At 62.8% G+C, this 110,756-nt stretch carries 112 protein-coding genes, 1 other RNA gene and 1 pseudogene (2 of these 114 running past the window's edge); 60 read left to right on the top strand and 54 right to left on the bottom strand.

Annotated features, from left to right (window positions below; all coding sequences use genetic code 11):
• Positions 1 to 397: the 3' portion of an AEC family transporter gene (locus tag MN188_RS08875; RefSeq protein ID WP_242108107.1), read on the top strand. It extends 515 nt beyond the left edge of the window; the window shows 397 of its 912 coding nt (coding positions 516-912); its start codon lies off the left edge, out of view; the stop codon is at positions 395 to 397.
• A 154-nt stretch (positions 398 to 551) separates the two neighbouring features.
• Positions 552 to 1,457, top strand: coding sequence for a LysR family transcriptional regulator (locus MN188_RS08870; RefSeq protein WP_242108105.1), 906 nt, complete (start codon positions 552 to 554; stop codon positions 1,455 to 1,457).
• 79 nt (positions 1,458 to 1,536) lie between these two features.
• Here MN188_RS08870 and MN188_RS08865 read toward each other — a convergent pair whose 3' ends face one another.
• The 4 genes from MN188_RS08865 to MN188_RS08850 are packed head-to-tail and all read right to left on the bottom strand — an operon-like array spanning position 1,537 to position 4,482.
• Positions 1,537 to 2,457: an OmpA family protein gene (locus MN188_RS08865; protein WP_242108103.1), complete on the bottom strand. Its 921-nt coding sequence runs from the start codon at positions 2,455 to 2,457 to the stop codon at positions 1,537 to 1,539.
• Positions 2,454 to 3,023, bottom strand: a complete 570-nt coding sequence (locus tag MN188_RS08860) for a peroxidase-related enzyme (protein ID WP_242108101.1) — start codon at positions 3,021 to 3,023, stop codon at positions 2,454 to 2,456. The genes MN188_RS08865 and MN188_RS08860 overlap by 4 nt, the downstream gene beginning before the upstream one ends.
• Complete coding sequence (locus MN188_RS08855) at positions 3,023 to 3,757, bottom strand: GNAT family N-acetyltransferase (RefSeq protein ID WP_242108099.1); 735 nt, start codon at positions 3,755 to 3,757, stop codon at positions 3,023 to 3,025. The genes MN188_RS08860 and MN188_RS08855 overlap by 1 nt, the downstream gene beginning before the upstream one ends.
• On the bottom strand, positions 3,754 to 4,482 hold the full coding sequence (locus tag MN188_RS08850) for a competence/damage-inducible protein A (protein WP_242108091.1): 729 nt from the start codon (positions 4,480 to 4,482) through the stop codon (positions 3,754 to 3,756). Before MN188_RS08850 ends, MN188_RS08855 begins: the two co-directional genes overlap by 4 nt.
• A gap of 36 nt (positions 4,483 to 4,518) precedes the next feature.
• Here MN188_RS08850 and sfsA point away from each other — a divergent pair, with 36 nt between their 5' ends.
• The 3 genes from sfsA to MN188_RS08835 all read left to right on the top strand — a co-directional run bounded on the left by sfsA (position 4,519) and on the right by MN188_RS08835 (position 7,282).
• Positions 4,519 to 5,220: a DNA/RNA nuclease SfsA gene (gene sfsA / locus MN188_RS08845; RefSeq protein ID WP_242108089.1), complete on the top strand. Its 702-nt coding sequence runs from the start codon at positions 4,519 to 4,521 to the stop codon at positions 5,218 to 5,220.
• Positions 5,221 to 5,258: 38 nt separating this feature from the next.
• Positions 5,259 to 6,068 carry a type I methionyl aminopeptidase gene (map, locus tag MN188_RS08840; protein WP_242108086.1) on the top strand — a complete coding sequence of 270 codons (810 nt, stop codon included), beginning with the start codon at positions 5,259 to 5,261 and terminating at the stop codon, positions 6,066 to 6,068.
• Between the two features lie 179 nt (positions 6,069 to 6,247).
• Positions 6,248 to 7,282, top strand: coding sequence for a TRAP transporter substrate-binding protein (locus tag MN188_RS08835; protein ID WP_242108084.1), 1,035 nt, complete (start codon positions 6,248 to 6,250; stop codon positions 7,280 to 7,282).
• Positions 7,283 to 7,315: 33 nt separating this feature from the next.
• Here MN188_RS08835 and MN188_RS08830 read toward each other — a convergent pair whose 3' ends face one another.
• From MN188_RS08830 to MN188_RS08790, 9 genes are all read right to left on the bottom strand, one after another.
• Positions 7,316 to 7,630: a hypothetical protein gene (locus tag MN188_RS08830; protein WP_242108077.1), complete on the bottom strand. Its 315-nt coding sequence runs from the start codon at positions 7,628 to 7,630 to the stop codon at positions 7,316 to 7,318.
• Between the two features lie 44 nt (positions 7,631 to 7,674).
• Positions 7,675 to 8,229: a 16S rRNA (guanine(966)-N(2))-methyltransferase RsmD gene (gene rsmD / locus MN188_RS08825; protein WP_242108075.1), complete on the bottom strand. Its 555-nt coding sequence runs from the start codon at positions 8,227 to 8,229 to the stop codon at positions 7,675 to 7,677.
• Positions 8,229 to 9,434, bottom strand: coding sequence for an NAD(P)/FAD-dependent oxidoreductase (locus MN188_RS08820; RefSeq protein WP_242108064.1), 1,206 nt, complete (start codon positions 9,432 to 9,434; stop codon positions 8,229 to 8,231). The genes rsmD and MN188_RS08820 overlap by 1 nt, the downstream gene beginning before the upstream one ends.
• 79 nt (positions 9,435 to 9,513) lie before the next feature.
• A complete protein-coding gene (locus MN188_RS08815; RefSeq protein WP_242108062.1) occupies positions 9,514 to 9,900 on the bottom strand; it encodes a DUF302 domain-containing protein in 387 nt (128 codons plus the stop codon).
• A 52-nt stretch (positions 9,901 to 9,952) separates the two neighbouring features.
• Positions 9,953 to 11,116 (bottom strand): GNAT family N-acetyltransferase, encoded by a 1,164-nt coding sequence (locus tag MN188_RS08810; protein ID WP_242108059.1) that lies wholly within the window; start codon positions 11,114 to 11,116, stop codon positions 9,953 to 9,955.
• A gap of 3 nt (positions 11,117 to 11,119) precedes the next feature.
• A complete protein-coding gene (locus MN188_RS08805) occupies positions 11,120 to 11,872 on the bottom strand; it encodes a glycerophosphodiester phosphodiesterase family protein (protein WP_242108057.1) in 753 nt (250 codons plus the stop codon).
• A complete protein-coding gene (locus tag MN188_RS08800) occupies positions 11,869 to 12,330 on the bottom strand; it encodes a RidA family protein (RefSeq protein WP_242108055.1) in 462 nt (153 codons plus the stop codon). Before MN188_RS08800 ends, MN188_RS08805 begins: the two co-directional genes overlap by 4 nt.
• Before the next feature lie 67 nt (positions 12,331 to 12,397).
• The gene (locus tag MN188_RS08795) at positions 12,398 to 13,699 is read right to left on the bottom strand and encodes an HlyD family type I secretion periplasmic adaptor subunit (protein ID WP_242108053.1); all 1,302 of its coding nucleotides are present in this window, start codon (positions 13,697 to 13,699) and stop codon (positions 12,398 to 12,400) included.
• Complete coding sequence (locus MN188_RS08790) at positions 13,699 to 15,435, bottom strand: type I secretion system permease/ATPase (RefSeq protein ID WP_242108051.1); 1,737 nt, start codon at positions 15,433 to 15,435, stop codon at positions 13,699 to 13,701. The genes MN188_RS08795 and MN188_RS08790 overlap by 1 nt, the downstream gene beginning before the upstream one ends.
• Before the next feature lie 211 nt (positions 15,436 to 15,646).
• On the opposite strand from MN188_RS08790, the gene MN188_RS08785 reads away from it, so the two are divergent.
• Together MN188_RS08785 and MN188_RS08780 are read left to right on the top strand one after the other, a co-directional pair.
• The gene (locus tag MN188_RS08785; protein ID WP_242108049.1) at positions 15,647 to 16,351 is read left to right on the top strand and encodes an MlaA family lipoprotein; all 705 of its coding nucleotides are present in this window, start codon (positions 15,647 to 15,649) and stop codon (positions 16,349 to 16,351) included.
• Entirely contained in the window at positions 16,344 to 16,949 is a 606-nt protein-coding gene (locus MN188_RS08780) for an MlaC/ttg2D family ABC transporter substrate-binding protein (protein WP_242108046.1), read from the top strand. Before MN188_RS08785 ends, MN188_RS08780 begins: the two co-directional genes overlap by 8 nt.
• 63 nt (positions 16,950 to 17,012) lie before the next feature.
• Here the strand turns inward: MN188_RS08780 and MN188_RS08775 are convergent, their stop codons facing one another.
• Complete coding sequence (locus tag MN188_RS08775) at positions 17,013 to 19,211, bottom strand: transglycosylase domain-containing protein (protein ID WP_242108037.1); 2,199 nt, start codon at positions 19,209 to 19,211, stop codon at positions 17,013 to 17,015.
• Between the two features lie 260 nt (positions 19,212 to 19,471).
• Between MN188_RS08775 and MN188_RS08770 the strand changes: the two genes are divergently transcribed.
• Positions 19,472 to 19,810 carry a P-II family nitrogen regulator gene (locus MN188_RS08770; RefSeq protein ID WP_242108035.1) on the top strand — a complete coding sequence of 113 codons (339 nt, stop codon included), beginning with the start codon at positions 19,472 to 19,474 and terminating at the stop codon, positions 19,808 to 19,810.
• Positions 19,811 to 19,833: 23 nt separating this feature from the next.
• On the top strand, positions 19,834 to 21,153 hold the full coding sequence (gene amt, locus MN188_RS08765) for an ammonium transporter (RefSeq protein WP_242108033.1): 1,320 nt from the start codon (positions 19,834 to 19,836) through the stop codon (positions 21,151 to 21,153).
• 155 nt (positions 21,154 to 21,308) lie between these two features.
• On the opposite strand, the gene MN188_RS08760 is transcribed toward amt, so the two are convergent.
• The 3 genes from MN188_RS08760 to MN188_RS08750 form a co-directional block, all read right to left on the bottom strand.
• The gene (locus tag MN188_RS08760) at positions 21,309 to 22,964 is read right to left on the bottom strand and encodes a DNA polymerase Y family protein (RefSeq protein ID WP_242108025.1); all 1,656 of its coding nucleotides are present in this window, start codon (positions 22,962 to 22,964) and stop codon (positions 21,309 to 21,311) included.
• An 89-nt stretch (positions 22,965 to 23,053) separates the two neighbouring features.
• Positions 23,054 to 23,338, bottom strand: coding sequence for an I78 family peptidase inhibitor (locus MN188_RS08755; protein WP_242108016.1), 285 nt, complete (start codon positions 23,336 to 23,338; stop codon positions 23,054 to 23,056).
• Between the two features lie 46 nt (positions 23,339 to 23,384).
• Positions 23,385 to 23,657, bottom strand: a complete 273-nt coding sequence (locus MN188_RS08750; protein ID WP_242108014.1) for an I78 family peptidase inhibitor — start codon at positions 23,655 to 23,657, stop codon at positions 23,385 to 23,387.
• Positions 23,658 to 23,767: 110 nt separating this feature from the next.
• On the opposite strand from MN188_RS08750, the gene MN188_RS08745 reads away from it, so the two are divergent.
• The 3 genes from MN188_RS08745 to mbfA all read left to right on the top strand — a co-directional run bounded on the left by MN188_RS08745 (position 23,768) and on the right by mbfA (position 26,733).
• The gene (locus MN188_RS08745) at positions 23,768 to 24,880 is read left to right on the top strand and encodes an S-(hydroxymethyl)glutathione dehydrogenase/class III alcohol dehydrogenase (protein WP_242108012.1); all 1,113 of its coding nucleotides are present in this window, start codon (positions 23,768 to 23,770) and stop codon (positions 24,878 to 24,880) included.
• An 85-nt stretch (positions 24,881 to 24,965) separates the two neighbouring features.
• A complete protein-coding gene (locus MN188_RS08740) occupies positions 24,966 to 25,685 on the top strand; it encodes an NYN domain-containing protein (protein ID WP_242108004.1) in 720 nt (239 codons plus the stop codon).
• A gap of 67 nt (positions 25,686 to 25,752) precedes the next feature.
• Positions 25,753 to 26,733: an iron exporter MbfA gene (mbfA, locus tag MN188_RS08735; RefSeq protein WP_242108002.1), complete on the top strand. Its 981-nt coding sequence runs from the start codon at positions 25,753 to 25,755 to the stop codon at positions 26,731 to 26,733.
• Between the two features lie 224 nt (positions 26,734 to 26,957).
• Here mbfA and MN188_RS08730 read toward each other — a convergent pair whose 3' ends face one another.
• On the bottom strand, positions 26,958 to 27,563 hold the full coding sequence (locus MN188_RS08730; protein WP_242108000.1) for a PIN domain-containing protein: 606 nt from the start codon (positions 27,561 to 27,563) through the stop codon (positions 26,958 to 26,960).
• Positions 27,564 to 27,769: 206 nt separating this feature from the next.
• Here MN188_RS08730 and MN188_RS08725 point away from each other — a divergent pair.
• A pseudogene (locus MN188_RS08725) lies at positions 27,770 to 27,922 on the top strand (integrase); the annotation flags it as partial.
• A gap of 402 nt (positions 27,923 to 28,324) precedes the next feature.
• Here the strand turns inward: MN188_RS08725 and MN188_RS08720 are convergent.
• The gene (locus MN188_RS08720; protein WP_242107998.1) at positions 28,325 to 29,254 is read right to left on the bottom strand and encodes a LysR family transcriptional regulator; all 930 of its coding nucleotides are present in this window, start codon (positions 29,252 to 29,254) and stop codon (positions 28,325 to 28,327) included.
• 87 nt (positions 29,255 to 29,341) lie between these two features.
• Here MN188_RS08720 and MN188_RS08715 point away from each other — a divergent pair, with 87 nt between their 5' ends.
• From MN188_RS08715 to MN188_RS08705, 3 genes are all read left to right on the top strand, one after another.
• Entirely contained in the window at positions 29,342 to 30,349 is a 1,008-nt protein-coding gene (locus MN188_RS08715; protein WP_242107996.1) for a TAXI family TRAP transporter solute-binding subunit, read from the top strand.
• Between the two features lie 72 nt (positions 30,350 to 30,421).
• Positions 30,422 to 32,350 (top strand): TRAP transporter permease, encoded by a 1,929-nt coding sequence (locus MN188_RS08710; RefSeq protein WP_242107994.1) that lies wholly within the window; start codon positions 30,422 to 30,424, stop codon positions 32,348 to 32,350.
• Positions 32,347 to 33,918 (top strand): sulfatase family protein, encoded by a 1,572-nt coding sequence (locus MN188_RS08705; protein WP_242107992.1) that lies wholly within the window; start codon positions 32,347 to 32,349, stop codon positions 33,916 to 33,918. The genes MN188_RS08710 and MN188_RS08705 overlap by 4 nt, the downstream gene beginning before the upstream one ends.
• A gap of 170 nt (positions 33,919 to 34,088) precedes the next feature.
• Here MN188_RS08705 and MN188_RS08700 read toward each other — a convergent pair whose 3' ends face one another.
• Complete coding sequence (locus MN188_RS08700; RefSeq protein ID WP_242107990.1) at positions 34,089 to 34,247, bottom strand: hypothetical protein; 159 nt, start codon at positions 34,245 to 34,247, stop codon at positions 34,089 to 34,091.
• Between the two features lie 40 nt (positions 34,248 to 34,287).
• On the opposite strand from MN188_RS08700, the gene MN188_RS08695 reads away from it, so the two are divergent.
• The 8 genes from MN188_RS08695 to MN188_RS08660 all read left to right on the top strand — a co-directional run bounded on the left by MN188_RS08695 (position 34,288) and on the right by MN188_RS08660 (position 41,282).
• A complete protein-coding gene (locus tag MN188_RS08695; protein WP_242107988.1) occupies positions 34,288 to 35,214 on the top strand; it encodes an AEC family transporter in 927 nt (308 codons plus the stop codon).
• Positions 35,211 to 36,323 carry an NnrS family protein gene (locus MN188_RS08690; protein ID WP_242107986.1) on the top strand — a complete coding sequence of 371 codons (1,113 nt, stop codon included), beginning with the start codon at positions 35,211 to 35,213 and terminating at the stop codon, positions 36,321 to 36,323. The genes MN188_RS08695 and MN188_RS08690 overlap by 4 nt, the downstream gene beginning before the upstream one ends.
• A 36-nt stretch (positions 36,324 to 36,359) precedes the next feature.
• Positions 36,360 to 37,190, top strand: a complete 831-nt coding sequence (fghA, locus tag MN188_RS08685; RefSeq protein ID WP_242107984.1) for an S-formylglutathione hydrolase — start codon at positions 36,360 to 36,362, stop codon at positions 37,188 to 37,190.
• Positions 37,187 to 37,633 (top strand): YaiI/YqxD family protein, encoded by a 447-nt coding sequence (locus MN188_RS08680; protein ID WP_242107983.1) that lies wholly within the window; start codon positions 37,187 to 37,189, stop codon positions 37,631 to 37,633. Before fghA ends, MN188_RS08680 begins: the two co-directional genes overlap by 4 nt.
• A 124-nt stretch (positions 37,634 to 37,757) precedes the next feature.
• Positions 37,758 to 38,714 (top strand): DMT family transporter, encoded by a 957-nt coding sequence (locus MN188_RS08675; protein ID WP_242107981.1) that lies wholly within the window; start codon positions 37,758 to 37,760, stop codon positions 38,712 to 38,714.
• Positions 38,715 to 38,838: 124 nt separating this feature from the next.
• Positions 38,839 to 39,129 (top strand): hypothetical protein, encoded by a 291-nt coding sequence (locus tag MN188_RS08670; RefSeq protein WP_242107979.1) that lies wholly within the window; start codon positions 38,839 to 38,841, stop codon positions 39,127 to 39,129.
• A gap of 109 nt (positions 39,130 to 39,238) precedes the next feature.
• The gene (gene sseA, locus MN188_RS08665) at positions 39,239 to 40,093 is read left to right on the top strand and encodes a 3-mercaptopyruvate sulfurtransferase (RefSeq protein ID WP_242107978.1); all 855 of its coding nucleotides are present in this window, start codon (positions 39,239 to 39,241) and stop codon (positions 40,091 to 40,093) included.
• A gap of 4 nt (positions 40,094 to 40,097) precedes the next feature.
• A complete protein-coding gene (locus MN188_RS08660; protein ID WP_242107976.1) occupies positions 40,098 to 41,282 on the top strand; it encodes an amino acid aminotransferase in 1,185 nt (394 codons plus the stop codon).
• Positions 41,283 to 41,485: 203 nt separating this feature from the next.
• On the opposite strand, the gene MN188_RS08655 is transcribed toward MN188_RS08660, so the two are convergent.
• Genes MN188_RS08655 through paaI form a run of 3 tightly spaced genes read right to left on the bottom strand, consistent with a single transcriptional unit; the run spans position 41,486 to position 43,827 of the window.
• Complete coding sequence (locus MN188_RS08655; protein ID WP_242107974.1) at positions 41,486 to 42,064, bottom strand: TetR/AcrR family transcriptional regulator; 579 nt, start codon at positions 42,062 to 42,064, stop codon at positions 41,486 to 41,488.
• A 3-nt stretch (positions 42,065 to 42,067) separates the two neighbouring features.
• Complete coding sequence (gene paaK / locus MN188_RS08650) at positions 42,068 to 43,372, bottom strand: phenylacetate--CoA ligase PaaK (RefSeq protein WP_242107972.1); 1,305 nt, start codon at positions 43,370 to 43,372, stop codon at positions 42,068 to 42,070.
• A gap of 20 nt (positions 43,373 to 43,392) precedes the next feature.
• Entirely contained in the window at positions 43,393 to 43,827 is a 435-nt protein-coding gene (gene paaI / locus MN188_RS08645) for a hydroxyphenylacetyl-CoA thioesterase PaaI (protein WP_242107969.1), read from the bottom strand.
• A 297-nt stretch (positions 43,828 to 44,124) separates the two neighbouring features.
• On the opposite strand from paaI, the gene MN188_RS08640 reads away from it, so the two are divergent.
• On the top strand, positions 44,125 to 44,472 hold the full coding sequence (locus tag MN188_RS08640; protein ID WP_242107967.1) for a DUF2794 domain-containing protein: 348 nt from the start codon (positions 44,125 to 44,127) through the stop codon (positions 44,470 to 44,472).
• A gap of 1 nt (position 44,473) precedes the next feature.
• Here the strand turns inward: MN188_RS08640 and MN188_RS08635 are convergent, their stop codons facing one another.
• From MN188_RS08635 to MN188_RS08625, 3 genes are all read right to left on the bottom strand, one after another.
• A complete protein-coding gene (locus MN188_RS08635) occupies positions 44,474 to 45,328 on the bottom strand; it encodes a C40 family peptidase (protein WP_242107965.1) in 855 nt (284 codons plus the stop codon).
• Entirely contained in the window at positions 45,325 to 46,710 is a 1,386-nt protein-coding gene (locus tag MN188_RS08630) for a leucyl aminopeptidase family protein (RefSeq protein WP_242107963.1), read from the bottom strand. Before MN188_RS08630 ends, MN188_RS08635 begins: the two co-directional genes overlap by 4 nt.
• 164 nt (positions 46,711 to 46,874) lie before the next feature.
• On the bottom strand, positions 46,875 to 47,255 hold the full coding sequence (locus MN188_RS08625) for a hypothetical protein (RefSeq protein WP_242107961.1): 381 nt from the start codon (positions 47,253 to 47,255) through the stop codon (positions 46,875 to 46,877).
• 139 nt (positions 47,256 to 47,394) lie between these two features.
• Here MN188_RS08625 and MN188_RS08620 point away from each other — a divergent pair, with 139 nt between their 5' ends.
• The 6 genes from MN188_RS08620 to MN188_RS08595 all read left to right on the top strand — a co-directional run bounded on the left by MN188_RS08620 (position 47,395) and on the right by MN188_RS08595 (position 51,186).
• Positions 47,395 to 48,045, top strand: coding sequence for a carbonic anhydrase (locus MN188_RS08620; RefSeq protein WP_242107959.1), 651 nt, complete (start codon positions 47,395 to 47,397; stop codon positions 48,043 to 48,045).
• 10 nt (positions 48,046 to 48,055) lie between these two features.
• Positions 48,056 to 48,694, top strand: coding sequence for a lysophospholipid acyltransferase family protein (locus MN188_RS08615; protein WP_242107957.1), 639 nt, complete (start codon positions 48,056 to 48,058; stop codon positions 48,692 to 48,694).
• Complete coding sequence (locus MN188_RS08610) at positions 48,691 to 49,629, top strand: phosphatidate cytidylyltransferase (RefSeq protein WP_242107955.1); 939 nt, start codon at positions 48,691 to 48,693, stop codon at positions 49,627 to 49,629. The genes MN188_RS08615 and MN188_RS08610 overlap by 4 nt, the downstream gene beginning before the upstream one ends.
• Positions 49,626 to 49,994 carry a hypothetical protein gene (locus MN188_RS08605; protein ID WP_242107954.1) on the top strand — a complete coding sequence of 123 codons (369 nt, stop codon included), beginning with the start codon at positions 49,626 to 49,628 and terminating at the stop codon, positions 49,992 to 49,994. Before MN188_RS08610 ends, MN188_RS08605 begins: the two co-directional genes overlap by 4 nt.
• Complete coding sequence (locus MN188_RS08600; protein ID WP_242107952.1) at positions 49,991 to 50,494, top strand: CDP-alcohol phosphatidyltransferase family protein; 504 nt, start codon at positions 49,991 to 49,993, stop codon at positions 50,492 to 50,494. Before MN188_RS08605 ends, MN188_RS08600 begins: the two co-directional genes overlap by 4 nt.
• A 161-nt stretch (positions 50,495 to 50,655) precedes the next feature.
• Positions 50,656 to 51,186 carry an SRPBCC family protein gene (locus MN188_RS08595; RefSeq protein ID WP_242107951.1) on the top strand — a complete coding sequence of 177 codons (531 nt, stop codon included), beginning with the start codon at positions 50,656 to 50,658 and terminating at the stop codon, positions 51,184 to 51,186.
• A gap of 82 nt (positions 51,187 to 51,268) precedes the next feature.
• On the opposite strand, the gene MN188_RS08590 is transcribed toward MN188_RS08595, so the two are convergent.
• Both MN188_RS08590 and MN188_RS08585 read right to left on the bottom strand, forming a co-directional pair.
• Positions 51,269 to 52,882 carry a DUF4139 domain-containing protein gene (locus MN188_RS08590; protein WP_242107949.1) on the bottom strand — a complete coding sequence of 538 codons (1,614 nt, stop codon included), beginning with the start codon at positions 52,880 to 52,882 and terminating at the stop codon, positions 51,269 to 51,271.
• Positions 52,883 to 53,051: 169 nt separating this feature from the next.
• Complete coding sequence (locus MN188_RS08585) at positions 53,052 to 54,074, bottom strand: aspartate-semialdehyde dehydrogenase (RefSeq protein WP_242107947.1); 1,023 nt, start codon at positions 54,072 to 54,074, stop codon at positions 53,052 to 53,054.
• Between the two features lie 359 nt (positions 54,075 to 54,433).
• Between MN188_RS08585 and MN188_RS08580 the strand changes: the two genes are divergently transcribed.
• Positions 54,434 to 55,762, top strand: coding sequence for a DEAD/DEAH box helicase (locus MN188_RS08580; RefSeq protein ID WP_242107924.1), 1,329 nt, complete (start codon positions 54,434 to 54,436; stop codon positions 55,760 to 55,762).
• 3 nt (positions 55,763 to 55,765) lie between these two features.
• Here the strand turns inward: MN188_RS08580 and MN188_RS08575 are convergent, their stop codons facing one another.
• A complete protein-coding gene (locus tag MN188_RS08575) occupies positions 55,766 to 56,950 on the bottom strand; it encodes an MFS transporter (protein ID WP_242107922.1) in 1,185 nt (394 codons plus the stop codon).
• A 149-nt stretch (positions 56,951 to 57,099) separates the two neighbouring features.
• On the opposite strand from MN188_RS08575, the gene MN188_RS08570 reads away from it, so the two are divergent.
• Together MN188_RS08570 and MN188_RS08565 are read left to right on the top strand one after the other, a co-directional pair.
• On the top strand, positions 57,100 to 57,543 hold the full coding sequence (locus tag MN188_RS08570; RefSeq protein ID WP_242107920.1) for a MarR family winged helix-turn-helix transcriptional regulator: 444 nt from the start codon (positions 57,100 to 57,102) through the stop codon (positions 57,541 to 57,543).
• 75 nt (positions 57,544 to 57,618) lie between these two features.
• A complete protein-coding gene (locus MN188_RS08565; protein ID WP_242107912.1) occupies positions 57,619 to 58,794 on the top strand; it encodes an acetyl-CoA C-acyltransferase family protein in 1,176 nt (391 codons plus the stop codon).
• 161 nt (positions 58,795 to 58,955) lie between these two features.
• On the opposite strand, the gene recR is transcribed toward MN188_RS08565, so the two are convergent.
• The 8 genes from recR to MN188_RS08525 all read right to left on the bottom strand — a co-directional run bounded on the left by recR (position 58,956) and on the right by MN188_RS08525 (position 67,261).
• Complete coding sequence (gene recR, locus MN188_RS08560) at positions 58,956 to 59,552, bottom strand: recombination mediator RecR (RefSeq protein WP_242107910.1); 597 nt, start codon at positions 59,550 to 59,552, stop codon at positions 58,956 to 58,958.
• Position 59,553: 1 nt separating this feature from the next.
• Complete coding sequence (locus tag MN188_RS08555; RefSeq protein WP_242107901.1) at positions 59,554 to 59,898, bottom strand: YbaB/EbfC family nucleoid-associated protein; 345 nt, start codon at positions 59,896 to 59,898, stop codon at positions 59,554 to 59,556.
• 78 nt (positions 59,899 to 59,976) lie between these two features.
• Positions 59,977 to 61,740: a DNA polymerase III subunit gamma/tau gene (locus MN188_RS08550; protein WP_242107899.1), complete on the bottom strand. Its 1,764-nt coding sequence runs from the start codon at positions 61,738 to 61,740 to the stop codon at positions 59,977 to 59,979.
• A 106-nt stretch (positions 61,741 to 61,846) separates the two neighbouring features.
• Positions 61,847 to 62,950 carry a phosphagen kinase gene (locus MN188_RS08545; protein ID WP_242107897.1) on the bottom strand — a complete coding sequence of 368 codons (1,104 nt, stop codon included), beginning with the start codon at positions 62,948 to 62,950 and terminating at the stop codon, positions 61,847 to 61,849.
• A 30-nt stretch (positions 62,951 to 62,980) separates the two neighbouring features.
• Positions 62,981 to 63,889, bottom strand: coding sequence for an MBL fold metallo-hydrolase (locus MN188_RS08540; protein WP_242107895.1), 909 nt, complete (start codon positions 63,887 to 63,889; stop codon positions 62,981 to 62,983).
• A gap of 72 nt (positions 63,890 to 63,961) precedes the next feature.
• Positions 63,962 to 64,990 (bottom strand): ribosome small subunit-dependent GTPase A, encoded by a 1,029-nt coding sequence (gene rsgA / locus MN188_RS08535; protein WP_242107893.1) that lies wholly within the window; start codon positions 64,988 to 64,990, stop codon positions 63,962 to 63,964.
• A 196-nt stretch (positions 64,991 to 65,186) separates the two neighbouring features.
• Positions 65,187 to 65,285: signal recognition particle sRNA small type (ffs, locus tag MN188_RS08530), an RNA gene on the bottom strand.
• 38 nt (positions 65,286 to 65,323) lie between these two features.
• Positions 65,324 to 67,261, bottom strand: a complete 1,938-nt coding sequence (locus tag MN188_RS08525) for a bifunctional 2',3'-cyclic-nucleotide 2'-phosphodiesterase/3'-nucleotidase (RefSeq protein ID WP_275116152.1) — start codon at positions 67,259 to 67,261, stop codon at positions 65,324 to 65,326.
• A gap of 199 nt (positions 67,262 to 67,460) precedes the next feature.
• Here MN188_RS08525 and nudC point away from each other — a divergent pair, with 199 nt between their 5' ends.
• Positions 67,461 to 68,426, top strand: a complete 966-nt coding sequence (nudC, locus tag MN188_RS08520; protein ID WP_242107889.1) for an NAD(+) diphosphatase — start codon at positions 67,461 to 67,463, stop codon at positions 68,424 to 68,426.
• Positions 68,427 to 68,490: 64 nt separating this feature from the next.
• On the top strand, positions 68,491 to 68,952 hold the full coding sequence (locus MN188_RS08515; protein WP_242107887.1) for an SRPBCC family protein: 462 nt from the start codon (positions 68,491 to 68,493) through the stop codon (positions 68,950 to 68,952).
• A gap of 87 nt (positions 68,953 to 69,039) precedes the next feature.
• On the opposite strand, the gene MN188_RS08510 is transcribed toward MN188_RS08515, so the two are convergent.
• Positions 69,040 to 69,873 (bottom strand): prephenate dehydratase, encoded by an 834-nt coding sequence (locus MN188_RS08510; RefSeq protein ID WP_242107885.1) that lies wholly within the window; start codon positions 69,871 to 69,873, stop codon positions 69,040 to 69,042.
• A 118-nt stretch (positions 69,874 to 69,991) separates the two neighbouring features.
• Here MN188_RS08510 and MN188_RS08505 point away from each other — a divergent pair, with 118 nt between their 5' ends.
• The 5 genes from MN188_RS08505 to MN188_RS08485 all read left to right on the top strand — a co-directional run bounded on the left by MN188_RS08505 (position 69,992) and on the right by MN188_RS08485 (position 76,498).
• Positions 69,992 to 70,519, top strand: coding sequence for a c-type cytochrome (locus MN188_RS08505; RefSeq protein WP_242107884.1), 528 nt, complete (start codon positions 69,992 to 69,994; stop codon positions 70,517 to 70,519).
• Between the two features lie 184 nt (positions 70,520 to 70,703).
• Positions 70,704 to 72,593 (top strand): extracellular solute-binding protein, encoded by a 1,890-nt coding sequence (locus MN188_RS08500; RefSeq protein WP_242107882.1) that lies wholly within the window; start codon positions 70,704 to 70,706, stop codon positions 72,591 to 72,593.
• Positions 72,594 to 72,633: 40 nt separating this feature from the next.
• Entirely contained in the window at positions 72,634 to 73,791 is a 1,158-nt protein-coding gene (locus MN188_RS08495) for a microcin C ABC transporter permease YejB (RefSeq protein WP_242107880.1), read from the top strand.
• A complete protein-coding gene (locus MN188_RS08490) occupies positions 73,788 to 74,894 on the top strand; it encodes an ABC transporter permease (protein WP_242107878.1) in 1,107 nt (368 codons plus the stop codon). The genes MN188_RS08495 and MN188_RS08490 overlap by 4 nt, the downstream gene beginning before the upstream one ends.
• The gene (locus MN188_RS08485; protein WP_242107876.1) at positions 74,891 to 76,498 is read left to right on the top strand and encodes an ABC transporter ATP-binding protein; all 1,608 of its coding nucleotides are present in this window, start codon (positions 74,891 to 74,893) and stop codon (positions 76,496 to 76,498) included. Before MN188_RS08490 ends, MN188_RS08485 begins: the two co-directional genes overlap by 4 nt.
• Before the next feature lie 32 nt (positions 76,499 to 76,530).
• On the opposite strand, the gene MN188_RS08480 is transcribed toward MN188_RS08485, so the two are convergent.
• Together MN188_RS08480 and MN188_RS08475 are read right to left on the bottom strand one after the other, a co-directional pair.
• Complete coding sequence (locus tag MN188_RS08480) at positions 76,531 to 77,937, bottom strand: D-alanyl-D-alanine carboxypeptidase family protein (RefSeq protein WP_420838972.1); 1,407 nt, start codon at positions 77,935 to 77,937, stop codon at positions 76,531 to 76,533.
• Positions 77,938 to 78,162: 225 nt separating this feature from the next.
• Complete coding sequence (locus MN188_RS08475; RefSeq protein ID WP_242107874.1) at positions 78,163 to 78,858, bottom strand: HAD family hydrolase; 696 nt, start codon at positions 78,856 to 78,858, stop codon at positions 78,163 to 78,165.
• Between the two features lie 126 nt (positions 78,859 to 78,984).
• Between MN188_RS08475 and clpS the strand changes: the two genes are divergently transcribed.
• The 3 genes from clpS to MN188_RS08460 are packed head-to-tail and all read left to right on the top strand — an operon-like array spanning position 78,985 to position 81,160.
• Positions 78,985 to 79,305 carry an ATP-dependent Clp protease adapter ClpS gene (gene clpS / locus MN188_RS08470; RefSeq protein WP_242108946.1) on the top strand — a complete coding sequence of 107 codons (321 nt, stop codon included), beginning with the start codon at positions 78,985 to 78,987 and terminating at the stop codon, positions 79,303 to 79,305.
• Positions 79,306 to 79,309: 4 nt separating this feature from the next.
• On the top strand, positions 79,310 to 80,296 hold the full coding sequence (locus MN188_RS08465) for a class I SAM-dependent methyltransferase (protein WP_242107872.1): 987 nt from the start codon (positions 79,310 to 79,312) through the stop codon (positions 80,294 to 80,296).
• A 36-nt stretch (positions 80,297 to 80,332) separates the two neighbouring features.
• A complete protein-coding gene (locus MN188_RS08460; RefSeq protein WP_242107870.1) occupies positions 80,333 to 81,160 on the top strand; it encodes an SDR family NAD(P)-dependent oxidoreductase in 828 nt (275 codons plus the stop codon).
• Here the strand turns inward: MN188_RS08460 and MN188_RS08455 are convergent.
• Positions 81,157 to 81,522, bottom strand: a complete 366-nt coding sequence (locus MN188_RS08455; protein WP_242107868.1) for a hypothetical protein — start codon at positions 81,520 to 81,522, stop codon at positions 81,157 to 81,159. The two genes, MN188_RS08460 and MN188_RS08455, sit on opposite strands and share 4 nt — an antisense overlap.
• A gap of 111 nt (positions 81,523 to 81,633) precedes the next feature.
• On the opposite strand from MN188_RS08455, the gene hemF reads away from it, so the two are divergent.
• Together hemF and MN188_RS08445 are read left to right on the top strand one after the other, a co-directional pair.
• Positions 81,634 to 82,524 (top strand): oxygen-dependent coproporphyrinogen oxidase, encoded by an 891-nt coding sequence (gene hemF / locus MN188_RS08450; protein ID WP_242107866.1) that lies wholly within the window; start codon positions 81,634 to 81,636, stop codon positions 82,522 to 82,524.
• The gene (locus MN188_RS08445) at positions 82,515 to 83,276 is read left to right on the top strand and encodes an SDR family NAD(P)-dependent oxidoreductase (protein ID WP_242107863.1); all 762 of its coding nucleotides are present in this window, start codon (positions 82,515 to 82,517) and stop codon (positions 83,274 to 83,276) included. Before hemF ends, MN188_RS08445 begins: the two co-directional genes overlap by 10 nt.
• Before the next feature lie 81 nt (positions 83,277 to 83,357).
• Here MN188_RS08445 and hemE read toward each other — a convergent pair whose 3' ends face one another.
• Complete coding sequence (gene hemE, locus MN188_RS08440; protein WP_242107860.1) at positions 83,358 to 84,386, bottom strand: uroporphyrinogen decarboxylase; 1,029 nt, start codon at positions 84,384 to 84,386, stop codon at positions 83,358 to 83,360.
• A gap of 103 nt (positions 84,387 to 84,489) precedes the next feature.
• Between hemE and hemC the strand changes: the two genes are divergently transcribed.
• Positions 84,490 to 85,446, top strand: a complete 957-nt coding sequence (gene hemC, locus MN188_RS08435; RefSeq protein ID WP_242107858.1) for a hydroxymethylbilane synthase — start codon at positions 84,490 to 84,492, stop codon at positions 85,444 to 85,446.
• Between the two features lie 67 nt (positions 85,447 to 85,513).
• On the opposite strand, the gene MN188_RS08430 is transcribed toward hemC, so the two are convergent.
• Positions 85,514 to 86,914 (bottom strand): FAD-binding oxidoreductase, encoded by a 1,401-nt coding sequence (locus MN188_RS08430; protein WP_242107855.1) that lies wholly within the window; start codon positions 86,912 to 86,914, stop codon positions 85,514 to 85,516.
• 158 nt (positions 86,915 to 87,072) lie between these two features.
• Here MN188_RS08430 and MN188_RS08425 point away from each other — a divergent pair, with 158 nt between their 5' ends.
• Genes MN188_RS08425 through MN188_RS08410 form a run of 4 tightly spaced genes read left to right on the top strand, consistent with a single transcriptional unit; the run spans position 87,073 to position 89,813 of the window.
• Positions 87,073 to 88,320, top strand: a complete 1,248-nt coding sequence (locus MN188_RS08425) for a lipoprotein-releasing ABC transporter permease subunit (RefSeq protein ID WP_420838975.1) — start codon at positions 87,073 to 87,075, stop codon at positions 88,318 to 88,320.
• A complete protein-coding gene (locus MN188_RS08420) occupies positions 88,313 to 88,996 on the top strand; it encodes an ABC transporter ATP-binding protein (RefSeq protein WP_242107850.1) in 684 nt (227 codons plus the stop codon). The genes MN188_RS08425 and MN188_RS08420 overlap by 8 nt, the downstream gene beginning before the upstream one ends.
• Positions 88,997 to 89,054: 58 nt before the next feature.
• On the top strand, positions 89,055 to 89,405 hold the full coding sequence (locus MN188_RS08415) for a L,D-transpeptidase (RefSeq protein WP_242107848.1): 351 nt from the start codon (positions 89,055 to 89,057) through the stop codon (positions 89,403 to 89,405).
• Positions 89,406 to 89,438: 33 nt separating this feature from the next.
• Positions 89,439 to 89,813, top strand: coding sequence for a c-type cytochrome (locus MN188_RS08410; RefSeq protein ID WP_242107846.1), 375 nt, complete (start codon positions 89,439 to 89,441; stop codon positions 89,811 to 89,813).
• A 160-nt stretch (positions 89,814 to 89,973) separates the two neighbouring features.
• Here MN188_RS08410 and MN188_RS08405 read toward each other — a convergent pair whose 3' ends face one another.
• Genes MN188_RS08405 through trpS form a run of 4 tightly spaced genes read right to left on the bottom strand, consistent with a single transcriptional unit; the run spans position 89,974 to position 94,649 of the window.
• The gene (locus MN188_RS08405; RefSeq protein WP_242107837.1) at positions 89,974 to 90,792 is read right to left on the bottom strand and encodes a hypothetical protein; all 819 of its coding nucleotides are present in this window, start codon (positions 90,790 to 90,792) and stop codon (positions 89,974 to 89,976) included.
• Complete coding sequence (gene parE / locus MN188_RS08400; protein ID WP_242107827.1) at positions 90,789 to 92,744, bottom strand: DNA topoisomerase IV subunit B; 1,956 nt, start codon at positions 92,742 to 92,744, stop codon at positions 90,789 to 90,791. The genes MN188_RS08405 and parE overlap by 4 nt, the downstream gene beginning before the upstream one ends.
• Positions 92,745 to 92,804: 60 nt before the next feature.
• On the bottom strand, positions 92,805 to 93,578 hold the full coding sequence (gene truA, locus MN188_RS08395; RefSeq protein WP_242107826.1) for a tRNA pseudouridine(38-40) synthase TruA: 774 nt from the start codon (positions 93,576 to 93,578) through the stop codon (positions 92,805 to 92,807).
• Positions 93,579 to 93,629: 51 nt separating this feature from the next.
• Positions 93,630 to 94,649, bottom strand: a complete 1,020-nt coding sequence (gene trpS, locus MN188_RS08390) for a tryptophan--tRNA ligase (RefSeq protein ID WP_242107824.1) — start codon at positions 94,647 to 94,649, stop codon at positions 93,630 to 93,632.
• Positions 94,650 to 94,741: 92 nt separating this feature from the next.
• Here trpS and MN188_RS08385 point away from each other — a divergent pair, with 92 nt between their 5' ends.
• Positions 94,742 to 95,428, top strand: coding sequence for a rhomboid family intramembrane serine protease (locus MN188_RS08385; RefSeq protein WP_242107822.1), 687 nt, complete (start codon positions 94,742 to 94,744; stop codon positions 95,426 to 95,428).
• An 80-nt stretch (positions 95,429 to 95,508) separates the two neighbouring features.
• Here MN188_RS08385 and murJ read toward each other — a convergent pair whose 3' ends face one another.
• From murJ to MN188_RS08370, 3 genes are read right to left on the bottom strand one after another with little or no spacing between them, the layout of a single operon-like run.
• Entirely contained in the window at positions 95,509 to 97,050 is a 1,542-nt protein-coding gene (murJ, locus tag MN188_RS08380; RefSeq protein ID WP_242107819.1) for a murein biosynthesis integral membrane protein MurJ, read from the bottom strand.
• Positions 97,050 to 99,830: a [protein-PII] uridylyltransferase gene (locus tag MN188_RS08375; RefSeq protein ID WP_242107817.1), complete on the bottom strand. Its 2,781-nt coding sequence runs from the start codon at positions 99,828 to 99,830 to the stop codon at positions 97,050 to 97,052. Before MN188_RS08375 ends, murJ begins: the two co-directional genes overlap by 1 nt.
• Positions 99,817 to 100,995: a penicillin-binding protein activator gene (locus MN188_RS08370; RefSeq protein ID WP_242107808.1), complete on the bottom strand. Its 1,179-nt coding sequence runs from the start codon at positions 100,993 to 100,995 to the stop codon at positions 99,817 to 99,819. Before MN188_RS08370 ends, MN188_RS08375 begins: the two co-directional genes overlap by 14 nt.
• Positions 100,996 to 101,093: 98 nt before the next feature.
• Here MN188_RS08370 and rsmI point away from each other — a divergent pair, with 98 nt between their 5' ends.
• The 3 genes from rsmI (at position 101,094) to gshB (ending at position 103,305) form a co-directional block, all read left to right on the top strand.
• On the top strand, positions 101,094 to 101,945 hold the full coding sequence (gene rsmI, locus MN188_RS08365) for a 16S rRNA (cytidine(1402)-2'-O)-methyltransferase (protein ID WP_242107806.1): 852 nt from the start codon (positions 101,094 to 101,096) through the stop codon (positions 101,943 to 101,945).
• Positions 101,942 to 102,295, top strand: a complete 354-nt coding sequence (locus tag MN188_RS08360) for a YraN family protein (RefSeq protein ID WP_242107803.1) — start codon at positions 101,942 to 101,944, stop codon at positions 102,293 to 102,295. Before rsmI ends, MN188_RS08360 begins: the two co-directional genes overlap by 4 nt.
• A gap of 68 nt (positions 102,296 to 102,363) precedes the next feature.
• Positions 102,364 to 103,305: a glutathione synthase gene (gene gshB, locus MN188_RS08355; protein WP_242107801.1), complete on the top strand. Its 942-nt coding sequence runs from the start codon at positions 102,364 to 102,366 to the stop codon at positions 103,303 to 103,305.
• A 9-nt stretch (positions 103,306 to 103,314) separates the two neighbouring features.
• On the opposite strand, the gene MN188_RS08350 is transcribed toward gshB, so the two are convergent.
• The 4 genes from MN188_RS08350 to cobU form a co-directional block, all read right to left on the bottom strand.
• Entirely contained in the window at positions 103,315 to 104,829 is a 1,515-nt protein-coding gene (locus MN188_RS08350) for a YifB family Mg chelatase-like AAA ATPase (protein ID WP_242107792.1), read from the bottom strand.
• A gap of 80 nt (positions 104,830 to 104,909) precedes the next feature.
• Positions 104,910 to 105,593, bottom strand: coding sequence for a glutathione S-transferase (locus MN188_RS08345; RefSeq protein ID WP_242107791.1), 684 nt, complete (start codon positions 105,591 to 105,593; stop codon positions 104,910 to 104,912).
• Positions 105,594 to 105,651: 58 nt separating this feature from the next.
• Positions 105,652 to 106,218: a histidine phosphatase family protein gene (locus MN188_RS08340; protein ID WP_242107789.1), complete on the bottom strand. Its 567-nt coding sequence runs from the start codon at positions 106,216 to 106,218 to the stop codon at positions 105,652 to 105,654.
• Positions 106,215 to 106,730 carry a bifunctional adenosylcobinamide kinase/adenosylcobinamide-phosphate guanylyltransferase gene (gene cobU, locus MN188_RS08335; protein WP_242107787.1) on the bottom strand — a complete coding sequence of 172 codons (516 nt, stop codon included), beginning with the start codon at positions 106,728 to 106,730 and terminating at the stop codon, positions 106,215 to 106,217. The genes MN188_RS08340 and cobU overlap by 4 nt, the downstream gene beginning before the upstream one ends.
• Before the next feature lie 83 nt (positions 106,731 to 106,813).
• Here cobU and MN188_RS08330 point away from each other — a divergent pair, with 83 nt between their 5' ends.
• The 5 genes from MN188_RS08330 to MN188_RS08310 all read left to right on the top strand — a co-directional run.
• Positions 106,814 to 107,584: a ChaN family lipoprotein gene (locus MN188_RS08330; RefSeq protein WP_242107779.1), complete on the top strand. Its 771-nt coding sequence runs from the start codon at positions 106,814 to 106,816 to the stop codon at positions 107,582 to 107,584.
• Positions 107,585 to 107,698: 114 nt separating this feature from the next.
• Positions 107,699 to 108,898: a bifunctional phosphopantothenoylcysteine decarboxylase/phosphopantothenate--cysteine ligase CoaBC gene (gene coaBC, locus MN188_RS08325; RefSeq protein ID WP_242107777.1), complete on the top strand. Its 1,200-nt coding sequence runs from the start codon at positions 107,699 to 107,701 to the stop codon at positions 108,896 to 108,898.
• 33 nt (positions 108,899 to 108,931) lie between these two features.
• A complete protein-coding gene (gene dut, locus MN188_RS08320; protein WP_420838971.1) occupies positions 108,932 to 109,405 on the top strand; it encodes a dUTP diphosphatase in 474 nt (157 codons plus the stop codon).
• Positions 109,402 to 110,427: a HesA/MoeB/ThiF family protein gene (locus tag MN188_RS08315; RefSeq protein ID WP_242107773.1), complete on the top strand. Its 1,026-nt coding sequence runs from the start codon at positions 109,402 to 109,404 to the stop codon at positions 110,425 to 110,427. The genes dut and MN188_RS08315 overlap by 4 nt, the downstream gene beginning before the upstream one ends.
• Positions 110,420 to 110,756: the 5' portion of a GNAT family N-acetyltransferase gene (locus MN188_RS08310; protein ID WP_242107770.1), read on the top strand. It continues 134 nt past the right edge of the window; the window shows 337 of its 471 coding nt (coding positions 1-337); it begins with the start codon at positions 110,420 to 110,422; its stop codon lies beyond the right edge, outside the window. The genes MN188_RS08315 and MN188_RS08310 overlap by 8 nt, the downstream gene beginning before the upstream one ends.

The raw sequence follows: 110,756 nt of genomic DNA, 5'->3' as shown, positions 1-110,756 counted from the left end.
TGTGGGGTTGAGCGGGTTGATCATCCCCGCGCCGATCATGGCCCCCATCATCCTTCTATCGCAGGCGGCGATCCCGGTGGCGCTGTTGTCGATCGGGGCGACGATGAACTGGGGCGCGCTGGCCCGGCTGGATCGGTTCAGCGGTGCATTGAACGCTATTCGATTGCTGATCCTGCCCGCGTTGACTTTCGCCGCGTGCTGGCTGACGGGGGTCGAAGGGCCGTTGGCGCAGGTCCTGGTGCTGTTCGCAGCGCTCCCAACGGCCTCGGCAGCGCATGTGCTGGCGTCTGGATTCGGTGCAAATCGTGAATTGGTGGCGACACTGATCGCCCAGTCCACTTTGCTTGCTGCGCTCAGCTTGCCGGTGTGGATCACCGTCGCAACCCTTACATTTTAAGGGCGAAACGCGCCTGGAAACAGACCGTTCCGGTGTTTCCGCCACAAAAACGATCCTCCAATTACCCCGGTATTGTCGGCTTCGCTCCACAGTCTTGCCCCATTCTGAGGGGATACAATGTGCCTGAGGGGCCGAGACTGTAGAAAGATAAAACATGGATCGTTTGACTGAAATGGAAGCCTTTGCCATGGTCGTAGACCAGGGCGGCTTCACGGATGCGGCCAAGAAAATGGGGATTTCCAAATCCGCAGTTTCAAAGCACGTGTCCTCGCTGGAGGCCCGCCTTGGCGCGCGCCTTCTAAACCGCACCACCCGCCGGGTCAGCCCGACGGAAATTGGTCTGGCTTACTATGATCGCGCCCGTCGTGTGCTGAATGACGCAGGTGAGGCTGACAGCCTTGTTACCTCGATGCAAAGCGCGCCCTCGGGCCTGTTGCGCATCAGCGTTGCCACGGATTTCGGCGTCAATCACCTGAGCCCGATCCTGGGTGAGTTCCTGTCGGAATTCCCGGATATCACGGTGAACATGGTTCTCAACAACCGCTATGTGGAGCTGATTTCCGAAGGCTTCGACATGGCAATCCGGGTGGGTGAGCTGGAAGACAGTTCCCTGCGCGCCCGCAAGCTGACGGAAACGACCCGTCGCATGGTGGCCTCGCCCAGCTATTTCCAGAAATACGGTCGCCCGACGCGAATCGACGACCTGAACGAACACAAGCTTCTGCATTATTCCAGCCAAAGCTCGGGCAATGTCTGGAAGATCCCCGCCCCCTCGGGCGAAGTGCGCCAGGTGCGCACCGCCGGGTGGCTGAGCGTGAATGACGGGCAAAGCCTGCTGAACGCCGCCGTCGCGGGCCTAGGCATCGCTTACCTGCCCAGCTTTCTCTATGCCGATGCGATGGAACAGGGCCTGGTTGAGGACGCGATCTCCGATCTGCCGCAAGACACCCAAGGCATCTATGCGGTTTACCCGCCGGGCCGGTTCACCCAGCCCAAAGTCCGCGCCTTCATCGACTTCCTGGTCCATGAATTCGCTGAAAAAGGCCCGGATTCCTGGTAATACGAACGACCTGACTTTCTACAAAGTGCGCCTTGGGCGGTTGGATGGCAGCATCCGACCGCCCCTTTTCATTGTGTGGTCATTGCGTGGTCGACAGGATGACCTCAACCCGTCGGTTCTCTGCGCGGCCCTCATCAGTCTGGTTTGACGCGATCGGGGCCAAGAACCCCGCGCCTTCGGCCGCGACCTGCGCGGGGTCGACGCCGTGGCGGTCGATCAGCCGCTGACGCACCGATCCGGCCCGTTTCTTCGACAGGGCGACGTTGTTGGCAAGGCTTCCCACCGCGTCGGTATGCCCGACCAGCGTCACCCGTTTTGTGGGGTTGGCGGCCAGATAGCCGGCCAGTTCGGCCAGCGAGGCGAACGCGGCCTCGCCCAATGCCGACGACCCGGTCTGGAACACGAGGTCCCCCAGCAGGGCGTGGCCGGTCGTCTCCATCCGTGCGCCGATGCTTCCGACTGCCTGCGGGCTGGTCACCGCCACCGCCTTGGAGGAGGTCACGGTTTCCATCGGGGCGGTGTCATCGGCCGGGCCCAAGGTAACGACCTCGATATAAGCCGCGCCGGGGCTTCGGCTGATCAAAAGCGTCAGGTGAGAATCGCCTTTGCTGGCCGACAAAAACCGGAAATTCCCCAGATCCACATGCATGGCAGGCTCACCCAAAACCCGCGTTGCAAACCGGAAATCGAACCCGCCACAGCTGTCTTGCGAACAGGTGAACAGAATCTCATGCCCCTCATCGATCAACTGCGCCTTCAGAAGGTCTATCAGTTGAAACGTGGTCAGCGCGGTGCCGGACAACTGCCAAGCCTGAGCACGTAGCGCACCGGTCAGGGCCTTGTGGGCCATCTCACCGCCTTTGAACGCGCCGGTGGGCAACGCATATTCCGTGCGTGCGACGACCGTTTCTCCGGTCATGCTGGCCCCTGCGGGCAAATCCAGCGAAAACGCGGTCCCCGGCAAGGTCAGCAGGGCAGATATCAGTAGGCGGCGGATCATCTGTGTTGGGCGTGGTATTCTGCGTTGGGCTGCATCGCGGAGGCCGAGGCCATGCGGTTCGACATGTTGAAGAACCCAACGACGGCGGCAATGTCCCAGATGTCGCGGTCCGAGAACCCCACATCGCGCAGCGCCTGGCGGTCGGCTTCGGTGGTCTCGGACGAGGCTTTGCTGACCTGTTCGGAAAAGGCCAGCATCGCGTGTTGGCGCGCATCCAGATCGGCCATGCGCCAGTTCATCACCATGGCTTCGCCCAGCTCGGGCTTGCCCGACAACTGGCGTACGGCCGCGCCGTGGGCAACTTGGCAATACCAGCAACGGTTTAGCGAACTGACGACCACCGCGATCATCTCGCGCTCCAGCTTGGACAAGCCACTGTCCCCCAGCATCAGGTCGTTGTACATCGCCATGAACGGGCGCAATTTTTCCATGTCGAAGGCATAGGCCTGAAGCACATTGGGGACGATGCCCAGCTTCTCGTCACAAATGTCGAAATACTTCTGGATATCCTCGGGCAGAGGGTCCTGCATCGGCAGGTCCAATGCGGTTACGGTCTTGTCGCTCATCAAACTTCCCCTTTGATGCGGTAGTGGTAATGGCCGACCAGCTGCATGCCAAGGTTGGCATAAAGCGGATTGGCGGCATGGTTGCCCTGGGTCACGATCAGGCTCAGCACATTTGCGCCGTTGTCGTGCGCCCAGCGGGCGGCGTGCAGCAGCATGTTGCGGGCCGATCCCTTGCGGCGCAGGTTCGGGTCCACGTGGATGGCGTGTATCATGGCAATACCGTCATGAATGCCGATGAACCCAGCCCCCGCCGGGCTGTCATCGCTGCGCGCCAGCAGGCCGGATTTCGGCATCGGTGCACGGTCCATCACCGCGCGGCGCCCTGCGGTGATGCCGCCAGCCTCCCAAAGTTCGGTCATGATGTTCAGAGGCGGCCAAATCGCAAAGCCTGAGACCTTGGGTGGTTCTTCGTGTAACAGGTCCGCCACGTGGACGGCCCAGATGTTCACCGGGTCGATCACATTGTACCCGTGCGCCTCAAGCAGGTGGTCCAACGCCTCTTCGCCCTCGCGCACCTGAAACAACAACGGTTGGCCCCTGACGCGCAGGGTTACCTCGGCGGTTTTCAGGTCCACTTCGGTCGTCGGCCAATTTTCGGTCGCAGCCGACACGCGCTTTCCACCCCCGGCGCCATCGCGAAAGGTCCAGGCGCCCCGGGTCTCGGCTTTGGCGGGGGGCCAGGTGACCTCACAGACCTCAAGGAGTTTTTCGGCGGAAGGAAGCGGTGCGGTCATGTGTCCTCCGGAAAGACTTGGGACAGGGCCAGAATGGCGCCATCCACCCGCGCCCCGTCGGGACCACGAATGATGATATCGGCGCCGTAAGCCCCGTTGTGTTGGAACGGATAGGATCCGATCGACAGATCGGGAAAATCGGCGGCCAGGGCGGCAAGCGGGCCGGCAACGTCGCCTTCGCCCCGGTTTACGCGCAGGCTTTGCGACAGCAATGGTGCCCCCCCGGTCAGGGTCGGCAGAACGCTGGCAACCATCGCCTTGAACACCGACGGCACCCCGGCCATCACATGCACGTTGCGAATGGTAAAGCCGGGCGCGATCGACACCGGGTTGTCGATCAGGGTCGCGCTGTCGGGAATGCGTGCCATGCGCTTGCGCGCGGCGTTGAAGTCACGCCCGCTGGCCGCATAATGGTCGCCCAGCAGCCTGGCGGCATCTGCGCGCACGTCGATCCGGTCGCCAAAGGCTTCGGCCATGCAATCGGCAGTGATGTCGTCATGGGTTGGCCCGATCCCGCCCGAGGTAAAGACATGATCGACCCCCTCGGACAGCGCGCGCACGGCGGTCACGATGGCCGGGGCGTCATCCGACACCACGCGCACTTCTTTCAGGTCAATGCCATGCGCCGCCAACTCGCCCGCCAGGTAATGCATGTTCGCATCGCGGGTGCGGCCGGACAGGATTTCGTCTCCAATCACCAACATGGCAGCAGTGGGGTTGGGCATGGTGCGTTCCTTTCCTTCCCGGTATAGGCTCACCCCATGCGATTTCCCACCCCTCTTGTCCCCGCCCGACTGATCCGCCGCTACAAACGCTTTCTGGCCGATATCCGGCTTGAGGACGGGCGCGAGGTCACCGCCCATTGCGCCAATCCCGGCTCAATGATGGGGCTGAAGGACGAGGGGCTGAAGATCTGGGTCGAGCCCAACGACGACCCCAAGAAGAAGCTGAAATACGGCTGGCGATTGGTGGACCATGAAAACGGACATTTCACCGGGGTCGACACCAGCCTGCCCAACCGCATGCTGCGCGCGGCCTTCGAGGCGCATGAGGTGCCTGAATTGGCCGATCACCCCAACGTGCGGGCCGAGGTGAAATACGGCACGAACTCCCGCGTTGATTTCTTGATGAGCGGGGCGGGGCCGGACACCTATGTCGAGGTGAAATCGGTCACCTTGTCGCGCAAGTCCGGTCTGGCCGAATTCCCCGACAGCGTCACCGCGCGCGGGGCCAAGCACATGGCCGAGTTGGCCGAGATGACCCGACAAGGCCACCGCGCCGTTGTGTTCTTTTTGGTGCAGCGCACGGATTGCAGCGGTTTCGATCTGGCCCGGGACCTGGACCCGACCTATGCAGCGGCCTTCGACGCGGCCCGCGCGGCGGGGGTCCGGGCGCTTGTCTATGACACGCGGATCACACCCGATGGCGTCACCTTGGGTTCGCCTCTGGCATCAAACGCCTGACTGCCCTAAATAGGGCCAAAGGAATAAGGATCAGACCCTTGGACGACACCCGCGGACGCACCACCAAAGACGGCATTCGGATCTATCAACCGGGCGATTTCGCCGGCATGCACAAGGCTGGCGCCTTGGCCGCCGACATCCTGGACCGCATCGCGCCCCTGGTGGTGCCCGGCGTCAGCACCGGTGAACTGGACGCGGCGATCGAGGCGATGGTGGACGAGGCGCACGCGGTGTCCGCGACGATCGGCTACAAGGGCTATAAACACGCCAGCTGCATTTCGCTGAACCACGTGGTCTGCCACGGCATTCCGGGCGACAAGCGGGTGAAGGATGGCGATATCCTGAACGTCGATGTCACCGTGATCGTCGACGGCTGGTATGGCGACACGTCACGCATGTATGTCGCGGGCAAGCTGTCGCGCAAGGCCGAGCGGCTGATCCAGGTTACCCACGACGCCCTGATGAAGGGGATCGAGGCGGTGAAACCCGGCAACACCTTCGGTGACATCGGCCACGCCATTCAGGCTTACGTGGAAGCGCATCGCATGTCCGTGGTGCGCGATTTCTGTGGCCACGGCCTGGGCCGCGTGTTCCACGCCCCGCCCAACGTGCTGCACTATGGTCGCGCGGGCAGCGGGCCTGTGCTGGAGGAAGGCATGTTCTTTACCATTGAACCGATGGTGAACCTGGGCCGGCCTGAAACGAAAGTGCTGTCGGACGACTGGACCGCTGTGACGCGCGACAAGTCGCTATCTGCACAATTTGAACACTCAATCGGCGTAACTTCTGACGGCTTCGATATATTTACGTTGTCTCCGGCTGGAAAGTTTCACCCGACTTGGGGGTGAAGGCTGCGGTTTTGCAAGCATATTTACAGGCTAGCGCCCTGTAAATAAGGTTGATTTCACATTTTTCGCTAAATATATTTACAGAGGTTTATTTGTATTTGAATGCGACCCTGAGGATACCTACCTCTGTCTTGTCGGCGGCAAAATCGCCCCTGACGCATGACGAAAGGACCCCTGTGATGCAGAACTTCGTGAAAAAAGCCGCCCTGGCTGCCCTGTTCGCCACCACCGCCACCGCCGCCCTGGCGCAAGAGGTCACCTTGCGGTTCCAGCATTTCGTGTCACCACTGTCAGCGAACCCGACGCATTTCATGCAGCCTTGGGCGGACAAGATCGAAGCGGATTCGAATGGTCGGATCAAGGTTGAACTGTATCCCGCGATGCAGCTGGGCGGCAAAGCCCCGTCGCAATATGACCTGATCCGTGACGGCGCGATCGACGGCGGCTGGGTGATCCCCGGCTACCAACCCGGTCGTTTCCCCGAGGCCGAGGCGATGGAACTGCCCTTCATGGTCACAAAGTCCGGCGAAGAGGCGTCCAAAGCCGCCTGGGTCTTCACCCAGAAATACCTGATGGATGATTTTCGCGACGTGCACCTGATCGCCGCGCACATGCATGGTCGCGGGCTGGTTCACAAGAAAGGCCCGGCGGTTGCCAGTGTCGAGGATTTCAACGGGTTGAAACTGCGCGGCCCGTCGCGCACCGCAACGCTGCTGTTGGAAAAACTGGGAGCGACCCCGGTCGGCATGGCCGTGCCTGCCTTTCCCGAGGCGTTGGCCAAAGGCATCGTCGACGGTGGGGTGATCACCTGGGAAATGTCGCCGTCGCTGAAGCTGGACGAACTGACCGACAGCCACACCGACGTGGCCGGCGACAAATCGCTCTATAACCTCTATTTCATCTGGGCGATGAACAAGGCGAAGTATGACAGCCTGCCCGATGACCTGAAGGCGGTGATCGACGCGAATTCGGGCTTTTTCGCCTCGGCCTGGGCCGGACGCGCCCACGACACCGGCGATGTAACGGGCAAAGAGATCATGATGGCGGCGGGCAATGAGATTGCCACGCTGAGCGAGGCGGAAACCGACCGCATCCGTGACCTGGGCGCCGACGTGATCGCAGAGTGGATCGCGGACATGAACGCCAAAGGTCTGGACGGTGACGCCCTGGTGCGCGACGCCCGCGCAACGGTGGAAGTCACGCGCGCGCAGTAAGTCAGACCCAGACAAAAAACCAAAGCGCCCGGGTTAACCCTCGGGCGTTTCGTCGTTGGAACCCTGGGGTACCTCCCCTGTCAGGTCCCACACCCGATGCCGGGCTTCGGTGGCGCCGCCAGCCAGAACAGGTTGCGCCACGATCCCCCCAAAACGCGCTTCGGTTACAAAAACCGGACGGTCGTGGATCAGGCACAACGCGCCACCGCACTCGACCGGGTCACCCCCGTCAACCGCGCAGGAAAACCCGCCGGAAACCGGGGTGTTGGCGAAGGTCAGGCGCCGCCCGGTCCCATCCGTGGCCAAATCCCGACAGGCTTTGCAGAAATGCCAAGGGTATCGCGGCACGTGGGATTGCGGGGTGCAGCAGCCGGGGCAATGGTGTCGCATGGTCAGCCGAGCTCCAGGATCGAGATGACAGTATCCCCATAGCGGCGATCGTCCAGCATCGTCACCCCATCAGGCGGGATGATCTGGGCGCTGTCTTCCCAAACGATCAGGGCGCCGGGGGCGATCCAGCCCCTAACCAAAGCGGCCTGCATCGCCTTTTCGCCAAGCCCCTTGCCATAGGGCGGGTCCAGAAACACCAGGTCATGCGGCGTGCCTGCGCCCAGACGGGTGGCGTCGCGGCGCACAAGCTGGGTGTTGGCCTCGGCGCGGCACTTGGCGATATTCTCGCGAACCAGGCTTTGCGCCTTTCGTCCATCATCGACGAAGGTCACCTGCGCCGCGCCCCGGCTGAGCGCCTCAAGCCCCAGCGCACCGGTGCCCGCGAACAGATCCAGCACACGCGCATCGGTGATCGGGTCACTGAACCGTCCACCGGTCAGCATGGAAAACAGGCTTTCGCGCACGCGGTCGGTGGTCGGGCGCAGATGCGCGCCCGCATCCCCCTTGCCGACCGAAGCCAGCGTGAGGCCGCGAAACTGTCCGGCGATAATGCGCATTACATCAGGGACTTCAGGTCGGTTGACGGGTCAGTAACCGCGGCCTTATCCGGCGATTTCCCACCTTCGATCAGACGTTTCCCGATCATGTAGGCGCGCGGATCGTTCGCCGCATCCACCGCTAGAAGCGTGTCACCTTGGTAATACCAGAAGCTGACCGCACCTTCCTTGCCACCTGGACGCGTGACCACGTTGTCATAGCCCGTGTTCAGTCCGGCGATCTGCAATTTCACGTCATATTGGTCAGACCAGAACCACGGTTTCGCGACATAATCGACACCCTCGCCCATCATGTTGCGCGCCACGATTTCGGCCTGATCAATCGCGTTCGGCACGCTTTCAAGGCGAATGCGGCCCGCCTTGTAGGGGAAGCTGGCGCAATCCCCTGCGGCGAAGATCGACGGGTCTGATGTGCGCCCCTGCGCGTCGGTCTTGATCCCATCTTCGAGCTCCAGCCCAGCGGCCTCGGCCAGCATGGTGCCGGGGCGAATGCCGACGCCGACGATGACAAAATCGACCTCAAGCGACGTGCCATCCGATAGCGTCGCGCCGGTCACCCGGTCGTCCCCCGTCAGGATCTTCAGCCCGACCCCTTCACGGATCGTGACACCATGCGCCTGATGCAGGGCGCGGAAGTATTCCGAGGTTTCCGGCGCGGCAACCCGTTGCAGGATGCGGTCGGACATTTCAACCAAGGTGACAGACAGCCCCTTTTTGGCGGCCACCGCAGCAGCCTCCAGCCCGATATAGCCGCCCCCCACGATCAGGACGCGATGTCCTTCGACAAACTCAGGCTCCATCGCATCGACATCGGCCAGGGTTCGCACCACATGCACGCCCGGCAGGTCCCCGCCAATGGAGGCAGGCAGGCGGTTCGGGGTTGAACCGGTGGTCAGCGCAAGCTGGTCATAGGATAGGGCTTCCCCACCAACCGACACGGTCTTCGCCCCAGGGTCGATGGCATCGACACGTGTTTTCAGGCGCAGTGTAATGCCTTGATCCGCGTAAAAACTTTCAGGTCTGAGGTAAAGTCGCTCCAACTCCAAATCCCCCAGAAGATACGCCTTGGACAGTGGGGGACGTTGATAGGGCGGGGCGGGTTCCTCGCCGATCAGTGTGACCTGACCGTCAAACCCTGAGTTTCGCAACTTCGCGACCAGTGAGGCCCCAGCCTGACCGGCCCCGATGACGACAATGTGGCTCATCCCAACACCCTTTCTGGTGGGTTCGTATGATCGTCTACCTATTTGCGGCGCTTGCAGGGTGCAATTGCTTCCGCTGGCCTTAGATCGCCGCGACGACCTTTTCCAGCATATCGCGCACCTGTCCGGCGACGTTGGGCAGGTCTTCGTTCTCGATCGCGGCCATTGAGGCAACCGGATCAACCGCCGAGACCATTACGCCGCCGTCGACACTGCGCAGGATCACGTTGCACGGCAGCATGGCGCCGATCCGGGGCTCCATACCGATTGCCTGCCAAGCCATACCGGGGTTGCAGGCGCCCAGGATGCGGTAATCATCCATGTCCTTGTCGAGCTTCTTCTTCATCGTCGCTTTCACGTCGATCTCGGTCAGCACGCCAAAGCCGCCGTCCATCAGCGCCTTGCGCGCACGCGCATCGACCTCCTCGAAGCTGGCGTCGGTGATGGTGCGGTCAATCGTATAGGTCATGTTGGAATCCTCCTTCGGGTTGAAACAAATGTGGGGTTGGCAGGGCGGCGGGTCAATCGTCCGCGCGCCGGAACGGGCCCATATCGGTCAAAATCTCGATATCGTCGCCCACGGCGTCCGCTTCGGCGGTCACAAACTGCTGAACCGCGTCGCGAAATCCCGGGTCGGCGATCCAGTGCAGAGAGTGGGTGGCAACCGGTAAATAGCCACGTGCCAGCTTGTGCTCACCCTGGGCGCCCGCCTCAACCCGGCCCAAGCCATACGCCAGTGCATGGTCGATGGCTTGATAGTAGCAAAGTTCAAAATGCAAGCAGGGGTGATGTTCGCGCGCGCCCCAATAGCGACCGAAAAGCGTATCACGCCCGATGAAATTCAGCGCCCCGGCCACCGGCACCCCGTCCCGCTCGGCCATGACCAGAAGAATGTCGTCGCGCATCGTCTGGTGAATTTCGTCAAAGAAAGCGCGGGTCAGATAAGGGGTGCCCCACTTTCGGGCGCCGGTGTCTTGGTAAAAGCTCCAGAACGCATCCCAATGCGCGTCATCCAGCGCGTCGCCGGTTAGGCTAACGATTTTTCCGCCGAATGCCTGGGCTGTCGCCCGTTCCTTGCGCAGTGTTTTTCGTTTGCGCGACGACAGGTCACTCAGAAAGGCGTCAAAATCGACGTAGTCTTTGTTTTCCCAGTGGAATTGCTGCCCAACTCGGTGCATCAGGCCCATCTTTTCACCTGCTAGCGCCTCGGTCTTGGTACAAAAGGTGACATGCATTGACGATAGGGCGTTGTCGGCCGCAACCTGCACGGCGCCTTGGACCAGCGCGGCGGTGCCAGCGGTTTCATACCCCGGGCGGGTCAGGAGCCGTCGCCCGGTAACGGGGGTGAACGGCACTGCAATCTGCAGCTTCGGGTAATACTGCCCACCCGCACGGTCCAGAGCATGGGCCCAGGACTGATCAAAAACGTATTCGCCCTGGGAATGACCCTTGGCATACATCGGCGCGGCGGCGATCACCTGGTCGCCCTGATAGGCCGTCAGGTAGTGCGGCTCCCAACCGGTGCCCGGCCCGACACTGCCCGAGGTCTCGAGTGCGTGCAGGAATCTGTGCGTCGTGAAGGGGTCGATTGGCCGGGCGCTGCCTTCCGGGCAGGCACAGGCATCCCATTCAGCGGCGGGGATCGCCGCGATGCTGTCATGGATGCGCAGGCTGATGTCACTCAAAACTCACGCCTCATAGCCTTCGAACGTGATATTGTCAGCAATCTGGCGGGATGTTTCCTCGGCCTTTGCGCTTCGGATTGTCCAGGTCAGGACTGGAATGCCACGGCTCTTCAATCTGGATACATGCGGGCTTTTCAGGTCATTGACGTCGTGTGAAATGAAACTGGCGCCGACGCGGTCGAAATCCGGAATGCTGCGCAGAAACTTGCGCGTTGCGGCGGGCAGTAAGGGCCAGTTCACTTGCTTGAACGCGGCCGTGGTCAGGCCAAGGGGAAGCCCGTCGTGATGTTGCGAAAACGCTGCCACAGCGTGCGGGTTGAACGACATCACCGCAGCAGGGCCTTGATAAGACTTCAAAACTTCAGCGGCGACCTGTTCAAGTTGACCGGTGCGTGGCCCCATTGCGCCGTCCTGATCCTTGATTTCGATCAGCAGGGGCACCCGGCCATCGACCAGATCCAGCACATCGGTAAGCGTGGGGATACCTTCGTCGCCGTGGCGCAGGCGAATGCCGGACAGGTCCTTGGACATACGTTGCCGTACTGGGCCTTTCTCTGCCGTTAGCCGCTTCAAGTCATAGTCGTGAAACACCATCGCCTGACCGTCTGCGGACAGTTGCAGGTCAAGCTCGATGCCATAGCCGTGCGCGATGGCCGCTTCGAACGCCGCGCGGGAGTTTTCTGGGCGCCCGCTGGCCGCATCGTGAAACCCGCGATGCGCCAGCGGAGCCGTCAGGAAAAGGTCCGGAAGGATCATTTGATTTGGAAGATGCCCTCGATCTCGACCGCGACACCGAAGGGCAGGGACGCCGCCGACACTGCCGAACGGGAATGACGACCCGCATCACCCAGAGCTTCGACAAGGAAATCAGAGGCACCGTTCACGACCTTAGGCTGATCGCCGAAATCGCTGGTAGAATTCACGAAGCCGGTCAGTTTCACCACCCGCACCAGCCGGTCAAGGTCGCCATCGCACGCAGCTTTCACCTGCGACAGCAGGCCGATCGCGCAGGTTCGCGCTGCGGCAGCACCCGCTTCGGCGTCCATGTCTTCGCCCAGCTTGCCGGTGATGAAGCCGTCGGCGTTCATGCTGATCTGGCCCGAGACATAGACGATGTCGCCCACGCGCACGAAGGGCACATAGTTCGCCGCCGGGGCCGGGGCATCGGGCAGGGTGACACCCAGTTTGGCCAGGGTCTGTTCAAATCCGCTCATCTTCCACATCCTTTCGCGATCCAATGTCAAAGTGACGCTAGACGGGACAACGGCGGTTGAAAAGGGGTCAGCCTTCGCGGAAGGCCTTGTTGAAGTAATCCGCGAGCGGTTTCACCAGATAGGCGAGCGGTGAGCGGTCGTCGGTGCGCAGGAAACTGTCGACGGGCATCCCCGGGATCAGGGTCAGGCCTTCGGGCAGTTGGTCAAGCTCCCCATCCCCAAGGTGGATTTCAGCGCGGTAAAAACTGCGTCCGCTGGCTTCGTCCGTGAAGGCGTCGGCGGACAGTTTGACCACACGGCCTTTAAGCTGTGGTGTGGTGCGGCTGTCGAAGGCCGGGAAAGACAGGGTGACCTCTTGGCCGACAAAGACCTGATCCACATGAATCGGTTCGACCTGTGCTGCGATCACCAATGGGCGATCTTGAGGCACAAGGTAAAGCACTGGATCGGCGGGCCGTACAACAGCGCGCTCGGCAAAGATCGTGAGGCCCAGAACAATCCCCGACACCGGCGCGCGCAAGTCCAGGCGTTCGAGCCGTTCGTTCAGCGCTCGACGCTGCTCGCTCAGCTCCAGCTCGCGGAATTGCAGGTCGCGCAATTCGGTGATTGCCTCTTCCTGGCGTTGCGATCCCAAGGTCAGGATCTGGATCTCAATCTCGGTGATCCGCCCTTCGCTTTCGGCCTTGGATGCGATGATTTCACCCAGTTGGCCAAGGATTCCAGCCTCATTTCGTTGCAGGTCCAGCACGCGGGACGCCTGTGTCAAAGCCTTGTCCAACAGCGTTTTCTGGTTGGCGAGTTCGGTGCGCACCAGATCAAGCTGCTGATTAAGCGCTGTTTCCTGCGCCACCAGCCCGTCGATCTGGCTGCGGATTTGCCCGGTGCGTTTGTTCAGCTGGCTGACCTCGGCGGCAAGGGTTTCGGTGCGCGATGTGAAAAGCCGCTGCTGGCCCTCCATCTGCGCCTTCACACTTGGCTTTTGATCTGCAAGCTCAAGAAGTGTGGGATCGAAGGTGATTTTTGAAAGCTTATCGCGTTCGGCCTCCAACCGACCCCGGCGCGCCATGACCTCGTGCAGCTGACCTTCGACGATTGTGCGGTCGGACTTGAGCGCCGAAGCGTCCAGTCGCAACAAGATATCACCGGCCTGCACAACATCCCCTTCTCGCACTTGAATTGCGGAGACAACGCCGCCGTCGGGGTGCTGGACGACCTGGCGGTTCTGTTCGACTTCGATCGCCCCTTGGGTGACCACAGCGCCGGAAATGTTGGCGGTCACGGACCAGGTGCCAAAGCCGCCAACCAGAATGAAAAGCGCCAGAAGGCCAAGGATCACGGGGCCGCGTGCGGACCAGGCTTTGCGTGCCATCAGGTGACCCCCCCCAGCTTGTTGGCGCCCTGAATCTCGCTCGCGTTGCGCACGGTTTTTTCAAGGACTTCGTCCCGCGGGCCAAAGCCCCGCACCTGACCACCGTCGATCACCAGAAGGATTTCACATTCGCGGATCGCGTCTGGACGGTGCGCCATGATCATGACCGAGTTCCCGGCCGCCTTGTGGGCACGGATCGCGTTGTTCAACGCCAGCGTCCCATCGTTGTCGAGGTTCGAGTTCGGTTCATCCAGCACCAGCAGAACGGGTCCACCATACAATGCGCGGGCCAAGCCGATGCGTTGCATCTGTCCGCCAGACAACATGCCGCCGCCGCTGGACACACGGGTGTCATAGCCGTCGGGCAGGTGCAGGATCATATCATGCGCTGCAGCCTTGCGCGCGGCAGACACAACGGCGTTGTCATCGGGTTTTAGCGCAAGGCCCGCGATGTTTTCCGCGATCGTCCCTTCGAACAATTGAACCCGTTGCGGCAAGTAACCGATATGTTCGCCCAGCACGGCCGGGTCGAACTGGTCAAGCGCCGCGCCGTCTAGACGGATTTTGCCGCCAGCGGGGCGCCAAACCCCGGTTATGGCGCGCGCCAGCGTTGATTTCCCTGCGCCTGACGGCCCGATGACCCCAAGCGCTTGCCCGGGAATGATTTCGAAATTCACCATCCGCAGTGACGCCTGAGACTGGCCCGGCGGTACGATGGTCAGGTTTTCGGCTTTCACATGAGCCTTTGGGCGTGGCAACTGCGTGCGCGCCACATCTTCGGGGACTTCGGCCAGAAGCTCTCCAAGGTTACGCCAGCCGCTGCGCGCGCGCTGGATCATATGCCACTGCCCGATGGCCAGATCGACCGGTGCAAGAGCCCGGCCCAACAAAATCGACCCAGCGATCATTGCGCCGGCAGTCAATTCGTTTTGCAGCACCAGATACGCGCCAAGACCCAGCATCGCCGATTGCAAAAACAGGCGGAAAGTTTTGGACAGGACAGAAAAACGGCCGGTTGCATCCGCCGCGCGGATGCTTTCCGACAATGCCTGGTTGCGGGCGATCGACCAGCGCGCAAACCCCGCGTCGGCCATGCCCAGGGCGCGCACCATTTCGGCTTCGTCCTTGAGCTGGCTTGCCAGATGCTCAGCACCTAAAGACGCGATCTGCGCCTGTTCCGAGGGACCCCGTGTCGTCAGCTGATTCAGCACAGTGATCAGGACCAGAACCAGTCCGCCCCCCAGCGCCAGCATGCCCAGCCAAGTGTGGAAGATCAGGATGCCGGTCAGGAAAACGGGTGTCCAGGGCAGGTCATAAAGCGCGGTGAAGACGGGCGAAGACAGCAAGCGTTGCACCGCTTCCAGATCGCGCAGATTGTTCACCACCGTATCGGGGCGGTTCGAGGTGGACGACTTGCGCAGAACGGCGGAAAACACCCGCTTGTCCAGCCGCGCTTGGAACCCTGCGCCGACCCGGGCCAGGATCCTGCCGCGGGCATAGTCCAGCACACCCATCATGGCGAACAGGAAGGTCATCAGGATCGCCAGCGCAAACAGGGTTTCTTCGCTGCGGCTGCCCAGAACCCGGTCATAGACCTGAAGCATGAACAGAGGCCCGGTCAGCATCAGGAGGTTCACGAAGACTGAAAAAAGCCCGGCCATCCAGAACAGCCCGCGCGCTTCGCGCCGTGCGGTGCGAAGCTCATTCAGCCCCTGTTCGCGATCTGCTGCCCTCATAGGTCTCAATCTGCCCTGTTGTCGTCGCCTGTCCGGTCCTCTAGCGGAAAACCGCGCCGAATTGTCGCCAAATAGTCACATCTTCTTGCTGCCATTTGGTTAAAGGATGGGCTATCTGTCATCATCTACTATGTCAGAGTTACCCGGGGCTGAAGAGAGAAATCCAGTGATTTTTGCTGCCACACGACCATTTCGTCGCCTGTTGCCCATCGTGGCACTTGCAGCATTGGCGGCCTGCGCCAAGGCGCCCGCGCCCAGCGGGCAGGCAGACCCGCATGAAGTGGCCAACCGTCGCACGCACGAAGCCAACCTGAGATTCGACCGCGCGTTCTTTGCGCCCACCTCAAATGCCTATGGCACCATCCTGCCGCAGCCCGTGCGCCAAGGCGTGTCGCAGTTTTCGAGCAACATCAGCCTGCCGGGTACAATGGTGAACCAGCTGTTGCAGGGCGAAGTCGAAGACGCGGTGCACAATGCGGTGCGTTTTTTGTTCAACACGACGCTGGGCGTGGCAGGGATTTTCGATATCGCGACCGACATCGGGCTTGAGGAACGCGACACCGATTTCGGCGAAACCCTGCATGTCTGGGGCTTTGCCGAAGGCGACTACGTCGTGCTGCCCTTCTTCGGCCCATCGACCGAGCGTGATGCCTTCGGCACCGCGGTTGATTTCTTCATCAACCCACTTAGCTATGTCATACCGAAGCCCGAAGGCTATCTGTCCCCAGCGTCCGAGGTGATTTCGCGGTTCGGGGATCGCTATGACTACGGCGATACCTTCGACGCGCTTCTGTATGAAAGTGCAGACGGGTATGCGACGGCGCGTCTGTTCTATCTGGATAGCCGACGCTATGATTTGGGTGTCGAGGTCGAAGACGATGATCTCTATGATCTTTATGAGGAAGTCTATGAGTAACAGCCCCCTTTCCCTTGGTCGTCGCGCCGTTCTGGCGGGGCTTGCTGGTGGCGCCGCCGCGCTAACATTGCCGCGCACAGCGCTGGCGTTTTCGGTGGAACGCGCCCGGGCGATGATCGACAACGTCGTGCGCGACATCAACAAGATCATCGGCAGTGGCAAGTCCGAAGCCGGTATGATCAAGGATTTTGAGAAGCTTTTCTCAACCTACGGCGACGTGCCGCGCATTGCGGCCCTCGTTCTGGGGCCGGATGGCCGTACCGCCAGTTCCTCGCAGCGCAGCGCCTTTGCCAAGGCGTTCCAGGGCTACATGAGCCGCAAATACGGCCGCCGTTTCCGTGAATTCATCGGTGGTAGCATCGAGGTGCAGGGCGCCAAGGCGGTCAAGAGCTTCTATGAGGTCACGACAATGACCCGCCTGAAGGGCCGCGCGCCGTTCGAGGTTGTGTTCGTGGTGGCCGACAAGAATGGCAAGTTCATCGACATGAAGATCGAAGGCATCAGTCTGGTGAAGTCCGAGCGCAGCGAAATCGGCGCGCTTCTGGATAAGCGCAAGGGTGATCTGAATCGTCTGATTGCGGATCTTAAAAAGATCTGACCGGACGCGGAATGACGCAAAGACCTTCGGGGCCGTGCCAGCTGCACGGCCCTTTTCTTTTGCTCAGTTGTTGCCAAGCCCCAGAATCGAACGCAGCACGTCGAGGATCACATCCTCGCCGCGAATATTGCCGCCCGGGGTGACCGGGCGCGGCGCGGTCTGCGGCGCAGGCGTGGTGATACGATCCGGGGCCGGGCGGATCATCGGCAGGGGCGTGGCGGGCAAGTCGGCATGGACCCGCGTCATCGTCTCGTGCCAGATATCTGCCGGAAGGCCCCCGCCAGTGACGCCTTTCAGTGGCGTGTTGTCATCATAGCCCATCCAGACCCCAGCCACGTAATCGGCGGTAAAGCCCAGGAACCAGGCATCGCGCGCGGCCTGGGTGGTGCCGGTCTTGCCCGCCGCCTCGCGCCCATCAAGCCGCGCCCGCTGGCCGGTGCCGTTTTGCACCACATCGTGCATCATGAAGATCAGCTGCTCGGCCGCCTGAGGTGAAATCACGCGTTCACCAATGCCACCCGACTGGGTCATCAGCGGCGCTTCGTCCCCCATCAGGCGCAGGTCGATCAGGCCATAGGGCGTGACCGAGGATCCACCGTTCAGGATGCCAGCATAGGCGCCTGTCATCTCCAACAGAGACGATTCCGATGCCCCCAGCGCCAGCGCCGGTCCCAGCGCCAAATCACTTTCGATGCCAAAGCTGGCTGCAGCGGTGCGCACGTTTTCACGCCCCACGGCTTCGGACAGGCGCACGGCGGGGGTGTTCAATGAATGGCGCAGAGCCTCGGTCAGGGTGACCGTGCCTTTGTATTCACCGGTGTAGTTACGCGGGCTCCAGGGGCCCGATCCGGGAATGTTGATCGTCAGGGGCGCGTCCTCGATAAAGCTGTCCCAGGTGTAGCCAAGGTCCAGCGCCACGCCATAGACGAAGGGCTTGAAGGCCGATCCGGTCTGCCGCTTGGCCTGTGTGGCGCGGTTGAAGGCGCCGGTGACCTTTGTCTGGCGCCCGCCAACCATGGCACGCACGGCGCCATCGGCGGACATCACCACGATGGCGGCCTGTGCTTTGGACCCTTCGCGCACCTTGTTTTCGAACACCCATTTCATCGCCGCCTCGGCCGCACGCTGGATGTCCTGGTCCAGTGTAGTGCGAATGATCACGTCTTCGGTCGTGTCGCGGGTCAGGAAATCGGGGCCTTCGCCCATCACCCAATCGGCGAAATAGCCGCCCGCGCGCGCCTGTGCAGCAGGCGACAGGGTTGCGGGCGCGGCCACGGCGGCGGCGCGGTCTGTTGCGCTGATAAAGCCCTGCTCAAACATCAGCTTCAGAACCGTTTCGGCCCGATCCTGCGACCGTTGCAGGTTGTTGGTGGGCGCAAAACGCGTGGGAGCGGTCAGCATGCCCGCCATCATCGCCGCCTCGGCCACCGAGGCCTGCGCGGCGGAATGGCCAAAGTACCGTTGGCTGGCGGCTTCGAAGCCGAAGCTGCCCGACCCCAGGAAGGCGCGGTTGAGGTAGATCGTCAGGATGTCATCCTTGGAATACTTGACCTCAAGCGCCATCGCGTAAACGGCTTCTTTCAGCTTGCGCCACAAGGACCCCTGGCGGCAGTCCCTTTCATAGGCCGCTTCGCTGTCCCAAGCGGCCGGATCGTAGGGCACGCCAAGGCACAGAAGCTTTGCCACCTGTTGCGTCAGGGTCGACCCGCCATGACCCGACAAGGGCCCGCGCCCTTCCGACAGGTTGATGCGCACCGCCGAGGCGATCCCGCGCGGCGACAGGCCAAAATGGCGATAAAAACGCTTGTCCTCGGTCGCGACAACGGCGTTCTTGACCGCCGGGGCAACGGTGTCCGCGGTCACGATGCCGCCAAACCGGTCGCCGCGCCACGCAAAGGTCGCGTCATTGCGGTCCAGCATCGTGACCGATCCTTTCGCCCGACCGTCCAGCAATTCGTTCAGCGGCGGTAGGGTGGAGGAGAAATAGAACACTGCCATCGCAAGGAGAAGCGCGACCACGACGCCACCCTTCCAGGTGAAGCGCCAAATCAGGCGCAGAACCCAGCTGATCCCGGCCAGCGGCCAGGCGATCAGGGCGGGAAGCTTGCGGTTGGGCTTTCGCGACGGCTTGCGGGCGGGTTTTCGGGTCGGCTTGCGCGTGGGTTTGCGCGCAGCTTTTGTCGCCGGCTTTTTCGCCGGCTTCGGTTTTCCATATCGCTTGTCCGCCACCAGGGGCGGCTTTTTCCTGCCTGAACCAGCCATAAGCCTGCTACTCGATCTGCTTTGTTTTTTTGCAGAATAACGAAGTCAGTCGCGAATGACGAGGGGAGAGACCTGGCCTGTTCCCCTTTCCGCCGCGCTGAAAAAACAGGCACCGAGGTGATTCTCTGCGGGAAAAATCCTCAATTGCCTGTTTTCTGCACTTTGTTTGCCCCCGGTTTTCTTGTTCTGCACTGCAGCATGCGCCTTGTTGAACACACCACGACGCAGGGATCCCCTGCCGAAAACAGAAGGGACAAGACGTGAAACTGATCATTGCAGCGATCAAACCGTTCAAGCTTGAGGAGGTCCGGGAAGCCCTGACCGACATCGGCGTGCGCGGCATGATGGTGACGGAAATCAAGGGTTTTGGCGCCCAGTCGGGCCACACCGAGATCTATCGCGGGGCCGAATACGCGGTGAATTTCGTGCCGAAAGTGAAATTGGAAATCGTCGTGGCGGATGCGATGGCCGATCAGGTGATCGAAACCATCGCCAAGACCGCCGGCACCGGCAAGATCGGCGACGGCAAGATTTTCAAACTGGATGTCGAAGGCGCGCTGCGTGTGCGCACCGGCGAAATCGACGGCGACGCGATCTGAGCGGCCGGACAGGAGACAACGACATGACCTACAAGAAACTTCTTCCCCTTGCGGCGACGGCAGCCATGCTGCCCGGGCTCGCTCTCGCACAGGATGCGGGCGCAGAGGCAGCCGCCCACACGCAATTCATCCTGACCTCGGTCCTGTTCCTGCTGGGCGGGGTTATGGTGTTCTGGATGGCGGCCGGGTTCGCGATGCTGGAGGCCGGGCTGGTCCGCTCCAAGAACGTGACCATTCAGCTGACCAAGAACGTTGCGCTCTTCTCATTGGCGGCAATCATGTACTGGCTGGTCGGCTATGGCATCATGTATCCGGGCGACTGGCTGATCGAAGGCTGGCTGGGCCCGTTCTTCGCGGTGACCTCACTGGATCCGGTTGGGGTGGGCGCCGATGCGGTCGACGTGGGGTATGCCGCGGGCGCGTCCGACTTTTTCTTCCAGCTGATGTTCTGCGCCACCACGGCGTCGATCGTGTCGGGCACCTTGGCCGAACGTATCAAGCTGTGGCCGTTTCTGGCCTTCGTGGTCGTGCTTACGGGCTTCATTTATCCGATCGAAGCCAGCTGGCAGTGGGGCGGCGGTTGGCTGTCAGAAGCCGGGTTCTCGGACTTCGCCGGGTCGACCTTGGTGCACGCTGCCGGTGGATTCGCAGCGCTGGCAGGCGTGCTGATCCTGGGGCCGCGTATTGGCAAGTACAAAGACGGGCGTACCGTGCCGATGCCGGGCTCGAACCTGGCGCTGGCAACGCTTGGCACGTTCATCCTGTGGCTGGGCTGGTTCGGGTTCAATGGGGGATCGCAGCTGGCGATGGGCACGATCAGTGACGTGTCGGACGTGGCGCGCATCTTTGCCAACACGAACATGGCGGCAGCAGCCGGGGCGCTCGTGGCGATGGCGATGACGCAGGTTTTGTACAAGAAAGTCGACCTGACGATGACCCTGAACGGTGCTTTGGCCGGCCTGGTGTCGATCACTGCCGAACCGCTGGCACCTTCGCTGTTCCAGGCGTTGATCATCGGCGGTGTCGGTGGCGTGATCGTGGTTTTCGTGGTGCCGCTGCTGGACCGGCTGAAGATCGACGATGTGGTTGGCGCCATTCCGGTGCACCTGGTTGCGGGGTTCTGGGGCACGTTCATCGTGGCCTGGACCAACGATGGCGCGTCCTTCGTCACGCAGATCATGGGCTTTGCCGCGATCGGGGCCTTCGTCTTTGTGGTCAGCTTTGTCTTCTTCACCATCATCAAGGCCACGATGGGCCTGCGTGTCGGGGAAGAGGAAGAGATCAACGGGCTGGACATGGCCGAGCTGGGCATGGAAGCCTATCCGGAATTCACCAACGGCTGATATTGCTGAAAGCTGAAACAGATCGACCCGGGCGCGTCAAAGCGCCCGGGTTTTTTCGTCCGACGTTGCCAAGCGGTGCGCCTTCGGCGCGCATGATGTCTCGCCAGCGCCCTGCGGCGCAGTCTCGGATGGACGCGCGAGTGAGAGGGCGATGCTCAGCCGAAGCTGCCCTGGCAGAACCAGCCTGCGGACAGCGCGCCACCGTGGGCATAGTAGATCCACAGGCGCTGCCCCTCGCTGGTGTCGACCATCCAGTAATCGCGCTGTCCGGTGCGCCAGGCGTCGTCGTCCATCCACCATTCGGCAGCGATCCGTTCCGGCCCCGTCGCCCCCAGAACGGCCAGGGTCCGCCCGCGCCAGCGGATCAGGGCGGGCAGCATGGGGCTGTCGGGGATCAGCACCGGTTCGGGGCGCCAGACCATCACCGGGCGTGGCCGTCCGGACTGAGCCCAGGTCGTCGCGGCAGGCGCCCAAGCGGCGGCCAGGGTAATCTCGGCTTTCTCGGGGATGTGGCTGTCGGCCGGGGCCAGGCGGGTCAGCGCCTCCAGCCCCAGCCGGGCACCGATCCGGCCCATCAGGTCTTCAATCCCCTGCGCATCATTGCGTGCGCCGACGCTGGTGGGGCCGCGGTGTTGTTCGGGGCTCAGTGCCTCATGCCCCGGCACGGTCAGACGCAGTTGGTCGATGCCGAAGCCCGCATCCAGATCGCCCAGCTTCATCGCCAGAAGCGGGCGGATGCGGTCGGGGTCGGTGCTGGGGCGGGCCAGGCCAACCTCGACCCCCTGTTGGCTGTGATCGCTGCGTGACAGCTCCAACCGCACGCGCCGCGCGCCGCGCCCTTTCTGGCGCAGGCGGTCGCAAAGCGGCGGCAGCAGGCGGTCAAGCCCGGCCAGGATGTCCTCCTCCAACCCGATCGGTTCGGGAAACCCCATGCGCACGGCAAAGCGCATCGGCGGGCGGGCCGGGGACACCGGCTCGGGCTCCACCCCCAGCGCCTGATCCAGTCGTCGCACCAAGTCGCGGCCGAAGCGGCGTGCAAGGCCTGCGCGCGGGGTGCCCAAGATGTCCTCGACCCGGCGCAGACCCAGCCGGTTCAGCCCCGCGACCGTGTCGGCGGGCAGGCGCAGGGCCATCAGGGGCAGGGGGGACAGGGCCGCGCGGGTCGCGCCGGGGGCAGCAATGCGCGCCGCTTGCGCCGCAACCGCGTGCTGGGGCGCGGCCCCGCCGCGGGTCCAGTGCCGGCGCTTGCCTCGTGCGGCCCGCGACCGGGTCGCGCGCGCCTCTTGGTCGATCGCGTCGCCGCCATGCGCGCCCGGGGCGTCGTGGGCCTGCGCGCCGGAAAACCGCGCCAGCGCCCAGGCCGCCCCGACCGTATCGGCCAGCCCCGTGCGCACGGTCAGCCCCAGATCGGCGCAGTCGCGGCTGGCTTGCTCCATCAACGTGGCTTCGCCACCGAACAGGTGCGCGCAACCGGTGATGTCCAGCACCAGGGAGGTGGGTGGCTCTTCGCTGACCCAGGGGGAAAACTTGCCAGCCCAGCGTCTGAGCAGGGTCAGAAACGCCGCCTCGGCCGCCGGGTTTTGTGGGCGCGAGATCAGGTCGGGGCACATGGCGCGGGCATCGCGCAGCGGTTGGCCGGGGGTCAGCCCCGCCAGCTCGGCCTCATGACTGAGCGCACTTAACACCTGCATGTTGCCTTGATCTCTGACCACCGCCAGCGGCCCCGGCACGACCCCGCGGGTCTGGCGCATGAGGCGTTCGGCCCCCAGCCGGGGAAACCACAGAGACAGGATACGGCGATTGGTGGGCATGGCAGCACAAATGTTCTTGGTTTGTTCATAATATGCCACCCGGTGGGCCGAGTCGAGTCCGGGCTTGCGCGAAAGTCATGCGATGCGGGTCAGACGCACCAGACGCGGGTGATAAGCCCGCCATCATCCACTGCGATGTTCAGCCGGTCAGGGCGATAATCCGCCGTGACCGCCATGCCGGGGTGGATCACACGCAGGGCGCCCTTGATCTCAAGTTCGGCAATGATGCCCGCGTCTTGGCCGATCAGCCCCTGCAACTCACCCGCGCCGCAGCTGGGTGTGAAATCCACTGGCCCTGGGTCAGGGCGCGACAGTGGCGATTGGCAGGCCATCAAGGCGGCAAGCGCCAAAGCAAAAAGCGGAAATCTGGTCATGCCGAATCCTCATCCGAAATCGGTGCCGGACGCAAGGAAAAGCCAGTCAGCCGCAGGTGATCTTCGAAATTTTTCCGGCTGCGTTGATCGTGACGTTCATGCGGCTGGGCTGCAAATCCATCGTGACCATGTCACCGGGGTGGATGATCCGGTGTGGTGTCGGAAGTTGCACCGCCTGCAAGACAACTTCGGGTTTGCCCACCAGATACTGAAGCTGCGAGGCACCGCAATCGGTGGGGGTCTGGATCGGTGTCGGCAGGCATGCGGCAAGGCCCAGCATGATCGCGCCGACGAAGGCTGGAAAGACAATTTGTTTCATGCCGCGATGAAACGCCCGATGTCGCCCACAGGCAAGGGCCGGTCGCACAGGAGTTGAAAACGCGCGGGGTTTCGCGCACCGTGTGGGAAACATCACGAGGAGATCCCGAAATGCGCACCCGAGCCGCCGTCGCCCTTGAAGCCGGCAAACCGCTGGAAATCATGGAAGTGAACCTGGAAGGGCCGAAGCACGGCGAGGTTCTGGTCGAGATCAAGGCCACCGGCATCTGCCACACCGACGAATTCACCCTGTCGGGCGCCGACCCCGAAGGGCTGTTTCCCGCCATCCTGGGCCACGAAGGCGCGGGCGTGGTGGTCGAGGTCGGGCCGGGCGTGACCACGCTTGAGGTCGGCGATCACGTGATTCCGCTCTACACGCCCGAGTGCCGGGAATGCGAATACTGCCTGAACCCGAAGACGAACCTGTGCCAGTCGATCCGCTCGACCCAGGGGCAGGGGCTGATGCCGGATGGCACGTCGCGATTTTCGATGCTGGATGGCACGCCGATCCTGCACTACATGGGCTGTTCGACCTTTGCCAACCACACGGTGGTGCCGGAAATCGCCCTGGCCAAGATCCGCAAGGACGCGCCGTTCGACAAGGTCTGCTATATCGGTTGCGGCGTGACCACCGGCATTGGCGCGGTGATCAACACCGCCAAGGTGGAAATCGGCAGCCGCGCGATCGTGTTCGGTCTGGGTGGTATTGGTCTGAATGTGTTGCAGGGCCTGCGTATGGCGGGGGCGGATCAGATCGTCGGCGTGGACCTGAACCCGGCCAAGGTCGAAATGGCCACGCATTTCGGTATGACCGATTATGTGAACCCGACCGAGGTCGAAGGCGATCTGGTGGCGCATCTGGTCGAGCTGACCGGCGGCGGGGCCGATTATACCTTTGACGCCACCGGCAACGTGCAGGTGATGCGCGCGGCGCTGGAAAGCGCGCACAAGGGGTGGGGTGAGTCGATCATCATCGGCGTGGCGCCAGCGGGCGCCGAGATCACGACCCGTCCGTTCCAGCTTGTCACCGGTCGCGTCTGGCGCGGCACCGCCTTTGGCGGCGCACGGGGTCGGACGGATGTGCCCAAGATCGTTGATTGGTACATGGAGGGCAAGATTGAGATCGACCCGATGATCACCCATACGATGCCGCTGGAGGACATCAACAAGGGCTTTGACCTGATGCATGCGGGTGAAAGCATCCGCAGCGTGGTTCTTTACTAACCGCCACGCCGCCCCCACATAAGGGGGAACGCATTCCGGGCCCGCCACGCGCCGCGTCGGCGGGCCCCAACCGAAAGATACCCAAATGCCGAATGGCACCACAAACCTGTTGGCCGTCCTGATCGACGCCGACAACATCCCCGCACGTCATGCCGAAGCGATCCTGAAGGAAATCACCACCTATGGTGAACCAGCCCTGCGCCGCGTCTATGGCGACTGGTCGTCCGGGCGGCTCAAACCCTGGGCCGACAAGGTTCACGCGCTGGGCCTGGTCGCGCATCAGGAAACTGCCAACACGAAGGGCAAAAATGCCAGCGACATCGGCCTTGTGATCGACGCGATGGACATCCTGCATACCGGACGCTTCGATGGGTTCGTCCTGGTCAGTTCCGACAGCGATTTCACCCGCCTGGCCAGCCGTATCCGCGAAAGCGGCAAGGACGTGATCGGGATCGGCGAAGGCAAGGCACCCGAAAGCCTGCGCAATGTCTGCAACCGGTTCATCTTGATCGAAAACCTGATTGATGAACCCGCGCCGGTCAGCAAGAAAGGCAAGCCGACCGAACCCTCGGGCAAACGGCCCCCGGTCGAGGCCGTGCCGCTGATCATCAAGGCGATGGACAAGATCAACCAAGACGACGATTGGTACGAACTTGGCCAGATCGGCACCGCGATCACCGCCGACAATCCGGATTTCGACACCCGGACCTATGGCAAGCGAAAGCTCAGCGATCTGGTGAAAGAGCTCAAGCGGTTCGAGACGCGCCATGTCGGCAACCAGCTTCACCTGCGACGGGTTGACTGATCTACGGGACTTGCGCCGACCCGGCGCATCGTTAGATTAGAACCATTCCAATTCAAGAGGTTTCGTCATGATCCCCGGTGTTGTCACCTCCCGTCGTCGTTTTGCGGACCTGTCCGAACAGGAAATCCTGGCCCTGGCCATTTCCAACGAAGAGGACGACGCGCGCATCTATCGCCAGTATGCCGAGCGTCTGCGCACGGATTTCCCCGCGTCGGCCAAGGTGTTTGACGGCATGGCCGAGGAGGAAGACGGCCACCGCCGCATGCTGATCGACGCGCACAAGGCGCGGTTCGGCGACGTGATCCCGTTGATCCGGCGCGAACATGTGTCGGGGTTCTATGCCCGTCGCCCGATCTGGCTGGTCGAGAACCTGGGGCTTGAGACAATGCGCGGCGAAGCACGCGAGATGGAGCGTCAGGCCGAGAGGTTCTATCGCAAGGCCGCCGATCTGACCTCGGACGCAGATACCCGAATGCTTTTGGGGGATCTGGCGGCGGCCGAGGCCGGTCACGGCGACGTTGCAGGCAAGCTGGAAGAGGAACACCTGAGCGGTGACGCGCGCAGCGAGGAAGACCGCGATGCGCAGCGGCAGTTTTTGCTGACCTGGGTGCAGCCCGGTCTGGCGGGGCTGATGGACGGGTCGGTGTCCACCCTGGCGCCGATCTTCGCGACCGCATTTGCCACGCAAGACACGCACACGACCTTCCTTGTCGGTCTTGCCGCCTCGGTCGGTGCTGGCATCTCGATGGGTTTCACCGAGGCCGCGTCGGATGATGGCGAATTGTCAGGCCGCGGCAGCCCGGTCAAACGCGGCTTTGCCAGTGGCATCATGACCACGCTGGGGGGGCTGGGTCACGCGTTGCCCTACCTGATCACGGATTTCTGGACCGCCACCACGATCGCGTTGATCGTGGTCTTTGTCGAGCTCTGGGCGATCGTGTGGATCCAGAACAAATATATGCAGACGCCGTTTCTGCGAGCCACGTTCCAGGTGGTGCTGGGCGGGGCCTTGGTGTTTGCAGCCGGTGCGATTATCGGCGGAGGATAGGCGGGGTGGAAAAGCTCGGCGCCAGATGTCTGCATTGAGCCCAAATCCGACAAATGCCGCGCGAACCACAAACAGACGCAAAGCACGGATAGCTGCCGTTGAGACCGGAAAGAACGGCCCAAACCTGCCGTTCGCTGCATGGGCAATTCCCTTCGTAAGACGAACACACACTCTGCGGGATAAAGCGGTCATTCTTAACTGCCAACGCAGAGCCCAAGAGCTGGTCAATGTCGGACAATGTCGGGGCCATAGCTGACGGATTGTTCTTTTATGGTAACGTGACCTCGTTTCTTCAGCTCTTCAACTAACGCCTCCAAGTTTTCTTGGTCCAAGGTCTTCATGAAAAGTGCGTTCACTGTTCCTTTGAGGGTTTTGATCTTTCTTGGACGCGCGGTTCCTCTGGACCTCAAGCTGTCAACGATCGCTTCTATTTTTTGGTCCGGCGTGCTGGCGTTTGAGATTTTGACGAATGGAATCTCTGAAAGGTCAACATGACGAAGAGCGCTGATCTTTCTTTGTCGCAAATGCTGAATCAGAGGGTCGAAGCCTTTGTCACGTGAAATTACGTGAAAATACGCATTGGCGTCTTTGGCTGCGACTTCTCCTAAATAAAACGCAATATGAAAGTCCAAAGCGTTCGAGCCATTCCCTGTTATCTTCTGATAACCTGCGTTTTCTCCCAAATCCTGCAATTCCTTGGCGAAATCAAAAGGAACACTCTTTTGGTTGGCCCCTACGAATACTATCAGCGTGAAGGCATGCCCTCGAAGTAGCCCAAGGTTCTTGGGTTGAACATTCTCAAAGTCGACTAGGATGTAGTTGTTTTTCAAGGGACGTGATCCAATTCAAACCATATGCAAAACGAAATACTGGTTTAGGTCAAGGCGACCGCGACTCTGCTAACATGTTTTGGCGCCGTTGTGTCTGCTATGGGCTCTTTCCAGACCTCGGATGCTTCGCAGCATCCTGTGATATGTTGCCTCGATCAACGTCTGGTTGTCGTTGTGGGAGGGAATGGCGGATCGGAGGATCAGTCATGGAAAAACCAACCTTACCTGCCATTCGCGCGCTTCGCCCCGCTTGGAACAAGGGCCGCATCGTCGGTCAGAAACGCCCATTGAAGCCAAAGCATGTCTGGGCGATCAGGGTCCGGCTGGAGCTCGCTGAGAACCATCGTGATCTCGCCCTTGAAGATGCTTTGACCATCGCAGAAGCCTTCAAAATCTAACAAAAGAGGCCGCTTACCGGGGCGGCCCATTCCTGTCACCCGTCGCCGGCTCGGCTCGGATCGCTTCGCGGCGGCCCGTCAAAGGAGACGTTCGCTGCGATTGCGAAAACTTGGAAAGTCCTAATGATCACAATACGGGACGCTCACGTCTTTGCGTGCCGCGGGTTGGATGGCGGCTCCCAGCCCGTCACGGCCAACGCAATCATCTTTTAACGTGTAAACTGGATATCGCGGCGCCGAGGTCAGACGTGGCTGTTGGTGGAGAACGGCTCCGCTAGTATTCCTCTCTTTGAGGTCTGGTAGGCTTGCGGGGTCAAGTTCAGGTCTTTGTGTAAACACGTTCAGGTCCGATAATCGGTTGGTCTACCGCGCCCCGGTTGGTAGCGGATTTCGAACCGCCTCCAACGTGGCTCTCAACATCTTGAAGAAACGATCCTCGGCCTGGTTTTCTTGCGCGTTCTGGCGACGGATGATTCCCAATGGCCGTTCGAATTGCGGATTGTCGAAAGGCAGGAACCGAAGCCGATCTTCAAGGTATGGGGAGGTCGTCGCCTTGGGCATCGACGTGATGAGGTCCGTTTCGGCCACGATATCCAGAACCGAGCGGATCGAGTCGGTTTCGCATCCGATTTGAACCGTTACCACCCCTGAGGCGATCATTGCGGCTTCGGTTTGCTGCCTGAGCAGGCTGCCCCTGGAATGGGCCAACCAGACTTGCGCTTCGAGATCCGCAGGCAAAATCCGTTTGCGTTTTGCCAACGGGTGTCCGGCTCTGCACAGGATACCGACCCGATCGTCGATCAGGGTCTCGAACGTAAGAGCGTCGGTCGAGTCGGCCAGGCTTTTCGGTCCAAGAACCACCTCAACCTGACCACGCACAAGCATGGAGCGCAACTCGTGAACCAATCCTGTGCGCAGCTCGACGCTGCAATCAGGGTTTTGTGCGATGAATTTGGACAACGCATTTGTGAGAAACTTTCCCGCGACAATTGGCGGGGCACCGATCCGAAGCTCGCCGACCGAGCCGCGGGTGATCTGACCAGCGACGGTCCCGGCCTGCTCTTCGGCAAGGCGAATGGCCAGCCCGCTGCGGGCAAGGCGCAACCCCAGCGCATTGGGCACAGAGCGACGACCGTCGCGTTGGAACAATGAGGAGCCAAGCCGTTGCTCCAGGGACCGCATGTTCCGGCTCAGGCCAGGTTGGGTCAGCCCGAGCCTGTCGGCGGCCGTTTGGAACGAACCTGCCTCGACGATGACGGAAAGCTGCGCCAGATGTTTGGGATCAAGTTTCATACCATTTCCTTATGAATGAGCGCTAAGGTTTGATTATTCGAAATGATCCATCTTTGCTAGTCTCTGGCAAATTCTAGGGAGGATTCCATGTTCAACTTCAAAAACGTCGTCAAGTCCGCCGGGCTTGCTTTGGTTGTCGGGCTTGCACCGACCGCCGGCACCGCCGAAATCTTCAAAGGCGAGACCGCAGGCGTCGGCGACCCTGTCCACACCATGTTCGTTGCCTTTGCGAACCAGGCTGGCAAGGCCGGTGTCGAAATCCAGGTGAACGCAGGGCAGACTTTGACCAAGTCGATGCTCAAAGGTGGCAAGGGCGAGATCGCCTTCTTCTCGACGGTACCGTCGCTGGTCAACCTGATGGCGGGCCAGGCGCGCATGTATGAAAACGTTGCAGATGCGCCCGACGCGGCCAAGAACCTGCGCGCCATTCTCGGCTTTAAAGCCGGGGCCTATCACCCCGTGACGCTTGCCGGGTCCGGCATCGAAAACTGGGAAGACATCGCGGGCAAAACCGTTTTCACCGGGCCGCCCGCTGGCTCGGCCTCGGCCACGTCCGAGGCGCTGATCAAGATCCTCACCGGCTATGTCGCGGGCGAAGACTACACCGCCGTGCGCCTGAGCTGGGGCGAAGGCTACACGGCGCTTTCGGACGGCAAGATCGACATGATGGTGCGCCCCGCCGAGATCGGCTCAGCGAATATCGAACGGTTTGGTCTGTCCGGCCAATTCCGCATCCTCTCGATCCCCGAAGACGCGCTTGCCAGCGAAGAGATGAAGGCCCTGTTCGGGCGTCCCGGTCGTGGCATGATCCAATTCGCGGGCGATCTTTATCAGGGTCAGTTGACCGAAGGTGATATCACCTCGTTGGGCTTCACACAGTTTGTCGGCACCCACGCGGGCGTGTCCGATGACGTGGTCTATGCTGCGACCAAGGCGTTCTGGGAGAACCTGGAAGAGGTGCATGCGACCGCGTTTTTCCTTAAAAACGTGACCGCGGAAACCGCATTTACCTCGGTCAATGTGCCTTTGCATCCGGGGGCCGCGCGTTACTACGACGAAGCGGGCATCACCATTCCGGACGATCTTCGCCCATAATCCCAAAAACTCCTGGCTGAACCGCCCGCGTGGTTCAGCCGCACGTCGCCCTTGCCTTGAAAGAGCTTTGCCATGACCGATGCGACCCTTGTTGCCAGCGGCACGACCCGTGTCTTCAAAATCGTCTCGATGTTTGCCTGTTTCGCTCTGGGCGCAATCGCGATCTACAGTTCTGGCGTTGGCCTGATCGACCCGAAGTTCCACCGTGCCGCTGGTTTTGCACTGGCGCTTATTGTCGGGGTGGCGGTGTCGCGGTCCGGCATGCGGGTAGCCAAGGAACAGAGCGCGGCGAAAGCAGGTGTCAGGCTCGGGGTCGACGTGCTGATGATCGCGGCGGGGCTCTGGTCGATCTGGTCCTTCCACTTTGTGCAAACACAAATGGAAACCGCGCTTTACGATGTAACCAACCGCGATGCATGGCCCGCGCTGGCCGGGCTGGTCGTGTTCCTGGAGCTTTGTCGCCGCATCTGGGGATGGGGGCTGTTCGGTGTCGGCGCCTTTGGTGTTCTTTACCTCATGTATGGGCAGAACCTGCCCGGCATCCTGGAACACACCGGCTTTTCACTGAAAGAGGTCGCAGAAGCGCTGTGGTACAACACCAACAAAGGCGTGTTCGGGTCGGTCACCAATATCGTGCTCAGCACGGTCTTCATCTTCATCATCTTCGGTGTGCTGCTGGAAGGCACCGGGGCGGGTGACACACTGTTGAAATTTGCCTTTTTGGCCACCCGGCGCACGCGCGGCGGTCCGGCCCACGCGGCGATCTTGGCCTCGTCGCTGTTTGGCACCATGTCGGGATCCACGGTCGCCAATATCGTCGGCACCGGAACGTTCACCATCCCGATGATCAAGAAACGCGGCTTTTCCCCGACTTTCGCGGCAGGGATCGAAGCCACAGCCTCGTCCGGCGGCCAGATCATGCCGCCGATCATGGGCGCCGCCGCGCTGGTGATGGCCGACCTGACCGGGGCGGGATATCTGAACATCATTATCGCCGCGCTGGTTCCTGCGCTTTTCTACTATTTCAGCCTGTTTTCGGCTGTCACCGTCGAGGCGCGCAAACAGGGGATCGAGGTTCAGCCGCTGACCATGGACGACCGGATCACACGCGTTGACTTGATCAACTCGGTGCTTTTTGTCGGGCCAATCGTGACGGTGATCGGGTCATTGCTTGCCGGATTGTCCACGTCGGCCGCTGGCTTCTACGCCGTTGTCGCCCTGTTGGCACTGTCCGTCATCAACCCCGATGTCCGCAAGAACCCGCTCAAAGTCTGGCAGTCGTTCCTCAAGGGCGCACAGTCCGGCGCCACGCTGCTGATTGCTATTGCCGCGATCGGCATCCTTGTCGGCTCGCTCGACTCGACTGGCCTTGGTCTCAAACTCGCGAACGTGATCGCCGAAATCCGGGGTGAGAGCCTGTTCTCGGCCTTGCTGGTCGCCATGGCTGGCGCTCTGGTCCTTGGCATGGGGATGCCGACGCTGCCGGCCTATCTGATCATCATTCTTGTGATGGGACCGGCCATTCAGGCGCTTGGCGTGTCGATGCTGACTGCGCATATGTTCGTGTTCTACTATGGCGTCGCCTCGTCGCTGACCCCGCCAGTGGCCATCGCCGCCTATGCGGCCGCGCCAATTGCCCAAGCGAACCCGCTGATGACTGCCTTCATGTCCTTCCGACTGGGCATGGCAAAATTCATCATTCCGTTTGTCTTTGCCTTCTACCCGACAATCCTGATCATCGAGGAATTCAGCCTGTTGCCGTTCATCTGGATCGTGGCCCGGACCGGGTTCTGCATCTGGCTGTTCTCATCCGCCCTGTCGGGATACGACCGGCGCAAGTTGTCAGCCCCCGAAATCGTGGTGCGTTTTGTCGCTGCCTTCTCTGCCCTGGCACTCAGCCCGGCGATCCATTTGCCTGCCATAGCTGTCGGACTGGCCCTCATTTTCTGGGACATCCGCGCTGGCCGCTCGTCCAACACTAATTCCGGGGACACCACATGACCAAGCATCCGAATTTCCTTTTCATCATCACCGATCAGCACCGCGCCGATCATCTGGGTTGCTATGGCAACACGATAGTGCAAACGCCGAATATCGACGGGTTGGCGGCCAGGGGCACCCGTTGGGACAGGTTTTACGTCGCCAACCCGATCTGCATGCCGAACCGCGCGTCGATCATGACCGGCCGCATGTGCTCGGTCCATGGGGCCCGCCACAACGGCATTCCACTGTCCAAGGATCACACGACCTTTGTCGAGCTTTTGCGCGACGCCGGTTACCGAACCGGATTGATCGGAAAATCGCACCTGCAAAGTTTCACTGGGTTGCCCGCGACCAACAAATACGAACCCCGCGAAGGGATGTCGGCGCCGTCCCCGCACCTGCGCGATGCGTACAAGGACAACCGGCACTCAACAGACTACGACCTGGAAGTTGAGCCGAAATGGAACCGCCCGCTGGCAGAACGCCTTGATGGAGATTTCTACGGCTTCGACCATGTTGAAGTCACCACCGGCCACGCTGATCAGGCGGCTGGCGACTACATTCTGTGGGCGCGCGAGCAGCATCGCGATTTCGACAGCCTGATTGGACCGGAAAACGCCTTGCCCGACAACCGGATCGACGCGCCGCAAGCCTGGCGCACCGCGGTGCCCGAGGACCTTTACTCCACCTCCTGGATTGCCGACCGATCAGAAGCCTGGCTTGCCGAGCAGGCCGAACAGGATGCCCCGTTCTTTTTGCAGATGTCCTTTCCGGACCCGCACCACCCCTTCACCCCGCCCGGCCGTTATTGGGATATGTATGACCCGTCGGATGTCGACCTGCCCGCATCGTTCGGCCAGGGAGAGCTGCCTCCAATCAAGGCGATGCGCAAGGCCCTGGAGCAGGGAACCGACCCGCGCGACAATCAAAACCCATTTGCGGTCACCGAAGATGAAGCCCGCGCGATCATCGCCCTGACCTATGGCATGATCACCATGATCGACGATGCCATCGGCCGTGTCCTGAAACGGCTCGACGACCTGGGGTTGGCCGACAATACCGTGGTGATTTTTACCACGGACCACGGCGATTACATGGGCGACCACGGATTGATGCTGAAGCTGCTTTTGCACTACCAGGGCACCATCCGGGTGCCATTCATTTGGCACGACCCCACAATGCCAGAGGACGCCAAAGTCGAACCCGGGCTCGGCTCGTCGATCGACATCGCGGCCACGATCCTGACTCGCGCTGGTATCCAGCCGTTCAATGGGTTGCAGGGCCGTGATCTTTTCGCCTCCCCAGCCCCCGAGGCGGTAGTCGTCGAAGAAGACAGTCAACGCACGATGACCGGCTTTGACCGGCCTCAGCGGGTTCGGACCTTGGTGACGGACCGCTACCGGATGTCGCTGCGCGAAGGGGAAAGCTGGAGCGAACTCTATGACCTGCAGGACGACCCCTGCGAAACCAGGAACCTCTTTGATGATCCGTCCTGTGCCAATGTGCGCGCGCAATTGACCGAAGTCATGCTCAAACGATTGATCGATCTTCAGGACCGATCGCCGTTACCCGCCTACCGCGCCTGAAAATCGGGCCCGGGAAAACTCCGGACATCGCGGTGCATCCATCTCGGATGACCGAATGCTCGCGCCCGCAAAGGACAGCTGGCGTGAAGTGGCCCCAGCATAGGTGAAATGGGCTCAGGGTTGTCTTACGGCGTGGCTAAGGAGCTCTCCAATTCTCAGTTAACTGAATGTCAGCTTCCGTCCGGACGGTAGATTCCGGATGCATCCGCAGCGAAAGCCAGCTTCCGCCCGACCCGCCGAATGGTGATGTCCGCTTTGGGCTGGGACCGGTCGTTGGCACGGAGCAGGTCAAAGGCAGCTTCGTCCCGCAATTGGGACAACATACCCATCCCCCTCGCCACGCTTCCTCCCTCATGCTAGGCAAACGGCATGATTGATGTGTTGCTTCAGACCCTGCCGTTTTTTGCCCTGATCGGCCTGGGCTATGGCGCGGGACGCAGCGGGTTTTTTCCGCCCGAGGCGACGGCCTACCTGACCAAGTTCGTGTTCTATTTCGCCCTGTCGGCGATGCTGTTTCGCTTTGCCGCCAACCTGTCGATTGGCGAGGTTCTGTCCTGGCCGTTCATCTGGGCCTATCTGATCGGCACAAGCGCGATCTACTTGCTGGTCACCGCCGTGGCGCTTCTGCGCAAGCGCGGCGTCGAGGAGGCCGCGGTTGAGGCGCAATGCGGCGTTATCGGCAACGTCGGCTTTCTGGGTATTCCGATGCTGGCGATGCTGTTGGGCGAGGCGGCGGTGGGGCCCGTCATGATGGTTCTGGCGGTGGACCTGATCGTTTTTGGCAGCCTGATCGTCATCATCATCTCGGCGCGGCGTGATGGGCGGCTCAGCCCCGGGGTTTTGATCTCGGTCGCCAGGGGGTTGATGAAAAACCCCATGATCGTGTCGATCGTCCTGGGCTTTGCCTGGTCCGCCTGCCGCCTGCCGATCCCCGATCCGATGAACGATTTCCTGGGCATTCTGGGCGCCGCCGCCACCCCCGGCGCGCTGTTTGCCATTGGCGCGTCCCTGGCGGGCAAATCTGCCGAGCGCATCAGCGTCGCGGGCTGGCTGAGCTTTTCGAAACTGGTGCTGCACCCGGCTGCGGTGGCCGTGCTGGCGCTTGCGGTTTTCCCGGTTGAGCCTTACGCGGCTGGGGTGATGATCTCTGCCGCCGCGCTTCCTGTGGCGGGCAATGTCTATATCCTGGCGCAGCATTATGGTGTTGCGCCGCATCGTGTCTCGGCTTCGATCTTGATATCGACCGTGCTGTCTATCCTCACCGTGTCCGCGGTCATCGCCTGGGTGTCCCCGTGATCCTTCTGAGCGCCGCTTACCGCCTGTTCTTTCCCGCCGCCGGCTTGTTTGCCGCGCTGGCGCTGCCGGTCTGGCTGCTGCTCTACGCGGGTGGGGGCGGGCTGATCGTGGATCCGCTGGGCTGGCACATGCATGAAATGCTGTATGGCTACCTGCCCGCCGCTTTGGCCGGGTTCCTGCTGACCGCGGTCCCGAACTGGACTGGGCGTCCGGCCCTGACGGGCGGGCCGCTGGGGGGGCTGTTTGGCCTGTGGTTGGCCGGGCGCATCGCGATGGTCGCGGGGTTTGACACGCTTGCGGCCACGCTGATCACGCTTGCGTTTCTGCCTGCGCTGGCCGTGATTGTCGGGCGTGACATCATCGCGGCGGGGAACCGGCGCAACCTGGTGGTGGTGGCGATGATCGTCCTGCTGTGGCTTGGGCAAGGGGTGTTCCTGGTCGTCGATGACGGTCTGGGCGCGACCCTGGGCTTTGCCACCGCGCTGATCCTGATGACGCTGATCGGCGGGCGGGTGACCCCGGCGTTTTCGCGCAATTGGCTGAAGCGGCGCGGGGACAGCGACCTGCCGGCGCCGTTCGGCATGGTGGACCGGGTGGCGATGGGTCTGACTGTTGTGACGGCGGCCAGTTGGAGCGCGCTGGGCGTGTCGTCCCTCACGGGCTTGATCGCCACGCTGGCGGCGGCGGCGATGGCGCTGCGCCTGTCGCGCTGGCGCGGCTTTGCCGTGCGCGGCGAGGTGCTGTTGCTGGCGCAACACGCGGCCTATGGCTGGCTGGTCTTGGCGCTGGCCTTGATGGCGTTGGCGTCGCTGGGCGATCTTGCCACGCTCAGCCAGGTCCGCCATGCGTTGGGCGCGGGGGCGATCGGGACGATGACCATCATCGTCATGCAGCGCGCCATTCTGGGCCATTCGGGGCGTGACATCACAGGCACGCGGCTGGACTGGGTCCTGTTCGCGGCTCTGCATCTTGGCGCCGCATTGCGCATCTTTGCGGGCTGGGTTGGGGACCCGATGCCGCTGTTGCATGTGGCGGGCAGCCTGTGGGCGCTGGGCATGCTGCTGTTCGTGGTGCGCACAATTCCGATTGCACTGGCGCCGCGTGTCTAGTTAGCTGCGCGGCAAGCAGTCCAAAGGAGCGACCCCATGAAAACCGTATCGGAAAACGCCTGTTTCGGCGGTGTGCAGGGGGTGTATGCCCATGCCAGCAAGGCCACTGGCACCGACATGACTTTCGGCTTGTTCCTGCCTGCCGAGGCGCAGGACGGCCCGGTACCGGTGCTGTGGTATCTGTCGGGGCTGACCTGCACCCACGAAAACGCGATGACCAAGGCAGGCGCACAGACCTGGGCGGCGGAGCAGGGTATCGCGCTGGTCTTTCCCGACACCTCGCCGCGCGGCGAAGGCGTGGCGGATGACGAGGCCTATGACCTGGGCCAAGGCGCGGGGTTCTATGTGAATGCCACGCAAGCGCCCTGGGCACCGCATTTCCGCATGTGGGATTATGTGACCGAAGACCTGCCGGGCCTGATTTTTCAGGAATTCGCGCTGGATGCGGACCGGCAGGGCATCACTGGCCACAGCATGGGTGGCCACGGCGCGCTGACCATTGCGATGAATTTGCCGGAAAGGTTCCGGTCGGTATCGGCCTTTTCGCCAATCACCCACCCGACCGCCTCGGACTGGGGCCGCAAGCAGCTAAGCGCCTATCTGGGTGCGGATGAGGCAAACTGGGCGGCGCATGATGCGTCTCTTTTGATGGCTGAGAAAGGGTTTGACGGCCCGATGCTGATCGACACCGGCACGCAGGATCAGTTCATTGACCTATTGAAGCCCGAAGCTCTGGCCAGCGCCATCGCCACGCGGCGCCAGCAGGCGACGTTCCGGATGCAGCCGGGCTATGACCACAGCTATTTTTTCGTGTCGACCTTCATGGAGGACCATGTGGGGTTCCACGCTGAGGCGCTGTACGCGTGATTTATGTCGACGCCGATGCCTGCCCGGTGAAGGCCGAGGCCGAGGTGGTGGCGACGCGCCACAAGGTGCAGATGTTTGTCGTCTCGAACGGCGGACTGCGTCCGTCGCCCAACCCGTTGGTCGAGATGGTCTATGTCGCCGATGGGCCGGACGTGGCGGATATGTGGATCGCGGATCGCGCTGGCAAAGGCGACGTGGTCGTCACCGGAGACATTCCGCTGGCCGCGAAATGCGTCGAAGCGGGCGCGCGGGTGCTGCGCCACAATGGTGAGGCGTTCACCCCGGCCAATATTGGCCAGCAGCTGGCCACCCGCGACCTGATGGCGGATCTGCGTGCGGCCGACCCGTTTCGCCAGGGCGGCGGGCGTGCCTTTTCCAAGGCGGACCGGTCGCGGTTTCTGGACGCGCTGGAGCGCGCTGTTCGGGCCGCTGCGTCCGAGTGACCCTCGCGCCTTTCCCGGACAACGCCCACCCACCCGCCCCGTTGCCCGGGAAAGGCGCTTTGCGACCCTGTCGCCTGTCGCGGGCGGGACAGACCGGTGCGACACGTCCGAGTGAAATGCCGATATGAGCGAGCGGAACACCAACCTTGTCGGCATCACCTCGGCGCTGGGCGCCAGTGTGCTGTTCACGATCAACGACACGACGATCAAGTTCCTGTCGGGGGATTATGCCCTGCACCAGATCGTGCTGATCCGGTCGCTCATCGCCTTTGCCGTGATCACATTGCTCCTGTTGCCGTTGTCGGGCGGATTCGGCCAGTTGCGCACGCGGCGGTTCGGGGTCCACGCTTTGCGCGGCGGCTTTGTGGTGTTTGCCAACATGTGTTTCTTCATGGGCCTGGCGGCGATGCCGATTGCAGACGCAACGGCGATCTTTTTCGTCTCGCCACTGGTCATCACGGGGTTTTCCGTGATCTTTCTGCGCGAACAGGTGGGCCCGCGCCGCTGGGCTGCGGTCGCGGTGGGGCTGCTTGGCGTTCTGATCATAGTCCGCCCCGGCGCCGACAGTTTCCAGGCGGCGGCGTTGCTGCCGCTGATGGCTGCGGTCGGCTATGCCAGCCTGCACATCCTGACCCGTCGTCTGGGTGCCACGGAAAGCCCGATCAGCATGGCGTTCTATATCCAGTTGATCTTTGTCCTGGTCTCGGCTGGCTTCGGCATTGTCTTCGGCCAGGGTGCTTTCGCCGACGTGTCGAGCGCGTCGACCGATTTCGTCACCCGCGCCTGGGGTGTGCTCCAGCCCGAGGACTACCGCCTGTTCATCGTGATTGGCCTGGCCAGCGCCTTTGGCGGCTGGCTGATCAGCCGCGCCTATGCCCTGTGCGAGGCCGGCCTGGCCGCCCCGTTCGAATATGTCGCGCTGCCGCTGGCGATCTTTTGGGGCTGGCTGGTTTTCGAGGAATGGCCCGATGCATGGGCCTGGGTCGGCATCGCCCTGATCGTCACCTCAGGGCTCTACATGGCCTGGCGAGAGGCCGGGCAGGGGCTGCGCCTTACAACCCGGCGCCCGAAACGGCGGTGACCACTTACGGTTTATTCCCCTTAGGCGTTTGTCCACCTTCGATCATACTCGCTCCAACCGGGCTTGGGGTGCGTCCGGGCTGCTTGATATTCAACAATCGCCCCGGAAACAGGAGGGACGTGACATGGAACAGCTGATCATCAGCCTTGTGTCGGGTGCCGTTGGTGGGAACGTGGCCGGCGGTGTCTTGAAGAATTTGAACCTTGGCGTGCTGGGCAATTCCATTGCCGGTATCGTGGGTGGTGGCCTTGGTGGCCAGATCCTGTCGATGCTGGGCGCGGGCGGCCTGGCCGAGGCCGCTGGCGGCGGCGGGATGGATATCGGTGCCATCGTGGGGCAGGTCGCCTCGGGTGGGGTTGGCGGCGGTGTCGCCCTGGCCGCGGTCGGCCTGATCAAGAACATGCTGGCGAAGTAAACCGCGCCGGTTCGGGTCGCCTGGTGTGCACCACGGGCGGCCCGCTCTTGCCTATTGCGCCCCTTGAAAGTAGGCAGGGTCCAACGGACCAACACGCGGGGGCAAAGCCATGCCACACAGCAATCCGAAAACGCTCGTTTCCACCGAATGGCTGGGCAAACACCTGAGCGACCCTGATCTGCGGATCGTCGATGCGTCATGGTATCTTCCGGCGATGGAACGTGATCCGAAGGCTGAATATGACGCAAGTCACATTCCCGGCGCGCGCTTTTTTGACATCGATGAAATCGCGGACCTTCGCTCTGACCTGCCGCACATGGCGCCGCCGGTCGAAAAATTCATGTCGCGCATGCGTGCGATGGGGATCGGGGATGGTCACCAGGTGGTCGTTTATGATGGCGCCGGGCTGATGTCCGCCGCCCGCGTCTGGTGGCTGTTTCGCCTGATGGGCAAGATGGATGTGGCCGTTCTGGACGGGGGGTTTCCGAAATGGCAGGCTGAGGGGCGTCCGGTCGAAGACCTGCCCCCGGTGGTGCGCGACCGCCACATGACCGTGCACCGTCAGGCGCATATGGTGAAGGACGTGACCCAGGTCGCGGCAGCGGCAAAGCTGGGGAACTACCAGATCCTCGACGCCCGCTCGGCAGGGCGATTTGCCGGTACCGAGCCCGAGCCGCGCGAAGGTCTGCGCGGCGGGCATATCCCGAATTCGAAAAACGTACCATTCACCGAGCTTCTGACCGAAGACGGCACCATGAAAGACGAAGCCACCCTGCGCAGCGTGTTTGACGCTGCGGGCGCGGACCTGTCGAAACCCGTCATCGCCACCTGCGGCTCCGGCGTAACCGCTGCCGTGATCTGCCTTGCGCTGGAACAGATCGGCCACGATCGCCATGCGATCTATGACGGAAGCTGGTCCGAATGGGGCATGTACAACGACCTGCGCGTCGCAACCGGAGAGTAAGACAATGCTGACCAATTTGAACGCCCAACCTGTCGACAAGATCATGGCGCTGATGGCGCAGTACCGCGAGGACCCGCGGGAGGGCAAAATCGACCTTGGCGTCGGCGTCTACAAGAACGCACAGGGTGTCACCCCGGTGATGCGCGCCGTGAAGGCCGCCGAAAAGGTCCTGTGGGAGATCGAGGGCACCAAGTCCTATACCGGCCTGGCGGGCGATCCGGCCTTTGGGCAGGCCCTGTCCGGCCTTGTTTTGGGCGACAGCGTTGCCTCGGACCGCTTGGCCTGCGCGGCCCAACCCGGCGGCACCGGCGCGATCCACCAGGCGGTCGAGCTGATCAAGATGGCCTCGCCTGACGCCACGATCTGGCTGTCCAACCCGACCTGGCCGAACCACCCGTCGATCATCAAGCACCTCGGCATGAAAATGGCCGATTACCGTTATTTCGACAATGACAGCCGGGCGGTGGATTTCGACGGTATGATGGCGGACCTGGCGGGTGCAAAAGCGGGCGACGTGGTGCTGCTTCATGGCTGCTGCCACAACCCCACCGGCGCCAACCTGACGCTGCCGCAGTGGAAAGAGGTCGCGGCCCTGCTGGAGAAAACCGGCGCCACGCCGATGATCGACATCGCCTATCAGGGCTTTGGCGACGGGCTGGAAGAGGACGCTGCCGGCACGCGACTGATTGCATCATCGCTGCCCGAAGTGTTGATTGCGGCAAGCTGTTCGAAGAATTTCGGTATCTACCGCGAACGCACCGGGCTGTTGATGGCGATCAGCGACAATGCCGGGCAGACCGGGACCACGCAGCAGAACCTGACCCACTTGAACCGTCAGAACTTCAGCTTCCCGCCGGACCACGGCGCACGGCTGGTGACGATGATCCTTGAGGATGAAGGCCTGCGCGCCGACTGGATGGACGAGCTGGAAAGCGTGCGCAAAGGCATGCTGGGCTTGCGCGAACAGTTGGCGGGGGAATTGCAGAAGCAAGCAGGGTCGGACCGGTTCGGCTTCGTCGCCGAGCACCGCGGTATGTTCTCGCGCCTAGGGGCCACGCCCGAGCAGGTCGAACGCCTGCGAGTTGAACACGGGATCTATATGGTTGGGGATTCGCGCCTGAACATCGCGGGGCTAAATGCCGAAACGGTGCCGGTTCTGGCCGAAGCCATCGTGGCCGTTGGCATCTGATTGCGAAGGCTCATCGGGGCTGACGCCCCTCCTCGTCATTGCGGGGGGCCTCGCTACGCTCGGCCCCTTTCATCGTTCGAAAAGTCCCCCCGCGGGGATGTTTCGGGAAAGATGAAACGCGCAAAAACCGAGCCGAAGGCGAGGCCATACCCAACAAAAGGCGCCCCGCAGGGGCAACGATTGGCGGGAGCCCCCCCGGTCCGTCAAAGTGCGCGGATGCCGCCCAGAACCATGTCGGTCACCAAGTCGGCATAGGCGTCGCGTGACATGCCCTTGCCCGGTCGGTGCCACATGTAAAACCAGTTCAGGATGCCGAAGACCGACATCGTGATCGGGTGGGTACGAGAGGAATCGGAGAAGGCGTTCGGCGCTTCGGCCTTCAGCGCGGCGCTCATCATGTCGATCAGACGCCTCTGGTGGTCCAAAAGCGGGCGTTGCAGATCGGGTTCCAGCACGCCAAGCGCATCCGCTTGCAATTTGTGTTCCGCATCCGCTCCGCGATAGGCGATCAGGATTGCGCGTACCAGCCCGCGCAGACCGTCGGTCTCCGGGGCCGCTTCGACCTCAGCGACCAGGTCGGACAGGTGGGTGTCTAGAATATCATACAGCAAGGCTTCTTTGCTGTCGTAATAGTGATAAATCAATGCCTTGGACACGCCACAATGCTTCGCTGCCCCGGTCATCGAGGCCCGGTCGAAGCCGTGTTCGGCGAAATAGGCGGCCGCCCCCTTGCGGATGGCGGCGCGCTTTTCACCGTGGTCGCGTGCGATGCCACGGGGCATGATTTACCCCTTCGGCCGGTTGTCGACGACGCGCACGGCTTTGCCTTCGCTGCGCGCGACCTTGCCGGTCGTGGCAACCTGAACCTTGACCGAAACCCCGACGTGGGATTTCACCAGACCCTTGAAACGGTGCGACACGGCGGTCGGGTCCGCCGATGTGCCTTCGGCAAGTTCGACGTGGATGTGCATTTCGTCCATCCGCCCCGGACGCACCAGTTCGATCTGGAAATGCGGCGCCAGTTCCGGCACCTCCATCAGTTGTTCTTCGATCTGTGTCGGGAAGATATTCACGCCGCGAAGGATGATCATGTCGTCCGAACGTCCGGTAATCTTCTCCATCCGCCGCATGGACCGCGCGGTGCCGGGCAAGAGCCGTGTCAGGTCGCGGGTGCGATAACGGATGATCGGGAAACCTTCCTTGGTGAGCGAGGTGAAGACCAGTTCGCCCAGCTCGCCATCCTCGACCACGTCGCCGGTCTCGGGGTTGATGATCTCGGGATAGAAGTGATCCTCCCAAATGTGCAGGCCGTCTTTGGTCTCCACGCATTCGTTCGCCACGCCGGGTCCGATGACTTCGGAAAGGCCGTAGATATCAACCGCATGCATGTCGAAGGCTGCCTCGATTTCGGTCCGCATCGCATTGGTCCAGGGCTCGGCGCCGAAGATGCCGACCTCAAGCGGGGACTCGCGCGGGTCCAACCCCTGTGCCGCATATTCGTCCAGGATCGACAGCGAATACGACGGCGTGACGGTCATACCCTTGGCACCGAAATCCTCGATCAGGCGCACCTGGCGTTGGGTCATGCCGCCGGACACTGGCACAACGGTCAGACCGTATTGCTCGGCCCCGCCGTGAATGCCCAGGCCCCCGGTGAACAGGCCATAGCCATAGGCATTGTGCAGCACGTCGCCAGGGCGCAGGCCCGAGGCGCGCAGGCAGCGGCCCACCACGCCGCCCCACATTTTCAGATCGTTCTTTGTATATCCCACGACGGTCGGCTGACCGGTCGTGCCGGACGACGCGTGAATGCGCGAAATCTGTTCACGTGGCACGGCAAACAGGCCGAACGGATAGTTGTCGCGCAGGTCCTGTTTCACCGTGAAGGGGAATTTCGCCAAGTCCGACAGAGATTTGAGGTCATCGGGATGCACCCCAGCCTTGTCAAAACTGTCGCGGTAGAACGGCACGTTCTCATAGGCGTGTTTCAGGGACCACTTCATGCGCTCCAGCTGAAGTGCGGCAATCTCGTCGCGGGATGCGATCTCGATCGGGTCCAGGTCTTCGCGGCGCGGTGTCAGGTCTTTCATGGTGTCCTCCGTGCGGGGCGTTAGCCCGCCTCTTCGTCAAAATGCTGCCCGCTGATCTGGCGGGAATGTCCTCGGAACTGGGCGACCATGCGCCCGTCTTCTCCGGTAACGGCGACGTCGTAGATGCCCGAGCGTCCAGCAAGCGCGACCTCGGTTGCGGTTGCGGTCATCGCTTCGCCCTCGCGCCCCGGTGACAGGTAGGTCATCGAAGTGTGCTGCGCGACAACGTTGTGGTTGTAGCTGTTGCAGGCAAAGGCAAAGGCGCTGTCGGCCAAGGTGAAAAGGTATCCGCCATGCGCGGTGCCGTGACCATTGGTCATGTCCGGGCGGATCACCATTGTGATTGTCGCCGTGCCAGGGCCGATCGCGATAAGCGTCATGCCTGCTGCCTGGCTGGCGCGGTCACCGGCCCACATCACCGCCGATGCGCGTTCTGCCCGTTGCTGGGGTGTCATTGCAGGGCTCCTCCCAAAGCTTGGGGCAGGATGCCCAAAGCCGACCGGGCGGTCAATAGTGTTATGGGCTGCGCACGAAAAACCCCGCCAGAAAGGCGGGGTGTTAGTAGCCCCGGTGCCGTGGACTGGGTGGGGGCTATGAACCACGACACCGGGTGAGCATTCGCTCGCTACAGGATCATGTATCTCTGTCCGGTGTGGCGCGAACGGGGAGCAGGCGTGCTCATCACACGGTCATTTCTGGGCGCAAATAAGGCGGGGATTGATTTGTTAACGAAGTGGGGCCAAGTTGAGGGTATGAATGTTCAGCCCCCAACGCCGTTTCCAAGGAACGGTCCGGCCCAGCGACAGGTTGCTTTCAACCGGATCGAACTGGGCGCCATCATGGGGATCTACGGGCGCATGGTCGCCGCCGGGGAATGGCGTGATTATGGCATGTCATTCCTGAAGGATGTGGCCGTGTTTTCCGTTTTTCGCCGCACCGCCGAACACCCGTTGTACCGAATCGAGAAACGCCCGGCGCTACGTCTGAGGCAGGGTCAGTATTCGGTGATCGGCATGGACGGGCAGATCCTGAAACGCGGGCAAGACCTGAAAACGGTGCTGCGGGTGTTGGAGCGCAAGCTGATCCGCGCCGTGGACTGATCTAGCCCGGCACCACGCGCCGCCGCGCCGTGACCTTGCCGTTGCCCTGTGACTCGATCCGGGTGATGGCGTCGTCGATCCCCTCAAAAGCCACGGCCATGTGATGCGCGTTGGCGTGGATCAGCTGGGTTTCATCCACCACCATCGCCACGTGGCCTTTCCAGAATAGAAGATCGCCGCGACAATGCGCGCCCGTGGCCGGTGCGCCAAGCGTCTGCTGCATGTCGCTGTCGCCGGGGCAGGGGATGCCACAAGCCAGAAGGGCGGCCTGCACCAGACCGGAACAGTCGATGCCAAAGGTCGAGTTCCCCCCCCAAAGGTAGGGGGTTCCAACGAAAAGTTGCGCCACGGCGACCGGGTCCGTTTCCAGCTGATCCAACGGGACCAGGTGGCGCGACGGTACATGGAAGTCACGCGGGATCGTGCCGCGCACCCACGCGATTTTCGCCCACCCATCCGATTGCCCCAGAACCGTCAATCGCGCGCCGAAAGGAAGCGGTGTGATCCGTCCCATGGTTTTGAGACCGGGCGTGGATTTACCATAGCTGCGGGCAGCGGCGACGCGATGCGTCGGCGCCTCGTGGGGCGCGGACAATAGGTCGGAAGGATTGAGCCAGCCGCAATAGCCGTCCTTGCGCGCAATCCCGAAGGCCTTACCCTGGTGCAGGTCGAGGACGGTAAACCGCTCTCCGCGCAGCAATTGCCGGTCCCGTTCGCCCGCGGCCGAAAGCAGATCGGTCACCACAACGGCAACGAGATGATCTTCGCCTTCGACAAAGCTGTTCGCTTCGATCTGCCCACGAAGTGACACATGCGCCACACGGCTATTCGCAGGGGTCAGGCGGCGATCCGTCACAGGTCCAAAACCTCGGGCAAGGCTGCCAGAAGGGCCCGCGCGCCCATCCCTACGCCGCCTTTCGGGCGGGCAGGGGCGGCGGTTGGGTTCCAGCCATAGATGTCGAAATGCGCATAGCGTGGCGTTTCGGTGACGAAGCGACGCAGGAACAGGGCCGCGGTGATCGACCCGGCAAAACCGCCCTTGGGCGCGTTATCAAGATCGGCGATGCCGGGGTCCAGCATGGGTTCATACGGATCCCAGAACGGCAATTCCCAGACCGGGTCGGCCACCCTGCGCGCCGCCGATTTCAAGGCGCTGGTCACGCCCTCGTCGGTGGAAAAGTAGGGTGACAGGTCGGGCCCGACCGCGACCCGCGCTGCACCGGTCAGGGTCGCCATTGACACGATCAAGTCGGGGTTTTCTTCGTCCGCGAGCGCCAGCGCGTCGGCCAGAACCAGCCGGCCTTCGGCGTCGGTGTTGTTGATCTCGACGCTCAGTCCTTTGCGCGAGGAGAGGATGTCGCCCGGGCGCATCGCGTCGCCGGCCACGGCGTTCTCGACAGCGGGAATCAGCACACGCAACTGCAAGGGCATGCCCAGTGACATGATCATCTGCGCCAAGCCAAGGACGGTGGCCGCCCCGCCCATGTCCTTTTTCATCAGGCCCATCGAGGCGCCGGGTTTCAGGTTCAGGCCGCCGGTGTCGAAACAGACCCCTTTGCCGACTAGCGTCAGGCGCGGACCGGTGCTGCCCCACTTCAAATCAAGCAGGCGCGGGGCATCGGTCGCGGCGCGGCCGACTGCGTGGATCATCGGAAGATTGCCTTGCAGAAGGGCCTCACCCGAAGTCACAGTCAGGGTGGCATCAAAGCGCGTGGCAAGGGCGCGCACGGCCTCTTCCAAGTTGCTAGGACCCATGTCGGAGGCCGGGGTATTGATCAGATCACGGGTCAGGCATTCACCCGCCGCAATCACTTCGATCCGGGCGACGTCAATGCCGTCAGGCGCGATCATCTTTGCCTTGGGGGCGGGGCGGTCGCGGTAGCGATCGAAACCGTAACCCGCCAAAAGCCATCCCAACGCCGCCTCGTCCAGCGCCTCGCGGCCGAGGTCGCCCTGCAGCGCATAGGTGCCTTCGGGCAGCTTGGCGCGCGCTGCCGCCAATCCGAAGCGCTGGCGGCGTCGGGCCGGGGCATCGCCGTAGCCAACAAGAGCCAATTCCGGAGCCCCATTCGCACCCGGAAATACCAGCACCTGCCCCAAGCCGGCGGTGAATCCGCTGGTCTTGGCCCAGGTATGCTGGGCGGGTTGCAGTTCGTCCAGAATGGTCTCAAGCTGGTCCTTGTCGACCACCAGAAGCGGGATCGCGTCGTCGGTTGCGGCGGCGAATGTCAGTGTCATGAAGGTCCCCTGATCTGTGCGTTCGCTCAGACTACAGCCCCCGGACCCACCCGCAAGGGGGTATGAATTTTCATAGAAAATTCGCGCCTGCGGCGAGCGGGTGCCGATTTTTCCAGAAAAATCGGGGCGTTCCCTCACAGGGTGCACAAAAAATCAGGATAAAATCAGCCGTGCACGTCCTGCAGGTCCCAGACCGCCTTGAGGCTGCTTTCTCCAATCCGCCCCATTCGTGCCATCGTGGCGCAATAGGCGGCACCGTCGCCGGTGTTGATCAGGTCCAGCACGTCGCGCGCCACGCGCGCGAGCGTCGTCATGCCGATCTGCTGTGCAATAGCGACCATGTTTTTCACGCCAACGCGCACCTCATCGATCCGCCCGGCGGAATGCTGTTTCTGGACCCGCGCCAGGGCCACCGCCAGCTCCTCCAGCGCGTGGTTTACCAGCTTGTCTGCCCCGACAGGCCCCAGCTGGACATAAAGCACCTCAAGCTGATCGCGGTCCAGGCGAACCGTTTCTTCGTGCATCAATTGTACAATCGCGTTCACGATTACACCCCATGGTATTCCCTCGTTCCGGAGAAACATCGCGCCTGGCCATCAATAAAAGGTTTATCGGCGGGGGTGGAAATCACTCGAATTTCCTCTAAATGCTCGCTAAAACAAATGGATCAATCGGAGGACAATGATGCACCACGCGCGCCCGCTGCCAGCCTATCTGGTTCAACGTTATCAGGGCTGGAAAGCCACCAGTTTCGAGGACAACAAGGCTTGGTATCGCCGTTTGGCGGACGAAGGCCAGCGCCCGCGCGCCATGATCATCTCGTGCTGCGATTCCCGCGTGCATGTGACCAGCATCTTCGGCGCCGACCAGGGTGAGTTCTTCATTCACCGCAACGTTGCCAACCTGGTGCCGCCCTATGCGCCGGACGGCGACCACCACGGCACCTCAGCGGCGGTGGAATACGCAGTCACGGCACTGAAGGTTCCGCATATCGTGGTGCTGGGGCATTCCAGCTGTGGCGGCGTCAAAGGCTGCCACGATATGTGTGTTGGGGACGCGCCCGAGCTTGAGGCGGAAACCAGCTTCGTGGGGCGTTGGATGGACATCTTGCGTCCGGGGTTTGATCGCGTGGCCGACATCTCGGATGCACCGAAACGCGTGCGGGCGTTGGAAAAGGAAGGTGTTCTGGTGGCGCTCGAGAACCTGATGACCTTCCCCTTTGTTAAGGACGCCGTCGAGGCCAAAAAGCTGACCCTGCATGGGTGCTGGACCGATATCGGTGAGGGCAGCCTGGAAGTTTATGACGGCGAAACGGGAGAGTTTTCCCCGGTCTGAGTGAGGACGCGTGTTCAAAAGGTTTCTGGCAAGTATTACAGGTGAGGCCATCGCGCTGTTCGCGCGTCTGGTCACCGCGGTGCGGGGAATCTGGGCCGGTGTTGAACCGGTCCGCCGCCAGCGCATCTATTTCGCCAATCACACGTCGAACGGGGATTTTGTCCTGCTCTGGACGGTGCTGCCGCCCAGCTTGCGGGCCGAAACCCGGCCCGTGGCGGCCGCCGATTACTGGCTGACCTCAAACCTGCGCGCCTTTGTTGGCCGCGATGTGTTCAACGCGGTCTTGATCGACCGAAACCCCGACACCCGCACCGACGACCCTGTGGGGCAGATGGTCGAGGCGCTGGAGGACGGCTCCAGCCTGATCCTGTTTCCCGAGGGAAAACGCAACATGGACCACGACGTGCCGCTTCTGCCGTTCAAGGCGGGGCTGTTTCACGTCGCCACACGGCGTCGCGACGTGGAGCTTGTGCCGGTCTGGATCGAGAACCTGAACCGCGTGATGCCGAAGGGCGAGGTGATTCCCGTGCCGCTGATTTGCACCGTCAGTTTCGGCGCACCGATCCAGCTGGGCGATGGCGAGGACAAGGCGACCTTTCTGGCCCGCGCCGAGGCGGCCCTGTTGTCCCTCAAGGAGGGCGCGGCATGAATGCTCCTGCCGAGTTTGGCACGCTGATGCTGGGGGTGCTTGGCATCCTGACCTTTGCCACCGTCGTGGCGCAGATCCTGCGCGGGCGGATCGGGGACAGTCCGGTGATCGAAAACCTGGTGGCGCGGATCAATGCCTGGTGGGGTATGGTCGCGCTGCTGGCGCTGGCGATGCTGGGCGGACGCGGTGGGGTGGTGGTCCTGTTTGCCATCGTCAGCTTTGCCGCCTTGCGCGAGTTCCTGACCCTGACGGCAAAATCGCGGGCGGACCACTGGGCGCTTCTGGCCAGTTTTTTCGTGGTCCTGCCTATGCAATACGCGCTGATCTATACCGATTGGTACGGGATGTATTCGATCTTCATCCCGGTCTATGCCTTCCTGTTCCTGCCGATTGTGTCGGTGCTGCACGGCGATACGGACGGTTTCCTGATGCGGGTGGCCGAAACCCAGTGGGGCTTGATGATCTGCGTTTTCGCGGCCTCCCATGTGCCTGCGCTGCTGTCGCTTGAGATCGCAGGCTTCGAGGGCAAGAACGTGCTTCTGGTCGCGTTCCTGGTGGTTGTGGTGCAGCTGTCAGACGTGCTGCAATACGTCTGGGGCAAGCTTCTGGGCAAACGCAAGATCGCGCCCAAATTGTCGCCCTCGAAAACCTGGGAAGGGTTCCTGGGCGGGGTGCTGAGCGCCTCGGCGGTGGGCGCAGGGCTGTGGTGGATGACGCCGTTCGCCCCGTGGCAGGCGGCGCTGCTGGCGCTGGTGATCACGCTGATGGGCTTCTTCGGCGGTCTCGTCATGTCCGCGATCAAACGTGACAAGGGCGTGAAGGACTGGGGCCACCTGATCGCGGGCCACGGCGGATTTATCGACCGGCTGGACAGCGTCGTGTTCTCGGCGCCGGTCTTCTTTCATCTCGTACGGTATTTCTGGTCGGCGGTATGAGCTGGCAGCGCAAATCCTGGGTGCATATGGCGGGCGGGTTTGCCCTGATGGGCGGCTGGGCGGTATTTGCCAACCGCAGCTTTGACATGCCCGCGCCGCTGATCGCAGGGGTGGTTCAAGGCACGTTGACCGCTGTTCTCACCCTGGTCATGAAACAGGTGATCGAGGCCGTGGCGCGCCGGTTCGACGGGCTTGCTGGGGCCGTGCTGCCCGTCCTGGCCGTCGGCGGCATGTCGGTGACAATCCTGAGCGTGATCCACGGGGTGGCTGGCACGCCGGCGCTTCTGGCCACGATCAGCGTGCCGTTTCTTGTCTCCTCAACCTATGCCGCGATTTATACTCTGTCCTTGAAGGGAACGTCATGACCGAACCGAACAGCCGCCGCCCGATTGCCAGCCGTGACACAAAGCTGGCGCAACGCTTTGCGCGCTGGCTGGCGGGCACACCCATCACACCGAACGCTATCTCCGCCGGATCGGTCCTGTTTGCCGCCGTTGCAGGCGCTGGGTTCTGGATGGGTGGTTGGGGCTTGCTGCTGGCTGCCGTGGCGGTGCAGGGGCGGCTTTTGTGCAACCTGTTTGACGGTATGGTCGCGGTCGAGGGGGGCAAATCCGGGCCTGATGGTGCCTTCTGGAACGAAGCGCCGGACCGACTTGCCGACATCCTGATCCTGGTCGGTTTGGGGTTGGCGGCAGGCACCCCCGCACTGGGCTGGGCGGCGGCGACATTTGCGGTGCTGACCGCATACCTTCGCGAGGCCGGGCATGCGGAAGGCATGGACCCGGATTTCTCGGGCCCGATGGCAAAGCCGCAGCGCATGGCCGTGGCCACCGCCGCCGCGATCTTCGCGCTGTTTGTGCCCTAGGTCGCGGGGGTCGGCGTGCTTGAGATCGCCCTGTGGATCATCGCGCTGGGCGCGGCTTTCACCGCCCTGCGCCGCGCCATCCGCTTCGTGGCGTTTCTGCGCCGCAGATAGGCGTCTGGTTCGGATCGTGCTATTCTGCGCGCAGAGTGGAGGAGGATTTCATGCGGTTGATTGTAAAAGTATTGGCCGGTTTTGCCGTTGTGGCTGCGGCGCTGCTGCTGTTCGGTTTTGCGCTGCCCCGCCATGTGGTGGTGGAGCGTGAGACCCGAATCGAAGCGTCGGCCTATAGGGTCTTTCCGCATTTGAAGTCGATGCAGGCGATGGCGGCTTGGTCGCCGTGGCTGGACCGGGATCCTGACGTTGTGGTGACCTATGAGGGGCCGGAGGACGGGGTTGGAAACCGGATGACCTGGGCTTCGGAGCACCCGCAAGTGGGGCACGGCAGCCAGGAAATTGTCAGCAGCCTGGAAAACACGATGGTGGAAACGGCGCTGGATTTCGGGCCGCAGGGCACCGCCGAGGCCTGGTTGGCGCTTGAACGCGAAGAGGGTGGCACGATCGTCACTTGGGGGTTTATCACCGACCTCGGGCGCAACCCGATTTCGCGCTGGAAGGGGCTGATGTTCGACCGCTGGATCGGTGCAGATTACGAGTTGGGCCTTGAGCGGTTGAAGGCGTTGGTCGAAACGTAGGGACCGCCGCCTTGCCCGGCGAGGCGCCCGCCGACCCACCCCGCCACGCCGGGCAAGGCGGGGTACGCGGGGATCATGCCCCTCAGGGTCGCCAGGACAGGTCTTGCCCTTCGGGCCAATCCAGACGTGCGGTGATGTTCACCGTTTTCGTTTCCCCTGCTGGCAGGGTCATGTCCCAGGCCGACACGCCGCGTTTGTCTTCCAAGTCAGTGCGGTCGGGTTGCGGCGACACGCTCAAAGCCACGCGCAGATCCTCTTGTTCCGAGAACACCAGCGGGTAGAAGGCGGAGAGCTCTTGCGTCTCGTCGGTCAGGTTCTCGACCGAGAAACTGATCTGTTGTTCGCGGGTGTTCGATTTCGTGAGGATGCCAGTATCGCCGGTCTCATTTCGCGCGATGGTGTGGCTAAGGCGCAGCCCTTCGATCGGCCCCATCGGCAGGGTTGCCTCTCCGCCCGCCAGGATCAGCGGAACGTCGATTTGTCCCATGTAATGCTCGTCACGCAGGACCGACCCGTCACCGGACAACAAAGGTTCGCCGGTTTCATTTGTGAACAGCGCCATAAGGAAGGCGGTGTCGTCATGCCGGGGGCTGGCGTGGACCTCGGTGTTGACCGGGATGGTCAGCGTATCAAGTGTCAGGATCGTCGGGTCCTGCCCCAGGGTGATCTTGCGCGGGTAGGCATAGGTCACCGCCACCCCGTCGATCACGGCGGTGGCGGTGAAGGCTTTCGGCGCGGCCTCGACGTTTAGCATCGGTTCGTCCGCCATCCGCATTGTTTCAAGCATCTCGTTGCGCAGGAGTGGGGCAGGCGTATGGATCGACGCCATGTTCGGGCGCGGCATATCCGGCCCGGCTTCGTTTGAAGGCGCGACCGTGGAGAGGGTCAGGTCGATGTCCTGCCAATGCTGGTCAAAGCCAGCCACGATGATCGCCTTGCGCTCCAGGGTCAGGCTGGGCGCGTCCCCGGTGCTGAGGTGCAGATCATAGAGCGGTGCCCATTCGGCATAGGCTGGCAATTCGATGGTGATGGTGGCGTGCTGGGCCTGTGCCACCGCAACATCAAGGGTCAGCATGTCGTTGATAGGCGCGGGCGGGTTCAGCCTGTCAAAAGCGGCCTGTGCGGCTTTGTGCGCGGCCTGAAGCTCTTCCAACGTTTCGATCTTCGCGCGCAGGTCTTGCCGGGCGCTCAGAAGCGCTTCCAACGTCGCCCCCGTCTGCGACGCAACAAGTGCGCCCAGTTCGGTCAGGGTGGCTGCCTCCGCGCCGTCTTCGGGCGGGCGAATGGCGGTGATGAAGGCGCGCTGTGCCTCAAGCGCGTCAATGGCTCCTTGGGCGGCGGTGACGAGATCGCGCTGCGCGGTCACCTCGGCCTCAAGCGCGTCGGCCTGCGCTTTCGCCTGCGTTTGCGCCGGGGTGAACAGCGCGGCGGGGTCAAGCGTCACCCCTCGGCGTGCGCCCAAGGTGCCGATGGTCACACCGGATGATGCGGTGATCCGGGGCAAGCTGTCGAGGTCTTCAAACCCGTCGTTGGGGACCAGAATGCTGTGGTTTCCTGCAGGCAGGTCCAGTGTGATCGTGCGGGTCACCAGCGCGCCATCGGGAAAGACCGTGGCGGCCGTCACTGGCGCTGCGGCATGGAAATCTTCGGCAAACAAGGGTGTTGCAGCAAGGGCAAAGGCAAAAGCAAGGCGCATGGAGAACTCCCGATCAGAAATACTGTGGTGGGAGGGGATCACGAAAAACGGGCCGTGGGAAGGGACGAGGTGCCGCATTGGCGGAAGTCCCGCGCCGGGTGCACTGCCCCTCAACGCAAAACCCCCGCCATTTCGGGCGGGGGTTCTGTGTCTCACTTATGCGTGGGAATCAGCCCTTTTTCAGAACTTCGCGCCCCAGAAGCTCGGCGATCTGCACCGCGTTCAGGGCAGCACCTTTGCGCAGGTTGTCCGAGACGCACCACAGGTTCAGGCCATTTTCGACCGTCACATCCTGACGGATACGGCTGATGAAAGTGGCGAAGTCGCCGACACATTCAACCGGGGTGACATAGCCGCCGTTTTCGCGCTTATCGACCACCAGGATGCCCGGTGCGGTGCGCAGGATGTCACGCGCTTCGTCTTCGTCCAGGAAATCCTCGGTCTCGATGTTGATTGATTCCGAATGGCCGACAAAGACCGGAACGCGCACGCAGGTGGCGGTGACTTTGATGTTCTTGTCGACGATCTTTTTTGTCTCGGCAATCATCTTCCATTCTTCTTTCGTGTCGCCCGAATCCATGAAGACATCGATATGCGGGATCACGTTGAAGGCGATCTGTTTGGGGTAGACCGACGGCGCGACCTCCTGACCCGGCACATACATGCCCTTGGTCTGGTTCCACAGCTCATCAATCGCGTCCTTGCCCGAGCCGGACACGGATTGATACGTCGACACCACGACGCGCTTGATCTTGGCACGATCATGCAGCGGCTTCAGCGCCACGACCATCTGCGCAGTCGAACAATTCGGGTTGGCGATGATGTTCTTCTTGGCATAATCGTGGATCGCCTGCGGGTTCACCTCGGGCACGATCAGCGGAATGTCGGGGTCGTAGCGATAGAGCGACGAGTTGTCGATCACCACGCAGCCCGCCTTTGCGGCCATAGGCGCGTATTTCTTGGTGGCTTCGGACCCGACAGCAAACAGCGCCATGTCCCAGCCCGCGAAGTCAAACCCGTCCAGGTCCTGGGTCTTCAGGGTGGTGTCGCCAAAGCTGACCTCGGTGCCCAGGGACCGGCGCGACGCAAGCGCGGCAATCTCGTCCACGGGGAACTGGCGTTCCGCCAGGATGTTCAGCATTTCGCGGCCCACGTTACCCGTGGCGCCGACGACAGCGACCTTATAGCCCATCTGAGGGTCTCCTTATTCGAGTCTGTCACAAGACGGGCGCGGTGTAGCGGAAAGCTGGACCTTGGGGAAGGGGGCATTGATTTACGTTGACTTAATCCTCATCTGCTGTGATAGGGGCGCAACCTCTGACCCGCTGCCGCGTGAGCAGCCCGCCGGTTTCGGCATGGCAGAGTTGACCCAGTGGCGCGATGTGCGTCCACACAAGTTCCCAATTCACGCGGGGTTCTGACGGCCGGATCGGCGTCTTGGACATGGTGTCCGATACGCGAGTGCCTTGGCCGCAACCGCAAGACAGACCGCCACCGTGCGGTGCTGTATCCGTTTACGTGGTGCGCCTGGCGCGTGCCAAAAGGAATGATATGACGTTTGACGATCTGGGCCTTGCGCCCAAACTTCTCGAAGCCATCAAATCCGCTGGCTATGACAAACCCACCCCGATCCAGGAACAGGCGATCCCGCTGGTTCTGGAAGGGCGCGACGTGATGGGCCTGGCCCAGACCGGCACCGGCAAAACGGCAGCCTTCGGCCTGCCGCTGATCCACCAGATGCTGAAAAGCCACGAAAAGCGTGAGCCCAAGTGCATCAAGGCGTTGATCCTGGCGCCGACGCGCGAGCTGGTGAACCAGATCACCGAAAACCTGGTGTCCTACGTGAAGGGCTCGCACCTGAAGGTGAACACGGTGGTGGGCGGTGTGTCCATCAACAAGCAGATCCAGTTCCTGGCCCGCGGCACCGACATCCTGGTTGCTACTCCCGGTCGCCTGATCGACCTGATGGAGCGTCACGCGATCCGTCTGGACAAGGCGACCTTCCTGGTGCTGGACGAGGCCGACCAGATGCTCGACATGGGCTTCATCCACGCCCTGCGCCGGATTGCGCCCGAACTGGGCACCCCGCGCCAGACGATGCTGTTTTCCGCGACGATGCCGAAACAGATGGCCGAGCTGTCCAAGGCTTACCTTGACGATCCCGTGCGCATTCAGGTCGCCAAGCCCGGCAAAGCGGCGGACAAGATCACTCAGGGCGTGCATTTTGCTCAGGACAAGGGCGACAAGCTGCGCCTGCTGGTCAAGTATCTGAAGGACTCGCCCGATGGTCTGGCGCTGGTGTTCGGGCGTACCAAACATGGGTCAGAGAAGCTAAAAAATGACCTGGTGAAATACGGCTTCAACGCGGTGTCGATCCACGGCAACAAATCGCAAGGCCAACGCGAACGGGCGCTGAAAGCGTTCCGTGATGGTGAGGCTCGCATCCTGGTCGCCACGGACGTGGCCGCACGCGGGATCGACATTCCCGGTGTCAGCCACGTTTACAACTACGATATGCCGGAGGTGGCCGAGAACTACGTGCACCGGATTGGCCGGACCGCGCGGGCAGGGGCAGACGGGGATGCGATTTCCTTCGTGGCCGGGCTGGATGTCGGCCCGCTGCGCGAAATCGAAAAGCTGATGAAGATCGAGATCCCGGTTCTGGGCGGCACCCGCCCTGAGGAAGAAAAGCGCGTGCAGCGCGGCGGTCGTGGTGGCGGTGGCGGCGGCGGTCGTGGCGGCCCGCAAGGTGGCGGTCGCGGTCGTGGTGGCCCCCCGCGTGGACCCAAGGCGCATGGCGCGCCCGGGTCTGGCGGTGGTGGCAAGCCCGGTGGACCGGGCGGTAAGCGTCACCGTCCGCGCCGAAAGAACGCGGCTTAAGTATCAGTCCAGCCGGTCCTGGCTGAACAGATACACAAGGCAGCCGATCAACGTCGGAATGGCAAAGAACAGAAACACGGTCTGATAGGCGGACGCGGACGACACCGCGCCCGCCTGCGCCGCCGTGAACACGTTGGCTGATGCGAACTGGAAAATTCCCACGCCGCCGATCCCGAACATGTTGACCAACGTCACGCCACGCCCAACCAGGTGCGGCGGGAAGAAGCTGCGCGAATGCGCGACGATCATCGGGAAGCTAGAGCCAAACAGGCCGATGGCTGCCAGCAGAAGCGTCGTGCGCACCGCACTTGCTTCGGGCGCCAGCCACAGCAGGAACACGCAGGCCACCGCCGCCATGTTGCCCACGAAGATCACCCATTTGCGGGTCTTGAACACGCGATCCAGCGGGCCATAAGCGAAGTTGCCAATCACCATCGACAGGCCCATGACCAGCGTCACGACACCAATGCCGGACGCGTCCATGCCATAGACATCCTTCAGGAACGGCCCGGCCCAAAGTCCGCGCAGGCCCGCAGGCGCGGTATAGTTCACGAACATCAGGGCAAAGATCGGCCACAGCGCCGGCATTTTCAGAAGGTCCAGCACCGACCCTTTCGGGGCGCCTTCGCCGTGGGCCGAAGGCGGGTCCTGCACAGCAAAGAAAATCGCGAGTGCGACGATCAGCGTGACAGCGGCCAGCCCCCACATGGTTTCGCGCCAGCCCAGCACTTCGACCGCCCAGGCCATCGGCAGGGATCCTGCTATATTGCCAAGCGCGCCGATGCCAATCACGGCCCCGGCCAAGGTGGCAAACACGGCGGGCGCATACATGCGGGCGAAGATGTAATAGCTGGCCATCAGCACCGGCGAACAGCCCACACCGATCAGCATCATTGCGATCTGGACATGACCGGGTGTTGTCGCCATCGCAAAGACAGCTGCCCCGCCGCCGCCGCCCAGCGCCAGCAGCACCGCTGCCACCCGGCGCGGGCCCAGATGATCCAGCGCCCACCCCACAGGAATCTGCATCGCGGCAAAGATGATGAACCACAGGCCCGAGGCCCGCGACAAATGCTCGGCCGTGGCGCCCAGGTCGGTCGACAGGACCGGGGTCATCACCGCCAGGAAGGCGCGATAGAACTGGCTGAGCACATAAGCGATCACCAGAAAGAAAATGCCGATCCGCATGGGTCCCCTCCCGTTGGTCAGATCGCGCCAGATGACACGGCTTTGCCCGTCACGGCAACCCCGGCGATGATCGGTTCGACCGTTGCAGGTGCAACGCTCTTGCCAAGCCCCTTGTTTCATGGCCTTTATGGCGCAACCGGGGGAGCGCCGTGACCGATTTCAACCTTGATGCCTTTCTGCCCTACCAACTGGCTGTTCTGTCCGCGCGTGTCAGTGCCGGGTTCTCGCGTCACTATCGCAAGGCCTATGGCATTTCTGTCGCCGAATGGCGGGTGGTGGCGCACCTGTCGCGCGGCGATGCGGTCAGCGTGCGCGAAATTCACGAGCGGGTCGACATGGACAAGCCCAAGGTCAGTCGGGCGGCCTCTCGGCTGGAGGAGGCGGGCTATATCACCAAGACGGTGAACGAGACCGACCGCCGCCTGGTCGAGCTGAAGCTGACCGACAAGGGCCGCGCGATGATCGACGCGCTGGCGCCGATCGCCAAGGCCTATGAGCAGGAGCTGGTGGGGGCGCTGGGCGGCGACGACGGCCCGTTTCGCGACCAGGTCCGGCGGCTTGGCGAGGCGCTGAAGCCGCGTCAGACCGACTGACGGAGCGTCAGAGGCGACAAGGCCCGCGCCCTGTGTCACTCTGCCCGCGACATCTGACAGAGCGGGAGAGACCACATGACCGATATCGTAATCCTGGACGGCGCACGCACCGCCATCGGCACCTTTGGCGGCAGCCTGGCCGCCACGCCGCCCATCACCCTGGGCGCCATCGTTGCGCGAGAGGCCATGGCCCGCGCCGGGGTCGAACCGGGGCAGGTGGGCCAGGTCGTGTTCGGCCACGTGATCAACACCGAACCGCGTGACATGTACCTGTCGCGCGTCGCGGCGATGGAGGCGGGTATTCCCGACACCACCCCCGCGATGAATGTGAACCGCCTGTGCGGTTCGGGCGCGCAAGCAATCGTGTCGGCGACGCAAAGCCTGATGCTGGGCGATGCTGATTTCGCGTTGGCAGGCGGCGCCGAAAGCATGAGCCGCTCGCCCTATATTCTGCCCCAGGCCCGCTGGGGTCAGAAGATGGGCGACACCGGCGCGCAGGACATGATGCTGGGCGCGCTGAACTGCCCGTTCGGCACTGGCCACATGGGGGTCACCGCGGAAAACGTGGCCGCCGAGCATGACGTCAGCCGCGCCGATCAGGACGCCTTCGCGCTGGAAAGCCAGGCCCGCGCCGCAGCGGCGATCGAGGCCGGGTATTTCAAGGACCAGATCGTGCCGGTCGAGGTGAAGCAACGTCGCGAAACGGTGCTGTTCGACACCGATGAGCACCCCAAACCCACCACGCCCGAGGCGCTGGCAGGCTTGCGCACAGTGTTCCAGAAGGACGGCACGGTGACGGCGGGCAATGCGTCAGGCATCAACGACGGTGCCGCCGCCCTGGTGCTGGCCCGTGCCGAGGCTGCCGAGGCAGCAGGGCTCAAGCCCCGCGCCCGCATCCTGGGCTATGCGCTGGCCGGCGTGCGGCCCGAAGTGATGGGCATCGGCCCGGTGCCCGCGGTGGAGAACCTGTTGGCCAAGACCGGGCTGGCGGTGACCGATTTCGACGTGATCGAATCGAACGAGGCCTTCGCGGCGCAGGCGCTGGCGGTGAACAAGGGTCTTGGCCTGGACCCGGCCCGCGTGAACCCCAATGGCGGTGCCATTGCGCTGGGCCACCCGGTCGGCGCCACCGGCGCGATCATCACCGTGAAGGCGCTGCACGAACTTGGGCGGACAGGTGGATCGAAGGCGCTGATCACCATGTGCATCGGCGGCGGTCAGGGCATCGCCATCGCCATCGAGCGGCTCTGACGCGGGCAGGTCGGCGCCCCGGCACGGCTCCCACCCATTGCACCGTTGTGGCGACCGCCCCCGTGTGGTCGCCCACCCCGCCGCGCCGGGGCGCCCACCGAGCGCAGCGAGGCCACCGCCCCGCAGGAGCAGATTTTTCGTTAAAAAATCTGGTGTGTGGCTCAGACCGCTTTGCGCGCGTTCAGGGCAGCCGAGATCGTGCCATCGTCGAGATAGTCAAGCTCGCCCCCGATCGGCACGCCCTGGGCCAGCGACGTGACTGCGCAGCGTCCTTCCAGCTCTTCGGCGATGTAATGCGCGGTGGTCTGGCCGTCGACGGTGGCGTTCAGCGCCAGGATAACTTCGGTGATCGCGTCGTCCACAACACGTTGGACCAGCCGCGGGATGCCCAGATCTTCAGGCCCGACCGAGTCCAAAGCCGACAGCGTCCCGCCCAGCACGTGATAGCGACCCTTGAACACGCCTGCGCGTTCCATCGCCCACAGGTCGGCCACGTCTTCGACCACGCATAACTCTCCGGTCGCGCGCTTTTCGCTGGCGCAAATATCGCAGATGTCGGTTGTGCCCACGTTGCCGCAGGTCAGGCATTCGCGCGCGGTGGCCGCAACCACCTGCATCGCATCCGACAACGGGGCCAGCACCAGGGCGCGCTTGCGGATCAGGTACAGCACCGCGCGACGGGCCGAGCGTGGGCCAAGCCCCGGCAGCTTGGCCATCAGCTCGATCAGGTTCTCGATGTCGCGCGGGGCCTCGGCCATGTCAGAACGGCAGCTTCATGTCCTTGGGCAGGCCCAGGCTCTCGGTCATCTTCGACATTTCCTCTTCGCTCTTGGCTGCCGCCCGGGCCTGGGCGTCCTTGATGGCGGCCAGGATCAGGTCTTCGACGACCTCTTTTTCGTCCGGGTTGAAGATCGACGGGTCGATGTCCAGGCCGGTCAGAACGCCTTTGGCGGTCGCCGTGGCCTTGACCAGACCCGCGCCGCTTTCGCCCGTGACCGTGACGTTGGCCAGGTCTTCCTGCATCTCGGTCATCTTGGTCTGCATTTCTTGTGCGGTCTTCATCATCTTGGCCATGTCGCCAAGCCCGCCCAGTCCTTTCAGCATGTCATGCTCCTTCGAAAGTGTTTGATCTCTAGATACGGGCGCCGGAGCGCGCATACAAGCCGCATGGCGCCCGAGACGTCAGTCATCCTCGAACGGATCCCATTCGTCCTCGACTTCCGGAAGCGCCTCGACGGCCGCCTCGGCGGCGATGTCGTCGGGGGTGCGAATGTCGCTGATCTTGGCGCCTGGAAATGCGGCGATCACGGCCTGGACCAGGGGGTGATCCTCCGCCTCTTGCTTGAGCGCAAGTTCCTCACCGTCGCGCAGTTCGGCAATGGTTGGCGCGTCGCACTCGTTGACCAGCGTTACGCCCCAGCGCACACCGGTCCAGCCTTGCAGACGTTGCGCCAAACGGGCGGCCAGGTCCTGTGGGGCTTTCTCGGTTGGGGTGAATTCAATCCGTCCGGGGGCATAATTCGCCAGCCGCAGCGCGCCTTCAACCTCGACCAAAAGCTTCACGTCGCGATTGGCGCGGATCAGCTCGACCACATCCTCGAACCGACCAAAGCGCGCCAGCGCGTGGTCGCTGTCCTGTGCCAGGGCGGTTGCAGTCGCGCCACCAGATCCACCGGACGGAGCCGAGCGAAGCGAGGCCCCCCCGCCCGCCGCAGGCGCGGCCCTGCCAGGGGCTTGCCCCCCACCGCCACCATTCCCCCCCGGAAGGGGCGGCGGCACGGGGGCGTCCTTCAAACGTTTCACCAGTTCTTCGGGCGACGGAAGGTCGGCCACATGCGTCAGCCTGATCACCGCCATTTCGGCGGCCATCATCGCATTGGGTGCGGCCCCCACTTCCTCAAGCGCGGTCAAAAGCATCTGCCACATCCGCGTCATCGCGCGCATCGGCAGAGCCTGCGCCATGGCCTGCCCGCGCAAACGTTCATCCGGCGCGACTGTCGGGTCTTCGGCGGCTGCGGGCGTGATCTTGATCACGCTGACCCAATGGGTCACCTCGGCCAGGTCGCGCAGCACAGCCATCGGGTCGGCGCCGTCGGCATATTGCGCCGACAGCTCGGTCAGGGCCGCCGCTGCGTCCCCCTTCATGATCAGGTCGAACAGGTCCAGCACACGGCCCCGATCTGCCAGACCCAGCATCGCGCGCACCTGGTCGGCGGTGGTTTCCCCCGCGCCATGCGATATCGCCTGATCCAGCAGCGATTGCGCATCCCGGGCTGACCCTTCGGCCGCGCGCGTGATCAGCGCCAGCGCGTCTTCGGCGATCTGTGCCCCTTCCGCGTCCGCGATCCGGCGCAGCATCGCCAGCATGTCTTCGGGCTCGATCCGGCGCAGGTCGAAGCGCTGGCAGCGCGACAGCACCGTAACCGGCACCTTGCGGATTTCGGTGGTGGCGAAGATGAATTTCACATGCTCCGGCGGTTCCTCAAGCGTCTTCAGAAGTGCGTTGAAGGCGCTGGTCGACAGCATGTGCACTTCGTCGATGATGTATATCTTGTAGCGTGCCGAGGCCGCCCGGTAATGCACGCTGTCGATGATCTCGCGGATGTCGCCCACACCGGTCCGGCTGGCGGCGTCCATCTCCATCACGTCCACATGCCGCCCTTCGGCGATCGCCACGCAGTGTTCACAGGTCCCGCAGGGTTCGACCGTTGGCCCGCCGGTCCCATCCGGTCCGATGCAATTCATCCCCTTGGCGATGATGCGCGCGGTGGTGGTCTTGCCGATGCCGCGGATGCCGGTCATCACGAAGGCCTGCGCGATCCGGTCGCTTTCGAACGCATTCTTCAGGGTGCGAACCATCGCCTCCTGCCCGACCAGATCGGTAAAGCTTTCCGGTCGGTATTTACGTGCAAGAACCTGATAGGCTTTTTCGGCGGTCTCGGTCATGGCGTCCCTGGATTCTGTCTGCGGCTCAGGGTAGTCGCGACGGCAGCCAAGGTCCACCGGGAACACAGTCCAGGACCGCCAATTTGCGCAGGGCAGGTGGCCAGCGTCAGCTCTGAGCTTCTTGCGTCTGAAGCTTCGCCAACCCCTGATAGAGCGCCGCGATGATCTCGGCCTCGGTGATGCAGAACCGGGCCGAGGGCGAAATGTCGACGGTGCCATCCGCCCCGATCGGTGTGTGCTCCCCCCCGGCGCCCCGGACCGACAGGCCCAGCGGGCGGCAAATCTCTTTCGCCTTCCGGTCAGTCCCGTCTGCGGTCAACCTGGGCAGCGGAATGTGAACCGACGCCCGCATGCCGGTGCCCGCATTGGTCGGACAGGAGGTGACGACGCCGATATCGGGCGACATGGCAAAGGTCAGCCCGTCAAACCCCGAAACCTTGTCCAGTGCCGTCTTCAGCCGTTCGAACACGCGGTTCAGTATCGTGCCCCGCTCCATGCACATGATGCGCAGGTGGTCCTCTTCCCCGACCCAGATGATGAAGCCGCGATCTTGCGACACGTAACAGCCGCGCCCAAAGGGCCAGTCGGCGGCGATCCCGGCGGCGGTCAGATAGCGGTCGTTGCTCATGTCCTTGAACATGATGTGGTCATCGACCAGCGCCTGATACGTCGCCTGGTCGATCTGGTTCGGGTGGCCCGGTGTCAGCGAGTGATAGGCGCCGCCATAGTCCGGGTCAGCAATCAGAGCGTCGAACGCGGTCATCATACGGGTTTCAAGTGTCACGCGATCGTCGCGCGTCATGGCGCCCGGCAAGGGGAAATCGGCCAGATTTCGCCCGACCCGCACCCGCATGGAAAGTGCCGGAAGGCCCAGGGCCGCCAGGTCCAGAATGCCACTTTCCGGCAACCCTTCGACGCCGTCGAGCGACCAGTCGTTAAGGTGGCGGGCGTCCTCATCAACCTTGTGATATCGCGCCAGGACCCGCGCGAAGAAGGAGCGGAAATCATCATAGTCAGCCGGCTGGCAGGCATAACAGCCCATTTCGCTGTCCGGGTTATCCACCCCGGAGCGGAGGCAGGCCATCAACCGCGCCTGATCTGGCTCTGAGAGAGTGACGAAATAGGCCGGGTCAAAGCTCTGCAACGCGATGTTCTGCGGATTGTCCGCTTTCAAGGCGGCAATGCGGTCCATCTGGCTTTCAAACGGCATCTTTTCGCTCCGCAACAAACTGGTGGGGGATTACTCCCATTCCATCTGGCTGAATACTTCCTGGGCGTTGCGCCCGGCCAGACCTTCGAAATTCTCAAGATAGCTGAACGCCGATTGATCCACTTTGGGCGCGTCGATGATATCGCCGCCGTCGTCGATCAACGCGCCGATCTGGTGGCGCAGGTTGACCAACACGTCGTAAGTGTCGCGGGTGGCCGTGGCCAGGTCCGTGGGGGCGCCGTGGCCGGGCACAACATGTGTGGGGGCAAGGGCTGCGATGGCTTCGAACCCGGTGACCCATTCGCCCGCGTTCGACATCGACCCGACGCCCAGCATGCGTTCGACATAGACCATGTCGCCGGTGAAAACGACGGATTGGGCGGGCAGCCAGATGAAGCTGTCGCCGGGGGTGTGGGCCGCGCCGGGGTGCCGGATCTGCATCTCGACCCCGCCCAGACTTAAGTCATGGGCGTCCCCGAAGGTCACATCGGCATATCCGGGTTCGGTGCCGTCCAACCCGTCGCCGACCAATTGGCGCAAACCTGTCAGCTGCATGGATTGCCGGTCCTTGTGGTCGGCCACCGCGTCCTCGGACGCCAACACCTGCGCGCCCTGGGCCTGCCAATAGGCATTGCCCAGCCAACGGTGATCCTGCCCGCCGGAGTTGATTACATGGGTTACCGGCTGCTCCGTCACGCTGCGGATCGTGTCATGCAACGCCTCGGCCGCCTGCCAGCCTGCACCAGCGTCGATCAACACCGCGCCCGCGTCGGTGACGACAAGGCCGAAGGTCGCGTTGTTGCCCAGGTTTTCCGGGTCGCGTTGGGTCAGAGGTCCGACAATGGCAAAGACATTCTCGGCCACCGGTTCGACCCGCAGGGTCTGCGCAAGCGCTTGAACGGGGGCAAGGATCAGAAGGGCGGTCAGGATCAGGCGCATGGGGACTCCGGTGGTTGAGGTCTTGCAACCCTATCCAAGCTCGCCCGCAGTGCAAACAGACAGCTTGTCGCGTCAGCGCCCTTTGCGGTGCTTGGCCTCTTTCTGGAACGTGTGCACCATCTTGCCGAACGCCTTGGTGCGGGCGCGGTTCTCGGCGATTGTCTCGGTATTGCGGTTGTCCTCGGCCAGCAGTTTGCGCCAGCGGTCCAGCCGTCCCGGATCCAGCTCTCCGGCCGCGATCGCCGCCTTCACCGCACAGCCCGGTTCGGTTTCATGCGCACAATCCGTGAATTTGCACTGCCCGGCCAAAGTCAGGATGTCCTCATAGAGCGCGTCGATCCCTTCGCTGCTTTCCTCAAGCCTGAGCGCCCGCATGCCCGGCGTGTCGATGATCCAACCGCCGTTCTGCATCCGTTTGAGCGTGCGTGAGGTCGTCACATGCCGCCCCTTCGCGTCATCCTCGCGGATCGCGCCGGTGGCGTCGTCGTCCCCGGTCAGCCCGTTGGTCAGCGTGGTCTTGCCCACGCCCGAGGACCCGAGAAGGGCGGCGGTCTGACCCGGGCGCACCCAATCGGCCACCCGGGCGATGTCATCCGCATCCTTCGCGTTCACGCACAGGACGGGCATCGCCGCATCCATCGCCTGGGCCTGGCGTTCGTAATCCTGCGAATCATCCGCCATGTCGGCCTTGGTCAGGATCATCACCGGAAACGCGCCCGCGTCATGGGCCAGCGCCATGTAACGCTCTAGCCTGGCGACGTTGAAATCGGCGTTGCACGACGTGACGATGAACAGCGTGTCGACGTTGGCCGCGATCAGCTGCACCTTGGCCTCGCGCCCCGCCGCGCGCCGGTGCATGAGCGATTGCCGCTCCAGCAGGTCGCGCACCAGGAACTGATCATCCGCCAGCACCCAGTCGCCCACGGCGAAATCGCCGGAGGAGGCGCCGGGGGTCAAAAGAGTCACCGGGCCATCCGCCCCAAGGGCGGTCATCCTGTCACGGTGCACTTCACTGATGCGAAACGGGGTCAGATCGGTGTCTTCGGGCATCTGTGCCGCGAAATGAGCGGACCATCCAAGGTCCTGAAGTGTCTGGGTCATGGTTTTGCCTGTGTACAAAGGTCAGCGCCACGCGTTGCGCCATCGCGGCAACGGGTGGGAAGGAACAGGCAGGAAATGGGAATGCCCCGTCAGAAACGGCCTGCCCGAAGGATGGGTGCAACAGTCATGAACATTCCTCCGTGCAAATGGGCCAAAGGGCCGGGTATCGCGGCGCCCGTGAGCAGCCCGGGCGGTTGGGTGAGAGGCTGGACATCGACCCAAGCGGGGCTCGTTGTGGCTGCTTCCTTCCGGATCTGACCAGGTTGGCGAGGCGCTTGCCCGCGCCAACCTCTCGTCCGTGGATATAGGCGGGCCGGGCACAGGATGCAAGGTTCAGAATGTCAGGCGCATTCGGATGAGCCCATCAGGCCCCGCACCGCATGGCGTAAGGTGCAGCCCGTCCATGTTCCCCAGCAAGTCAAGCGCGTGGGGGGAGGTATTGAACACCACGCGGGTCCCCCCCGGCGCGGACAGCCGCCAGTGTGTGCAGCGCGGTAGGGTTTGCGTCGGCTGGGCGCGGAAAAACTCGGACAACACGTCGCGCATCGCATCGCCGGCCTGCAACACGCGCTCGGCATCTTCCGCGCCCGGAAATCGCCCGCCGCCCGAGGCGCGAAAATCGTTCGTGGCCAACAGAAAATGGTCGCTGTCGGTGACGGCGCGTCCGGCGTGCACAAGCCCTCGAATGCGTCCGCCCCGCGAAGATGGGTTTAACGGCGTGCCGTCCGGGGTGAACAGGGCGGGCCGCGTCAGGTCGATCCGGTATTCAAGTCCGTCGATGGTCTCGAACAGGTAACAAGGGGTGCTGCGCGCGATCAGAAGCTGATCGGGTGCGGTCGGGGCCACGCGGTTGAAGATCGTCGCCGCGCGCTCCAGCCAGTTGCGGATGAACCGCCCGTTGACACGCAGCACCACCAGGTCATTGAGGTGCGGGTACAGATCAGCAATGTCGCGCAGCGTGACCTGTCCGGGTTTGACATAGGTGAAATGTTCGGCCCCGTGGGCACCGCCGCATTTCGACGCCGATGCCGAGCACAGAAGCGGCAAGTCGGGCAGATCACCCCTGTCGACAAGATCCTGAACAAAGCGCTGCTTGGCCTGCTGCACCACTTGAACCGCAGGGCTGGGGGTCACCAGCGCAAAGAAGCTGTGCAGCGCGGTTTGCGTTGCACCAACCGGTTTGCGCATCCGGGTCATGGTGGACGCATGCAGTGGCGTGGCCAGGCGCAATATTTCGGGGTGATCTTCGACGCGGGCAATCGCGATACCCTCGGCGTTGCGCCGAAAAATCGGTCGCAAGGTGCTTTGGGCCGCGGCGACCTTGGTGTGATCGTCCTGTTGCGCAAGCTCCAGATCGATCAGCCCCAGGTGCGAGCCCCAGAACCCCGGCACCACAACCGGAACCCCGTGGATCGTGCCCCTGACCGGGTCAAGACCGGGCAGCTGCGGCAAGTCCGGTCCGGGGAACGCCTGGTGTGCGTGGCCACCAACAAGCACGTCCAGCCCGGCGACCTGGCTGAGCGGGACCAGCGCGTTCTCCATGCCCAGGCTGGGTGTGCTGGGGCTGATCCCGGTATGCGCCAGGGCAATAACGATGTCTGCCCCGGCTGAGCGCAGCTTTGGCACAAGCGCGCGGGCGGTTTCCAAGATGTCACGGGTCGGCGGGCTTGCGCCATTGCCGCCGCGCGGACGGATCGAACGGGGGGGGAGGAACCCAATCACCCCCAGTCGGAGCGTGACCGGCCGACCGTCAGTATCGGTGAGGTGACGGGTCAGGATCACATGAGGGGGGATCAGCGGCTGGTCCTCGCCTGCCGTTTCCCCGCGTTGGGCCAGCGTATTGGCCGATACGAAGGGAAACTGTGCACCGGCGATGCTGTCGCGCAGGAAATCGAGGCCGCGGTCGAAATCGTGGTTGCCCAACGTTGCCGCGTCATAGCGCAGCGCATTCATCGCGCGGATCATCGGATGTTCCGGTGCCGGGGCTTCGTTTTTGGGATGCAGGGTCACGTGATCGCCGGGCAAAGTGCCGGTCAGGAAATCGCCGTTGTCCAAAAGCACCGCATTCGCGACCTCGCCCCGTGCCTGTTCGATCAACATGGCGGTGCGGGCAAACCCGCGCGTGGGCGACGGGGCGTCGCTGTAATAATCATGCGCCAGAAGGTGCATGTGCAGGTCGGTCGTGGCCATCACCCGCAAGCGTATTTTGCGTAGGCCAAACGCCCCGGCAAGAGGGTCTTCCCGTGTCACGTCCCAGATTGTCCCGTTCATCCCCAGGGCATCGGCGTTTCACTGCCGACCCTTTCAGGATGAGCTTAGCCGGGGCAAAAGGGATTGGCCATAGAGAGGAGAGTAGTTTTCCCGCAAAGCAACCTAAACGTGTGTTGCGTTTCATTTCTGCCACGCGTTTCAGGTTCAGCTTCGGGGCAAAGCCCTGTAGGTTTCGCGTTCACGGGGAACGGAGAGAGCGATGCAGCGGGCGGAAACAGTGACATTCGGGGGCGGGGGGTTGGACCGCGCGGCGCATCTTCGCGGCGATGACGCAGCGCTTGCGGCTCTTCTGGAGGGGCCGGATGTCCGGATCCTGCCGATCTGGCGTGGCAAGCCTGCGGTGGCAGGTGAAGAAGACCAGCGCCTGGTCAAGGTGATGCCCGGGCACGCGATTCTGGCTGATTTGTCTGATCCAATGGTGTTTTTGGGGCAGGCAGACGGGCAGGCCTGGTTCGCGGCGGACATTTCCGCCTGGGAGCCCGAAGTGGCACCCGCTGACCCAACGCAGTTCTTCGATGCAAGCGAACAACACCACCCTGCGCTGTCTGCTGGGGACAGATTCGCCGAACTTCGGGGCGTTATGGCAGGCCTGTCGCCGCTAGAGGCCGAGCTGGCGGCCACCGCCAAGGCGATCCTTGGCTGGCAACGCTCACACCGATTCTGTGCGGCCTGTGGCGCGGCCAGCGACATGGGGCAGGCGGGGTGGCAACGATCCTGCCCCGCGTGTGGTACGCAGCATTTTCCGCGCACCGACCCCGTGGTGATCATGCTGGTCACCCGGGGTAACGCGGTTCTAGTCGGGCGGTCTCCTGGCTGGCCCGAGGGCATGTATTCCCTGCTGGCCGGGTTTCTTGAGCCCGGCGAGACGGTCGAAGCCGCCGTGCGGCGCGAGGTGTTCGAGGAAGCCGGCGTGCAGATCGGCGCGGTGCGCTATCTGGCTTCGCAACCCTGGCCCTATCCCTCGTCGCTGATGATTGGCTGCCATGGCGAGGCGTTGAGCACGCAAATCACGCTCGACCCGGTCGAGCTTGAGGACGCGCTTTGGGTCACACGTGAGGAAATGTTGGAGGTGTTCGCGGGGCGTCATCCGAAAATCCGCCCGGCGCGAAAAGGTGCGATCGCGCATTTCCTGCTCAGAAACTGGCTTGCGGATAGCCTGGAATAGGACCAGAATTCGCGCCGAATGACACCGCCGGACAGGCACCGGAAAGGGATGGGGCAACCAAGGCATGAAGCTTTCGACACGAGAAGACGTTGCAGCACCGATCGACGCGGTTTTCCGGGCGGTCTCGGACTTTGACGGGTTCGAGCGAGCGGCATTGCGGCGCGGGGCGGAAGTGGCGCGCACCGACACGTTGTCAGCCCCTGGGGTCGGCATGACCTGGGCCGCGCAATTTCCGTATCGCAACCGAGAGCGCAAGGCCGATCTGCGGCTGGCCAACTATGACCCGCCGCATGGGTTGGAGTTGTTTTCCAAGGTGTCGGGGATCGAGGCCGTGGTCGCCATCGATCTGGTCGCCCTGTCACGGACGCGCACGCGCATGAACCTTTCGATCGACTTGCGGCCCAAGACGATCCCGGCCCGGCTGATGATCCAGTCGATGAAACTGGCCAAGTCGAACCTGACCAAGCGCTTTCAGAAACGGGTCGCCGGTTTTGCGCAGGACATCGAAGACCGCTATACGGCCTGATCCGGCGCGTTACGAGGCTTGCCGTGTGCTCACGGGCCGCGCGCGAGGCGTGTCAGACCCAGGGACGCAATCTTTCTCGACTGTCCGTCAGTGCCGCTTTGCGTCCGCCGGATAAACGCCGAGTATGTCCAGCTGTGAAGTGAAGTATTCCAGCTCTTCCAGGGCCAGCTGAACATTTGCGTCGTCCGGGTGACCTTCGATATCGGCATAGAACTGCGTCGCCGAGAACACGCCGTCCACCATATAGCTTTCCAGCTTGGTCATGTTCACGCTGTTGGTCGCAAACCCGCCCATCGCCTTGTACAGCGCCGCAGGGATGTTGCGCACGTTGAACACGAAGCTTGTCATCATGCCGTGGTCACCGCGGCGGGTGTAATCCGGTTCGCGCGCCATGATCAGGAACCGCGTGGTGTTGTGGTCCTGATCTTCAATGTGGCGCGCCAGAATATCCAACCCATAGATGTCCGCCGCCAGATCCGAGGCGAGAACGGCCTCATTCGTCGATCCGCTTTTCGCCAGATCCAGAGCAGCCCCCGCGCTGTCCGCCGCCGCTTCGCCCCGGATGCCGTGTTTGGCCAGGAAATCCGCGCATTGCGGCAGCAGGACCAGATGCGCCCGCACCAGGTCGATTTGCGGCAGGGTCACCCCGTGTCGTGCCATCAGGCTGATGTGAACCCGTACAAAGGCTTCGTCGATGATGTGCAAACCGCTTTCGGGCAGCATCCGGTGAATGTCCGCAACGCGGCCATAGGTGGTGTTTTCCACCGGCAACATTGCCTGCTCGGCCTGTCCGCTGCGCACCGCTTCGATCACGTCTTCGAAGGTGCGGCAGGGCAGGGCTTCCATCTCGGGCCGTGCGTCGTGGCAGGCCTGGTGAGAGTAGGCGCCAGGTTCCCCCTGGAAGGCAATTCGTCCGGTCATATCCGCAATCTTTCCGATGTTTGCGCCCAAAGCGCGATCACTCAGGTGTCATATCGCTTGAAATTGAGTTGGGGAAGCGGCTAGAAGGCTTTGGAATCTGGACGAGGCGGAACGCGACATGTTCGACACAATGACTATCACCAAACTTGGCGGCGGCTTTCTGGGCGCGCTGTTGATCTTCCTTCTGGGCAACTGGGCGGCTGACACGCTTTATGCCACCGGCCCCTCGGGTCACGGCGATGAGGCACATGCCTCGGGTTACTACATTGCCACCGGCGACGACCACGGCGCCGAACAAGAGGAAGTCGTGGAAGTGGCTTTCGCTGACGTGCTGGCCGAGGCCGACGCGGGCAAGGGCGAAAAGGTGTTCAAGAAATGCGCCGCCTGTCACAAGCTGGAAGACGGCGCCAACGGCACCGGCCCGCACCTGTATGCTGTTGTTGGCCGCGCGATTGCCGGGATTGACGGCTTCGGCTACTCCGATGTGGTTGCCGGCCTGGGCGGCAACTGGGGTCCGGAAGAGCTGAACGGTTTCCTGGAAAGCCCCAAAGGCTATGCCCCCGGCACCAAGATGGCCTTCAAGGGCCTGTCCAAGATCACCGACCGCGCCAACCTGATCGCCTATCTGCAGACGATCGGCGGCTGATCAAAGCCGCTCGAGTTTTCAGGGCCGTACCGGGCAACCGGTGCGGCCCTCTTTCGTGTTCACCCCCTGCACACGGCAGGTTCACGCTTCGTTTACCAAATCTCGCCTTGAATATCCGTCGGGCGCGGCATTAGCTTGGATTTGAAGAAAACCAAGCGAAACCGCGATAATCGGAGGGAATGCCATGCAGCGTGCCAAAGGGAATGCCACAGCGATTGACCTTGCCAGCCGTGTGCTGTTGCCCTTCCTGGGGTTGGCGATGCTAGTCCTTTTGACCGCCACCCTGGCGCGGGCCGAGGGCACGACGATCAGCCACGGTTATTCCTATTTCGGATCGCTGAAATATCCGGCTGATTTTCCCCACCTCGATTACGTGAACCCCGACGCGCCGAAAGGGGGCGAGATCGCGATCTCGAACGAACGCGGCACGTTCGACAGTTTCAACCCCTATGCCCGAAAGGGCGTGCCTGGCGCGCTGGCCTCGATCGGCACGGAACGGCTGATGACTTCGACCGCCGATGAGATCGGCACCTCTTACGGCCTGATTGCTGAAAGCCTGGAATACCCCGAAGATCAGTCCTGGGTCATTTTCACCCTGCGCCCGAATGTGCGGTTTCAGGATGGCACCCCGACGACCGCGCATGACGTCGCATTCACCCACAACCTGTTCATGGAGCAGGGGTTGATTTCCTTCCGCGAAGGCGTGTCGCGCATCATCGCCAGTGTCGAGGCGCTGGACGATCTGCGGGTGAAGTTCACCTTCCAGCCCGACGCCCCGGTGCGCGAGCGCATTAGTCAGGCCGGCGCCACGCCGGTCTTTTCGCAGGCCTGGTTTGAGAAAACCGGCGCACGGTTGGACGAAAGCCGGTTGGAGACGAACATGGGCACCGGTCCTTATGTGCTCGACAGTTTCGACATCAACGAACGCATCACCTATCGCCGCAATCCAGATTACTGGGGCGCGGAGCTGCCCATCAACATTGGCCGCAACAATTTCGACGCGATTCGTATCGAGTATTTCGCCGACGGCAATGCGGCGTTCGAAGGGTTCAAGGCAGGTGCCTATACCTACCGGATCGAAAACAGCTCGAAGCAATGGGCGACGCAGTATGATTTCCCGGCACTGACCGAGGGGCACGCGGTCAAGGCCGAGCTTCCGGACGGCGCGCAGGCCTCGGGCCAGGGCTTTGTCTTCAACCTGCGCCGCGAGAAGTTCCAGGACATCCGCGTGCGCGAGGCGCTGGGCCTGATGTTCAATTTCGAATGGTCGAATGAAACGCTGTTCTACGACCTCTACGCGCGGATCCACAGCTTTGCCGAAAACTCCTATCTCGAAGCCAAGGGGCTGCCGACGCCCGAGGAACTGGCCATTCTTGAACCCCTTGCCGACCTGCTACCCGACGGTGTGCTGGACAGTGAGCCGTTTTCCTACCCGGCCTCGGGCGCCCGCCAGTTGGATCGCAAGAACCTGCGCCGCGCCTCGGCCCTGCTGGACGAAGCGGGCTGGGCCGTCGGTGACGACGGGATGCGCCGCAAGAATGGTCAATTGCTCAAGGTCGAGTTTCTGGAACGCTCTCCGGCGTTTGATCGGGTGATAAACCCTTACGTGGAAAACCTGCGCCGCCTGGGTGTGGATGCGGTGCTGAACCGGGTCGATAATGCGCAATTCGTCGATCGCCGGTACGCGTTCGATTATGACATCATCACCGACCATCTGGCGACGGGCTATGAACCCGGCAGCAATCTGGAGCAATCGCTGGGCTCGAAAGAGGCCGCAGTGTCGGTCTTCAATTCGCCTGGCGTGGCTGATCCGGCGGTGGATGCGATCATCGACGTGATCCGCAATGCGGCCACCAAGGACGACTTGATCATTGGCGTGAAAACGCTGGATCGCGTGATGCGGGCGATGAAATTCTGGGTGCCGCAATGGTACAAGGACGTCTATACCGTCGCCTATTTTGACATGTTCGAATACCCCGACCCGTTGCCGCCCTATGATCTGGGATATCTGGATTTCTGGTGGTACAACGCCGACAAACACGAGGCCCTGAAAGCCGCCGGCGCGTTGCGCTAGGCAGGCCCGAGCAGGCACAAGCACAGGCAGGGACGACCCTATGGGCGCCTATATCCTTCGGCGACTTCTGCTGATCATTCCGACGCTGATCGGGATCATGATCATCAACTTCACGCTGACCCAATTCGTCCCCGGCGGGCCGATCGAACAGATCATCGCCCAGATGGAGGGCGAAGGCGACGTGTTTGAAACCATTTCGGGCGGCGGAGAAGATGCTGGCGGTGGGGGCGGTGGAGGCGGTGATGAGCGCTACCTAGGTGCGCGTGGCCTGCCGCAGGATTTCCTGGATTCGCTAGAGCTGGAAATGGGCTTTGCCCGGCTGGTCTGCGACACTGGGTTCCAGGGCGAACCGGACCTGGACGCGCCGGAATGCGCCAAGGAAGAGATCCCGATCATGGAACGCTTCTTCATCATGATGGGCAATTACATGCGGCTGGATTTCGGCGAAAGCTACTTCCGTTCGATCGGCGTGTTCGAACTGGTCGCCGAAAAGCTGCCGGTGTCGATTACGCTGGGCCTGTGGTCGACGCTGATCGCTTACATCGTCTCGATCCCGCTGGGCATCAAGAAGGCCGTGAAGGACGGGTCGCGTTTTGACACCTGGACCTCCGGCTTCATCATCGTTGCCTATGCGATCCCCGGCTTTCTGTTCGCGATCCTGTTGCTCGTGGTCTTTGCAGGTGGGTCCTATTTCCAATGGTTCCCGCTCAGGGGGCTCACTTCGGACAATTGGGAGGATCTGTCGCTGATCGGCAAGGTGCTGGACTACTTCTGGCACATCACGCTTCCGGTGCTGGCCTCGACCATCGCCAGCTTTGCCACGCTCACCCTGCTGACGAAAAACAGCTTTCTCGATGAGATCAAGAAGCAGTATGTCGTCACCGCCCGCGCCAAGGGCGTGGCGGAAAACCGGGTGCTTTATGGCCATGTGTTCCGCAACGCCATGCTGATCGTCATTGCGGGCTTTCCCAGCCTGTTCCTGGGCGTGTTCTTCGGCGGCTCGGTCATCATCGAAACGCTGTTTTCGCTGGATGGTCTTGGCCGGCTGGGCTTCGAAGCCGCCCTGGCGCGCGATTATCCGGTCATCTTCGGCACGCTCTTCGTGTTCGGTATCGTTGGCCTTGTCGTCGGCATCCTGTCGGACCTGATGTATGTCTTCGTTGACCCGCGGATTGATTTCGAAGGAAGGGAGACATGACGCTGTCGCCCCTCAACCAACGCCGCTGGCGCAACTTTCGCCGCAACGGTCGTGCCTTCTGGTCGCTGATCATCTTCGTGATCCTGTTTGGCCTGTCGCTGTTTGCCGAGTTCCTGGCGAATGACAAACCGATCCTGGTCAGCTATCGCGGCGATCTGCATGCGCCGGTCCTGCGGTTCTATCCCGAAACGGCCTTCGGCGGCGATTTCAAGACCGAAGCGGTTTACAGCGACATCGAAGTGCAATGCCTGATCATCTCGGGCGGGCTTGAGGCCTGCTGGGACGACCCGGACGGCGTGATCGAGGACGCAGGCGACGGTGAGGTCGCGGGCGCGGCGATCCACAAAGGCTGGATGCTCTGGCCGCCGGTGCCCTACAGCTACAAAACGATCAACGACATCGGCGGTGCGGCGCCCTCGGCCCCGGATGCCAACCACCTTCTGGGCACCGACGACACCGCGCGCGACGTGCTGGCGCGGGTGATCTATGGCTTTCGCCTGTCTGTCTTCTTCACCCTGATCGTGACGGTTCTGACGTCGCTCATCGGCATCGCTGCGGGGGCGATCCAGGGCTATTTTGGCGGCTGGATCGACCTCATCTTCCAGCGCGTATTGGAGATCTGGTCTTCCACCCCGTCGCTTTACGTCATCATCATCCTGTTTGCGATCCTGGGGCGCAGCTTCTGGCTGCTTGTCTTTGTCACCGTGCTGTTTGGCTGGCCCGCCCTGGTGGGCGTGGTGCGCGCCGAATTCCTGCGTGCGCGCAATTTCGAATACGTGCGCGCCGCCCGTGCGCTGGGCGTGAAAAACCGCGTGATCATGTATCGCCACGTGTTGCCCAACGCGATGGTCGCCACGCTGACCATGCTGCCGTTCATCATCACCGGCACGATCTCCACATTGGCCACGCTGGACTTCCTGGGCTTCGGCCTGCCGTCGTCGTCCCCGTCCCTGGGTGAACTCACGCGTCAGGCGAAACAGAACTTGCAAGCGCCCTGGTTGGGCTTCACCGCCTTCTTCACCTTCTCGCTGCTGCTGTCGCTGCTGGTCTTCATCTTCGAAGGCGTGCGCGATGCGTTCGACCCCAGAAAGACGTTCAAATGAGTGTGCTTGAGGTCAAAGACCTGAATGTGTCGTTCCGGCAGGACGGCAAGACCCACCCGGCGGTGCGCGGTGTGTCCTTCACGATCGAGCGTGGCGAAACTGTCGCGCTGGTCGGCGAAAGCGGCTCGGGCAAGTCGGTGACGGCGCTGTCCACGGTCGAACTGCTGCCGGACTCAGCCCAGATCTCCGGCTCGGTGACCTATGAGGGGCGTGAGATGATCGGCGCCTCGCTCGCCGACCTGCGCGCTGCGCGCGGCAACGACATCAGCTTCATCTTTCAAGAACCGATGACCTCGCTCAATCCGCTGCACACGCTGGAAAAACAGCTCGCGGAATCGATCGAGCTGCACCAGGGCCTGCGCGGCGACGCGGTGCGCGCGCGCATCATCGACCTATTGAACAAGGTCGGCATCCGCGACCCGGAAACTCGGCTGAAAAGCTACCCGCACCAGTTGTCAGGTGGGCAGCGGCAGCGTGTGATGATTGCGATGGCGCTGGCCAACGGGCCGGAACTTTTGATTGCGGATGAACCCACAACGGCGCTGGACGTGACGATCCAGGCGCAGATTCTGGACCTGCTGGCTGATCTCAAAGACAGCGAAGGCATGTCGCTTTTGTTCATCACCCACGACCTGGGCATCGTGCGCAAGATCGCCGACAAGGTCTGCGTGATGAAGGACGGTGAGATCGTCGAAGCGGGCCCGACGGCCGAGATTTTCGCCAACCCCCGGCACCCCTATACCCGCACGCTGCTTGAGGCCGAAAGCACCGGTCGCCCCGACCCGGTGCCTGCGGACGCGCCCGAGATCGCGCGCACGGATGACCTGCGCATTTGGTTTCCCATCACCCGCGGCCTGATGCGCCGCACGGTGGGGCATATCAAGGCGGTGAATGCGGCATCTTTCACGGTGCGGGCGGGCGAAACCGTGGGCATCGTGGGCGAAAGCGGGTCAGGCAAGACCACGCTGGCCTTGGCGGTGATGCGGCTGATTTCATCCGACGGGCCGGTGCTGTTCCTGGGGGACGATATCCAGGGCTGGAAATCCAAGGACCTGGCGCCGCTCCGGCGCGACATGCAGATCGTATTTCAGGACCCCTATGGCTCTCTCTCACCGCGCATGACTTGCGAAGAGATCATTGCCGAAGGCCTGTCCGTGCACGGGCTTGAACCGGGGCGCAATCGATCCGAGATGGTGGCCGAGATCATGGAGGAGGTCGGGTTGGACCCGACCACGATGCACCGGTATCCGCACGAGTTTTCCGGCGGGCAGCGCCAGCGCATCGCGATTGCACGCGCGATGATCCTGCGCCCGAAACTGGTGGTGCTGGACGAACCGACCTCGGCGCTGGACATGACGGTGCAGGTGCAGATCGTCGACTTGCTGCGCAACCTGCAAAAGAAATATGGCCTGGCCTATCTGTTCATCTCGCACGACCTGCGGGTGGTGCGCGCACTGGCGCACAAGGTGCTGGTGATGCGGACGGGCGATATTGTCGAAAGCGGCACGGCGGACGAGATTTTTGACGCGCCGCAGACGGATTACACCCGCGCCCTGATGGCGGCGGCGTTCGATCTGCAGGTGCGCGAAGGCGCCGCGGACTAGCATAGATTTCGGTCAGGCGGGATGAGCGGTGCTCAGGACGGGCCCAAAACCTTACAGGCAGTTGAACGCGCTTCGAGCCGACGACAGGCCAGACTGGCCTCTTCCTTCGTCAATCCGACGAAATTCGCGTGCCAGCCGTTCGACCGTTTCACGACCTTGCGCAGCGCCTCGTCCAGCGTGCCCAGTTCTTTCAGCGCGGTTTTCAGCAGCACCCGTTCGGCCTGGTATCGTGATCCCAAAACGCCCACATTTACGCCCCAGTGACGTCCGCCTGATGTGGACATGCGCGTCACGACTTCGGGGGCTTCAGGGACAGGGGCGGCGGCGGGGTTGAGCGAGGCCAGGACAATCGTGGCCGGGCGCGGCTGTGGGGCCGGCGCGGTTGCGGGCGCAGTGGCGGTCGCATTGACGGTGTCGGCCACGATCTGGGCCGTGACCGTTTCCGGTGCGGAGTCGGTTTCAACAGGAGTGGCTTCGGCGACGACAACGGCCTCTTCCACCGCGTCTGCGACGCTTTCCTGCAAGGCAAGAAGCAGCTCTTGCGGCGCGGCTTGGGTCGGGCGTGGCACCGGGCGGGCGCTGGTCTTCGGCGCCCCGGTCACACGGATGATCTTGCCACCCCCCGTTGGCGCGCCGTCATAGACCGGCAGGGCGGGGCGGCGCACGGCCACACGCGTCGGCGCACGGCGAAAGCCCAGGTCCATCAGCTCGGCCACCTGCGCGTTGCGCGATGCGGTCGATCGGCCGCCGAACACGGTGGTGATGATGCGCTCGTTGCCCCGTTCGGCCGAGGCGACAAGGTTGAAGCCTGCCGCACGGGTATAGCCCGTCTTGATCCCGTCCGCGCCGCGATAGGCGTTCAGGAACCGGGTGTTTGTGTTGTTCACGGTCTTCACACCTGCATGGGTCGAGCGGCGCGAAAACAGGTTGTAATAATCAGGGTAGTCGTAAAACAGGTGTCGCCCCAGCGTGGTCATGTCCCGCGCGGTCGACATATGCCCGCTTTCGGTCAGGCCGTGGGCGTTCTTGAACCGTGTGCGCGTCATGCCCAGTGCCTTGGCGGTGCGGTTCATGCGTCGGGCAAAAGCCGCTTCGGACCCCGACACCGCAATGCCAATGGCCGTGGCCGCATCGTTGGCAGACTTCACGGCAGCGGCGCGGATGAGAAATCGCAGTTTGATTTTCTGTCCCGTGCGCAGACCCAGCTTCGAGGGCGGCTCAGCCGAAGCCTTGGACGGGATCGTTACGGTGGTATCCAGCGAAATCTCGCCGTTCTTGATCGCTTCGAAGGCGACGTAGAGCGTCATCATCTTGGTCAGCGATGCCGGGTGCAGCTGCGTGTCGGCGTTGCGCGAATGCAGCACCTTACCCGAGCGCGCGTCGATCACCATCGCCGCGTATGGCGCAGCAATAGACGCAAGCGGCGCAAGCACCGTCACACAGCTTAGAACTGCAAGGAAAAGCCCAATACGGGCGTACTGCCTCAGACGTGTTTGCACGTCGCCACCTATGATCTGCCTCAAGCGCCGGATCTTTTGCCCAGCTGATTTGCGCCAAAGGTAGCACGGGTCGTCAGATCGGAAAACACCTTATTTTCAAGTGGTTTGACCGTGTCCCTCAAGTCACGCTAGATGTGGTGTGATGGCGACGGCCCGTCCCCACATCTATTCCAGCGCGGCGACAATATCGGGCAGGGCGCCCAGGTCGGGAATTTCGCGAAATCGACGGTGCTTTGGGGGCACAGCATGTTCCAGCGCCCAGGTCAGATCATGCGGTACATGAACCCCCCAAGCACCGGCCTCGATCGCCGGAATCACATCAGATTTCAAAGAGTTGCCCACCATCACGGCATGCTCTGCCCCGTCGTAACGGGCAAAGATGTCGTGGTAGATTTGCGGCGTTTTGTGGGACACGATCTCGACCCCGTCGAACAACTCTCCCAGCCCCGATTGCGCCAGTTTTCGCTCCTGATCCAGCAAATCGCCCTTGGTGATTAGCACAATTGTGTGGGCCTCAGTCAGCGCCGAGATCGCCTCTGCGGCATGGGGTAGCAGGTGGATCGGATGCGCCAGCATCTCTTGTCCGGCCTCGATCAGCTGGCGGATCACGCGGGCGGGAACGCGCTCCTCTGTGACTTCAATGGCGGTTTCGATCATTGAAAGGACGAACCCCTTGATCCCGAACCCATACTGGCCCAGGTTGCGACGCTCGGCCTCCAACAGCCGTGCAGCCAGGTGATCTGGCGCGGCATATTCGGCCAGCAGGGCCGCGAATCGCGCTTGCGTCAGCTGAAAGAACCGTTCGTTCTGCCACAGCGTATCGTCGGCATCGAAACCAATTGTTGTGACTTTTGCGCCCATTCTGTATGTGCCTCGCAGCCGTTCGTGACCCCGGCCCCTTTTCACCGGGGCCGCAAGGCCTATATTGTGCGGACCAAGAGCCCAGAAATACAAGACCCGGAGACGCGCGTGCGCTTTGAGCCCCTGATGATGGCGAACAAGGATGAACCGGACGGCGATGCCGATCTGGCCCTGGCCACCAAGCCCAAGACCAAGCGGCCGCCGATGTACAAGGTCATGCTTCTCAACGACGATTTCACGCCGATGGAATTCGTCGTGATGGTTTTGGAACGGTTCTTCGGCATGAACCACGCCCAGGCGTTTGAAATCATGCTGACGGTGCACAAAAAGGGTCTGGCCGTGGTCGGCGTGTTCAGCCACGAGGTGGCCGAGACCAAGGTCACTCAAGTCATGCAGGCCGCGCGAGAGCACCAGCACCCGCTGCAATGCACGATGGAACGCGAGTAACGTCATGGCCCCGTCCCGTTTGACCCTTGCGCTGGAAAACGGCGCGTTGCTGCTGCCCGCTGACGGGCGCATTGCAGTGTTCGCCGCCCCTGCGGGCACCGACCTGTCTGCCCTTGAGAAAAACCGGACCCAGATCATCCAGGGCCAGTTTCCCGACTATGCCGCCTGGGTGCGGGCAGGGTGGGACACGCAGGTCTCGCCCAAGGGCGAATTTGCCGCCGCGGTGGTCTTCGTGCCACGCGCGAAGGCGGCGGCGCGGGCCCTGGTGCATCAGGCTTCGCAGGTCACAGGCGCCGGGCTGATCGTGCTGGACGGGCAAAAGACCGACGGGATCGACAGCTTGATGAAGGCGGTAAAAGTGCTGCAACCGCTAGATGGAAGCTTTTCCAAAGCGCATGGCAAGCTGGCCTGGTTCACCGGCGGAGATTTCACCGACTGGGGCGCGCGCGATACCACGCTGGCCGGGGGCTTTGTCACCCGTCCCGGCGTCTTTTCCGCTGATGCGCCTGACAAAGGCTCGGTCGCGCTGGTTGAGGCCTTGCCAAAAGACCTGACGGGTCGGGTGGTGGACCTTGGCGCTGGCTGGGGTTTTCTGGCGCGGGACATTCTGGGGCGCGACGGGGTGACCCATCTGGACCTGATCGAGGCCGACCACGCCGCGCTGACCTGTGCCCGGCGCAACATCGACGATGCGCGGGCGGAATTCGTCTGGGGTGACGCGACCAGCTTTGAGCCCAAGGCGCTGGCCGATATCGTTATCTCAAACCCGCCCTTCCACGTCGGCCGCGCGGGTGATCCCGGGCTGGGCCGCGCCTTCATCCGGGCGGCGGCGCGCATCCTGAAACCCACCGGGCAGTTTTTCATGGTTGCGAACCGTCACTTGCCCTATGAGGCCGAGCTGGCTGAGCAGTTTCGCGAAGTCGCGGAGATCGGTGGCACGCCCGGCTTCAAAGTGTTGCACGGTGCGAAGCCCCGTCGCCAGAGGCGATAAACTCAGCTAGGCTCGCGCAGGAATCAGGAGGTTCCCATGTCCTTTTCAATCAAAGGCAAGACCGCCATTGTCACCGGTGCTGCCAACGGCGTTGGTTTGGCCATCGCGCGCCATTTTGCGGACAAGGGCGCGAATGTGATCTGCGCGGACATGGACGAGGGTAAGCTGCGCGACGAATGGGGCGAAAACCCGGACCCTGATGCCGAGGAAAGCCAGAACACGCGCTATTTCGCCGGGGACCTGCGCGAAAAGCTGACCATTGCGAACCTTCTGTCGTTTACCGTCGATGCGTTCGAGCGTGTCGATATCCTGGTGAACGCAAGCCGCCAGGTGATGACCTCGGACCCGCTGGACGCCGACGACAAGACGGTCCAGACCCTGCTGGATCAGAACCTGATGACCAGTCTGAGGCTGAGCCAGCTGATCGCGTGCCGCATGATCAAGCAGGGCGAGGCGCTATCGGAAGAAGAGCAGGACACGCCGTTGGGTGCGATCGTGAACCTGTCGTCGATTGCGGCGACGCGCACGCAGCCGGGCCTGATGGCGTTCTCCATCGCCAGCGCGGCGCTGGACCAGATGACCCGTTCCCTGGCGGTCGCCCTGGCCCCGCACCGCATTCGCGTGAACGCGGTCAGCTTCGGCAGCGTGATGAGCGCAAGCCTGATGGGCGCGATCCGCGACAGCGAAGAAACCCGAACTGACGTGATTGACGGCACCCCCCTGGGGCGCATCGCAGAAGCCAGCGAAGTGGCCGAAGCGGCCCAGTTCCTGGCCTCGGACGGCGCGGCGTTCATGACCGGGCATGTGATGACCGTGGACGGTGGGCGCAGCCTGGTCGACGTGGTGGGCGACCCGACGCACTAAGCGCTAGGGTAAGTCGCTGCACATTGGGCATAGTCCCGTTGCAACTCGACCTGCCGTTTTTGCAGCGCTGCAAGTTTCGCGCGTTCTGCTGCCGGGTCGATGCTGACCCTGCGATAGCTGGGAGTGTCCGTGCCGGTGCAAACGCTCAGAGTGCCGCCCGGGGTCGCACAAAATTGCACCCCCACCCGCACATTCGTGCGCACCGGTAGATAGGCATATCCGCGCCGCAGATTATCCCTGACCTCGTCGATCTGGGCGTCGATGTCCGAGATCTGGTGCCGCACCCGTGCCTCGCAATTCTGCTGCGGTGTGCAGGCGGCGAGGGTCAATGGGATCAAGGCGGCAAATATCAGGTGGCGCATGGCGGTTGTCCTTTCGACGTCAGGATAACGGGTCGCAGGCCTGAGTGAAATCTCACCGTTTCCCTGTCGGTGGAATCCCGCTAACACGGGGGGTGAAAAAGGGGGATCCGAATGACCGAATTGATGACCGAGCAGAAAACCCGCGCCAGCGCCTGGTTCCGCACGTTGCGCGACGAAATTGTTGCCGCCTTCGAAGGGCTGGAGGACAGCCAGACCACCGGACCTTTTGCATCCAACGCACCGGGCCGCTTTGAGGTCACGGAAACGACCCGCGCCAGCGACGATGGCTCGGACGCGGGCGGTGGCCTGATGTCGGTGATGCGCGGCGGTCGGGTGTTTGAAAAAGTCGGCGTCAACGTGTCCACGGTTTACGGCACGCTGGGCGAGGCCGCGCAGGGCGCGATGGCCGCCCGTGGCGTGCCCGGCATCAAGGACGACCCGCGCTTCTGGGCCTCGGGCATCAGCCTGGTTGCCCATATGCAGAACCCGCACACCCCGGCGGTGCACATGAACACGCGCATGTTCTGGACCCCGGGTGCCTGGTGGTTCGGCGGCGGATCGGACCTGAACCCCTGCATCGAGTATGACGAGGACACCGCGCATTTTCATGGCGTTCAGAAACAGCACCTCGACCCGCATGGAACCGCGCTTTATCCCGAGCTGAAGGCCTGGGCGGACGAGTATTTCTTTGTCCCGCACCGGGGCCGCGCGCGCGGGGTTGGCGGCATTTTCATGGACGACCGCAATTCCGGCGATTGGGAGGCGGATTTCGCCCTGACCCAGGACATCGGCCGCGCCTTCCTGCCCGCTTTCGTCCCAGTGACCGAAAAGCGGCGCGACACCGCGTGGAGCGAGGCCGACAAGGACGCGCAACTGGTGCACCGCGGCCTCTATGCCGAATACAACCTGGTCTATGACCGCGGCACGAAATTCGGCCTGGCCACCGGGCATGACGCCAATGCGGTGCTGATGAGCCTGCCGCCGATGGCGAAATGGGTCTGAGCGGGGTGAAAACCGCCCTTGTCACCGGGGCCGCGCGGGGCATTGGCCTGGCGACAACGCGGTTGTTTCTGGAGCTAGGCTGGCAGGTCGCGATGATCGACCGGGACGGGCCGGCGCTGTCGGCTGCCAGCGAAGGACTGGAGGATGTCCTGCCCGTGCTTTGCGATGTGTCGCAACCCGATCAGGTCGATGCGATGGTGGCTGAGGTCCTGCACGCCTTCGGCGGCATCGACGCTTTGGTGAACAATGCAGGGGTGGCCGATTTTGGCCCCATCGCGGACACGGATTTCGCCCGCTGGCGTACGGTGATGGAGACCAACCTGGACGGGGTCTTTCTGTGTTCGCAAGCCTGTCTAGAACCGCTCAAGGAAAGCGGCGGCGCGATCGTGAACATCGCGTCGATCTCGGGCCTGCGCGCGTCCACCCTGCGCGTGGCCTATGGCACGTCGAAGGCAGCGGTGATGCACCTGACCCAGCAACAGGCGGTGGAATTGGGCGAGTTTGGCGTGCGCGCCAATTGCGTCTGCCCCGGCCCGGTGGCGACCAAGCTGGCAATGGCAGTGCACAGCCAGGACATCATCGACGCCTACCACGATGCGATCCCGCTGAACCGGTATGGATCGGAACAGGAAATTGCCGAAGTCATCACCTTCCTGTGCTCGGACAAAGCCAGTTTCGTCACTGGCCAGGTGATTGCAGCAGATGGTGGTTTTCAAAGCACCGGCATCGGGTTGCCCGCGCTTAGGCCATAGCCACGGCGCAGCGCCCACCCATGCCAGCGTTGGCGCGCGGGGCGGGACGGTTTCCTCCCACCCCGCTGCGCCGGGGTAGGGTTAGCCTTCGCGCACCGCGTCGATCATGCGCTGCACGTTGTCGGGGTCCGCATCCGGCGTGATGCCGTGGCCCAGGTTGAAGATGTGCGGGCCGTTCGAGAACGCCTTCACGATCCGCTTGGTGTCGTCCACCAGCGCCTGTCCGCCCGTCACCATGTGCGACGAGGCCAGGTTGCCTTGCACACAGCCATCGACCTGAACGTTCGCGGCGGCCCATTCGGCGGACACGGAATTGTCCAGTGCGACACAATCTGCGCCGGTGGCCTTGGCAAAGCCTATATAGCCGTCGCCCGCTTCACGCGGGAAGGCGATGATTGGCGTGTTCGGATGGCGCGCCTTCAGGGCGGCAATGATCTGTTTTGTCGGCTCCAGCGCGTATTTGGTGAACGCTTCGCCCTTCAGGGACCCGGCCCAGCTGTCGAAAATCTTGACGACTTCGGCGCCCGCGTCGATCTGGCGCGACAGGTATTCGATCGTCGCCTCGGTGATGCGCGCCATCAGGGCATCGAACACCTCAGGATGCTCACGCATCAGCGCATGTGCCGGACCTTGATCCTTGGTGCCGCGCCCGGCGATCATATAGGTCGCCACGGTCCAGGGCGCGCCGGCAAAGCCGATCAGAGTGGTCTCCTTCGGCAATTCGCGCGACAGGATCTTCACGGTTTCATAGATCGGCGCCAGAACCTCGTCGATGTCGGCGACCAGGCCCAGCTTGGCCAGATCATCAGCGCCGGTGATGGTCGACAGGCGCGGCCCTTCGCCGGTGACGAACCACAGGTCGGCCCCCAGCGCCTGCGGCACCAGCAGAATGTCGGCAAACAGGATCGCGGCGTCAAAGCCATAGCGACGGATCGGCTGCAGCGTGACTTCGGCGGCCAGTTCGGGGTTGTAGCACAGCGACAGGAAATCCCCCGCCTGCGCCCGCGTGGCGCGATATTCGGGCAGATAACGGCCTGCCTGGCGCATCATCCAGATCGGCGGCGTGGGCAGGGTTTCACCGGCAAGGGCGCGCAGGATGGTCTTTGTCATCGGGTTGTCCTTTTCGCGATTTCACGCGGTGGTGCGGCAGGCGCGACCCATTGTCAAGTTCGGGGGCATGGACAGGCCCATTTGTCGCGTCTAAATGGGGGGTATGGTGAACAATCTTCCGACCCCCGCCCAACCGCTGAAAATCGGCACCCGAGGCTCGCCGCTGGCGCTGGCCCAGGCTTTTGAAACCCGCCGCCGTCTTGGCGCTGCGTTCGACCTGCCCGACGAGGCGTTCGAGATCGTGGTGATCAAGACCACCGGCGACGACCGCTCGATGATCGACGCGGACCGACCGCTGAAGGAAATCGGCAACAAGGGGTTGTTCACCAAAGAGATCGAAGAGGCGATGCTGGACGGCTCCATCGACATCGCGGTGCATTCGATGAAGGACATGCCGGTCGAACAGCCCGACGGTCTGGTGTTGGACTGCTACCTGCCGCGCGAAGACACGCGGGATGCCTTCGTGTCACTAAAATTCAATTCCATCGCAGATTTGCCGCAGGGCGCCGTGGTTGGCACCTCGTCGCTGCGCCGCAAGGCCCAGCTTCTCAACCGCCGACCGGACCTGACAATTGTCGAGTTTCGTGGCAACGTGCAGACCCGGCTGAAGAAACTGGGCGACGGCGTGGCCGAAGCGACGTTCCTGGCGCAAGCCGGACTGAACCGGCTGGGCATGGACGACGTGCCCGCGACTGCGATTCCGACCACAGACATGCTGAACGCTGTGGCGCAAGGCGCGATCGGCATTGAACGGCGCGAGGAAGACGCGCGCACCACCGACATGCTGGCAGCGATACATGACGTTGAAACCGGCCAGCGCCTGGCCGCAGAACGCGCCTTTCTGGGCGCGCTGGACGGATCGTGCGAAACCCCGATCGCGGGGCTGGCCACACTTGAGGGCGGCACTTTGACCCTCAAGGGTGAAATCCTGCGCACCGATGGCTCCGAAGCGCTCGCAGATACGGTGTCAGGGCTCATCGCGGACGGCCCGGCCCTGGGGCGCCAGCTTGCCGAAACCCTGCTGGCGCGCGCTGGCGACGGCTTCTTCGACTGGCGCTGAACGGCCCGGCCCCACCCAGATTTCCAAGGAGGGTCCGCGTCAGCGGGCTTGACGGAAAAGCGGAACCTCAGTCCGGCAGCACCTTGCCCGGGTTCATGATGCCTTTGGGGTCCAGCACCCCTTTGATTTGACGCATCACGCGCAGCGCCACGGGGTTTTTGCGTCGCGCCATCGAGGGTTTCTTCGACAGGCCGATGCCATGCTCGGCCGAGAACGACCCGCCCAGTGCGCCCACCACGTCTTCGACCTTTTCCATCACCGGATCGACCAGCGTCGGGTCCGATGGGAACACCGCATAGTGGATGTTGCCATCCCCCAGATGCGCCACGCACAGGCTGTCGGCCCCCCGGTCCAGCCGCGGCAATTCTTCGGCCATGCGCTCCAGGAACACGCTGACCTTGTCCAGCGGCACGGCGATATCGTTGTTGACCAGGGGCTGGCGGTCCAGCGTGACCTCGGCGGCGGCCTCGCGCCGCTCCCACATCTCGGTGCGCTGGGCATCGTTCTGCGCGATCACCGCGTCCAGCACCGCGCCCTCCTCCATCAGACCAGCCAGGACCTCTTCAAGGTAGTCGACAATCGGCACCGAGCCATCCGCAGCAAGCGCGGCATCCCGCGCGGCGGTCGCGCCGACCTCGACCAGGATGTTGACCTCATGACGCGCGGCGAACGGCGCGCGCGCGCCGGTCTTGGCGATATGTGCGTCGATATAGCTGGCGGGCATGTATTCGAACGCCTCGACCGCGCCGCCGGTGGCCTCCTGCAATCGGTTCAGCAAATCGAGCGCCTGCGCCAGCCCGGGGGCCGCGACCATCGCGGTGGCATAGGCACGCGGTTTCGGCGACAGCTTCAGCACCGCCGCGGTGATCACGCCCAGAGTGCCTTCGGAGCCGATGAACAGATCCTTCAGGTCATAGCCTGAATTGTCCTTGTGCAGCTCGCTCATCAGCTCCAGCACCTCGCCGTCGGGCAACACGATCTCAAGCCCCAGGCACAAGGCCCGCGTATTGCCGTAACGGACGACGTTCGACCCGCCGGCATTGGTGGCCAACATGCCGCCAATCATGCACGAGCCCTTGGCGCCGAAGGTCATCGGAAACACCAGGTCGTGGGCCTCGGCCGCGTCATGCAGCGCGCTCAGAACCACGCCGGCCTCGACAATGGCGATGCGCGCTTCCGGGCGCAGGTCGCGCAGCGCGTTCATCCTGTCGACCGACAGCATCACGGCCCCTCGGCCGAAAGCTCCGCCAGATAGCCCGGTGTTGCCCCCCACCGGCACCACCGGCGTCCCGGTGTCGTGGGCCAGGGCCATCACGCGGCTGACCTCATCGGTGTTTGCAGGCCGCACCACGCACAGGGGCGCACCCTTGTACTTGCCGATCCAGTCGCTGTCCCACCGCGCCGTGTCGGCACCGGTCAGCACATGGCGTGCGCCGATGATCCCGCGCAGCTCGTCCAGAATGTCCATGAAATCCTCCCGCATCTGTGTTTGAAGGCTACTGCGCAAAGACCTCGCTGACAATGAACCACACCTTGACCTTCCCCGGTCAAAGCATCACTTTGCCCCCAAGAGGCAAGGAGCAGAAATTGGCCCAGAGCACAGCCCCGTTTTCCCGGTTCGAATGGATGATCGCCTGGCGATACCTGCGTGCGCGCAAGGCTGAGGGCGGGGTCAGCACAATGACCTGGATCAGCCTGATCGGCATCACCTTGGCGGTGGCCGCGCTGATCATCACCCTGGCCGTGCGCACCGGGTTTCGCGACGAATTCGTCGACACCATCCTGGGTGCGAATGCCCATGTGACGGTGTTTTCGCAGGCCTATGTGAACGAAACCGGCCAGACCGTGCGCACCATTCCCGACTATGCCGACTGGGCCAGCCGCATCGCCGCCGTGCCCGGCGTGACCCGTGCCGCGCCTTTGGTGAAAGGCCAGGTCATGGCCAACAAGGGCCAGGTGAACGCGGGTGTCGAGGTCTATGGCATCACCTATGACGACCTTCTGACCATCCCCCGCATCGCCCAACCCGAGGTGGCCCAGGGCGACATTCGCGCCTTTGATCAGGGCATCGCGATCGGATCAGGCGTGGCACAAGCGCTTGGCGTCGGGGTCGGTGACAAGATCAAGATCATTTCGCCCAATGGCGTGAAGACCGCCTTTGGCACCTCGCCGCGGGTGAATGCCTATGACATCACCTATATCTTCACCGCCGGGCGTTGGGATATCGACCGCACGCGGGTCTATCTGCCCTTTGTCGAGGCGCAAAGCTTCTTCAACCGCGAAGGTGTGGCCGATGAGATCGAAGTGATGGTGGCCGATCCCGAAGGCGTGGACAAGCTGCTGTTGCCTATGATGCAGGCGGCCAGCCCGCTGGCAACCGTCTGGACCTGGCGCGACCGATCCGGCGCCTTCCTGCGCGCGCTGGATATGGAGGATAGCGTGATGTTCATCATCCTGTCCGTGCTGGTCCTGATCGCCTCGATGAACATCATCTCGGGCCTGATCATGCTGGTGAAGAACAAGGGGCGCGACATCGGTATCCTGCGCACGATGGGCCTGACCGAAGGGTCCGTGCTGCGCGTGTTCTTCCTGTGTGGGTCGGTCACCGGGCTGGTCGGCACCATCGCGGGGGTCATCCTGGGCTGCCTGTTCGCGATCTATATCGACGCAGTGTTTTCCTTCGTGAACTACGTTGCAGGCGGCGGCGTCTGGGATCCGTCGATCCGCGGCATTTATCGCCTACCTGCCAAGTTGGAGTTCTGGGACGTGGCCAGCGCGGTGGTCCTGTCGCTGGGCCTGTCGTTCATCGTCACCATCTTTCCTGCCCGCCGCGCGGCGCGCATGAACCCGGTCGAGGCCTTGCGATATGAATGATCCGGTCCTGAAGCTTGACGGGTTGACCAAGGTCTACAACGCAGGTGACCCCGGCGAGGTGAACGTGCTGCGCGGTGCGTCGCTGGAGATTGCACGCGGCGAGGTCGTGGCACTGGTCGCCCCCTCCGGCGCAGGAAAATCGACTCTGCTGCACATCGCTGGCCTGTTGGACACGCCCGACACCGGACGGGTGGAGATCGGCGGACGCGACATGTCGGCGCTGTCGGATCGCAAACGCACCGACGTGCGGCGCAACCAGGTCGGCTTCATCTACCAGTTTCACCACCTGCTGCCCGAGTTCTCGGCCGAGGAAAATATCGTGCTGCCGCAGCTTGCCAACGGTGTGGGGCAGGGGGGCGCGGCCACCCGCGCGCGCGACCTGCTGGCCCGCGTGGGCGTGGCCGACCGCGCCAGCCACCGCCCGGCGGAACTGTCCGGCGGCGAACAGCAACGCGTCGCCTTTTGCCGCGCGCTGGCCAATGCGCCCGCGCTTTTGCTGGCCGATGAGCCCACCGGCAACCTCGACCCCGAAACCTCGGACACCGTGTTCGCCACGCTGATGGAGCTGGTGCGCGAAACCGGGCTGTCGGCGCTGATCGCCACCCACAACCTTGAGCTTGCGGCCCGGATGGACCGGGTGCTGCGGTTGGACAACGGCGTGGTCAGTGCGGGGTAAAGCGCTCCTCACAGCGCTCCTGGCCTTTTCGCCGCTCACGGCCTGGGCCGAGACCCTTGTGGCGCGAGTTGATATCTCGGATCAGACGATGGCGGTCAGCCTGGATGGCGACGCCCTCCATATCTGGCCCGTGTCCACCGCCCGGCCGGGCAAATTCACGCCCGTTGGCACCTTCCACCCGCAATCGCTGCGCCGCATGCATTATTCGTCGCTTTACAACAACGCGCCGATGCCCTGGTCGATCTTTTTCTACGGAAACTTCGCGATCCACGGCACCACGGCGGTTGAGCTGCTGGGCTGCCCGGCCTCGGCAGGCTGCATTCGCCTTGCGCCGGAAAACGCCGAAGTGCTCTATGGTCTGGTGTTGCAGGCGGGCTTCGCCGATACTTGGATCATCGTGCAAGAGTGACGCCCGCATGGGGCACGTCGCAGGGAGAATGAGATGTTGAGAATAACCAGCCTGAGCCTTCTGGCCGCTTTCACCCTGACAGGCTGCAATCTGCCGCCGCAAACCGGCGAGGAGCTGTTCGCCGCCAATTGCGCGGTCTGCCACGGCTCGGACGCGAAAGGCGGCGGGATGGAGCTGGCAGAAGACCTGACCACGCTGACAACCCGCCACGGCGGCACCTTCCCCACGGCATTCGTGATGTCCACCATCGACGGCTATGCCAAGGCCGACACCCACGGCCCGATGCCGGAATTCGGCGTGCTGTTGAAAGGTGACATGGAGGTCTGGACCGATCCGAACGGCGTGCCGACACCCACGCCGAGTGGGTTGCTGAAGCTGGCGAATTATCTGGAGAGCATTCAGGGCTGAGGGTTCGCCACTCCCAAAGCCAAATGCCCCGCCCGGACGATAGGCCGGGCAGCGCCCGACCCTCCCCACGGGAGGGCGCTTCCGCAATGTTGTGATCTTGATAGGTGTTCCGTGTGGGCCCCAAATACGTCACTGCGCCCACCCAGGGTCGAGCGCTGCCCTACTGCCTCCGCATGAGAGCATGGTAGTGGTCGAGTGTGTTTTCAAAAAATCGCGCTTGGGTTGATTTCTCGAAGTCAAAGCAAAGCACAGCAAGTTCATCACTGTTCCCTAGGAACCACTTCGCTTTCCCGACATCGAAGTTAGAACGTGCTGTTGTGTCGACAATGTGAAAGAAAACCCCGTTTGCAAAAATCCGAAAAAAAGGTTCTGGCTTTTCAGTAGCTAAAGGTCGTTCGAGGTTCATTGGAGTGAGATTGTGCATAGGCCCCTTTGTGGCATATTGAAACATCTTTACGGGAAATTCGTTTGGCTCGAATTCCCTTTTGCCAAGTGTAACTAAGCGTGCACTTTCCAGAATGTCATTTGGGACATTGAACTCATGCATAGCGGGCAAATCTGATGAACCTGCTCGCCAAAGTAAGCTGACCGCAAATACACCGAGAGCAGTTTGGTCAACCCCCTCCAAAAGTCTGATCCCAAGGAGCGCTTCCTCGTCATTCGCTATGTGGTCGATGCCCAGTTCATCCTGGTCTCTCCAAGACTTCCAAATGAGTTTGTGCTCTGACAGAATCCTCAATGCCGAGGAGTCAATCTCGGCCAGGTGGTCCTCTCCTTTTCTAATGACCAAGCTGGGATCATACCAGCTATCCCATTGTCGTTTAGGTCGCTTTTTTCCATCAGCTTCAACGAGCGGCCCGCCGGGGTCTTCTTTCGGGGTTAGGGCTTTGGGAATTATGTGGCTTTTTACAAACTTGCCAGGATTCCCGGTAAGCCTGCAAACTCCAAAAGCATCTGCCTTAATAGGTTTTCCCCTCAAACATCCAACTCCTCCACGAACCGCGCGTTTTCCTGGATGTATTCGAACCGTTTCTCGGGCTTCTTGCCCATCAGGCGCTCGACCAGGTCGCCGGTCTCCCCCGGTTCGTCCTCATCAATCGTGACACGGATCAGGGTGCGGGATGCGGGGTCCATGGTGGTTTCCTTCAGGTCCTTCGCGTCCATTTCGCCCAGACCCTTGAAGCGGGAAACGTCGATCTTGCCTTTGCCGCCCAGGCCCTTCTCCAGCCAGGCATCGCGCTCGGCCTCATCCACGCAGTAAACCCGCTTGGCACCCTGGGTCAGGCGAAACAGCGGCGGGCAGGCCAGATACAGGTGGCCGGTATCGATCATCGGGCGCATCTGGGTAAAGAAGAACGTCATCAGAAGGGCCGCGATATGGGCGCCGTCCACGTCCGCGTCGGTCATGATGATGATCTTGTCATAGCGCAGGTCATCGACGTTGAACCGCGTGCCAAGCCCGACGCCAAGCGCCTGGGTCAGGTCGTTGATCTCGGCGTTCGAGCCCAGTTTCGACGACGCCGCCCCCAGCACGTTCAGGATCTTGCCGCGCAGGGGCAACAGCGCCTGCGTCTTGCGGTTGCGCGCCATCTTGGCCGAGCCGCCGGCGCTGTCGCCCTCAACGATGAACAGCTCGGTCCCCTCGCGGTTGGTGGCAGAACAATCGGTCAGCTTGCCGGGCAGACGCAGCTTTTTCGTCGCGGTCTTGCGCTGGGTTTCTTTTTCTTGTCTGCGTTTCAGGCGCTCCTCGGCGCGCAGCACCAGGAAATCCAGGATCGCGCCGGCCGATTTCGTGTCAGATGCCAGCCAGTTGTCGAAATGGTCGCGGACTGAGTTTTCCACCATCCGGCTGGCGCTTTCCGTCGACAGCCGGTCCTTGGTCTGGCCCACGAAGCTGGGGTCGGCGATGAAGCAGGACACCAGCGCGCAGCCGCCGGTCATCAGGTCATCACGGGTGATCGAGGCGGCCTTCTTGTTGCCCACCAATTCACCGTAAGCCTTGATCCCCTTCAGGATCGCGGCCCAAAAGCCGGTGACATGGGTGCCGCCCTCGGGCGTGGGCACGGTGTTGCAGTAGGACTGGATGAAACCATCGCGCGACGGCGTCCAATTGATCGCCCATTCGACATAGCCTGGCTCGCCAAACTTCTCGCGAAACTCGACCTTCCCGCCGAAGGGCAGATCGGCATAGGTCGAGGCACTGCCCAGCGTTTCCTTGAGGTAATCGGACAGGCCGCCGGGGAAGTGGAACACCGCATCGGTGGGGGTTTCGCCGTCGTCAATATGGCTCTTCCAGCGGATTTCAACGCCCGAGAACAGATAGGCCTTCGACCGCGCCAGGGTGAACAGGCGTTTCGGTTTGAACCGGTGCTTGCCGAAAATCTCTTCGTCCGCGTGGAAAGTCACCTCGGTGCCGCGCCGGTTGGGGGCAGCACCAATCTTTTCGACCGGGCCCAGCGGGATGCCGCGCGAAAACCGTTGCTCGAACAGCTCTTTGTTCTTGGCAACCTGCACGACCAGACTGTCGGACAGCGCGTTCACAACCGACGAGCCGACCCCATGCAGACCACCCGAGGTCTGATACGCCTTGCCGGAAAATTTGCCACCCGCGTGCAGCGTGCACAGGATGACCTCAAGCGCGGATTTATCCGGGAATTTCGGGTGCGGATCGATCGGAATGCCGCGGCCGTTGTCGGTGACCGTGACGGAATAATCCGCGTTCAGCGTCACTTCGATCCGGTTCGCGTGCCCCGCCACTGCCTCGTCCATCGAGTTGTCGAGGATTTCCGCCACCATGTGATGCAGCGCGCGTTCATCTGTGCCGCCGATGTACATGCCAGGGCGCTGGCGCACAGGCTCCAGCCCCTCCAACACTTCGATGGAGGACGCGTCGTAATCGTCCGGGCCGGTGCCGGTCAGAAGATCGTTCATGCGGGGCTGCTCTTTTTGCTTTTCATTGACGCGTAGTATGGCAGAGCAGGGGGGGAGGGTCTAGCGGTCCGCGAAGGGATCGTCCTCATACCCCACCCCCGCCAAATACAGTCCGTCGGAGGAACAGACCGGGCCGCAGGCGGTGCGGTCGCGGGCATCAAGCGCGGTCCGGATGTCGTCGGGGGCCCAAGAGCCGCCGCCGACCTGTTCCAGCGATCCGACGATGCTGCGGACCTGGTTGTGCAGGAAACTGCGGGATCGGATATGGAAACGGAATTCGGTTCCGTGGGGAATGTCGTGCGCTTCAATGCGCAGTTCATCCAATGTTTTCATCGGGCTTTTCGCCTGGCAATAGGTTGACCGGAAGGTGGTGAAATCGTGGTGGCCGATCAGGTGCTCGGCGCCTTCGCGCATGGCTTCCAGATCCAGTTTTCGCGCCACGCGCCACGCCAGGCCTTTGTCGTGGGTCAGTGGCGCGCGACGGTTCACGATTCGGAACAGATAGCGGCGCTCGGTGGCCGAAAACCTTGCGTGAAAATCATCCGCGACCGGCGCACAGGCCAGGATCGCGACGGGGGCCGGTTTCAGGTGGTGGTTCAAAGCCTCGGACAGGCGGAACGGGTCCCAATCGCGGGTCAGGTCCACGTGGGCGACCTGCGCGAGGGCATGCACGCCCGCGTCCGTACGACCAGCGGCGGCGATGGTCTCAACCGTGGGATCAAGCTTGCGCAGGGCTGTTTCCACGGCTTCCTGCACCGAAGGGAATTCCTTCTGGCGCTGCCAGCCCGCGAAGGGCTGGCCATTGTATTCGATTTTCAACGCGTATCTGGGCATGGGGCACAGGTAGTTTGAAGCGCGGGATTGGGCAAGCGGTGAGGCGGGGGCCTAGCGTGAGCGCAGCAGCCCGACGATGTCGTAGGTCTGCTCAAGGATCGGCTGGGCAATCGCCTCGGCTTTTTCCGCACCTTTGGCCAGGATCGCGTCAATTTCGTCCGGCTGCGCCATCAGGCGGGCCATTTCCTGGCTGATAGGGGCCAGTTTGTCGACCGCCAGATCGGCCAGCGCCGGTTTGAATTTGCCCCAGCCCGCGCCGGCGTATTCCGTGATCACCGCCTCGGACGTGCTGTCGGACAGGGCCGCGTAGATATCCACAAGGTTGCGCGCCTCGGGCCGGTCTTTCAGGCCGTCCAGCGTGTCGGGCAGGGCGTCGGGGTCGGTGCGGGCTTTGCGGAACTTCTTGGCGATCGTGTCGGCGTCATCTGTCATGTTGATACGCTCCATGTCGCTTTCACCCGACTTCGACATTTTCTTGGACCCGTCGCGCAGGTTCATCACCCGCGTCGCGGGGCCTTCGATGATCGGTTCGGGCTGCGGAAAGAAATCTTCGGCCTTGAAGTCGTGGTTGAACTTGGCAGCGATGTCGCGCGTCAGCTCGACATGCTGTTTCTGATCCTCGCCCACGGGCACGTGGGTGGCGTGATAGAGCAGGATGTCAGCCGCCATCAGCGACGGATAGGCGTAAAGGCCCAAGGAGGCCTTTTCGGCGTTCTTACCCGCTTTGTCCTTGAACTGGGTCATCCGGTTCATCCAGCCCAGCCGCGTGACGCAGTTGAAGATCCAGGCAAGCTCGGCATGGGCCGCGACCTGGCTTTGGTTGAACAGGATCGAGCTGTTGGGGTCGATGCCGGAGGCGAGGAAGCCCGCGGCCACTTCGCGTGTCTCGTTCCGCAGCTCGGCAGGGTCCTGCCAGACGGTGATCGCGTGCAGGTCCACCACACAATAGACGGTTTCAAACGCTGGCCCCTGCATGTCCACAAAGCGCTTGATCGCGCCCAGGTAATTGCCAAGGGTCAGACCGCCCGAAGGCTTGATGCCCGAAAACACGCGAGGGGTGTGGCTGGTCATGATGACGCTCCGTCTGGATTTCTGGTTCCGGCTCGCTTACCCATGTGGGAAAGGCCCGTCAAGGAAGCGGGCGTAACGAGCGGACCCAAGACATGACAAGTGACCCCAATGCCTCGCCCATAAATCCGTTGCCACCCATCGTGGTGGCCCTGTCGGTGTTTCTTGTCGGGGTGGAATTGGTGTTCCAGGCGGGCAATGTGGGCTTTGTCGGCGGGCCCGAGGCGACCGGTTGGCGGCTTCAGGCGGTCGAGCGCTGGGGTTTTTACGAGCCGCTGTTCAACTGGATGGTGGAGAACCGGCAGATCCGCTGGGATTATCTGATGCGGTTCGTCACCTATCCTTTCGTGCACCAGAGCTTCACCCACATCGCCTTCGTGCTCGTGTTTCTGCTGGCGCTGGGCAAGCTGGTGGGAGAGATATTCAACGCCTGGGCGGTGCTGATCATCTTTTTCGGCGCGTCCATCTTCGGCGCGCTGGTCTATGGATTGGTCTGGGACACGCGGGTGATGCTGTTTGGTGGCTACCCGGCGGTCTATGGGTTGATCGGCTCCTATTCGTTCCTGTTGTTCGTGCGCCTGACCGGAACTGGTGAAAATCGTCTGATGGCGTTTCGCCTCATCGCCTTTCTGATGGCGATCCAGCTTGTGTTTTCCCTGTTCACAGGGGGCAGCCCGGACTGGGTCGCGGATGTGGCGGGCTTTGCGGCCGGCTTTGGCCTGTCGTTCCTGGTGGCGCCGGGGGGGTGGAGCCACGTTCTGGCGGTGCTCAGGCGGCGCTAACGCCCCGACGCGGCTCCCACCCATTGGAACGTTGAACCTGGCCGCGCGGTTGTGGTTCCCCACCCCGCCGCGCCGGGGCGTTACCCCCGCCGCATCGCTGCGCGAAATTCGCGGATGCGGAAGGCGCCCAGAAGCGATCCGATGCCGAAATAGCTGGTGATGCCCAGGGTGATCAGGATGGTGAGCGCCAGGTATTTCGACCCGCCGCCGCCAAACATCGGTCCGATCAGGATCACACTGCCATACAGCACCGCGCCCATCAGCCAACTGGCCGCGACGATGCGCCAGAAGCGGGACCAGAAGCGGCCGTCAAAGCGTGCCTCTTCGCCCATCTTCCAGCTGCCGCGCCACAGCATCAGCGTCATGGTCCAGCCAGCCACCGTGGTGCCAATCGCCGCCGCGATATAGCCGAAGACATAGCTGAGACCGATCGCGAGGCCTGCATTCACCACCAGCGCCACCAGCGCGTAGTAGAACGGCGTTTTCGTGTTTTCGCGGGCGAAGAAGATCGGTTGCAGCACCTTTTGCAGCACGAAAGCGGGCAGGCCCATGCCGTAAACCGCCACGGCAATTGCGGTTTTGGCGGTATCATCCGCATTGAAGGCACCGCGTTGGAACAGGGTTTCGATCAGCGGGCCGGGAATGACGATCAACGCGACGGACGCGGGAATGGTCAGTGCCAGCGACAGCTCACCCGCGCGGCTGAGCGCCTCGCGTCCGCCGTCAACGTCGCCCGCGCGCAAGCGGCGGCTGAGGTCGGGCAGGAGCACGACGCCAATGGCGATCCCGACCACGCCCAGCGGCAGTTGATACAACCGGTCGGCATAGTTCAGCCAGGCAATCGCGCCGTCAAAGAAGCTTGCGACCTGGCGCCCGATCAAAAGGTTGACCTGCACCACGCCACCGGCAAGGGCGGCGGGGGCGGCGATGATAGCCAGGCGTTTCAGTTCGGGCGTCATGTGTGGACGGCGCGGGATCAGGCGATACCCGGCACGCGAGGCCGCGATCCAGACCAGCACCAGCTGCGCCACGCCGGCAATCGGCACGGTCCAGGCCAGCGCGTCACCCACGTTCCACCCCATTGCCATCGCCGCCCCCATTGCGGCGATAAAGATGATGTTCAAAAGCACAGGGGCTGCGGCGGCGGCCACGAAGCGGTGGGTGGCATTCAGAACGCCTGACAAAAGCGCAGCCAAAGAGATGAACAGGATGTAAGGAAACGCAATCCGGCCATAGAGCACGGCCAAGTCGAAGCGGTCATCGGCCAGAAAACCCGACGCCATCGCCAGCACCAGCGCAGGCATGAAGATCTGCGCCAGGATGGTGAAGATCAGCACCACGAAGGCCAGCCCCGAGAACGCATCGCGGGCAAAGGACAGGGCGTCCTCCTTGCCTTCGACCTTTTTCGAAAACATCGGGATGAAGGCCATGTTGAACGCGCCTTCGGCGAAGAAGCGGCGGAACATGTTGGGCAGGGAGAAGGCGATCAGGAACGCCTCGGCCACCGGCCCCGCGCCCAGGGTTGCGGCGATCATGATGTCGCGCACGAAACCCAGGATGCGGCTGGCCATGGTCCAGCCCCCGACGGTCATGAATGCACGAAGAAGGCGCGGCGCGGCCATCAGGTGATGGCCCTTTCAACGCCCTGCTCGATCGCGTCGCGCAAACGACGTTCCAGCGTGCGCTGTTTGCTTTCGGTGTGGAATTTCAAACCGAACATGTCCTTCACATAAAAGGTATCGACCACCTGTTCGCCGTAAGTCGCGATCACCGCCGAGGCGATATAGACGTTCGAATTGGCCAAGGTTCGCGTCAAATCGAACAAAAGACCGGGGCGGTCGCGGGTGTCGACCTCGATGATCGTGTAAATCTCGGACCCTTCGTTGTCGAAGGTGATATGCGTGGGCACCTTGAAGGCGCGTTCGCGTTTCTTGATCTTGTCGCGTCCCGCAATGGCGTCGCGCGCGATCACTTCACCATACAACGTTTTCTGGATCATCTGACGCAGACGCGGCAGTTTCGCGGCGTCATAAGGGCTGCCGTCGCCGGCCTGCACCCAGAAGATCGCGGTGGCATAGCCGTCCTTCGACGTATAGGTGCGTGCGTCCACGATGTTGGCACCGACCAGGCTCAGCGCGCCGGCGAGACGCGAAAAGATGCCGGGGTGATCGGCCATCACGATATGCACCCGTGTCACGTCGCGGCCTTCGTCCAGCTCCAGCTCCAACCGGATTTCATCATCGCCGATGCCACGCAGCAGGCGGGCAAAGACGGTGTGGGCGGTGACGTGTAGGCCCTGCCAGTAGCTGTCATAATGACGCCCGGTTTCGACCTTCAGATCCTTCGCCTCCCAATCCGAAAGGGCTTCGCGCAGGGCGCGTTTCGCCTCGGCGCCCCGGTTTTCGCGGTTCAGATCCTCCATGCCGTTTTCCAGCGCCCGGCGGGTCTGGTTATACAGCGTGCGGATCAGCGTGGCCTTCCAATTGTTCCACACATTCGGCCCGACGCCCCGAATGTCACAGACCGTCAGAAGCGTCAGCAGGTCCAGCCGGCGCACACTTTTCACCGCCTTGGCGAAATCGCGCACCGTACGCGGGTCGGCAATGTCGCGTTTCTGGGCCATGTCTGACATTAAAAGGTGATGGCGCACCAGCCACTCGACGGTTTCGCATTCCTTGGCTGTCAGCCCCAGCCGCGGCGCCACCTTGCGCGAAATTTGTGCACCCAGGATCGAATGATCCTGCGGCCGGCCCTTGCCGATGTCATGGCACAGCATCGCCACCATCATCGTTTTGCGGTTGATGCCTTTGTCGATGATTTCCGAGCTGATCGGCAACTCATCGTCCAGCTCGTGCCGTTCGATTTGCGCGAAGTTCGAGATCACCTGGATCGTGTGTTCGTCCACCGTATAGGAGTGATACATGTTGAACTGCATCATCGCGACGATAGGTTCAAACTCGGGGATGAAGGCGGCAAGAACACCCAGTTCATTCATCCGCCGCAACGCGCGTTCCGGGTTGCCGTGCTTGACCAGAAGGTCCAGGAAAATGCGCGTTGCTTCCTTGTTCGACCGCATGTCGTCGTCGATCAGGTCCAGGTTCGCGCTGACCAACCGCATCGCGTTCGGGTGGATCAGCATCCCGGTGCGCAGGCCTTCCTCGAACAAGCGAAGGATGTTCAACTTGTCATCGTGAAAGACGCTGTCGTCTGGCACGGTCAGGCGACCGTTCTGTACCCGAAACGGCGCCTTGACCCGCTTTCGCCGGCGAAACAGCCCGGCCAAAAGCGGCTCTTTTTTCACATGCGCCTCTTCCAACCCGGTCAGGAAGATGCGTGTCAGGTCGCCAACGGCGGTGGCGTGGCGGAAATATTCCTGCATGAAGTGTTCCACCGCCCGGCGCCCGCCATGATCGGTGTACCCCATGCGCTCGGCCACCTCGACCTGCAGATCGAAGGTCAGCTGGTCCATCGCCCGGTTCGTCACAAGATGTAGATGGCAGCGCGTGGCCCAGAGAAAGGCATCCGCCTTCTGGAAGGTCTCATATTCCTCGGAGGTGAACATCTTGAGATCGACGAAATCGTGGATGTTATCGACCCGGTGCATGTATTTCGCGACCCAGAACAGGGTTTGCAGGTCACGCAACCCGCCCTTGCCCTCTTTCACGTTCGGTTCGACCATGTAGCGCTGGCCACCCTGCTTGCGATGGCGCGCGTCGCGTTCTGCCAGCTTTGCCTCGATGAACTCAGCCTCGGTGCCCTTGAACAACTCCGCCCAAAGCGTCTCGGTTAGTTCATTGCACAACCCGTCATCACCACACAGGGGGCGGTGTTCCAGAAGGGCGGTGCGGATCGTATAATCCTCGCCCCCCAACCGCAGGCAATCCTTCACCGTGCGCGACGCATGGCCGACTTTCAGGCGCAGATCCCACAGCATGTAAAGCATGCTTTCAATCACGCTTTCGGCCCAGGGGGTGATCTTGTAGGGCGTCAGAAACAGCAGATCGACGTCGGAATGCGGCGCCATTTCGAACCGGCCATAGCCGCCGACCGCCAGCACCGACAGGCGCTCGGACTGGGTCGCGTTGTTTAACCGGTGCAAGGTGCCGGTTGCGACTTCATGCACCGCGCAGACGATGCAATCGGTCAGCCAGGCATAGGCGCGGGTGGTGGCGTGGGCTTCGCGCGGCGCTTCAGCCAAAGCTGTGGCAATCGTCGTTCGCCCGGCCTTCATGGCTATGCGCAAGGTGGCCACAGTGTGCGCGCGGATCGCGGCATCGTCCTTAGCAACCGCGATCCCGTCCTGCAGCGCCGCACGCACTTGCGCGTGGTCGAAAATTGCCCCGGCGGGACAGATCAGGTTCTCGGGCAGATCAAACCCCGTGTGCGGCTCAGAACCCGGCACCGGAGAAGCTTCTGGGTGCGGGGTCGATGATCACGACCTGTTTGTTCTGAATCTGCGCCACGGCCAGACCCCGTTCGTTGGTGCCGTCGCCGCGCAGGCGGAAGATCCCGTTCACGCCGACAAAGCCCTGTGCCTGGGTCAGTGCAGTCCCGGTCAGCGCATCCGCCTTGCCCGCTTTGACCAGGGCACCAATGGCGGCAATCCCGTCATAGGCAAGTCCGGCAATCGGGTGCGGCGGGGTGCCGTAACGGGCCTGATACCGCGACTTGAATTGCGACGAAAGGGTCGGGTCGGGCATGGCGAACCAGCCGTTCTGCAGCCCCGGCAGTGCCAGCGCGTTGGCCGGGATGTCCCAGCGTTGCAGGCCGATGAACTGGGTCGTGGCTGGCTTTACCCCGTTTTCCGGAAGCAGACCGGCCAAGAACGGCAGCGCGCCCGAAGTGCCCGACGTCATAAACACCGATTGCGCGCCTGAGTTGCGGACTTGGCGGCTGATCGCGGGTAACGCATTGACGATGCCGTTTTGGCTCAACTCGAACCCGACGGTGCCGGCCAGCGAGGCGCCGGAATTGGCAATTGCACGATGGATCGCATCGCGGCCCAGGGTCTCGGCCGGGTCCTGCCCGTGCACGACCATGATCCGCCCCTTGCCCTGCCGATTGGCAAAGCGCACCAGGCGGTTCGCGGTGTTCTGGAACGTCGGGCCCAGGATAAAGACATTGCCCCCGGCAATGTCGGGGTTGTTGGAGAAGCTCAGGACATTCACGCCCTTGCTGGCTACGGCCACACCCGCTGCGTTGGCGTTTTGGGCAAACACCGGGCCAAGGATGATCTTGGCCCCGTCTTGCACGGCTTTGGAGGCGACAACCCCGGCCTGGTTGGCATTGCCAGCGGTGTTGTAAACCCGCAGGTCGACCGTGACGCCGTCGAGTTCGCTCATCGCCAGGCGGGCGGCGTTTTCCAGCGCCTGCGCCAGCGTCGCATCAGTGGCCTGACCGGACCCGCCGGGGACCAGAAGCGCGACCGGCACCGGTTTGCCTGTGTCGATCTTGGGACCACCACCCCCTGCGGGCAGCGTGACGTCACACGCTGACAGGTAAATCAGTGAAAGAGTTGCAAAGACAACGCTCAGCACCTTGCGGGCGCCACTCAAAACAGCAAACATGATACAGATCCTCGTTCCCGGCCGGTCGGTTGGGGAAGACTCGCCCCAAAAGCAATCAGTGGGGGCCATCATAAACGCCACACGACGCAGGTCCAGCCTTGAAACCCGAAATCAAACCCCTTGTTCCCGGCCTGTATCTTGTGGCCACCCCGATCGGCAATGCGCGCGATATCACGCTGAGGGCGCTGGACATTCTGGCGTCTTGCGATGTCATCGCCGCCGAGGACACGCGCACCGCGCGCAAGCTGCTTGAAATCCACGGTGTCGCGGTGGGCAATCGCCCGCTTATTGCCTATCACGATCATTCCGGCGCCTCTGGCCGGGCGGGAATCCTGAAGCTGGTGGGCGAAGGAAAATCCGTGGCTTATGTCAGCGAGGCCGGCACGCCGCTGGTGGCCGATCCGGGCTACGCCCTGGCGCGCGACGTGGGCGCGGCGGGGTTCACCGTGACGGCCGCCCCGGGTGCCTCGGCGGTCCTGACGGCGCTCAGCCTGTCAGCGCTGCCCAGCGACCGGTTCCTGTTCGCGGGTTTTGCCCCCACCGCCAAAGGCGCGCGCCGGACCTGGTTGCAGGAGCTTGTGGTGCTGCCGGCAACGTTGGTTCTCTACGAAAGCCCCAAACGCATTCATACTTTGTTAGCCGACTTGTGCGACATTGCCGATGAGACCCGGCAGGCGGCGATTGCGCGCGAGTTGACCAAGAAGTTCGAAGAGGTGCTGCGCGGCTCGCTGGCGGACCTGCGCGACCAGATCGCGGATCGCACTCTGAAAGGCGAAATCGTCCTGGTGCTGGATCGCGGTCAGGCCGCCGTGACCGACGAAACGATGGAGGATGCCTTGCGCAAGGCGATGGAGACCATGAGCGTGAAAGACGCGGCCGCAATGGTGGCCGCGGCGCATGGCTTGCCGAAACGCAAGGTCTATCAGGCCGCCTTGGAGCAGAAACCATGACCCATTTGACCAATCACCTGGCCGGACAGGCGGCGGAAGAGGCGGTCGAAGCCGACTATGTCCGCCGGGGTCATCGCGTGGCGGCCCGACGCTGGCGTGGGTCGCGCGGTGAAATCGACCTGGTGATGCGCAGTGACGAAGGGCTGGTCTTCATCGAGGTGAAGAAATCGCGCAGCTTTGCCCGCGCCGCCGAACGTCTGTCCCGCGCCCAGATGCAGCGCATCTATGGCGCCGCGTCGGAATTCCTGGCTGGCGAACCTGACGGACAGAACACCGCCCTGCGCTTCGACGTTGCCTTGCTGGATCAATCCGGCCAGATGAAGATCATCGAAAACGCCATCGGTTTCTGAGCGGCGCCCATTGCACCGGCCGCCCCCCTGCGCCATGTAGAAGGGACGAGAAAACCGGGAGCCGCGCCATGCCCTTGAAAATCGCCATTCAGATGGACCCGATCGATGCCATCGACATCGACGCTGACAGCTCCTTTCGCATCGCCGAAGAGGCGCAGGCGCGCGGGCATGAGCTATTTTACTATACGCCAGATAAGCTGAGCTACCGCGAAGGCGTGGTGATGGCGCGCGGCTGGCCGCTGACGGTGCGGCGTGAAAAGGGCAACCATTTCACGCTGGGTGAAGAAAAGGACATCGATCTGTCGACCCAGGATGTGGTCTGGCTGCGCCAAGACCCGCCGTTCGACATGGGCTATATCACCACGACGCATATCTTGGACATGATCCACCCGAAAACCCTGGTGGTGAATGATCCGTTCTGGGTGCGCAACTATCCCGAAAAGCTGCTGGTGCTGGAGTTTCCGGACCTGACCCCGCCGACGATGATCGCGCGGGATCTGGAGACGCTGAAAAGCTTCAAGCATGAACATGGCGATATCATCCTGAAGCCGCTGTACGGCAACGGCGGGGCCGGGGTGTTCCGGCTGGACCCGAATGACCGCAACCTTGCCTCGCTGCATGAGCTTTTCGCGGGCATCAACCGCGAGCCTTTGATTGCGCAGAAGTTTCTGCCGGCCGTCAGCGCCGGGGACAAGCGGATCATTCTGGTTGATGGCGAACCCGTGGGCGCGATCAACCGCGTGCCGGCGGCGGGTGAGACCCGGTCGAACATGCATGTTGGCGGACGCCCCGAGAAGATCGGCCTGAGCGACCGCGACTTGGAAATCTGCGCTACCATCGGCCCGCTTCTGCGCGAAAAGGGTCAGGTTTTTGTCGGCATCGACGTGATCGGTGACTGGCTGACCGAGATCAACGTGACCTCGCCCACCGGCATCCAGGAGCTCGAGCGCTTCGACGGGGTCAACATCGCCGCAAAGATCTGGGACGCGATCGAAGCGCGGCTTGCCTGAGCCTGGCGGTCAGTTCAGCGCGGCAATGGCCAGGCGATAGCTTGCCGCCTCGGCCAGATGCGGTTTGCGAACGGTCTCTGCACCATCCAGATCAGCGATCGTGCGCGCAACACGCAGCACGCGGTGGTAGCCCCGCGCCGACAGGCCGAAGCGTTCAGCGACCTTGAGCAGGAACGCGCGTCCCTCGGCGTCTGGCGTGGCGATGTCCTCCAACATGGCGCCTTCGGCGTCGGCGTTCACACGCATCCCGTCCCGCCCGGCGAACCGTGCCGCCTGTACGTCACGGGCGGCGTTCACGCGGGCGGCCACGGTGGCGGAGCTGTCGCCGATGTCGGGGAGGTCCAGGTCGGTGAACGCGACCGGCGGCACCTCAACCCTGAGATCGAACCGGTCCATAAGCGGGCCCGAGATCCGACCCAGGTAATCCTCGCCACAGACCGGCACGCGGGCGCAGGCCCGGTTGGGATCGGCCAGTTGCCCGCATTTGCAGGGGTTTGCCGCCGCCATCAGCATGAAGCGGCAGGGGTATTTCACATGGGCGTTGGCGCGTGCCACCACGACTTCGCCGGTCTCGACAGGTTGGCGCAGGGTTTCCAGCACAGTGCGGCTGAACTCGGGAAACTCATCCATGAACAGCACGCCATTGTGCGCAAGGCTGATCTCTCCAGGTTTTGCACCACGCCCGCCGCCAACGATGGCCGCCATCGACGCGGTGTGATGCGGCTCGCGAAACGGGCGCGTGCGGGAAATGCCGCCTTCGTCCAGCAAGCCCGACAGCGAATGGATCATTGAGGTCTCAAGCGCCTCCATCGCCGACAACGGAGGCAGTAGACCGGGCAGTCGGGCGGCGAGCATGGATTTGCCCGCGCCGGGGCTGCCCACCATCATCATGTGGTGGCGCCCGGCGGCGGCGATTTCCAGCGCGCGTTTGGCACGTTCCTGACCCTTCACGTCGCGCAGATCGCGCCCGCTCGGGTCCGACGTGACCTCGCCTGGGTCGGCTGGGGGCAGGGGCGATTGCCCGGTGAAATGTTGGATCACCGCGGCCAGTGTCCGCGGCGCGATGACCCTCGCGGCGATGACCCAGGCGGCCTCGGCGCCGCAAGCATGCGGGCAGATCAGGGTGCGGTCCTCTTCCGCCGCCGCAAGGGCGGCGGGCAGGGCACCGATCACGGGGACCAGCGATCCGTCCAATGACAACTCACCCAGGGCAACGCTTGCTTCGACCTCTTCCGGCGGAATAATGTCGAGCGCGGCCAGCAGCGCCAGCGCGATGGGCAGGTCGAAATGCGAGCCTTCTTTTGGCAGGTCGGCGGGCGACAGGTTGATGGTGATCCGCTTGGAGGGCAGCGCGATCGACATCGCCGACAGCGCCGCGCGCACCCGGTCGCGGGCCTCGGACACGGCCTTGTCGGGCAGGCCGACGATGGAAAAGGCGGGCATGCCGGGCGACAGGGCGCATTGCACCTCGACCGGGCGGGCCTCGATCCCTTCGAAGGCGACCGTATAGGCGCGGGTGACCATGAAATGCTCCGTTAACCAAACTCTGAAGAATGGTTAACGCGCCAGTGGTTTAAGAAAGGTTAACGCGCCCACAGGAGTGGTCAGGACGTGGGCCAGGGCGCGCTGTCGAGACCCTGGGCATAGGGCTCGGGGTTGTAAGACACTTTGAGCCCCTCCGCCCGCCAAGCCTGGATCGCCGGGTCGGCCAGCGTTTGCGCGACATAGGCGGCGGCCTCCGCGCCCACCGGCAGGTCATAGCCCGCGATGCGGATCGCGATGGGGGCAAAGAACACGTCGGCCAGCGAATAGGCGCCGAACAGCCACGGGCCAGAGGTGCCAAACCGCGCGCGGGCCAGTGCCCACATTTCCTCAATACGCGTCAGATCGGCCTGCACGGCGGGCGAGACGTCGAAGCCTTTCCACTGCCGCAACATTTGCATTGGACAGGCCTCGCGCAGCGCGCCGTATCCTGAGTGCATTTCACTGACCATCCAACGGGCAAAGGCACGGGCAGCGGGGTCGCTGGGCCACAGCCCGGCCGTTGGATGCCGTTCCGCCAGAGTTTCGGCCATTGCCAGCGTGTCGCCAACCACGACGCCATCAGGGCAGCGCATCACCGGGACCAGCCGGGCCGGGGCCAGCGGGGCCAGGTCGTCTTTCATCGTGCCAGCATACAGCCCGATCATGTGGGTGCGCTGCGCGATGTCGAACTTTTCAAACATCAGCCAGCCGCGCAGGGACCAGGAGGAAAACGTCCGGTCACCGATATAAAGATCATAAGTCATGGTCGCAGGGTAGCGGCAGTTCGGGCGGGCGCAAAGCCTGGAATCGTGAGACAGCCCATCACGGGATGTGATTGATTTCGGGCACATGTGTGTCGGTCGGGCCAAGCTCGATTCGGGTCACTGAAAGGTTGTCGATCCGCTGTGCCAGGATGTCCGCCGGCGTGCGGCGCAAGGCAAGCGCCAGCTGCGTCAGGATTACGCCGAAATGGGCCACGATGATCACCTCGTCGTACCGGGACAGGCGCGCGACAGCGCGCGACACACGGGTCTGGGTCTCATGCCAGCTTTCGCCGTTCGGGGGCCGCACGTCACCGGGGTTTTCCCAATAGGCGCGTGACAACTCCGGGTCGCGGGCTTCGATTTCAGGGAAAGACATCAGCTCCCAATCGCCGAAATGCATTTCGCGCAGATCGGGATCGTCAGGCAGGCGGGGTCGGGCACCCTGAATGGCATCCGCCGTGGCGCGGGTGCGGGTAAGGTCCGACGAAATCACCGGCGCATGCGGTAGATGGGACGACAGGCGTGCCAGCCGCACGGTGTCGGACAGGTCGGCGGGCAAGTCGGACCAGCCGACCATGGTCTTTGCGTGGGTCGGCCCGTGCCGCACCCACCAAAAGCGCGTCATTTCAACACCAGGGGCAGGCCCGCGATCACCGTGATGACCCGGTCCGCCTGAGCCGCAAGCCTTCGGTTCAACGCGCCCTGCGCATTGCGAAACCGCCGCGCCAGCGCGTTTTCCGGCACGATCCCGGTGCCGACTTCGTTCGTGACGACGACGACCGGGGCGGGGCAGGCGGCAAGGGCGGCCAGCAGTGCGGTCTCTTCCTGGGCAAGGTCGTTGTCGGAAAACATCTGATTTGTCAGCCAAAGAGTCGCGCAATCGACCAGAACGGCGTCACCCTTCGCAACCTCGGACAGGGCGGGGCGCAGATCTAGCGGCGCCTCGATCGTGCGCCAATTGGACCCGCGCCGCGCCTTGTGATCGGCGATTTTCTCTTCCATTTCCGCGTCATAGGCTTGTCCTGTGGCAATATAGGTGAGCGGGCGATCTGTGGCGGTCAGCAGCGCCTCGGCATGGTCGGACTTGCCCGATGCGGCGCCGCCGATGATCAAGGTGAGGGCAGGAATATCTGTCATGCGCCCGGCCTAGCATTGCCGGTGGGGCCTTGAAAAGGGCCGGGCGGTTGCGCGGGGCGGAGGGTGGTGCCATGTATCGAGGCATGAAACATGTGTTGATCTGGTTGTTGATGGCAGGCGCGGCGCTGGCGGCGTCCGAGGAGGTGCCCGACGTTCTGATCGTCGGCGAGGTGCACGACAATCCGGTGCATCACGACGTACAGGCCGATTTCGTCGCCCGAATGCAGCCCGCCGCCCTGGTGGTCGAGATGCTGGACAGTGACCAGGCCGGGCGGATCACGGGCATTCTGGCCGGGGACCCAGGTGCCGCCTCCGAGCTTTTGGGCTGGAACGCTCGTGGCTGGCCGGATTTCGAGATGTATCGCCCGATCTTCACCGCGTCCCCGGCCCGCATCTATGGCGCTGCGGTCCCGCGAGAGGTGGCGCGGGCCGCCTATGGTGGCGGAATAGCGGCGCATTTCGGGGACGGGGCGGCGGCTTATGGTCTGGAGGATGCGTTGCCTGAGGACGAGTTGAGCCAGCGGCTGGATTTGCAGTTCAGAGCGCATTGTGACGCGATGCCACGCGACGCGTTGGGCGGGATGATCGCGGTGCAGCGGCTGCGTGATGCCACGCTGGCGCGCGCGGTGGTTCAGGCGCTGGAGGAGGTCGGTGGTCCTGTGGTGGTGATCACTGGCAACGGGCATGCGCGGCGCGACTGGGGGGTGCCGTCCTATCTGGCACGGGTGGCGCCTGACGTGACGGTGGCCGTGGTCGGACAAGGTGAAGACGGCGAGGTGCCTGATGGCGGTTTTGACCTGGTGCTGGACGCCCCGTCGGTGGACCGACCGGACCCGTGCGAGGCGTTTCGCTGACGCCCGCTTTGGGCAACGCCCACCCGCCCTCCCCGTTGCCCAAAGCGGGCGGAAGCGCTTGTTTTTGCGCTTCCGGGTCCGTAACACTCGAAAGAACCACAGACGGGGGCCATCATGCTGGCAGACAAGCGCATTCTTCTGATCATCGGCGGCGGGATCGCGGCGTTCAAATCGCTGGACCTGATCCGCAGGCTGCGGGAGCGTGGGGCGTCGGTCGTGCCGGTGATCACGAAAGCGGGGCAGGAATTCGTGACGCCTTTGTCCGCCTCCGGGCTGGCGGCGGAAAAGGTCTATACCGATCTGTTCGACCTGACGGATGAGGCCGAGATGGGCCATATCGAGCTGAGCCGCTCCGCCGACCTGGTGGTGGTCGCCCCCGCCACCGCGGATCTGCTGGGCAAGATGGCCGGCGGGCTGGCCAATGACCTGGCCTCGACGCTGTTGATGGCCACGGACAAGCGGGTTCTGGTGGCGCCGGCGATGAATGTGCGGATGTGGGAGCATCCCGCCTGCCAGCGCAATGTCGCGACCTTGAAAGCAGATGGCGTGTTGTTCGCGGGGCCGAACGAAGGCGCGATGGCCTGCGGCGAATTCGGGCCCGGCCGCATGGCTGAGCCGTTGGAGATCGTGGCAGAGGTCGAGGCGGCCTTGGCGGACGGTCCGATGACAGGCAAGCATGTGCTCGTCACCTCCGGCCCGACCCATGAGCCGATCGACCCGGTGCGCTATATCGCCAACCGCTCATCAGGTGCGCAGGGCAGTGCGATTGCCGCAGCGCTGGTGGCGCTGGGGGCTGATGTGACGTTCGTTACCGGTCCGGCGGACGTGCCGCCGCCGGCCGGCGTGAAAGCGGTCGCGGTTGAAACCGCGCGTGAGATGCTGGAGGCGGTCGAGGCCGCCTTGCCGGCTGACGCGGGCATCTTCGCCGCCGCGGTGGCCGACTGGCGGGTGGCCAGCGAAAGCGGTTCCAAGATCAAGAAAGACGGCAGCGGGGCGTTGCCCGTGCTGGAGTTTGCGGAAAACCCCGACATCCTGGCGCAGGTCAGTCAGATGAAGAAGGGTCGTCCCGGTCTGGTCGTGGGGTTTGCCGCTGAAACCGACGATGTGATCGCCCATGCCACCGCCAAGCGGGCGCGCAAGGGGTGCGATTGGATCGTGGCCAATGACGTGAGCCCGGAGACCGGGATCATGGGTGGGTCTGAGAATGCCGTGACGGTGATTTCCGTCGAGGGGGCCGAGGCCTGGCCTCGGATGGGCAAAGATGAGGTCGCCCGGAAACTTGCCGCGCGTGTGGCCGAGGCTCTAGCGCCATAATTTCATGCCTCCGGCTGGGATATTTGGGGAAAGATGAAATACATGCCCGAAGTTCGAATGGTCTGGGACGCTGGCGCGGACACCACGTTGGCGCTGCCGTCTTACGAAACGCCGGGATCGGCGGGGGCGGATTTGCGCGCGAACCTGTCCGTGGCGGATCGCGAGGCGGGCCTTGTGCTGGCACCGATGGCGCGGCGGATCGTTCCGACAGGGCTGCGGGTGGAAATTCCGCACGGGTATGAGATGCAGATCCGCCCCCGCTCGGGCCTGGCGTTGAAGCACGGTATCACGCTGCTCAACACCCCCGGCACGATCGACAGCGATTATCGCGGGCCGCTGGGGATTTTGATGGTGAACCTGGGGGACGAGGATTTCGTTGTGCGTCACGGGGACCGGATCGCCCAGGCGGTGATCGCGCCGGTTGTGCAGGTCGGATTTGAGCTGGTGCAGGTGCTGGGCGACACGGCACGCGGGGCGGGCGGTTTCGGCTCGACGGGACGCAAATGATCTGGGTTCTGCTGATCGTGGCGGCGATCTGGGGCGGCGGACATGTCCTGGAGGTGCCCAGGTCACGGCGCTGGTTGTTGATCGGGATCGTGATGCTGGCGGTGTTGCTGGTCCACGCGACATTACCGTCGGGCAGCCCCTTGGTGCGGGCGATCGGGGGCAGCTTCATGGGTTGGGTGGTCGGGTTGGGTATACTGGCGTTGATCGCGGGCTATGGGGTCGGCCTCAAGGCCTTGAAGGCACGCGTGTCAGTAGCCCCTGAGATCGCGCAAGGCCCGTTTTCGGACACCGAGCTGGACCGCTATGCCCGCCACATCGTGCTGCGCGAAATCGGCGGGCCGGGGCAGATGGCGTTGAAAAAGGCCAAAGTGCTGGTGGTGGGCGCGGGCGGGCTGGGCAGCCCTGTGCTTTTATATCTGGCCGCAGCGGGCGTGGGCACGATTGGCGTGGTGGACGACGACGTGGTCGACAATTCCAACCTGCAACGCCAGGTGATCCACCGCGACGCCGATATCGGCATGCCCAAGGTGTTTTCCGCCGAACGCGCGATGCGTGCCCAGAACCCGGCCATCGAGGTGAAGCCGTATAATCGGCGGCTGGACGATGACAACGCCGGGGCCTTGATTGCCGAGTATGACCTGGTGCTGGAAGGCACCGACAATTTCGCCACGCGGTATCTGGTAAACCGGGTCGCTGCGAAGCTGGGCAAACCGGTGATCGGCGGCGCATTGAGCCAGTGGGAAGGGCAGATTTCAACCTTCGACCCGGCCAAAGGCGCGCCCTGTTACCAATGCATCTTTCCCGAAGCGCCCGCGCCGGGGCTTGCGCCCTCTTGTTCCGAGGCCGGCGTGGTCGGCCCCCTGCCGGGCGTGATCGGCGCGATGATGGCGGTCGAAGCGGTGAAGGAGATCACCGGCGCGGGCGAGGGGTTGCGCGGACGCATGATGATCTTTGACGCGATGTATGCCGAAACCCGCATGATCAAGACCAAGCGGCGCGAAGGCTGCCCGGTTTGTGGTTGAGCTACGCCCACTTGCCGTTGGCGATGCCGAGGCGCTTTTCGCCTTCGAACTGGAAAATCGTATCTGGTTTGAGCACTGGGTTGGCCCGCGACCTCCGACTTATTGGGAGGTTAGATCGCTGCGCGAGATCATTGCGGCGCAGGTGGCTGATGCGGACGCCATGTTCCTGATCTGGCAAGGCGAAGAGATCGTCGGTCGGGTGAACCTGACCGCATTCGACGCGGGCGTGGCGCAGCTGGGATACCGCGTGGGCGAACGCCATACCGGACGGGGCATGGCCAGCCGCGCGGTGGCGCTTGCGCTGGGTGAGGCCACCACCCTGGGGCTGT

The sequence above is a fragment of the Aliiroseovarius subalbicans genome, assembly GCF_022678625.1.
GTDB classification, from domain to species: Bacteria; Pseudomonadota; Alphaproteobacteria; order Rhodobacterales; family Rhodobacteraceae; genus Aliiroseovarius_A; species Aliiroseovarius_A subalbicans.
The sequence above is the reverse complement of the archived record's forward strand: the minus strand, read 5'-3'. Positions and strand labels throughout refer to the sequence as shown.

What these genes read in the sequence shown, in the direction of transcription:
- MN188_RS08870 (WP_242108105.1), top strand. Translation starts at nt 552, where the DNA reads ATGGATCGTTTGACTGAAATGGAAGCCTTTGCCATGGTCGTAGACCAG.
- MN188_RS08865 (WP_242108103.1), bottom strand. Translation starts at nt 2,457, where the DNA reads ATGATCCGCCGCCTACTGATATCTGCCCTGCTGACCTTGCCGGGGACC.
- MN188_RS08860 (WP_242108101.1), bottom strand. Translation starts at nt 3,023, where the DNA reads ATGAGCGACAAGACCGTAACCGCATTGGACCTGCCGATGCAGGACCCT.
- MN188_RS08855 (WP_242108099.1), bottom strand. Translation starts at nt 3,757, where the DNA reads ATGACCGCACCGCTTCCTTCCGCCGAAAAACTCCTTGAGGTCTGTGAG.
- MN188_RS08850 (WP_242108091.1), bottom strand. Translation starts at nt 4,482, where the DNA reads ATGCCCAACCCCACTGCTGCCATGTTGGTGATTGGAGACGAAATCCTG.
- sfsA (WP_242108089.1), top strand. Translation starts at nt 4,519, where the DNA reads ATGCGATTTCCCACCCCTCTTGTCCCCGCCCGACTGATCCGCCGCTAC.
- MN188_RS08835 (WP_242108084.1), top strand. Translation starts at nt 6,248, where the DNA reads ATGCAGAACTTCGTGAAAAAAGCCGCCCTGGCTGCCCTGTTCGCCACC.
- rsmD (WP_242108075.1), bottom strand. Translation starts at nt 8,229, where the DNA reads ATGCGCATTATCGCCGGACAGTTTCGCGGCCTCACGCTGGCTTCGGTC.
- MN188_RS08820 (WP_242108064.1), bottom strand. Translation starts at nt 9,434, where the DNA reads ATGAGCCACATTGTCGTCATCGGGGCCGGTCAGGCTGGGGCCTCACTG.
- MN188_RS08815 (WP_242108062.1), bottom strand. Translation starts at nt 9,900, where the DNA reads ATGACCTATACGATTGACCGCACCATCACCGACGCCAGCTTCGAGGAG.
- MN188_RS08805 (WP_242108057.1), bottom strand. Translation starts at nt 11,872, where the DNA reads ATGATCCTTCCGGACCTTTTCCTGACGGCTCCGCTGGCGCATCGCGGG.
- MN188_RS08800 (WP_242108055.1), bottom strand. Translation starts at nt 12,330, where the DNA reads ATGAGCGGATTTGAACAGACCCTGGCCAAACTGGGTGTCACCCTGCCC.
- MN188_RS08795 (WP_242108053.1), bottom strand. Translation starts at nt 13,699, where the DNA reads ATGGCACGCAAAGCCTGGTCCGCACGCGGCCCCGTGATCCTTGGCCTT.
- MN188_RS08790 (WP_242108051.1), bottom strand. Translation starts at nt 15,435, where the DNA reads ATGAGGGCAGCAGATCGCGAACAGGGGCTGAATGAGCTTCGCACCGCA.
- MN188_RS08780 (WP_242108046.1), top strand. Translation starts at nt 16,344, where the DNA reads ATGAGTAACAGCCCCCTTTCCCTTGGTCGTCGCGCCGTTCTGGCGGGG.
- MN188_RS08775 (WP_242108037.1), bottom strand. Translation starts at nt 19,211, where the DNA reads ATGGCTGGTTCAGGCAGGAAAAAGCCGCCCCTGGTGGCGGACAAGCGA.
- amt (WP_242108033.1), top strand. Translation starts at nt 19,834, where the DNA reads ATGACCTACAAGAAACTTCTTCCCCTTGCGGCGACGGCAGCCATGCTG.
- MN188_RS08760 (WP_242108025.1), bottom strand. Translation starts at nt 22,964, where the DNA reads ATGCCCACCAATCGCCGTATCCTGTCTCTGTGGTTTCCCCGGCTGGGG.
- MN188_RS08755 (WP_242108016.1), bottom strand. Translation starts at nt 23,338, where the DNA reads ATGACCAGATTTCCGCTTTTTGCTTTGGCGCTTGCCGCCTTGATGGCC.
- MN188_RS08750 (WP_242108014.1), bottom strand. Translation starts at nt 23,657, where the DNA reads ATGAAACAAATTGTCTTTCCAGCCTTCGTCGGCGCGATCATGCTGGGC.
- MN188_RS08745 (WP_242108012.1), top strand. Translation starts at nt 23,768, where the DNA reads ATGCGCACCCGAGCCGCCGTCGCCCTTGAAGCCGGCAAACCGCTGGAA.
- MN188_RS08740 (WP_242108004.1), top strand. Translation starts at nt 24,966, where the DNA reads ATGCCGAATGGCACCACAAACCTGTTGGCCGTCCTGATCGACGCCGAC.
- mbfA (WP_242108002.1), top strand. Translation starts at nt 25,753, where the DNA reads ATGATCCCCGGTGTTGTCACCTCCCGTCGTCGTTTTGCGGACCTGTCC.
- MN188_RS08720 (WP_242107998.1), bottom strand. Translation starts at nt 29,254, where the DNA reads ATGAAACTTGATCCCAAACATCTGGCGCAGCTTTCCGTCATCGTCGAG.
- MN188_RS08715 (WP_242107996.1), top strand. Translation starts at nt 29,342, where the DNA reads ATGTTCAACTTCAAAAACGTCGTCAAGTCCGCCGGGCTTGCTTTGGTT.
- MN188_RS08710 (WP_242107994.1), top strand. Translation starts at nt 30,422, where the DNA reads ATGACCGATGCGACCCTTGTTGCCAGCGGCACGACCCGTGTCTTCAAA.
- MN188_RS08705 (WP_242107992.1), top strand. Translation starts at nt 32,347, where the DNA reads ATGACCAAGCATCCGAATTTCCTTTTCATCATCACCGATCAGCACCGC.
- MN188_RS08700 (WP_242107990.1), bottom strand. Translation starts at nt 34,247, where the DNA reads ATGGGTATGTTGTCCCAATTGCGGGACGAAGCTGCCTTTGACCTGCTC.
- MN188_RS08695 (WP_242107988.1), top strand. Translation starts at nt 34,288, where the DNA reads ATGATTGATGTGTTGCTTCAGACCCTGCCGTTTTTTGCCCTGATCGGC.
- fghA (WP_242107984.1), top strand. Translation starts at nt 36,360, where the DNA reads ATGAAAACCGTATCGGAAAACGCCTGTTTCGGCGGTGTGCAGGGGGTG.
- MN188_RS08675 (WP_242107981.1), top strand. Translation starts at nt 37,758, where the DNA reads ATGAGCGAGCGGAACACCAACCTTGTCGGCATCACCTCGGCGCTGGGC.
- MN188_RS08670 (WP_242107979.1), top strand. Translation starts at nt 38,839, where the DNA reads ATGGAACAGCTGATCATCAGCCTTGTGTCGGGTGCCGTTGGTGGGAAC.
- sseA (WP_242107978.1), top strand. Translation starts at nt 39,239, where the DNA reads ATGCCACACAGCAATCCGAAAACGCTCGTTTCCACCGAATGGCTGGGC.
- MN188_RS08660 (WP_242107976.1), top strand. Translation starts at nt 40,098, where the DNA reads ATGCTGACCAATTTGAACGCCCAACCTGTCGACAAGATCATGGCGCTG.
- MN188_RS08655 (WP_242107974.1), bottom strand. Translation starts at nt 42,064, where the DNA reads ATGCCCCGTGGCATCGCACGCGACCACGGTGAAAAGCGCGCCGCCATC.
- paaK (WP_242107972.1), bottom strand. Translation starts at nt 43,372, where the DNA reads ATGAAAGACCTGACACCGCGCCGCGAAGACCTGGACCCGATCGAGATC.
- paaI (WP_242107969.1), bottom strand. Translation starts at nt 43,827, where the DNA reads ATGACACCCCAGCAACGGGCAGAACGCGCATCGGCGGTGATGTGGGCC.
- MN188_RS08640 (WP_242107967.1), top strand. Translation starts at nt 44,125, where the DNA reads ATGAATGTTCAGCCCCCAACGCCGTTTCCAAGGAACGGTCCGGCCCAG.
- MN188_RS08630 (WP_242107963.1), bottom strand. Translation starts at nt 46,710, where the DNA reads ATGACACTGACATTCGCCGCCGCAACCGACGACGCGATCCCGCTTCTG.
- MN188_RS08620 (WP_242107959.1), top strand. Translation starts at nt 47,395, where the DNA reads ATGCACCACGCGCGCCCGCTGCCAGCCTATCTGGTTCAACGTTATCAG.
- MN188_RS08610 (WP_242107955.1), top strand. Translation starts at nt 48,691, where the DNA reads ATGAATGCTCCTGCCGAGTTTGGCACGCTGATGCTGGGGGTGCTTGGC.
- MN188_RS08605 (WP_242107954.1), top strand. Translation starts at nt 49,626, where the DNA reads ATGAGCTGGCAGCGCAAATCCTGGGTGCATATGGCGGGCGGGTTTGCC.
- MN188_RS08600 (WP_242107952.1), top strand. Translation starts at nt 49,991, where the DNA reads ATGACCGAACCGAACAGCCGCCGCCCGATTGCCAGCCGTGACACAAAG.
- MN188_RS08595 (WP_242107951.1), top strand. Translation starts at nt 50,656, where the DNA reads ATGCGGTTGATTGTAAAAGTATTGGCCGGTTTTGCCGTTGTGGCTGCG.
- MN188_RS08590 (WP_242107949.1), bottom strand. Translation starts at nt 52,882, where the DNA reads ATGCGCCTTGCTTTTGCCTTTGCCCTTGCTGCAACACCCTTGTTTGCC.
- MN188_RS08585 (WP_242107947.1), bottom strand. Translation starts at nt 54,074, where the DNA reads ATGGGCTATAAGGTCGCTGTCGTCGGCGCCACGGGTAACGTGGGCCGC.
- MN188_RS08580 (WP_242107924.1), top strand. Translation starts at nt 54,434, where the DNA reads ATGACGTTTGACGATCTGGGCCTTGCGCCCAAACTTCTCGAAGCCATC.
- MN188_RS08575 (WP_242107922.1), bottom strand. Translation starts at nt 56,950, where the DNA reads ATGCGGATCGGCATTTTCTTTCTGGTGATCGCTTATGTGCTCAGCCAG.
- MN188_RS08565 (WP_242107912.1), top strand. Translation starts at nt 57,619, where the DNA reads ATGACCGATATCGTAATCCTGGACGGCGCACGCACCGCCATCGGCACC.
- recR (WP_242107910.1), bottom strand. Translation starts at nt 59,552, where the DNA reads ATGGCCGAGGCCCCGCGCGACATCGAGAACCTGATCGAGCTGATGGCC.
- MN188_RS08555 (WP_242107901.1), bottom strand. Translation starts at nt 59,898, where the DNA reads ATGCTGAAAGGACTGGGCGGGCTTGGCGACATGGCCAAGATGATGAAG.
- MN188_RS08550 (WP_242107899.1), bottom strand. Translation starts at nt 61,740, where the DNA reads ATGACCGAGACCGCCGAAAAAGCCTATCAGGTTCTTGCACGTAAATAC.
- MN188_RS08545 (WP_242107897.1), bottom strand. Translation starts at nt 62,950, where the DNA reads ATGCCGTTTGAAAGCCAGATGGACCGCATTGCCGCCTTGAAAGCGGAC.
- MN188_RS08540 (WP_242107895.1), bottom strand. Translation starts at nt 63,889, where the DNA reads ATGCGCCTGATCCTGACCGCCCTTCTGATCCTTGCCCCCGTTCAAGCG.
- rsgA (WP_242107893.1), bottom strand. Translation starts at nt 64,990, where the DNA reads ATGACCCAGACACTTCAGGACCTTGGATGGTCCGCTCATTTCGCGGCA.
- MN188_RS08525 (WP_275116152.1), bottom strand. Translation starts at nt 67,261, where the DNA reads ATGAACGGGACAATCTGGGACGTGACACGGGAAGACCCTCTTGCCGGG.
- nudC (WP_242107889.1), top strand. Translation starts at nt 67,461, where the DNA reads ATGCAGCGGGCGGAAACAGTGACATTCGGGGGCGGGGGGTTGGACCGC.
- MN188_RS08515 (WP_242107887.1), top strand. Translation starts at nt 68,491, where the DNA reads ATGAAGCTTTCGACACGAGAAGACGTTGCAGCACCGATCGACGCGGTT.
- MN188_RS08510 (WP_242107885.1), bottom strand. Translation starts at nt 69,873, where the DNA reads ATGACCGGACGAATTGCCTTCCAGGGGGAACCTGGCGCCTACTCTCAC.
- MN188_RS08505 (WP_242107884.1), top strand. Translation starts at nt 69,992, where the DNA reads ATGTTCGACACAATGACTATCACCAAACTTGGCGGCGGCTTTCTGGGC.
- MN188_RS08500 (WP_242107882.1), top strand. Translation starts at nt 70,704, where the DNA reads ATGCAGCGTGCCAAAGGGAATGCCACAGCGATTGACCTTGCCAGCCGT.
- MN188_RS08495 (WP_242107880.1), top strand. Translation starts at nt 72,634, where the DNA reads ATGGGCGCCTATATCCTTCGGCGACTTCTGCTGATCATTCCGACGCTG.
- MN188_RS08490 (WP_242107878.1), top strand. Translation starts at nt 73,788, where the DNA reads ATGACGCTGTCGCCCCTCAACCAACGCCGCTGGCGCAACTTTCGCCGC.
- MN188_RS08485 (WP_242107876.1), top strand. Translation starts at nt 74,891, where the DNA reads ATGAGTGTGCTTGAGGTCAAAGACCTGAATGTGTCGTTCCGGCAGGAC.
- MN188_RS08475 (WP_242107874.1), bottom strand. Translation starts at nt 78,858, where the DNA reads ATGGGCGCAAAAGTCACAACAATTGGTTTCGATGCCGACGATACGCTG.
- clpS (WP_242108946.1), top strand. Translation starts at nt 78,985, where the DNA reads ATGATGGCGAACAAGGATGAACCGGACGGCGATGCCGATCTGGCCCTG.
- MN188_RS08465 (WP_242107872.1), top strand. Translation starts at nt 79,310, where the DNA reads ATGGCCCCGTCCCGTTTGACCCTTGCGCTGGAAAACGGCGCGTTGCTG.
- MN188_RS08460 (WP_242107870.1), top strand. Translation starts at nt 80,333, where the DNA reads ATGTCCTTTTCAATCAAAGGCAAGACCGCCATTGTCACCGGTGCTGCC.
- MN188_RS08455 (WP_242107868.1), bottom strand. Translation starts at nt 81,522, where the DNA reads ATGCGCCACCTGATATTTGCCGCCTTGATCCCATTGACCCTCGCCGCC.
- hemF (WP_242107866.1), top strand. Translation starts at nt 81,634, where the DNA reads ATGACCGAATTGATGACCGAGCAGAAAACCCGCGCCAGCGCCTGGTTC.
- MN188_RS08445 (WP_242107863.1), top strand. Translation starts at nt 82,515, where the DNA reads ATGGGTCTGAGCGGGGTGAAAACCGCCCTTGTCACCGGGGCCGCGCGG.
- hemE (WP_242107860.1), bottom strand. Translation starts at nt 84,386, where the DNA reads ATGACAAAGACCATCCTGCGCGCCCTTGCCGGTGAAACCCTGCCCACG.
- hemC (WP_242107858.1), top strand. Translation starts at nt 84,490, where the DNA reads ATGGTGAACAATCTTCCGACCCCCGCCCAACCGCTGAAAATCGGCACC.
- MN188_RS08430 (WP_242107855.1), bottom strand. Translation starts at nt 86,914, where the DNA reads ATGGACATTCTGGACGAGCTGCGCGGGATCATCGGCGCACGCCATGTG.
- MN188_RS08425 (WP_420838975.1), top strand. Translation starts at nt 87,073, where the DNA reads ATGATCGCCTGGCGATACCTGCGTGCGCGCAAGGCTGAGGGCGGGGTC.
- MN188_RS08420 (WP_242107850.1), top strand. Translation starts at nt 88,313, where the DNA reads ATGAATGATCCGGTCCTGAAGCTTGACGGGTTGACCAAGGTCTACAAC.
- MN188_RS08410 (WP_242107846.1), top strand. Translation starts at nt 89,439, where the DNA reads ATGTTGAGAATAACCAGCCTGAGCCTTCTGGCCGCTTTCACCCTGACA.
- parE (WP_242107827.1), bottom strand. Translation starts at nt 92,744, where the DNA reads ATGAACGATCTTCTGACCGGCACCGGCCCGGACGATTACGACGCGTCC.
- truA (WP_242107826.1), bottom strand. Translation starts at nt 93,578, where the DNA reads ATGCCCAGATACGCGTTGAAAATCGAATACAATGGCCAGCCCTTCGCG.
- trpS (WP_242107824.1), bottom strand. Translation starts at nt 94,649, where the DNA reads ATGACCAGCCACACCCCTCGCGTGTTTTCGGGCATCAAGCCTTCGGGC.
- MN188_RS08385 (WP_242107822.1), top strand. Translation starts at nt 94,742, where the DNA reads ATGACAAGTGACCCCAATGCCTCGCCCATAAATCCGTTGCCACCCATC.
- murJ (WP_242107819.1), bottom strand. Translation starts at nt 97,050, where the DNA reads ATGGCCGCGCCGCGCCTTCTTCGTGCATTCATGACCGTCGGGGGCTGG.
- MN188_RS08370 (WP_242107808.1), bottom strand. Translation starts at nt 100,995, where the DNA reads ATGTTTGCTGTTTTGAGTGGCGCCCGCAAGGTGCTGAGCGTTGTCTTT.
- MN188_RS08360 (WP_242107803.1), top strand. Translation starts at nt 101,942, where the DNA reads ATGACCCATTTGACCAATCACCTGGCCGGACAGGCGGCGGAAGAGGCG.
- gshB (WP_242107801.1), top strand. Translation starts at nt 102,364, where the DNA reads ATGCCCTTGAAAATCGCCATTCAGATGGACCCGATCGATGCCATCGAC.
- MN188_RS08350 (WP_242107792.1), bottom strand. Translation starts at nt 104,829, where the DNA reads ATGGTCACCCGCGCCTATACGGTCGCCTTCGAAGGGATCGAGGCCCGC.
- MN188_RS08345 (WP_242107791.1), bottom strand. Translation starts at nt 105,593, where the DNA reads ATGACTTATGATCTTTATATCGGTGACCGGACGTTTTCCTCCTGGTCC.
- MN188_RS08340 (WP_242107789.1), bottom strand. Translation starts at nt 106,218, where the DNA reads ATGACGCGCTTTTGGTGGGTGCGGCACGGGCCGACCCACGCAAAGACC.
- cobU (WP_242107787.1), bottom strand. Translation starts at nt 106,730, where the DNA reads ATGACAGATATTCCTGCCCTCACCTTGATCATCGGCGGCGCCGCATCG.
- MN188_RS08330 (WP_242107779.1), top strand. Translation starts at nt 106,814, where the DNA reads ATGAAACATGTGTTGATCTGGTTGTTGATGGCAGGCGCGGCGCTGGCG.
- coaBC (WP_242107777.1), top strand. Translation starts at nt 107,699, where the DNA reads ATGCTGGCAGACAAGCGCATTCTTCTGATCATCGGCGGCGGGATCGCG.
- dut (WP_420838971.1), top strand. Translation starts at nt 108,932, where the DNA reads ATGAAATACATGCCCGAAGTTCGAATGGTCTGGGACGCTGGCGCGGAC.
- MN188_RS08315 (WP_242107773.1), top strand. Translation starts at nt 109,402, where the DNA reads ATGATCTGGGTTCTGCTGATCGTGGCGGCGATCTGGGGCGGCGGACAT.